Here is a 114,124-nt window from a genome sequence, read left to right as displayed (position 1 = left end):
CCCCGCGACTGGACGCCGGCCGAGGTATCGATGACCGAGGATACGGCCGAGCGCACCTGGGCGGCCGTGGAGCGGGCGCGGGCGGAGGCAGCGCTGCGACAGAATGAGGTGCGCCTCCATCTCGCCATGGAGGCCACAGACCTAGCCATCTACGAGTGGGACCTGGTCAGCGACCACTTGACCGCCAACGAGCGGTTCAAGGAGATGGTCGGGATCGGCGAGGGGAAGCCCCTCCTCGGCGCGCAGATCTTGGAGCACGTCGTCCACCCGGACGACCGCCCGCGCATCGACCCCGACCTCGCCCGCGCGATGGATGGCACGTCAGACGGCCGGTTTGCCTTCGAGCACCGGCTGAGCCGCACGGGCCCCCTCGGCGAGCCCTGGGTGCTGAGCCACGGGCAGGTCACCTTCGCCGGACCAGAACACGACCGCCGGCCGGCCCGGGTGTTCGGTACCCTGCAGAGCATCACTGCCCGCAAGGCGGCCGAGGACGCGCTACGCGAACAGGAGGAGCGGCAGGCGTTCCTCCTGAGGCTTTCGGATGCGCTGCGCCCGCTCGCCGACCCGGCCAAGGTCCAGGCCGCCGCGACGACGCTGCTGCGCGAGCAGCTCGATGCGGGCTGGTGCTACTATGTCGAGTGGAACGAGGCGGGCACGGTGGCACGCGTGCTGCGGGACGCCGCGCGCGAGGGCCTGCCTTCGCTCGCGGGCGAGCACGACGTCTCGGACGTCCCCGAGTTCCTGGACCTGCTCCGGACGGGCGAGACCCTGAACGCCCCGGACTACGCCCGCTTCGAGCTCCTGAGCCCGCGCGTTCGCGGGCGCTACGCCGACCTGGGCTTCCGGTCGATGCTCGGGGTGCCCCTGGTCAAGGGCCGCCAGCTCGTGGCCACGCTGCTCCTGGGCGACACGGTGATCCGGCCCTGGTCGGACATTGCCGTCGCCCTGGCCCGGGAGACGGCCGAGCGCACCTGGGCAGCAGTGGAACGGGCCCGGGCGGAGGCGGCGCTGAGGGAGCGCGACGAGCGCAACGCCTTCCTCGTGCGCTTCTCGGACGCCGTGCGGGGCCTCTCCGACCCTGCCTCTATCGAGGAGGCCGCCTGCCGCCTGCTGGCCGAGCGCCTGGGCACGGAGCGCACGCTTTGGGCGGTCGTGGACCGGGTCGCGCAGGCGTACGTCACCGAGCGCGTGATCGAGGACGGCCGCAGGGTGGAGGAGCCTCCGCCATGGCCCATCAACCCCGCCGACCCCTTCGCGGCCGAGCACCTCGACGGCCGCTCGGTGGCCTATGAGGACGCCGCGACGGACCCGCGCGTCCCGGAGGCCACGAGGGCGGCCCTATCCGCGCGCGGCATGGCGGCCGGCATCGCGGTGCCAGTGTTCACCGAGGGGACCTTGCACGCGGTGCTTTCCACGAGCCAGCGCGCTGCGCCGCGCCGGTGGAGGCCCGAGGAGGTCGCCTTCGCCGAAGCGCTCGCCGGGCGGGCCTGGGCGGAGGTCGAGCGCGCCCGGGCGGAGCAGGCGCTGCGCGGCAGCGAGGAGCGCCTTCGCGCCATCGTGGAGACCGCGACGGACTACGCCAGCCTCACCACCGACGTGGAGGGACGCATCGAGACCTGGTCCCAAGGAGCGGAGAAGGTGCTGGGCTGGTCGGCCGAGGAAGTCGTGGGCCAGCTCATCGATATCACCTTCACGCTTGAGGACCGCGCGGCTGGCGCGCCCCGGCAGGAGCGGCAGCGGGCGCGCGAGACAGGCCACGCGTCCGATGTGCGCTGGCACCAGCGCCGCGACGGAACCCGCGTCTTCATCGAGGGAACAGCGCGGCCGCTGCTTGCCCTGGATGGCACGGTCGCGGGCTTTGTCAAAGTGGGCCAGGACGTCACCGATCGGCGCGAGGCGGAGGTCATAACGGCGCTCGTGTGTGTGTGCCAGATAGCATTAGAGGCCCTGCGACGTCGCGCAAGAAGGCATGACATAAATCAGACTATCTTCATGGCTTAATCGAAAATTGTCATGTGCGCTACTCTGTGGGCCTCGCTATGCCGGACCGGCAGCTTCCTGCGTTCCGAGCCCCCCAATGCCCGACCTCGCCCTGTCCCCGACCGCGCCGAACCGGCACCGCCTCCTCTGGCCCGCCATGGCCACGATGCTGGTGATCGGCTGGAGCTCGGGCTTCGTGGGCATCCGCTTCGCCAACGAGGAGGCGAGCGTCTTCCTGCTCCTGTTCTGGCGCACGCTGCTGTCGGGGGTCATCCTCTTGCCCTTCGCGCTGGCCTTCGGGCCGCGCCTAAGCCTGCGCGTGGTGCTGTCGCAGATAGCCTTCGGGGTGATGGCGGTGTTCCTCTACCTGGGCGGCTTCGCGCTGGCGATCGAGCAGCGCGTGCCTACGGGGCTCGTGGCGCTGATCTCGGACCTCCTGCCGCTGGCCATCGCGGCGCTGTCGCAGCCGGTTCTGGGCGAACGGCTGAGCGGGCGGCAGTGGCTGGGCACGGCGGTCGCGGTGGCCGGCGTGCTGATCGTGTCCTTCGATAGCCTGACCGTCGGGGTGGCGCCGCTTTGGGCCTATGGGTTGACGGTGGGTTCGATGCTGATCTTCGCTTTCGCTTCGGTCCTGCACAAGGGACGGAGCGAGTTGCACATCCCGGTCCACCAGGGCCTCTGCATCCAGACGCTCACCGGCGCGGCGCTGTTCGGCCTTTGCGCGCTGGTGGCGGGCGACGGCTTGGCTCCGCCCCTGACACGGGACTTCGCCCTCGGCATGGCGTGGCTGGTGCTGATCGCGACCTTCGCCACCTACTCGGTCTACTACACCAGCCTACGGCTCTTCCCCGTAGCCAAGGTGAGCGCAGCCATCTACCTCAGCCCGCCGGTCACGATGCTCTGGGCTTGGGCGCTGTTCGCCGAGCCCCTGACCCCGGCCATGTTCGCCGGCCTCGCCGTGACGCTGGCGGGCGTGTGGCTGACCTCCAGGACGTGACCAAACAACAGGTTCGGTCTGCCGTGCCGATGGCCGATCACTACAGAATTTGTGACTTGCTGTCCCCTCGTCTTGCGCAAGCGCCTCAGGTGCTTGGGGCGTGCACAAGCTCGGCGCAAACAGGCGTCGCCTCTGTGGTGCTCTACGATGCTCCTGAGGTTCTGAGGCTCGCAAGGCTGGCCGCGAGCTCATCCTTGCGGAACGGCTTGGCGAGGCGGGGCAGGTCGGGGGCGAGGCCCTCGCTCTCAGCGTAGCCTGAGACCACCAGAATTGGCAGGCCCGGGCGTAGCGCCTGCACGGCGCGCGCGAGGTCCGAGCCCGTCATGCCCGGCATGAGGTGATCGGTGACCACGAGGTCGACCCGTGCGCCGTCTCGCATGGCGGCGAGCGCCTCCTCGGCCGAGGCCGCCTCCAGGACGTGAAAGCCCAGCTCGCCCAGCATGTCGGCCGTGGAGAGCCGCACGGCCTCCTCGTCGTCCACCAGCAGCGCCGTGCCGCGCGGCCCGTTCGGTGCTGCCAGGGGTGGCCGGATCGCCGCTTCCGGCGCCTCATGGCTTTGCGGCAGCCACAGCTCGACGTTGGTGCCGAGCCCCGGCCGGCTTTGGATCGCGAGCGCGCCGCCGAGCTGGGAGGCGAGGCCGTGAACCATGCTGAGGCCGAGCCCCGTGCCCTTGCCGACCCCCTTGGTGGAGAAGAAGGGCTCCACGGCACGCGCGAGCGTGGCCTCGTCCATGCCGGAGCCGGTGTCGGCCACCGACAGGCGCAGGTAGCGGCCGGGCGCGAGCTTGGGAGCGTGGGTGGGGACGCGCTTTCGGTTGGCTGTTGCTTCCACTGTTTCAGCCGTCGCGCTGATCCGAAGCGTGCCGCCCTCCGGCATGGCGTCACGGGCGTTCACCGCAAGGTTCAGGAGCGCCATCTCGAGTTGGTTAGAGTCGGCCTTAGCCGGGGGCAGGTCGTCCGCCACCTCCACCGCCACGCGCACCTGCGGCCCTGTAGTGCTGGCCACGAGGTCGGTCATGCCACGGACCAGGTCGGCCACGTCCACTGCTACGGCCTGAAGGGGCTGGCGACGCGCAAAGGCCAGGAGACGCTGCACGAGCGTGCGGGCCCTCTCGGCGGACTGCGCGGCCCCCGTGATCAGCCGCTGCTCGCGTGGGCCGATCACCTCTTGGCGCTGAAGCCGGTCGAGCACCGCGACGATGGGGGTGAGCAGGTTGTTGAAGTCGTGCGCCACGCCGCCGGTGAGCTGGCCCATGGCGTCCATCTTCTGCGCTTGCCTGAGCTGCTCCTCGGCCTCGGCCAGGCGGGCCTGGTCGCGCAGGCGCTCGGTCACGTCGAAGCCGGTCATGAGCGCGCCCGTGACGCGGCTGTCCTCGTCGCGCAGCACCTCGTAGGTGAGCTCGAAGGTGCGCCGCTCGTGGCCGAGGTCGCCGAAGGGCGCCATGATCGTGAGGGCCTCGCCCGCCAGTGCTCGGTCCCAGGGCACGCGCGCCTCGGCCAGGTGCTCGGGCATACCTGCGAAGAACTCATGGAGGCTCTGGCCCAGGTGGGGGCGGCGGCCGTAGAGGCGGTCGAGCACGTCGGACGTAGCGCGGTTGACGGCGATCCAGCGGAGATCGGTGTCGAGCGCCTGGATCAGCGTGCCCGTGGTCTCGACGATGCGCGCGAGCTGCTCGCGCTCGGCGGTGCGCTCGGCCACGCGCGCTTCCAGCGTGTCGTTGAGCTCGCGGAGCGCCGCCTCGGCCCGCTTGCGGTCGTGGATGTCGACGGAGGCGCCGAACCAGCGGAGAGCCGCGCCGGTGCTCAAGTCGCGGTAAGGCTCGCCCCGCACCAGGAACCAGCGCCAGTCCCCCGCCTTTGAGCGGATGCGGTGCTCGACCAGGAAGGTGCCGTCTGTCCGCCGCGCCTCGTCGAAGGACGTCACCGTCGCCTCGGCGTCGTCTGGATGCACAAAGCTCGCCGCGACCTCGGCCGCGGTGGCCGGCTCATAGGCCGCGCCGGTGTAGTCCGTCCATTGCTTGTTGAAGAACTCGGTCCGGCCTTCCGCGTCGGTGATCCAGACGATCTGGGGCACGGCGTCCGCCATGAGTCGGAAGCGCGCCTCGCTCGCCCGGAGCGCCTCCTCGATGGCCCGGCGGTCGGTCACGTCCTGGCCCACCTTCACGTAGCCCGAGGGTGCGCCGTCCTGCCCGTCGAGCGGGCGCATCACCCCGTCGATGAACACGCGCGTGCCGTCCTTGCGCCGATGCCAGCGCACGTTGGGGGCTTGGCCCTCCTCGCGGGCTGTGCGGCGCTCCCATTCCGGCACACCTTGGGCCCGGTCCTCGGGCGTGTAGGTCATGTCCGCGGGCTGACCCACGGCCTCCTCGGCCGTCCACCCCAGCACCGCCTGCGCGCCCGCGGTCCAGGTCACGATCCGACCCTCCGCGTCCGTGGTGAAGATCACGTAGTCGGTGGCGGTCTCCACGATGGCGCGGAAGCGCTCCTCGCTCGCGCGCCGCGCCGCCTCGGCCGCGCGCTCCTCGGTGACCTCCTCGGCCGAGATGGTGACGCCCACAACCGCGCCCGAGGCGTCCCTGAGTGGCAGCCAGTTCTCGCGCCAGATGCGCACGACGCCAGGTTGAGCGGGGGTCGTCCCGGTGAACTCGACGCCCATGACCGCCTCGCCCGCGAGCACGCGACGGAGCGTCTCGATGGCCTTGTCGTCGAGGTCGGGCGCCACCTCACGGACCGTGCGGCCGATGTGCTCGGCCGTGGGCAGGCCGTTGATCTCCGCCATCCGGTCGTTGATGCGCACGTAGCGCAGCCCGGTGTCGAGCACGGTGAGTCCTATAGGAGCGGCCGCGTAGATGGCCGCGATCTCGTCGGCCTGCTCCCGAGCCCGCGCCTCGCTCTCCCGCAGCGCCGCCTCGGCCGCGGCCCGCTCGACCGCCGCCCGCGTGCGCTCGGCCACGGCTTGGACAAGCTCGATCTCTGCGCCGGTCCAGCGGCGCGGGCTCGCGTCGTTGACGACAAGCACGCCCACGATGCGCCCGGCTCTCAGCAGCGGCACGCCGAGGACGCTGCGCACGCCCGTGGCCGCGAACTCGGGCAGGCGCGCCAGCGCCGCCGTGCGAGGGTCCGTGCGGTGCTCCTCCACGACCAAGGGCTCGCCGGTGCGGTAGGCCTCGAACACCGGGCCAAGCTCGGCCAGCCGATAGACCCCGACCGAGGGCGGCATGCCATGGGCGAGGTACTCGCACGTCACCCGCGTCTCGGACGCGTCCTCGTCCACCTCCATGTAGGTGACCCGCCCGACGTCCAGATCGCGGCCTAGGAGCTCGGCGGCCGCGGCCTTGGCCTCGTCGGGCGAGGTGGCAGCGCGCAGCGCCTCGTCGAGCCGCAGCAGGAACGCCTGCCGCCGCGCGGTGGCCTGCACCTCCTCCTTGGCCCGGCGCAGCTCGATCTGCGCTATGACCTGGGAGGCCAGGATCGAGAGGGCGCGGTGCTGGCGCTCGCTGATGCCCTGGGGGCGCGGCTCGCGGTCCAGCACGCAGACGGTGCCGAGCGGCAGGCCCTCGGGCGTCTCGAGGAGAGCGCCTGCGTAGAAGCGCAGGCCGCCCGCGACGTGGATCAGCGGGTTGCCCTCGAAGCGCGGGTCGTCCCGGAGGTCGGGAACCACCATGACGCCCGGCTGGAGGATGGCGTGCCGGCAGATGGACACGTCCAGGGGCAGGCTGTCGGTGCCGATGCCCACCTCGGCCTTGAACCACTGCCGGTCGGACGCGATGAGGTTGACCACCCCCATGGGCGCGTCGAGGAGGTCGGCCGCAAGCTCGGCCACCTCGTCGAAGGCGGCCTCGCGGCCGGTGTCGAGGATGGCGTAGCGTTCGAGCGCGGCCAGCCGGTCCGCCTCGCGCCAAGTGGGCTCGGCGCAGGCCGCTTCGGTGCCGGGCAGGGATGCTTCGGGCACGGTCGAGCCGGCCGGCGTCGGGCTCTCCTCGGTCACGCGCTCCTCCTCACGCCGGTCAGAGCCATCTCGCGGTATACGGTGGCGCGGCCCAGGCCCACCTGCCGCGCGGCCTGCGTGGGCGAGAGCCCCGCCTCCACGAGCGTGAGCGCGGCCGCCACCTTGTCGCGGTCCACGGGCTGGCGGCCGGGCCGCTTGCCCTTGGCGCGCGCGGCGGCGATCCCGTCGCGGGTGCGCTCGGCGATGAGCCGGCGCTCGAAGTGGGCGATGGCGCCGAACACATGGAACACGAGTTCGCCCGCGGCGCTGCTTGTGTCGATCCGCTCCTCCAGGCTCAGGAGGCTCACGCCCCGACCTTTCAGCTCCTCCACGATCGCGAGGAGCTCATTGAGCGAGCGCCCCAGCCGGTCCAGGCGCACCACGGCTAGTGTGTCACTGGGACGCGCGTAGTCGAGGAGCGCCCGGAGGCCCTCCTGGTCCAGGGCCTTGCCGGAGCGTACGTCCTCGAAGATGCGGATGGCGCCGGCGGCCTCAAGCCGCAGCCGCTGGCCCGTGAGGTCCTGGTCGCCTGTGCTCACCCTCGCGTAGCCCAGCACCGCCCCCATGACCGCCTCCCTTTGTCGTCGCCGTCCCGCAATCGGCCGCTTGCGGGACGCCCCGGGCAAGCCTTGTCAGACCTCACGCAAGCCGTCCATGGAGTACGTCTTGGATCGCCGCCGCGTCCAGCATCAACGAAGGCGTTCTCGGAACGACAGCGGGAGCCCCCGAGACCTCACATCGAGTCAGTTCCGCACCTGACTTGCGTACAAGCCAAGGTACTGACGAGACTTGGCTTGCCACCTTAGAAGGAGATCACGATCTTCGCGCGACGGCCCGTTATTGATGTTCGCTGGACAGCCGCCGGGTCCTGCAAACATAAGGTAGCATGACGACAGCCAAAGCGGCTTCCAGCATGGCTTGTTGTTGGTTAGCTTGGGCCGGCAGCGGCAAAGCCTTGCATCACTTTCGGCGCTAGGGCGCAGTGGTCCGTCCCACATGGGTGAGGGGGGAGCAGCACAGGACGGAGTAGGGCGATGGCCAGCATGCTGACGGATGACGACTTGGACGAAGACTCGCCCCGCATCTCCACCGGCAGCGCAGGTCTCGACGACATCCTGGGCGGCGGCGTCGACGCAAACCGCCTCTACCTTTACGAGGGCCGCCCCGGCACCGGTAAGACGACCATCGCGCTGCAGTTCCTGCTGGAGGGCGTCCGGCAAGGCGAGCGCGTGCTCTACATCACCTTGTCCGAGACCCAGCGCGAGCTGAGCCTCGTGGCCAGGCGCCACGGCTGGTCGCTGGACGGTCTCGACATCTTTGAGTTGGTGCCGCCCGAGACAACGCTCGACCCCGAGCGCGAACTTACGGTGTTCCACCCGGCCGAGATGGAGCTGAGCGAGACCACGAAGCTCATCTTCGAGCAGGTCGAGCGGCTCAACCCGACCCGGGTGGTCCTCGACAGCCTGTCCGAGCTGCGCCTCCTGGCACAGAGCCCGCTCCGCTACCGCCGGCAAATCCTTGCGCTTAAGCACTTCTTTACCAGCCGGAACTGCACGGTCGTCCTGCTGGACGACCTCTCGGCTCAGCAAGATGACCTCCAGCTTCACTCCATCTCGCACGGCGTGGTGCTCCTCGAGCAGCTCGCCATCGACTACGGCGCCGAGCGGCGGCGCCTCCGGGTCGTGAAGATGCGCGGCATCCAGTTCCGAGGCGGTTTCCACGACTTCACCATCGAGAAGGGCGGCCTCAACATCTTCCCCCGGCTGGTCGCGGCGGAACACCACAAGTCGTTCGTGGGCGAGTTCACCCCAAGCGGGAACGCCGAGCTCGACAAGCTCCTCGGCGGCGGGCTGGAGCGCGGCACGAATGCGCTTCTCATCGGCGCGGCGGGAGTGGGCAAGTCTTCCCTCGCCCTGACCTACGTCATCGCGGCGGCAGAACGTGGTGAGCATGCCGTCTTCTTCGCCTTTGACGAGGGTCGCGGGACCGTTGAGGCTCGGGCTCGAACCCTGGGTTTACCACTCCAAGAGCACTTGGACTCGGGCCGGATCCGCTTCCAGCAGATCGATCCCGCCGAGATGGCGCCGGGGCAGTTCGCAGCCAACGTGCGGCGCAGCGTGGAGGACGACGGCGCGCGTGTCGTCATCATCGACAGCCTCAATGGCTACCTGAACGCCATGCCTGACGAGCGCTTCCTCATCCTGCAGATGCACGAGCTCTTGAGCTACCTCGGCCAGCAGGGCGTGCTCACGATCCTGGTGCTGGCCCAGCACGGGCTTGTGGGCCCGATGGATACGCCCCTTGACATCAGCTATCTGAGCGACTCGGTGCTGATGCTGCGCTACTTCGAGGTGGCCGGGACGGTCCGGCGCGCGCTCTCGGTGGTCAAGAAGCGGAGCGGCGATCACGAGCACTCCATCCGAGAGTTCCGCTTGAGCCCTCAGGGGATCAGCCTCGGGCCGCCGCTCAGGGAGTTCAGCGGCATCTTCTCCGGCACTCCCGAGTATCACGGGGACAAGATCCCTCTCATGCCGGGCGAGGAGAATGGGGCCCGCTGATCCCGACACCCGCGTTCTGATCTTCGCGCCCATTGGTCGGGACGGAGCCGCATCGGCGCATCTGCTGCGCCGCGCTGGCCTGGACGTGGAGGTCTGCGCCAGTCTTGCGAGCTTGCTGGATGCAATCGGGACGGGCGCCGCGGCCGTGTTCATCGCCGAGGAGGGCCTTTTCGGACAGGAGACCGGGCCGTTGACCGAATGGGTCGAGGGTCAGCCCGCCTGGTCGGACCTGCCGTTCGTCGTGCTGACCAGCCATCAGGAGCAGCCCGCCGTGATGGCTTGGCGCCAGAGGCTGGTCGGGGCGCTGCGCAACGTGTCGCTTCTCGAGCGGCCCATCCAGCCGATCACGCTCACGAGCACGATCCAGACGGCCGTGCGGGCGCGCGAACGTCAGTACGAGGTGCGCGCGTTGCTGGCGGCCCGTGAGCGAGCCGCTCAGGAGTTGGAAGATCTCGTCGCGGAGCGTACGCGCGAGCTGGAGAAAGCGAACGCCGAGTTGCGCACCCAGATGGAGGAACGCGCCCGCGTGGAGGAGGTCCTTCGCCAAGCGCAGAAGATCGAGGCCATCGGCCAGCTCACGGGCGGCGTCGCGCACGACTTCAACAACCTCCTGATGGTGGTCTCGGGGGGCTTGGAGATGCTCAAAAAGGGTGCCCACCCGGACCGCCAGGAGCGGCTGATCGAAGGTATGCAGCAGGCGGCGCAACGCGGTGCCGGGCTGACCCGTCAGCTTCTGGCCTTCTCGCGGCGGCAAGAGCTCAAGCCCGAGCCTGTGGACGTTGTGCGCCAGATCGGCGGCATGCGCGAGCTGCTCGACCGCAGTCTCAGGGGCGATGTGCATGTGGAGTTCGCCTTCGCGGACGATCTCTGGCCCGTTGAGGTAGACCCCGGCGAGTTGGAGCTCGTGGTGCTGAACCTCGCCGTGAACGCACGGGACGCGATGCCGAACGGCGGGACCATCGTCGTGAGAGCCGAGAACTGCCCTGGGTGCCGGGTCGACAGCCAAGCCGGCGACTATGTCTGCCTTTCGATTACCGACACCGGCACAGGGATGACGCCCGAGGTGCGCGCCCGGGTCTTCGAGCCGTTCTTCACGACCAAGGACATCGGCAAGGGATCCGGCCTTGGACTTGCGCAGGTCCATGGCTTCGCCACCCAGTCCGGGGGACGTGTTCAGATCGACAGCGAGGTAAGCCGCGGCACCACCATCAGCCTGTATCTGCCCCGGACCGAGGAGCAGCCCGCAGCCGATCAGCATCATCTGGTCGACCTCCACGTCGAGCGACAGCATCCCGGGGGAACTGGCTGCGTGCTCCTCGTCGAGGACGACGATGAGGTCGCCGAGCTGGTGGGCCAGATGCTTCAGCAGCTCGGCTATGAGGTGACCCGGGCTGCGAGTGCCGCAGCCGCGCTCGGGGCCTTGGCCAACGGGCGCCGAGTGGATGTGGTGTTCTCGGACATCATGATGCCGGGCGGGATGAATGGTGTGGACCTCGCCCGTGAGATCCGATCGCGCCGTCGCGGGTTGCCCGTGCTCCTGACCAGCGGTTACGCCGAAGCAGCCAAACGGCAGGCCGAAGCGGAACGGGTTCGCATCCTGTCCAAGCCGTATCGTCTGGATGAACTTGCGGCTGCATTGAGTGTAGCCATGGCAGAGGCCCAGAACGAACAACAACGGCCCACCCAGCACTAGCTTCGTTCATGCGACGTCAGAGCAGCTGGGCGCAGCCTAGGAACGACACACGAGGTGTTTGCCAGACGACCCTGTCCGGACATCCCGGGCAGAGGGAACTGTGGAAGGTATCGAGCTGCCTTCTGGCGTTCGGAAACTGTGTCCGGTGATCTTGTGTCCAGCAAACGCCTCCCTCGTGCCTGCCGCAGTGGCCCACTTGGTCGTGCAAGGATCCTGTGCGCGAGCAGAGCTGTCTGCCTTTCACCTTCGTCAAATATCCTCCGGGGACTGGGGGCAGACAGCCCCCGGGGCTTGCCGCTGGAGCCGCGCCGTCAAGAAAGATTGCTCGCCGCGGGGCAGTCCCTTCGGATGGCAGGCCACCGAAGGAACATAGGAAAGCATGGGACGCTCCGGCCCCGTCCAGGATTGTCCTCGGCCCCGGGCGGGCCTGCGGGACCCCTGGACCGGGCCTCCCGCGCCGTCACCAGCCAACAATTCAAGAATTCTGCTGAAGTGGAGCCACTCGTTTGCGCCCTTGCCGACCTGCACGCCGCGGCTCACAGCACCTTCCGCATCCAGTAGTTGGTCAGCACCACGCCGCGGATGACCACGACCTGCTCCGCGATCACCGACAAACCCTGCCGCTCGAAGAACGGCCGGGCCATCCGGCTCGCCTCCGTCGTGAGCACCGAGGCGCCAAGCTCCCGCGCCCTTCCCTCCACGGCGCGGTAGAGCCGCCAGCCCACGCCCCGGCCCAAGGCCGCGGGCGCCACGAAGGCCATGTCGATGTACCCCGTCCCGGCGATCGTCATGAAGCCCACGAGCCGGCCCTCCTCCTCGGCCGCGAAGCCCTCCACGCCCCAGAGCCGGTCGCGCCAGCTGTCCGGGCCGGGAGGCTCGCCCGCCCAGGCCCGCCGCTGCGCCTCGGTGTAGTGCGCCCGGGTGCCCTCGCGCACGGCGTCGAAGAAGACCCGCGCTGCGTGCGGTCCATCGTCAGGGCGCAGCGGGCGGATGGTAACAGGTGGCATGTCGGTCTTCCCTGCCCATCGAAGGAGCTGGGCTTAAGGATCGTATGCCTGAACGGCTGGGGCGGCACGCTCTGGGACGAGCTGGGCCGGACATGGCTATCCTGCTCGACGTTCGTGCCAGGCGCGAGCGGGCCAGCATCCCGACGTATGGAGCTTTGGAAGGGGCGACCCAGCAGGTTTGCACAGGCAGCGACATCCATCTCGGCCTGACTTGAGCGTAGCAGAATTCGTGACCTTCTGACCACTGCCACCATTCCACATGCGCCCGTTGACGATTGACGTACACCGTCAAGGTCGCTACCTATTCTGTCTATGATCCTGGGCTACCGCGACAAGAAGACGGAGCGGTTCGCCGGGGGCGAGTTCGTGAAGGCATTCTCAGGCATCGAGGCGCAGGCGGCCAAGCGGCTCGCCATCCTCGACGCCGCGCCGTCTCTCGACGCCTTGCGGGCGTTGCCCAGCAACCGGCTGGAGGCGCTCAGGGGGGATCGGGCCGGGCAATGGTCGATCCGTGTCAACGACCAGTGGCGCGTGTGCTTCGAGTGGCCGGACGGGCAGGCAGGCCCCAGTGCGGTCGAGATCGTGGACTACCACTAGGCCAAGGAGGGTCACCTATGTTCATGCGAGCCGTCCATCCCGGGGCCGTCCTGAAGGACGAGCTGGAGGAGCTGGGGATCACCCCCACGGAGTTCGCGCGCCAGATCGCCGTGCCGCCGAACCGCGTCAGCCAGATCATCGCGGGCAAGCGGGGCGTCACCGGCGACACAGCGCTGCGCCTCGGCCATTGGTTCGGGATGGAGCCGCAGTTCTGGCTCAACCTCCAGGCACAGTGGGAGCTGGTGCAGGCCGAGCAGGAGGCGGGCGAGGCCGTGCGCCGGTTGCCGAGGCGGGCTGCGTAGAGAAGGGCCAGAAGCGACACGGTTGTCTGGCTACCAGCTCAACGACCTCCCTCAGCCTGAACTGCACTAGGCTAAGTGCCAGGTCGCCGAACATGTGGATCACGAATGCAGCTCAGGAAGTTTCGCGTCACCCAGTTCCGCTCCGTGGTCGATAGCGGTTGGATCGACGTCTCCGACGTTACCGCTCTGATCGGCGAGAACGAGGCTGGCAAGACCAACCTGTTGCTACCCTTGTGGAAGCTCAACCCGTCGGGCGACGGGGCGATCAGCATCCTCGACGACATGCCGCGCGCGCACTTCGCCGAGATGCGCGCGAGTCCCGGCGAGCACGACTTCATCGTCTGCGTCTTCGAGCTGGATCCTGACGAGCGCGCCCTCGCCGAGCGGCACGGGGCCGACCCCAACACGACCGCGACCCTGGAGGTGATAAGGGACTTTGACGGGCGCTACCTCTTCAGGTTTCCCGATGCCCCTGGGTTCAATCTCCTAGGTGCTCTCGCTAGGCCCGGCGTAGTGACTGCCAACGAGGAGGGTGAAGCTGACGCCGTCGCGGCGACAACCAAGGGACCAGATCTCTTCGATGAGCTACAAAGGCGGCTTCCCGCCTTCGTCTACTACTCCAACTACGGCAACCTCGATGCGCAGATATACCTGCCGCAGGTCGTTGAGAACCTGAAGCGCACGGACCTCGGCCAGAAGGAGGCGGCCAAGGCGCGTACGCTCAAGGTGCTTTTTAAGCTCGTGGGCCTCAGCCCCGAGGAGGTGCTGGAGCTAGGGCGCGCCACCGGCGTCACGCAAACGAGGGACTACTACGGCAACGTCACGACCTCGGACGCGAAGACCGAAGCGGAGATCGTGCGAGACGATGAGCAGCTCCGCGAGCGCCAGGCCCTCCTCCAGTCGGCCTCCGCCAAGCTGACCCGGAGCTTCAAGGAGTGGTGGAAGCAGGGCGACTACCGTTTCCGCTTGGTTGCGGATGGCAACTACTTCCGCATCTTCGTGTCCGACGCGCGCCGTCCCGAGGAGATTGAGCTGGAGAACCGCAGCGCGGGCCTGCAGTGGTTCCTCAGCTTTTTCTTGGTCTTCACCTACGAGAGCGAGGCCAGCCATGAGAACGCCGTCGTGCTCCTCGATGAGCCTGGCCACTCTCTACATCCCCTCGCCCAGCGCGACCTGTCGGCTTTCTTCGACGGCCTCGCATCAACCAACCAGCTCCTCTTCACCACCCACTCGCCCTTCCTGATCGACGGCGACCGTCTCGACCGTGTCCGCAAGGTCTTCGTAGCGGCCGACGGCGGCACGGCCGCTTCTAGCGACTTGGGGCAGGCACGCCGCCAAGGGGGGGAGCGGGATGCCGGCGCGACCTATGCGGTCCACTCGGCCCTCAACCTGACTGTCGCCGAGAGCCTCCTGCTTGGTTGCACGCCTGTGATCGTCGAGGGGCCTTCGGACCAGCACTACCTGTCGGGGATCAAGAACGCCCTGATCGGGCAGGGTAGGATCGCGCCCAAGGCTGAGTTGGTGTTCCCGCCATCCGGCGGAGCCCGAACCGCGAAGCTCATCGCAGCGATCCTCATGGGCCGCGACGACGTCCTGCCCTTCGTGCTTCTCGACGGCGACCAGGCAGGCCAGCAGGCCGCGAGGGCCCTGCGCGAGGACCTCTACGCGGGGTTCACGGACCGCGTCATCACCACCGACGAGGTTCTCGCAGGCAAGATGGGGACCGAGGTCGAGGACCTCATGCCGCCCGAGCTGATCGTCGAGGTGCTCGACCGGATGGAGCGCCGAGCCGGACGTCCCTTCGAGGACGCGCACGACCCGGCTCAGCCCATCGTGCCGCAGATCAGGGCCTGGGCCCAGGCGGAGGGCTTCGACCTCGCCCAGGACTGGAAGGTCCGCCTCTCGCTAGGCGTCAAGGAGCGCCTGCGGACGCGCCTCGGCCGCTACGCCGACGACGCGGTCTTGGATTGCTGGACGACCCTTCTGTCGAGGTTCTGTTAAAATCGTGAGTTTCGATCCGCCCGCCCGACGCAGCGCTTCAGAGGTTTGGGCTGCGTGCAAGTCAGGTGCACTGATCAGAGCACGTCTGCTCAGCTCCGGGTCTCGTCTTGACCAATATGCACCGAGAAGGGCGGGGCAGGGGCCAGCTACACCCGGAAGTCGCATGACCGAAAAATATGTCGTTGAGAATAACACCTGTCGTTTTCGAGCTTCGAGGGAGGAGCCGCTCTCATGGCGAGCAATCAATAACCCGCACGGCTGATGGTAAAGCCGGGGGCAGGAACCGCTCGCCGCTGGGCAGTTCCCTGCGATGCCAAGTCTCGCAGGGAACTGGGGCAAGGGTAGGGCACTCCGACCCAGTTAAAGCTTGTCTGCGGCCCGCCAAGCGCGCCTGCGGGAAGCCCTGACCGGGTCTCCACGCCAGACAATCTGCAGAGACCAACAGGTTGCGCGGACAGAAGGGCGGTTTAGGGCCCTCAAACGGCAGGGTGGCGCCAAGGGCATCACCCTGAGCAGAATGACATGTCCGCAGGCGATCTCTCAGGACTTATTCCGCCGGTGGCACCGGCGGCTCAGCGCCCAGTTCTTGGAGCATGGTCTCCATCTCGGCGATCTCTGCCTCCTGCTCCGCGATGATGTGCTCGGCCAAGGCGCGGACCTCTGGGTCGTCGGTCTGCTCCAGCACAATGGCGGCCATGTCCACAGCACCTTGGTGGTGCGGGATCATCAGCCGCAGGAAGTCGGCATTCACCGCGCCCGTCGACGCCGCCGGTATGTCCGGCATGTCATGCATGGTTGCCATCATGGCGTCGAACGCGGCGTCGGGCGTTGCAGCTTCCTGTGCTACCACAGCATGATCCGCAGGCGCATCCACAGCAGGGCCCGTGATCTGTATCTCCTCACCCCTGTCCGGCGGCGCCCCGATTCCGCCCGCGGCCATGGGCCCATGCGGCTGCTCCGGGTTGTGGGAGTGGGTGGCCATGCCTTCGGCCGCCATCGCGGCTGCGGCGGCAACCGCTTCGGGGTCTCCTTCGGGTCCGTAGATGGTCCGGTGCGTGCCCCAATAGCCGGCGATGAGCACGACCATGGCGGTGGCCAGCCCCAGCGGCACGCCCGCGAGGGCCTGCTTCACGCGGGGCACGAAGTGGACCTCGCGCTCGGGGTCGAGCGCCACGAGAAAGATGGTGCTCATGATGAGCGCGTGCCCCACCATGTCGATGCGCCCGAAGGGCCAGACCGCTGACAAGAATATGACGATGAGCGCCACGGCGGAGAGCCGCCGGACCAGGGGCGTCCAGAGAAGCCCGAAGCCCATGGTGAACTCGGCCACCCCCGCCATGGGCACGAACACGTGCTCGGGCATCCCGAAGGTGAGAAACGGCTTTTCCTTCACGAGGGGGCTGAACCACTCGGGGTAGGCGAACTTCTCGAGGCTTGACCACATCAGCGCAATGGCAATGCCCCAGCGCAGCACCTCGAAGCGGTGCCGGAACCAGCCGGGTCGGTCGGAGGCGGCAAGCACCAGGTAGCCTGCAACGCCGATGCCTAAGGCCAAATAGTCGAGGAGGTGGAACAGATCGTAGTCGGTCAGAGCCAAAGCCCAGAGCAGGATGATGCCCAGGGCTGAGAGCGGCATGGTCTTGCGCCAGAAGAGGCCCCCAGCGATCAGGAGCTGGAACCAGGAGACCCACTCGTTGGGGGTGGCCAGATCCGGCGTGAGATAGACCCCGCCCACGGCATAGATGGCCACAAAGAAGGTGCCGATCGCCACGCGCATGAAATCGTCCGCCCGGCCCCAAAACGGATTGGTGAGGCGGTCCATGCGGTCGAGCACGCCCTGGCCAGCGGGCAAGCGCTCGAAAGCCAGGGTGGCCAGGAAGAACACCAGCACGAGCACGATGGCTGTCCAGAACCAGACGTTGGTCAGGGTGGCGCCAAGGGGCTGCGGGGGAGCCCCGACGATGTAGGGCGCAAACCACTTCACATGGGCTTGCGCAGGGGTGGTCCAGGTGAGGCTAGCAATAGCTGCCGAAACAGCCACAAATGAAGTCTGCGGGGCACAAGGCAGGAGCTTTGCAGATGGCCTCAAGGCTCCTGAGGTCAGCTGGTCAGTCGCTTGGCCGGTTCTCATGAACGGTCTTCCTTGTGATCTTTGTTCGGCCTGCGTCTGTGACCCGCCTAGCGACGTCCCCAGAAGGTCGGCGATGCTTGGGCGCTTGGAAGGCCCACGACCCTGAGTGGCGGGCGCAGGTTGATCCTTGAAATATGCCGATGTCGGTCCCTGCGAGGCGCAGGAACCGATCGTGTCGATCGTGGTAACAGGCCCGAGCGCGCTACCGGCTTTGCTCCATGATATCGTCAAAGGGGTTGGGCAGCGGCGTGGCTTCGGTCCGGGCCGGCAGGACCGGGTGCTCGACCCGCGGCTGCTCGCCAGTGAGGCTATGGAGGAAGGCGACAATGGCGCCGATGTCTGCCTCGGCCAGTTCGGTGCCGAGTTGTGCATTGGCCATGATGTCGACGGCCTCGGGGAGTGACCAGACCGCGCCCGAATGGAAGTACGGCGCCGTGATCGCCACGTTGCGCAAGGGTGCCGCGCGGAACACGTAGTCGTCCGAGGCGGTCTCGGTCACCGCAAAGCGGCCGCGGTCGCCTTCGGGCAGCACCTCGGCCCCGGGCCGCTCGACGACGCCGAAGGGATAGTAGTCGTGCCCGCCGAAGTTCACCCCATTGTGGCAGCCGGCGCAACCCGAGTCCATGAACAGGGCAAGGCCGCGTTTCTGCTCGTCCGACATGGCCGCGTCATCGCCTGTCAACCACCGGTCGAAGCCTGCACCGGGGGTGACCAGCGTTTCCTCGAACTCGGCAATGGCGGTGGCGAAGTTGGCAAAGCTCACCGGCTCGGCCTCGTCGGGGAAAGCCTCGCCGAAGGCGTCGAGATACTCCTTCATGGACTCAAGGGTGGTCACGACCTGGTCGGGGGTGTTGTTCATCTCAACCGCGGCTTGGACCGGCCCCATGGCCTGCTCGGCCAAGTCGGCGGCACGACCGTCCCAGAACTGGGCGCCATTGAACAAGGCGTTGTAGACGGTGGGCGCGTTGCGCGGACCCTTTTGCCAGCCATGGCCCACAGAGGTCGGGAGCGCGTCCACACCACCCATGCCTACGTTGTGGCAGCTTTGGCAGGAGAACAGCCCCGAGGAGGACATGCGCGGGTCGAAGAACAGCATGGCGCCGAGGTCACGCTGCGCCGCATGGACCTCATCGGTGGGAGGAGCCGCGGGCAGGATGACATCGAAAAGGTCCTGTGCAGCCTGGCGGAGATCCTCGTCCGTGGCGTACCCTGGCGCGATCTCGGCCGGCGTGACCTCGGCCGGCGTGACCTCTGCCTGATCTGGCGCTTCTTCCTGCGCCGGTTGCTGCTCCGGCGTGCCATCCTGCTGCGCCAGCACCATACCGGTTGTCAGGGCCAGAGCGGAGGTCAGGAGAACAAGTCTTAGCATGGCGATGCCTCTCGGTGAGCAATAGTCGGAGGCTAGCAGGCCACGGTTCTCGGCGGGTTGATCTGAGTCAACTGCAGAAGCTATCGAGCGTAGCGTGGGCCTAGAAACTGCTCCTATCGATCCAGCTGGAGAGCAAGGCAGTTCGCACCTTTCCCTGAGCAAGGCCGCCATCCTTGCCTGTCCATGCCGGTGCTACAGGTGACGAATAGCTTGGCCAGAAGAGAGCAGGCATGCGGCTCGATGTTCACAACTCCGACGTCCCGCGACTTTGCCTCTCGTGCGAGGCGCGGCACCGAGGGGTCTGTGGCGTGCTCGAGCCCTCCCAACTCGTGCGCCTGAGCCGTCATACGGTCCGCCATGAGGCCGCTCCCGGGGCCGAATTGTTGGCCCCAGGCGAGCCGGTCAGGCGCTACTCCAACATTCTGGCCGGAGTCGTGAAGCTCACCATGACGCTCCCCGATGGCCGTCAGCAGATCGTTGGACTCCAGTTCGCGCCCGACTTTCTGGGACGCCCCTTTGCCCAGACGAGCGAGGTTCGCGCCGAAGCAGCCGGCTTTGTGCGCCTCTGCTCGTTCCCTCGAGAAACCTTAGAAGAGCTGATGCGTGAGGCGCCCGCCTTGCACCAGCGGCTGCACGAGCAGGCTTTGCGCGAGCTCGACGACGCCCGCGGATGGATGCTGACGCTGGGGCGCAAGTCCGCAAGCGAGCGGGTAGCATCCTTTCTCCTGTTGGTGGCGCGGCGTGCCGACCCGGAGGAGCAGGGAGAGAGCGCCTTCGACATCCCGCTTGGGCGGGCCGACATTGCCGACTTCCTGGGCCTCACCGAGGAGACGGTGAGCCGACAGGTGACCAGCCTGCGCAAGGCCGGCATCATCAGCCTGGAGACTAGTCGCAGTCTGGTGGTGGCCGACCACGAGGCCTTGAGGAACGCGGCTGGTGAAGGATCTCAGGGCGCTCCCAGTTCCCGCAGGAGCGGGCGGACCCAGTCGCGATCCTGAGCGACATGCCGGCGCAGACTGATGAAAAGGCCGCGTAAAAGGTATCCCAGTCGCTCGGCGTCCGCACGGGCCACCGGCCGCGCCCAGTACTCAGCCAACGTGTCCTCCAGATCCAAGGCATAGTCCTCATTCTCAGTGTGCTCGGCACGCAAGCGGTTGAGGATCGGCCGGAGGTCCCCGTGCATCCTGACCGGAGCCGAGGCCAGGATCGGGAACACCTGGGTCTCCTCGAGATGATGAGCCCGCCTGAGCAGCGCGCTGAGGCGCCCCACCAGGAGCACGGCTCCTAAGGTGTTTAGGCGCTCGGGCAAGCTGTCGGCCAGCTCCTCAAGGCTCCTGCAGAGACTGTCCTGCTCGGCAAAACAGGCATCCAGGTCCGCCAGAAGTCCGGCCGGTTCTGTGGAAGCGATAGATCTCGATTGCGGCATGACCCTCTCCCGCTCGGTACCTTAACCGCGTCGACCTAAGGCTATCAGCTGAAACGCCCTGATCCGTTGATCTGAGTCAACCAAAGCTCTGACGGTGCGAGCGCAGCGGCTATTCAGATGGCGCCTGACCTGAGCCCCTGATCTCCTCCGTTCATGGCTGGAGCCCGGGGTTGCTGTTGTGGTCATCGTTTGTGGCGCATGCAAGCTCGGCGGCCCGAGCAGGCGTCAGCCCCTTCAGGGCGCCATGCGGACGCACATGATTGTAGTCGTCCCGCCAGGCACAAAGAACCGAGCGGGCGTGGTCGAGGCTCCAGAACAGGGTCTCGTTCAGGCATTCGTCGCGCAGGCGGCCGTTGAAGCTCTCGACGAACGCGTTCTGCTGCGGCTTGCCGGGGGCGATGTAGTGCCATTCGACCTCGCGGTCCTGGCTCCACCGCAGGATCGCCGTCGAGGTCAGCTCGGTGCCGTTGTCGCTCACCACCATCAGCGGCCTGCCCCGAGTGGCGATCAGGGCATTGAGCTCGCGCGCGACACGCCGACCCGACAGCGACGTGTCCGCAACCAGAGCTAGGCACTTCCGGGTGAAGTCGTCCACCACGGCCAGCACCCGAAAGCGCCGCCCGTCAGCCAAGGCGTCCGTGACAAAGTCCAGGCTCCAGCGCTGGTTCGGGCCCTGCGGAATGGTCATTGGCGCACGGGTGCCGAGCGCCCGCTTGCGCCCGCCCCGACGTCGGACTTGGAGCCGCTCCTCGCCGTAGATGCGCCTGAGCTTCTTGTGGTTCGGCGTGATCCCTTCTCTTGCGAGAAGGATCATCAGCCGTCGCCAGCCGAACCTGCGTCGTTCGCTGGCCAGGCCACGGAGCCGCTTTCGCAGTTCGGCATCGTCGTCTCGGCCGCTGCGGTAGCGCATCGAGCTCCGATCAAAGCCCAAGGCCACGCAGGCCCGCCTCTCGGACAAAGCAAAGGCCGCCCGCGCGTGCACCACTGCGGCCCGGCGCGCCGTGGGCGTCACCACTTTTTTGCCGCCACGTCGCGCAGCACCGCCGCGTCCAGCATGGCCTCGGCCAGAAGCTTCTTGAGCCGCGCGTTCTCCTCCTCAAGCACCTTCAGCTTGCGCGCCTGGCTCACGTCGAGCCCGCCGAACTTGGCCTTCCACGCGTAGAACGTCGCGCTGCTGATCCCGTGCCGGCGGCACACCTCGGCCGTCGACACGCCCGCTTCCTGCTCCCGCAGGATCGCGATCACCTGCTCCTCGGTGAACCTGCTCTTCTTCATCGTCCGTCCCTCCTCAGGATCGGACTCTAGCCATCCGTGGAGGAGAAACAGGGGCTCAGGTCACGCCTATCTAGGGTTTGGCCGCCAGATCGCAGATCTCCGCTCTAGTGAACCTTAACGGAGCAACCACCTGGGACTGATCTCGCTGCGGTTGTCGCCCGGTGGCGTCTAGATGGCCTTTTCTCTAGAACATTCCGCTTATTGCTCCTGCAAGGCTTTTTCGGTCCCAGAATGGGCTGTTCTACGTCTCGTTCCTGCCTCGTTCAGGTTTATCTAATCCGGAAACTCTACAATCTTAGGTTTAGCCGCTTCCAGAGAAGCGAAGTATTTGGCATGACGGCAGGGGTGGAACGAAGTCAGAACGGGACTAACGAACGTGAGGCAAGACAACCTGTCCGCCGCGGGCGGCGTAGAAGCAGCCAAGGTGGACGAGCCTGGCTCCCCGTCTTGGGAGCAGGCGCGCCTAGCTGCCTTGCACCGCTATAGCATCCTCGACACGCCGGACGATTCTGTCTTCGATCGCTTTGTAGAGCTGGCGCGCACCCTCTTTGATACCCCCATCGCCGAGGTGTCGCTGATTGATGCAAACCGGCAATGGCTCAAGGCGCGGGCGCCCAATGGTCCGCGCGAAGCGCCCCGCGATTGGTCCTTTTGCACCACCACCATCCAGGGCGAGGGCGTCATGGTCGTCCACGACGCCCGGACGAACCCGCTCACCCGGGACAGTCCCTTTGTGACACATCGCCCCTTCATCCGCTTCTACGCCGGCGCGCCGCTCCGCACGCCCGACGGCCACAAGCTCGGTACTCTTTGCGTAGTCTCGCCTGAGCCACGCGAGGACTTCGACGCCAAGGCGCAAGCCAAGCTCCAGGCCCTGGCAAACCTAGTGATGCTGGAGATCGAGCGGCGTGGGCATCAGCACACGGAAAGCAAGTTCGTCAACCACTTGCTGGAGACTTCCTCGGACTGCATCAAAGTGCTCGACCTCGATGGCGCGCTCCAGTTCATGAACAGACATGGCCAGGTCGCCATGGGAATAGGAAACTTCGCTCCCTACCAGCGCCGGCCCTGGTCCGGACTGATGGACGAACCCGCCCGTGTCCAAGCCGAGGCGGCGCTAGCCGACGCACGCGAAGGCCGCACGGCGCGCTTCGAAGCGGAGGTGGCGACACTCAAGGGTACCCGTCGGTGCTGGGATATCACGGTGAGCCCGATCTTGGGTGAGGATGGCCGGCCCGAGCGGCTCCTAGCCATCTCCCGCGACATCACCGAACGACGAGCTCACGAGAAAGCGCTGCGCGAGAGTGAGGCACGGCTCCAAGCCGAGCGCCGACTGCTGGATGCCGTGATACGGCAGGCTCCGATCGGGATCTCGATCACCTCGTGGCCGGGAGGACGGTCGTTCGCACTCAATGACAAAGCGGCCGAACTGCTGGGCCACTGGCCCCAAGGCGAGGACCTGGGCCGCTATCGGGGCTTCGGAGCCATCCACCCGGACGGACGTCCGTATGGGCCTGAGGATTACCCCACAGTTCGGACCTTGCGATCAGGCACCGCGATCGAGCAGGAGGAGATGGTCTACCGCCTGGGCGGCTCTGAGGGCGAGGAGCGCCGGCGCCTGTCGGTAAGCAGCGCGCCCGTGCGCGATGAGGCCGGCGTCATTGTCGCGGCTGTGACCGCCTTCAGCAGCATCGAGGCGCAACGTCGTGCGGAAGAAGGACTACGCGCCAGCGAGGCGCGGCTCCGGGAGGAGCGCGCCCGTCTAGCCACTTTGATCGAGCATCTGCCTGTTGGGGTAGGATTTATGGGGGATGACGGACAACTGGCCCTGTCCAACCCCGCCTTTCGCGTTTTCCTGCCAGACGGAAGATTGCCTTCCCAGCTCGCTCCAGGAGACACCTGCTGGATAGCTTGGGATGAGAGCGGCCAACCTTTGGCCCGCGACCGCTACCCGGGCGCCCGCGCACTCCGAGGGGAAACGGCGCAAGGAATTGAGTTCCTGTTCCGCCCTGGTGACGGCCGGCAGGTCTGGACCCGGGTCGATGGCATTCCTCTTCGCAGCCTAGCCGGTGAGATCACGGGCGCGATGATCGTCATCGTGGACGTGAGCGACGAGCGGCGCGCCCAGGCCGACCTCCGGCGCCTCAACGAGACCCTGGAGACCCGTGTGACCAAGGTGGTGGCCGAGCGCCGTGTGCTGGCCGACATCGTGGAAAACTCCGATGCGGCGACCATCGCCTGCAGCCTCCACCACGGTATCCTAGCTCTCAATCCGGCCTTGGTTACGGCCTTCGAGCGCATCTACGGCAAGCAGCCGCAGGTGGGCGACAACCTTCTCGACCTGCTGGCGGACCTGCCCGAGCACCGGGCGCAGGTCGCTGCCCACTGGAGCCGGGCCTTTGGTGGCGAAGAGTTCGTTGTGGTCGAGACCTTTGGCGATCCCGCGCGCGAGCGGGTCCCCTTTGAAGTACGCTTCAGCGTGCTGCGCGACCGCGAAGGCCGCCCGATCGGGGCGGCTCAGACGGCCTACGACATCTCCGACCGGCTGCGCGCCGAGACCGAGCTGGAGGCAACCCAGGAAGCGCTGCGGCAAAGCCAGAAAATGGAGGCCGTGGGCCAGCTCACCGGGGGGCTCGCGCACGACTTCAACAACCTGCTGACCGGCATCATCGGTGCGCTCGACCTCATGCAGAGTCGGCTGGCCCAGGGCGACACGAGCCGGCTCGACCGCTACGCCACTGCTGCCATGACGTCGGCCCAGCGGGCGGCGGCGCTCACCCACCGCCTCCTGGCCTTTGCGCGCCGCCAGCCGCTCGACCCCAAGCCGGTCGACGCCAACCGTCTCGTGACCGGCATGGAGGAACTGCTGCGCCGTACCCTGGGTGAGACCATCCAGCTCGACATTGCAACCGCCACGGACCTGTGGCCCACGCTTTGCGACTCGCACCAGCTTGAAAGCGCTATCCTGAACCTTGCGATCAACGCACGGGACGCCATGCCGGACGGCGGCCGGATCGGCATCGTAACCGGCACAGTGGAACTTGATCGAGCGTCGGCGGCACGGATCGGCGATCTCCGTCCGGGCCAGTATGTCACGATCGAGGCCACGGACAGCGGGGTAGGCATGACTCCGGAGGTGATGTCCCGCGCTTTTGATCCGTTCTTTACTACCAAGCCTTTGGGCCAAGGCACCGGCCTCGGTCTGTCCATGATCTACGGCTTTGTCCGGCAGTCGAACGGACATGTTCAGCTTCGCTCCAGAACGAGCCAGGGCACGACGGTGACGCTTTACCTCCCGCGCCATCAGGGCGTGACGGAGGGCACCGGCGAGACTCGAACAGAGACAGCGGCCGATCTGCTCGTGAGCGGGGGCGAGACGGTCGTGGTCGTGGAAGACGAGCCCATCGTGCGCGCTCTGGTGGTCGAGGCGTTGGCAGGGTTGGGCTATCACATCGTAGAGGCCGAAGACGGGCCGTCGGGGCTCAAGCTCCTGCAAGCGGAGGGACAGGTGGATCTTCTCGTCACCGACATCGGCCTGCCCGGGCTCAACGGCCGCCAGCTCGCGGATGCCGCGCGGGCATGGCGTCCGGAGCTCAAGGTGCTGTTCATGACGGGCTACGCCGAAACCGCAGCCCAGGCGAGCGGCTTCTTGGACCCGGGTATGGAGATGATGACCAAGCCGTTCGCCATAGAGACCCTCGTCACGCGCGTTCGGAAGATGATCGCGGACGCGGAAGGCTAAGCAACTGAACGGCGGCGGAGTTGGGATGACGTAGGCCAACTTGCGGCAGACGTGAGTGGTGCTTGGCCTGCGTGCCACGGCGCATCTCGGCCAAGCGCTCCTCCACATGAACCCAGCACCGCGAACCACGTTCCGCATCCTGCGCCGTTGCGTCCCTGATCAGGCCCTCGACCCATTGGCACAGGTCCATGCTCCACCTCGTCCGCTCCGCGTTTATCAGCGAGGAGCATGACCGCGGTGAACCGAGGCCCAACAACGGCTCTGTTCAGCGCGATGGTTTATAGGCCCAACCTCAATGGATACCGCGTTCCAAGCGTAATACCGCCGATCATTCCGATTGATCCGGCCGTGCTTGGAGAGCGAGCTACCGTGGATGAACTCGCCTAAAGAAGGAAATCAGATGTCCGGCCATGAATGGATTGATCCGCGGACTTCGGACTCAGGCTCCGGTCCCACGGTGCGCGGCACCGAGCTCACCGTTGCGGGAGTGGTGGATATGATCCTGGCCGGAGTCACTCCGGACGAGATGTGCCGGCGCTATCCGCGCGTCCCCCGACAAGCCTTTGCCGCAGCCGTCGATTATGCCCTCAAACTCGCACAACGCGCGCCTCTGGTCCGAGCGGACCGTGTGCCAGGCATGCTGGTCACGCAGCCCGAACATGGTGACAGCAGAGTCACCTTCCTCGACCCCGACCATCCGCAACCCGTGGCTCACTTGCGCAATCAGCATCAGGCAAACAGCCAACCTTAATACTCAGGCAATGATGGTTGTAGTGGCGGGGCCGGATGTCATTCTGTCCGTCCATGGCAGTGTCCTTCAGCTGACACGTCCAACTGCAACAAGCCAGCTCGACTGCCCATTCTTGAGGCGGTCCAGACCCGGCGTAAGCTGCGGGGCGACCGATGCAACTCTGACGCAGGCTGCAGGGTTGCTCCTTCACGATCCGTCAGCCTGCGCTTTTCCGTTTCCAAGCGCAGGTCTCCACACCAGATACCGAGGGGGCGTCTGCGGCGGTGTTTCGTGCCCTCAAGTAGTCAATCAGGCGGCAGTGAAGGTGCCAGCCCGGTTTCATGCCGTCCGGGGGGCACGGCGGCTGCGACGCCCCCTAACTGCCTATCACCTTGCGCCAGCACAAAAGACCCCAGGCACGCCCGACGCAGATTTAGGCCAGCTAAGCGGAGGGGCGTTCGGTTATTCCGCGGGAGATGCTGCCGCGCGAGCTGTGCTGCTCGGGCATGACTTGCTGGCGCAGGCTCCGGGATTGGCAGGAGGCTGCGCCTAGGCCGGGCTCCATCGCGTGCTCCTCAAGCGTCTGCTGGATGGGGGGCACCTGGACTGAGCCGGGCGAGCCTGGACAGCGCCTTTATAGTGGCAAAAAGGTGGGGCCGAGACCGGTCCGGACCCGACAGATCGCGGGCCGAAGCGGGCGATGCAAGCGCCACCTTGTGGCCGACCAACGAGGCACTCCGCTCGGGATCCGCCTGAGCCCCGCGAACCGGCCCGACAGCCTCATGCTGACGCCCACTCTCGACGCGGTGCCCGGCGTGGAGGGCGGACGGAGGGCGGCCCCGCAAACGCCTCAAGAAGCTCCACAGCCTGTAAGGCCTACGATCACCGGCGTTGCCGCAAGGAGTGCCGCGCCCGATCCATCGCGCCCCGCATCGGCCGACTGTGCGTGGAGACGAGCGAGAGGCTGGGCCGGCACACATGGGGTGTCGAGAGACCCTCGGCTTGGCTCAACCGCTTCCGCCGCCTCGCTGTCCGCTACGAGCGCCGGGCCGACATTTACAAAGCCTATGTGACCCCCTGCCGCGCCCTCGTCAGCCCGAAGCAGATCACAAGGCTCTGTTGGGCGCTGTTAAGCCCATCTTGGAAATTCTCCTCTAAATTGAGACCAAAGTGTCTGACTGGAGCCTGTGACACGAATGTCCGGACACCCGTCGATTCCATCCTCCCGGCCCGGGATGCCGCGTTCATGCGCAGCTATCTCGATGCGCTGACGCTGGTGGAACGACTTCATCGCCTGCTGCTCGACGTCATCAAGGACGAGTTCGAGAGGCTGAACATCTTGGACGTGAACCCCGTCCAGGCCCTCTTGCTGTTCAACATCGGCGACAACGAGGTCACGGCCGGGGAACTCAAGACCCGCGGCTACTACCAGGGCTCGAACGTCAGCTACAATCTCAAGAAGCTGGTCGACCTGGGCTACATGCACCACCAGCGGAGCGAGATCGACCGCCGCTCGGTGCGGGTCAAGCTTACGGACAAGGGCCGCAAGTTGCGCGACATCGTGGCCAAGCTGTTCGCCACGCATGCCGAGGGGCTGACCACCCGCGCCATCCTCGATGCCGACGCGATGGACGAGATCACGCGCGCCCTCAAGCGCATGGAGCGGTACTGGACCGACCAGATCCGCTACATCTACTAAGAAGCAACCAATCCCAAGCCTATGCTCAGATACTCTTCGCCGCCCTAGCTTCGCCAACAGCCTCGGTCGTACACCGGACATGCGGATCAGACTTCACTATATGGGCTAATGGATCTGGACGGCTTCGGGGGCGCGCATTCTGGGCATGCTGACAGTCTGGACACAGAAGCCTCACGCCATATCTCCCGGCGCGAAGACCCAACAAGGGCAGGGGGCGGCAAAGTCGGCGTTGCGAGCACGCCCTCAAGAGGGGAGGCAGGTGTGGTGGCAAATGGTCCCCCGAGAACCACAGGCGACAACGTCCTCTGCCGCAGCGGTTTGCTGGTCAAGCTCTCGGCTGCGGACCGGGCGCTTCTTTGGCCCCATTTGTCGTTAGTGTCGCTTGTTCAGGGCGAAGCGCTGTTCCACCCAGGTGACGACGTCGGCTCCGTCCATTTCCCTTGTGACCACACCCTGGTATCTCTCAATGTGGTGAGGAACGACGGTCAGTCCGCCGAAACGGAGCTGATCGGCCGTGAGGGCGCCGTTGGTGGACTTGTGAGCCGCGGTCCCAAGCCGGCCTTTGCACGCGCGGTGGTCCAGATCCCGGGCGACGCGTGGCGCATCGACGTAGAGGCCCTTGATGCGGCCAAGGCGCAGTCGACAAGACTGGCTGACACGTTTGCTCGCTACGCCGATTGCCTCCTCTCGCAGCTGCTCCAGTCTGTGGCCTGCAACCAGCACCACAGCCTTGAGCAGCGCATGGCCCGCAAGTTGCTGGCCTACCAGAACGGCCATGGCGATGCCGAACTGCCGCTGACACAGGAGCATCTGAGTCGGATGCTCGGGGCGACACGCACCTATGTGACCAAGACCGCGACCGAGTTTCAGGCCCGTGGGCTGATCAGTTACGCCCGGGGCCGGGTTCGCGTGCTCGACCGAGCGGGTCTCGAGAAGGCGGCCTGCAGATGTCAGTTGGCTGTGCGCAAGCACTATGAACACGTTCTGCCCGACGTGCTTTCCGCCGACGTCGCCTGACGCCCGAGCCCGGGGGCAAGCCACTACGCCGGGCCGAACAGTTCAGGAACAATCCTCGCTTATGTCCGCTTGCAGACAGACATCCTGCAACTGCAGCACTATGCTGGCAGCAACAACAAAGGCCATTGGACGTTACGGACGGTGCGCCTGCGCAAAGAAGGGACAGGCGCAACAATGGCATGGGTTGGACAGGCGGCACAGGCACGCCGAGTGGTGGACGGGGCGGCGCCCGCCAATCGCTTGCTGGCTGGACTTCGGGAGCAGGACTTTGCTCTTCTTGCACCTCATCTGACGCCGGTTGCGCTTGGGCGCGGGCAGGTGGTGTTCAAGGAAGGAGACGATGTCAGCTTCTGTCACTTCCCCTGTGAAGGCACCATGATCTCGCTTGTGGTGGCGCTGCCCGACGGAGCTCTGGCCGAGACGGCCACTGTGGGGTGCGAAGGGGCCATTGGCGGTATCGTCTCGCTGGGCCATAAGCCGGCCTTCGCCCGAGCGGTCGTGCAGATCGGTGGCTCGGCGCTGCGGATCGCCTCCGAGCAGCTCGAGGAGCTGAAGTCCCACTCACCCACCCTGCGGGATGCCTTCGCCCGCTACGCTGATTGCATGATCGCGCAGGTGCTCCAGTCGGTGGCCTGCAACGTGCTGCACAGTCTCGAGCCGCGCTTCTGCCGCTGGCTCCTCACCGCGCAGGACCGGGTCGGTCAGCGCCAGATCCCGCTCACCCAGGAGTCCCTGGCCGAGATGCTGGGCGTGCAGCGCTCGACCGTAAACGGTGCAGCGATCTCGCTGCAGTCCCGGGGGCTGATCTCGTACTCCCGCGGGCGCATCACCGTGATTGATCGGGCTGCCCTGGAGGCCACGGCCTGCGCCTGCCACAACGCAGTGGTCGAGCATTTCGAGCGGGTGCTGCCCGGTGTTTACCCAGTCTGGACCGGGTATGAGGCATGACGGAGTATATCGACCTTGCTGGGCTCTCGGATCTCTTTACGCCGGTGTTTCCCCTGTCGGCCTCGACCGAGTCTGGACCTGACCGGACCTCAGCGGCTGTGAGCCGGCAGGTCGAGAGTTCCGGAGGGATGGCCAGATCCGACAGGCGCGAGGAGCCAGTAGCATTCCTGCGCTCGGTGTTCGACGCCGTGCCCGACGGCATCATGGTCGTGGAACTGGATGGACGACTGTCCCACACCAACGCCGCTGGCTTGAGCGCTCTGGAGAGCAGGGAACCAGGCGATGTGACAGGCCGCGACTGGGTCTCGCTCTGGCCCGCCGAGAGCGCCGAAGTTGTGCGTTGCGCGCTGGACGCCGCAAGGGAGGGTCGGCCTGCTCGCTTCGAGGTCATGGCGCAAAGCGGGCGGGGGACTCCGACGTGGTGGGACGTCTCGGTCGCACCAGTCCTCGAGAATGGCCAGGTCCAGCGGCTGGTGTGCGTGGCCCGTGACGTCTCGGAGCGCAAGCAGGCCGAGCAGCGAGCGGCTATGTTGGTCTCCGAGTCCCACCACCGCGTGAAGAACACCCTGGCCACGGTCCAAGCGATCGCACGCTTGACGATCCGATCTTGTGAGTCCCTGACGATCTTCGAGGACCTGTTCAACGGCCGTCTTCTGGCGCTGGCCAACACGCATGACCTGCTCATCAAGGACGGCAGCGACACGGCCGACCTTCGACTCCTGCTCTGCTCGGAGCTCGGCCCCTATGACGACGCGACAGGTCATCGCGTGTGGCTCGACGGACCCGATGTCACCTTGCCCACCGAGATCGCGGTGCCTTTTGGCTTGGTCGTGCATGAGCTCACGACCAACGCGGCCAAGTACGGCGCCATGTCAGTCCAGGAGGGATCGCTCGCGGTGAGCTGGTCTTTGAGGCAAGACGCGGACAGCCGGTGTCTGAGCCTGCGCTGGACGGAGAGGGGAGGACCTACAGTGGCAACTCCGACGCGACATGGCTTTGGCTCCCAGCTTCTTGATCGCGTCCTGAGCGGTCACGCGCAGATGACCGCCTCTCGTGAGTATGCGCCCGAGGGCCTGCGGGTCGTCATCGAGGTACTCCTACCCTGAGTTCTGTCGCAAAAGCATGGCGGGGCAACAGAGTAGAGCTGCGATCACTCCCATGCGGCATTGCACGGGACGGAGGCCGACTGGTCGGGCGTGATCTACGCCATGAGCAGTCGGACCAGCGCTGGCATGTCGGTGGGCTTCTCGCAGCAGCTCACGCCGGCGTAGGCCGCGGGCAGGGCGGCATGGTCGTAGCCGGTGACGAACACGAAGGGGATGCCCCGCCCACGCAGGGCATCAGCGACGGGAAAGACCATGGTCCCTCGAAGGTTGACATCGAGGATGGCGCGCTCGGGAAGGGGACCAGACTCCAGGAGGCTCAGAGCTGCTTCCACCGTGGCCACCGGACCCAGCACCTCGGCCCCCTGCTGCTCCAACTCGTCCTGCAGATCCTCGGCCACGACGAAGTCGTCCTCCACCACCAACACGCGACACCCCTCCAGGGTGGGGCATGGCGGGAGATCAGCCATCTGGCTCGTCCACCTCTCCTGACGTCCCCGCCATGGTGGAGGAGAGCGGCACCGTGATGATGCAACGGACACCTTCGGAACTCAACTTGTAGTCTGTCTCGGCGCCGAGCTGATAGGGCAGCGCCTGCTCGATGAGGTGCCGGCCGTAGCCACGTCGGGGCGGGTGGTCATCGTTGTCGGCACGAACAGCAATGCCGGTTTCCCGCCAGACGACCTCGAGGCGCTTCTCATGGCGCCCATGATCCAGAAGCCTCCACCGCACCTCAAGCCATCCCCCGGGCTGGGACAGGGCCCCATGCTTCAGAGCGTTGGTCGTGAGTTCATGAAGCGCCAGGGCAAAGGTTTGCACGCTGGAGGACCGCAGGAGAATGCCCGGTGGTCCCTTCAGCGTCACGTGTGATGATCGAGTCTTTGTGTCGGTTACGCCGTGGGCCGAAAGCTCAGCCCCAAGAAGTTCGTCAAAGGCAATGCGGTGCCCGTCCTCCAGGCGCGACAAAAGGCTGTTGACGCGCGACAAGGCGTCCAGGCGGGCTCCGAAGCGCGCTCGGAAGTCCTCCAGCGATCCACTGCCGGCCAAGGTCTTCTTGCTCAGCCCCGAGACCACGGCCAGGAGGTTGCGCGTACGATGCTGAAGCTCCCCCACCAGCAGTCGAAGCCGGTCGTTGAGCTCCACCTCCTCGGTCGCGTCATGCCCGATACCGGCCACGCGCTGAACCCGGCCACCAGCGTCCAGGAGCGGGAACCCCGTGTCGCGGATCCAGCGAGCTTCGCCCGTGACGGGCCGCTGGATGCGGAAGGTGCTCAGCAGGCTCCCGCCCGCCCGGACCCGACGAAGATGGTCCAAGGCCGTGGCCCGGTCGCCGGGATGGATCAGTTCGGCCCAGCGTCGGACCTGGTTGCCGGTCAGCAGATCCGTCCGGCTCAGGCCATAGACGGCCTCAAAGGCAGGACTGATGTACTCGAACGCGAGCGTCTCGGCGTTCCGGATCCACAATACGTCCGAGGAGGCCTCGCCATACTGGCGGAAGCGCTCCTCGCTTTCCCGCAGCGCGGCCTCCATGGCCTGACGATCGGTCACGTCCTGGCCCACCTTCACGAACCCTCGCAGCGCATGGTCGGGGCCGGTGATTGGGCGCGTCACGCCGTCGATGAACACCTGCGTGCCGTCCTTGCGCTGGTGCCAGCGCACGTCAGCAGCCGAGCCTCGGGAAGCGGCTAGCCTCCGTTCCTCGTCGGGCACCCCTTTGGCCCGGTCCGCGGGCGTGAAGGTGATGTCGACAGGTTGGCCAAGCACCTCTTCTGCGCTCCAGCCGAACACTGCTTCCGCCCCCGGCGGCCAAGTCTCGATGCGGCCCGTGGGGTCGGTGCTGAAGATGGCATAATCCCGAGCCGTCTCCACGATGATCCGGGAACGCTCCTCGCTGTCCCGCAGCCGGGCTTCCACCTCGTCACGTCGGCGCTCGGCCGCGAGGCGGTCGGTGGTGTCGATGAAGACGATATTGACGCCCGCAACAGTGCCGTCCTCGTCCCGCAACGGATACGACGAGAAGGTGAACCACCCGTCTACCTTCCGACCGCCCCGCCAGATGGCATGGGGCAAATTGGCCAGCATCACGGTTTCCCCAGCAAGGCTGCGCCTGAGCACCGGCTCCCATCCAGACCGCGCCTCGGGCCAGATCTCGCCGATGGAACGGCCCAGGGCCGCAGGGTGCCCGCTCCCCAGGAGCGGAATGGCCGCGTCGTTGTAAAGGATCGTGCCCCCTGGACCGAGATGGAGCACCGTGGGAAAGCCGCTGGCCAGCATGAGGTCCACCGCCGTCCTGAGGCTCTGCTTCCAGGTCTCCAGAGCACCTGTGGGGCTGCTAGCCCAATCGTGGGTGCGGATGCGCTGACCCATCTCGCCGCCATGAGTGGGCCAGCCTTGCGGCGGAATGGGACGGATCATCGGACTTGCTCACCGCAGCGGACAGGATGAAGGCAAGTAGGGAATGCCCGGCTGGTGAACACGTTCCGTGCCGTGCCAAGAGCTCTCGGCAGGGTCTCTCAAAGTTGTAGTCGGCGGGTGAGCGCCACGTGAGGTGCGACTTTCGAGCTGAGGTCATCATTGTGGGTCAGGCGCGCCGGTCCAAGACCTTTTCGCGGAACACCTCGGACGGTGTTTTCCAGCCCAGGCACTTGCGCGGCGTGGCGTTCAGACGATCGCAGATCGCCTTCAGATGGGGGCCGGAGATCGATGTCGGGTCGATGTCGCGGGGCAGCCAGCGCCGCATGCGGCGGTTGGTGTTCTCGACCGTGCCCTTTTGCCATGGCGAGCGCGGGTCGCGAGATCAGGTCTGAACCCCGGCACCCGCCTGAAGATGCGGCCAATCGATGAACTCCGAGCCCCGGTCGAAGGTGATCGAGCGACGAGCCTTGAAGGGCAGGGAGCCCAGCACCGCCACCAGCTTGGCCATGATCGGCCTGGTGCGGCGGTCGGCATTGGGCAGCAGGACCGTGAACCGACTGACGCGCTCGACCAGCGAGGTCAAGTTGTTTGGGCCGAACTTCTGCCGAAACAAGACCAGATCCGCCTCCCAATGACCGAACTGACGCCGATGCGCGACGTCGTCCGGACGGAACAGGATGCTGTTTTCGGGACGGAAATTTGGGGCTTGGCGCTTGCGGGCGCGACGCGGGCGGCGCTTGCGGCGATGCTCGGGCAGATACCACCACAGATCGTGCTGCATGCCTTCCTTGGAATAAACGAAGCGACAGATCGTCTCTTGGCATACACGCGGCTTTGCACCTTCGAAGCGCATGCGCCCGGCGATCTGTTCGGGCGTCCAGCCAGCCTTGATCCGGTCGATGACCTGGCCCTGAAGGTCGGCGTGGCGGATCAGCTTGCGCTCCTTGGCGCGCCGGATCGCCGCCTTCATCTTGGCCACCATCCAGTAGTAACCCGCAACTTTCGGCATGGCCTCATCGCGAAAGTGGTTGCGCTTGAGTTCCCTAAAGATGGTGGATCGATGCCGCCCGAGCCTCTCGGCCATGACGTCCGGGCTGATCTTGGCCTGCCGCCACAGCTCCAGCTTCCGGCGTTCCTCGTCATTCAGTTGGGAGTAGGTGCGCTTCATCGGGTGTCCTTTCGAGGCTCAACAGATTGAGAAGACTCGAAAGTCGCGCTTCAGGGTAGCGCTCACCCGGCTACAGGTCGCAGTCGCATAATAACTCTTATGTCAAATATGCTGACCTTTTTTGGCCGAGGCTGCTTAGGGCGGCTTACTCGCAGTGACGCGCAAATCGCGAGCCTGCCTAAGCTTTCGAGCAAAGCCCCGTAGTGGCCGACGCACGTTTAGCGCCCGAGCAGGTCTCCAACAGCTCTCCGCACGAACGCCTTGCGCCAGCGCGTGCGCCGATGCTCGGGGGCGTCGTGAAGCATGTGACAGCGCTGGCAAAGCGCGGCGAGATCGCGCGGCCCGTTGCGGCTCGGGTCGTGCTTAAGATGGCAACTGGCCAGGACCACTCGGGTGATGGGCAGCCATGCAACGGGGTCGAAGCCGTCCAACGATGGCTGCTGGGCTTCGAGAAGCTGGGGCGGGAGTAGCCCCCGCACCCGCCGGCCGCGGCCGTCCCGCCAGCGCCCTAGCTCCTCGTCCCACCAGATGCCGTCGCCCAAGTGGACGACGTTCCGCCCGTGCGGTCGACCGCATCGCTCGCACCGGCCCTTGGCCCGCTCGAAGCGGATCAGCCGCGACAGCTCGGGCCAGTCGATCGGATACAGCCAGCGGTTCTCGGGAGCGATCGGCATGGGGAGACTCTGAGTCACATCCGTTTGAAAGCAAAGAGCTGTATGGCCGTGAAGGCCCGGTCCAGGCTTCCCGCAGGCGCGGTGTGGCGCGCAGAGGACAAGCCTTGACGGGGCCGAAGCGCCCAACCGTCGCTCCTGTCCCCTGTGATGCCCAGCATCGCAGGGGACTGCCCAGCGGCGAGCGGCTCTTTCGCTTTCTCCCGTCGACGGGGTCTGCTGGTCTCAGCCAGTTGCAAAATGGCCGTCGGACTCTGCCCGAGTTCTAGCGTTGGAAAATGCGCGGCTCGCGACCGGTCGCTTTAGCCTCCCGAAGGCCCCTGCCCTACCGCGGCCGCAGCTTTTCGACTATTTCCTGAAACGCTCCATACTCCCGAATGACCTCCTGTCCTTCGACAAACACGCGTGCTCGCTCCGTGTCGAGACAACGCAGGTAGGCCTCGAAATCCACAATGTAGGTTTCGAAGTCTTGGCGAATGAGGTCGGAGTAGGCTTCAACATCCCGAGGGTCGCTCGGGACGAACGGGCGCACGGGAGGGAAGCAGCCCAGCTCCTGTCCTTTCACCGGCGCCGCAACCATGGCGAAAAGGAGGAACAATGATGACAGCTTTGTGAACACGAGCTAACCTCCTGACGGAACTCCGTTTTTCCTACTTCAGGTTGTGTTGTAAACCCATTCTCGCCCTTAAGTATAACATGGGGCTTGATCACGTCCTTATGCAATCGTAGCCTCCCCTCATAGCTGCGGGGGCGGGTAGATACGGTTGCGGACCCAATATCCGTGGATCGTTTCATGCCAAATCAAGGGCCCGACGTGGTGAGTGAAGAGGGACTGCGCGAGCTTTTGAGTCGTGGCTATCAAGCCGTTGTCATTTGCTCGGAGGTGCCCGTGCAGAAGGCATATTTCTGGCATGGCTTATGGCACATCCTTTGCGTCTCGCTCGATGGTCAGAGCGAACGGCTCCTGGTCTCGGCGCGGCGGGACGCCGAGGGCGGCGACAAGCCTCGGGAGTTCCGAACGGCCAACGGGCTCATCAGCTTCCTCCACAGCCTGGGCTTCCGCTCGGTCATGGTGCCCATGGAGGAAGGGGGGCGCCTCAGCCACAACCTTCTCCATCACGGCCCACGGCGGCACTAGCTCTCTCGTCCTGGCCCTAGGGCTTGCGCTCGGGGCCGCCGCCAGTCCGGCCCTGAGCGATGGCCTGGTCCTCGTGATGCGCGAGGATGGGACGCTGGAGGCCAGCAGCGGCAGCGGATTTGCAAGGCACTATGGCGTTTCCGCACAGGGCGATACGCAAGACGTCGTGCTGTTCGGCTCGGAGGAGGAGGCTGCGGAGCCGCTGGAGCTGGCGTCGGCCTTGATGACGCGGGCCTCGCCGAGCCACGCCCCCGCCCCCGAGGTCCTGGCCGCGATCGACGCGGCCGCGCTGCGCTACGCGGGTGACACGGCCCTCCGGCAGGCCGGGCTGAGCGTCACGGAGTGGGTCGACCTGTACCGCGCCAACATCGAGATCGAGAGCGGCTACAACCCGCGGGCCCGGAGCCCCGTGGGCGCCATCGGGCTGGGTCAGCTGATGCCCGGCACCGCCTCGCTTCTGGAGGTGGACCCGCACGACTGGCGGGAGAACCTCGACGGATCGGCGCGGTATCTGCTCATGCAATTGGGCCGCTTCGGATCGCCGGAATTAGCTTTGGCGGCCTACAATGCAGGCCCCGAGGCGGTCACGGAATACGGCGGCATTCCGCCCTATCAGGAAACGCAAGGTCACGTCCGCAAGGTGCTGGCGGTCTTTGCGCGGCTCAGAGGAGAACCCTGACGTGCAATTACAAAACACTATGATCGTCGGGCTTGGCGTAGCCCTGATGGTCGCCAGCCCGGCCTTGGCGCAGACCGTGGATCTGTCACCCGTCCAGAACGTGCTTCAGGGCATCGTGGATGCGCTCGTGGGCCCCCTGGGCCTCGTGGTGGGCACGCTCGCCCTGATGGGCGTCTTCCTGGCGTGGCTCTTTGGCTACATCGACTGGTCGCGCGCCATCATGGTGCTCGTCGCCATCGTCGGCGTCGCCTCGGCGCCTGTCATCGCCGCCACGATCTTCGCCTGAGGCGAGCGCCCATGGCGGATCAGACGCGGCTCTTCATCGGCCTTATCCGGCCCGCCAAGCTCCTGGGCCTGCCGATCCTCTACGCAGCCGGCTGGCTCTTCGGGTCGGCCCTGCTGTTCCTGTGGGTCCAGCACTGGGCGGTCGGGGTGGCGGCGCTGCTCGCCTACCCTGCAATCTGGAAGGCGGCCGACTGGGACCCGCATTTCCTCGACGTGGTCCGGGTGGTGATGCAGCACACCCCGCCGAGGCTCCCCCGCTCCGAGGACGGCGAGACGCACTATGCCCCGTGACACCGTCGAGGAGGCCGCCTCCTTCGATCCGGCAAGCCTGCTGCCCCGGCCGCGCCGGTCGGACCGGCATCTCGCGCGAATGCTGCCCTACGTCTCCCTGGTGGACGACGGAACGGTGCGAACGCGCGGCAACGAGCTCTTCCAATGCGTCCGCCTCGACGGGCTCAACAGCGCCACGGCCGAGGACGAGCTTCTGGATCGCACCAAGAGCCTGTTTGCGCAACTCGTGGCCCAGGTGGGGCCGGGCTACGCCTTCTACGTCCACAAGGTCTCGAAGGCGCTTCGGCACGAGCTGCGCCCCATCGAGGGCGGTGACTTCGCCGCCGCGCTCGACGCCCGCTGGCGGGCGCACCTCGACACGATGGGGATGCGCGACAAGACCTTGACGCTGACGGTGATGAAGCGGCCCGAGCTGGGCGCCAAGGTTCCGTTCTTCGCCCGCCGGTCGGTGGACACCCTGCGCGCCGAGACGGCCGAGAGCCTGCGCAAGCTGAACGAGGTCGTGGGCTTCATCCTGTCGAGCTTCGGGACCATGCGCCCGCGTCGGCTTTTGGCCTCGACCGGCGAGCTCCTGGGGTTCCTGGGCGGCCTGAACACGGGCGAGGAGCTGCCGCTTCACCAGGGGTCGCGCTTCGACGTCCTGGCCCACGACGTCGCCAACACGCGCGTCAGCTTCAAGGGCGCGCGCTTCGCCCTCTCGGAGGGCGTGGTGGGGCGGAAGTACGGGACCACCTTCGCCATCAAGACCTACCCCGCCAAGACCACGGTCGGGATGTTCGACGGGCTGAGCCTCCCCGTGGACATGGTGGTCACGCACTCGTTCGTCCCGGTGAACTCGAACCTGATGGCCGAGCGGATCAAGCGTCAGAAGCGCCTGATGCGGACGGGCGAGGACGGGGCGGTGTCGCTCCTGGCCGAGCTCGACGAGGCGCACGACGACCTGGAGTCCCGCCGCCTCATCTTCGGCGAGCACCACATGACCGTGACCGTGTTCGCCGCCACGCCAGGCGAGCTGGACAGCCTTGCGAGCGAGGTCCGCAACATCGCGGCCGAGCATGGTGTTGGCCTCATCAACGAGAGCTTCGCGGGACAGACCCACTACTTCGCACAAGCTCCCGGCAACGCCGTCATGCGGAGCCGGAAGGCGCCCCTCACCAACCGCAACTTCGCCGACCTTTCGGCCTTCCATCGCACGCCGCTTGGCAAGCGCGCGCAGGAGACGCCCTGGGGCACGCCCCTGACCATGTTTCCTACGCCGGAGCGGTCGGGCTTCTGGTTCTCCTACCACGAGGCGGGCCGCCCGGACCGCGAGCCCACCTCGGGGCATACCCTGATCCTGGGCCGCCCCGGCTCGGGCAAGTCGGTGCTGTCGGCGTTCCTGATGGCGATGGCGCGGCGCGCGGATGCGCGGGTCGTCGTGTTCGACTATCGGGCCGGCCTGGAGATGGCAGTGCGGGCCATGGGGGGCTCCTACGCGCCGATCCGCCCCGGCGTGCCCACGGGCCTCAATCCCCTCTGGCTGGAAACCGACGAGCGCGGACAGGCGTGGCTCGCCGACTGGCTGGTGGCGCTCCTGACCCGCCCCGATCGGCCGCTCTCGCCCGTGCAGACGAACCGCATTGCCGAGGTCGTCCGGCAGAACGCGGGCGCGCCGTCGCACCTGCGCAACTGGACGGACCTCGCCTCGCTGTTTGGCGGGGCGGACGACGCCGGCGACCTGAGCGAGCGCATCCACGAATGGACCAGCGAGGGTCGCTACGGCTGGATCTTCGGGCAAAGCCGGGCCGACACCTTCAGCCTCGCGGGCGAGGTGGTGGGCTTCGATCTGACGGGCATCCTCGACAGCGAGAGCGAGCGCGAGCGCATGGCGGTCCTTTCCTACCTCTTCCGCCGCGTCGAGCGCCTGATCGAGGACCGCCGGCCCACCGTGATCGTCGTCGACGAGGCCTGGAAGGCGCTCGACACGACGTACTTTGCGGAACGCCTCTCCAACTGGCTCGTCACCGCCCGCAAGCAGAATGCGGTGGTGGTGATGATGACGCAGTACGCGAGCCAGCTCGAACACACCCGCACCGGCAAGACCATCGTGGAGGCCGTGCCCACGCAGATCCTGCTGCCCAACCTCCGGGCCCGGGCCTCCGACTACGAGATGCTGGGCCTCAACGACAAGGAGTTGGGGATGCTCCTGGAGGGGTCGGTCGGGTCGCGAGCCGCCCTGGTGCGCGACGACCGGGGCTCCACGCTGATCGACGCCAATCTCAGCGCCTTGGGACCGCTTCTCACCATCCTGGGCGGAATGGAGAAGGGCGAGCAACGCGCGGGCCCCGACTGGCGGTCCCGGCCCGACTTCTGGAGGCTGTGATGCGGACCCGACTGATCCTGGCTCTGACGCTCGCCGCCCTGGGGCTCGGTGGATGCGAGACCTACCAAGGCCCCACGGCCACCTGCTTCAACCTCCTGGAGGGCGAGACGCCCTGCGAGTTCCGGCCCGTGGCCGGGGAGTTGGACGGGGATGCGTGAGGCCCTGACCGCCTCGACGCTCGCCCTGGTGCTGGTCCTCCCCGTCCCCGGCGAGGCTGGGCTGCTCGACGGGCTCTTCGGCGGCGTCTTTGGGGGCGGGTCGGTCCATGACGAAGGTCTGGAGTTGCGCGAGGAGGCCCTGATCGCCCAGAAGGGCGAGGACCTGGCCCTGCAGGCGGACCGGCTGGCGAACGAGGCGCAGGTTCTGGAGATCGAGAGGAGCCAGCTCGCGGCCCTGGATCGCATCCTGGCCTCCGTCTCCGCCACCGACGGGTCCGGCACCCCGGCCGCGATCGCGGCGCTGGAGGGCGACGGCACCACGCCCGCCTCAGCCGCCGTCCTTTACGGCCCCGAAGATCCCAACCCCGCCGCGCCGCGGCTCTTCGGCGACGCCGCTGTCACCGTCGAGGAGCTCATCATCCAGGTCGCCAAGGACACGGCGGGCTACCCGGGCGTCGCGGCGGCTGGCCTTTCGCCCGTGCAATGGCGCTGCTTGCTGCAGGCGCTGATCTGGCAGGAGAGCCGCTTCCAGGTGGGTGCACGCTCCCCGGCGGCGGCCTTCGGGCTCACCCAGATCATCCCCGACACGGCCCAGAGCCTCGGCATCTACCCGGAGTACTACGAGGACCCCTACCTCCAGGTCGAGGGTGGCGCCCGCTACCTCAGCCAGCAGCTCCAGGCCTTTGACGGCAACGTCGTCTTCGCGCTGGCGGCCTACAACGCCGGTCCGGGCGCGGTGGAGAAGTACGGGGGCGTGCCGCCCTTCGAGGAGACCCAGGGCTACGTCAAGGCGATCCCGGCCAAGTACAACAGCTACCTGGGCCTTGTGGGCGGCATCGACGCCCTGGGCACCATCGACCCGGTGCTCCTGGCGGGCGCCACCCTGTCGCTGACAGCCGACGCGGCGATGATCTACGCCGGGCACACGCAAGCCCAGATCGCGGCCGCTGCCACCCGGCTCCGCGGCATTGTCACCCGCATCAGGGCGACCGCCGACGCCGAGGAGGCCATGAGCCTCAACACCTACGCCCGCGCCGAGATCGCCCGCCTGATGGTGATGATGGTGCGGCTGCAGGCGGCCCACACCCAGCCCCTGAGCGCCGAGCAGGTGGCGATGGCCGCCGCCATGACCGCCGAGCGCGACTACACGGATTTCACCCTGGAGACCCTGGAATGAAGCGCCTCCTGCTTTCGACCGCCCTTGCGTTGGCGCTGGCCCCGGCCGCCGAGGCGGCCATCCCCGTGGTGGACTTCGGCTCCATCGCCCAGCAGATCGCCCAGCTCGACCAGATGCTGGAGGACTTCGGCATCCAGTCGGACCTTCTCGACAACGCGCTGGAGCAGCTCCAGACCCTGCAGGATCAATACGCCAAGCTCACCGAGACCTATGAAGCGCTGTCCGGCGAGCGGGACATCATGGAGCTCGTCATGGGCGGCGAGCTCGACAACCTCCTGGGCGGCAACTTCACCGACGTCGTGGCCTCCATCCAGGCCGTGCAGACCGGCGACTGGTCGCAGCTCACCGGCCCCAACGCGAGCCGCATGCGCGAGGGGATCGAGGGCGTGCTGAACGAGGCGGGCTTCGACGCCGCCACCCTGGAGCACATGGCAGCCGGCAATCCATCCGGCACTGGGCCGTCCGACCCGACGGGCACCCCCGGCGACGGCGTGGGCACCGACGAGGAGGCGCAGCGGATCGCCACGCGCGCCACCACGGGAGCGACCATGAGCGCGGCGGCCCAGGTCAGCCACGAGAACGCCGGCCAGGCTGCCTCCCGCATCGAGACGCTGGTGGCCGGCATCGGCGATCAGGCCGACCTCAAGGCCTCCATCGACCACAACACCCGCGTCACCGCCGAGATCGGGATCATCATGCTCGAGATGCTGCGCCTGCAGTCGGTCGCCACCGTGGGCGCGGGCCAGGCGGGGGTCATCGACGCCGCCACCATCGCGGCCGAGCGCGAGTACGTCGACTTCACGCTCCCGGACATGAACTGAGACCCGCCCCATGAACCGTATGAGCGAGATCCTTGAGGAAGAGCTGATCTACGGGGCGCGCCGGCGCGAGCGGGTCTGGAAGGCCATCGCCGGCGCGAGCGCGCTCTTTGGCGTCACGGGCTGCCTCGCAGCGGCCGCCGTGGCGGTCTTTGACGAGGACCCGCCCCCGGCTCTCGTCGCCTACGACCCCGAGACCGGCCTGGCGCTGCCGGAGGCCACCGTGCGGGCCGTCTCGCTCGCCGAGCGCCCGGCGGTGATCCAGGCCCAGGTGTTCCGCTACGTGACCGACCGCGAGACCTACAACCAGCTCGACAACGACCTCCGCGTGCGCCGGACCCTGGCCATGAGCGAGGGCGGCGCGGCCGACACCCTGCGCGCGCTCTGGACCTCCGGCCACGATGCCTACCCGCCGGAGGCCTACGGCGAGAACGCCCGCATCGACGTGGAGGTGCTGAGCATCGCGCTCATCACCAACGACCGCGCCCAGGTGCGGCTCAGGAAGCGCCTGACCAACCGCGACGGCATCACCACAGGCAACTTCACCGCTACGCTCCTGTTCGGCTTCGCGCCCGAGGAACGCCGCAGCATCGACGAGGTGTGGGGCAACCCCCTGGGCTTCGTGGTGCGGGAGTACGCCATCACGTCCGACAGGCTGGAGGAGTGACGATGCGCCGGATACGCCCTCTGGGACTCAGCCTGGGCCTGATCGCGGCGTTGGCCGGGGCCGCCTCGGCCGAGGTGGCGCCAAGCCGCGGCAGCCATGACGAGCGGGTGCGCGTGGCAGCTTACGTCGATGGGCAAGTGTACCGGATCAACACCACGCTCCTCAACGTGACCACCGTGGAGTTCGCCCCCGGCGAGACCATCCAGTCCATCGTCGCGGGGGACACCGAAGGCTTCCAGTTCGACGGCATTCCGGGCGGTCAGGCCTTCGCGGTCAAGCCCAGGGCCTCGGGGGTGAGCACCAACATCAACGTCTACACCAATCTGCGGAGCTACTACTTCAACGTCGTGGAAGGAGGCGGGCCCACCTACTACGTCGTGCGCTTCGCCTATCCCGGCGCATCCGCCCCGCCGAGGAACGCGGTCGTGCCCCGGGCGCCCACCTACCGCTACGGCGTGAGCGGCGAGGCGGAGTTCGCCCCCATAGCGGTCTCGGACGACGGCACCTTTACCTACTTCCAGTTCGCCCCGAACGCGCCCTTGCCGGCCGTCCTGCGGGTCGGGCCAGAGGGCGGCGAGCACACCGCCAACAGCACGACGCGCCAGGACGGGGTCGTGCGCGTCTCCGGCGTGAACGCCCGCTGGGTGCTGCGCCTGGGCGACCAAGTGGTCTGCGTGCAGGCCCTTGAGCCGGAGGGAGCCTCATGACGGACGATCCTGACTTCACGGCGCTCCACGACCGCCTCGAGCCAAGCGACGGCCGGCGCGGCAAGGGTGGGCGCCCTCCAGCGCTCCTAGGCAAGGCCTTGAGCGGGATGGCCGTCATCGGCTTTGCGGCCGTGGCTTTGGCTTATGCCCTTCACGGCTCGGGCGAGCCGGAGGCCACGCTGGCGACGGCGGAGCCTGAGCCTTGGCAGGGCACGGGCCAGGGGTTCGAGACCATGACCCCGCCGACCGCCGCCGCGACCCCGCAACCCGTCCCGGTCGCAGCCCAGCCCTCCAAGGCTCTCGACCTGCCATCCGGTCCCTCCGCGTCCGAGCAGGCGATGATGCAAACGTTGGCCGAGTTGCAGGCCGAGCTCGAGGCCATGCGCGAGGCGGCGGCGCAGCCGCAGGAGGACGGGAGCGCCGACCAGATCGAGAGCCTGAGTGCCCGGATCACGGACCTCGCAGAGCAGTCCGAGGACATGCAGGAGGCGCTGGAGGACGCCGAGCGGCAGGCCGAGCGGCAACGGCTGCGCGCCGAGGGCCTGGAGGCCCGACTGCAGGCCGCGCAGTTCGGCCAAGGAGTGCCGGAGCTGCCGCAAGGCGGCCTCGAAGCGCCGCCTCTGGCGGACGGGGAGGCCGATCGGCTCGCCGCCTTGGAGGAGCGTCGCGCCCAGGCCGAGGAGCTGCGGCAGGCGCGGATCAGCTCCCCCATCGTGGCCTTCGGCGGATCGGCCTCCGCCCCGAACGACGGGAGCGCAGGCGGCACCTCCGGGCTCGGGCCGAACGAGGACTTCCTGCGCTCAGGCGCCAGGGCTGCCGATGTGGAGCAGGCTGTTGTGATCGCCAACCCGTCCCGCACCGTCATCCAGGGCACCGTCATCCAAGCGGTCCTGGAGACCGCCATCGCCTCCGACCTGCCGGGCACCATCCGTGCGGTCGTCTCCGAGGACGTGCACAGCTACGACGGCACCCGCGTGCTGATCCCGCGCGGCTCCAAGCTCATCGGCCGCTACAACAGCCAGGTCGAAGCCACGCAGCGCCGCCTCATGGTGGCCTGGGACCGCATCATCACCCCAGACGGCCAGTCGGTGACCATCGCGGCCTATGGCGCGGACGAGCTGGGCCGCTCGGGGACGGATGGGAGGATCGATCGCCGCCTGGGCACCCGCTTCGGCTCGGCGGCGCTGGTGTCGCTGATTGCTGCTCTACCCTCGGCGGCGGCGGCCTCCGTGGATGACCCACTGGCGGCTGAGCTCGCCGAGGAGCTCGGCGGGGACGTGGAGGATGCCAGCCGCTCCGTCCTTGACGAGTACCTGTCCGTGGCGCCCACGATCTACGTCGACCAGGGCGCCCGCATCACCGTCCTGGTCGACCGCGACCTGGAGCTTCTGGGATGACGGCCGGCCCGACCCTCGTCCCCTCCCCCGCCGACCCCGTCGCGGACTCCTACCTCTCGGCCTCCCTGCAGCGGCTGGGCCCCGCCGTGCGCCGGCAGGATGTGATCGAGATCGCGATCAACCCGGACGGCCGGGTGTGGGGCGAGTTCCAGGGCGACCACTTCATGCACCCCTTGGAGGTCACGTTGGGACCGCAGGAGGTGAGAGACTTCGCCAGCCGCATCGCCTCGGCGGCGCGCGCGCAGCTCTCCGACAAGAAGCCCATTATCAGCGTGTCGATCCTCTACAACGGACGACCCATCCGCGCGCAGGTGGTGACGGCACCGGCGGTCGAGGGGGCCGCGCCCGCGATCTCGCTGCGCTTCTTCTCCTCCGTGCCACTCGACGCCATCAAGCTCGAGTGGCTCTATGACCAGCCGCAAAGCTTGGAGGCGCGCCGCCGCGAGCGCAACGCCCGGCTGCGCGAGGTGGTGACCTCGGGTGATCTGGAGGCGGCGCTGGCCTTCTGCGTCCAGCACAGGCTCAACCTGGTGGTCTCGGGCGGCACCAACACCGGCAAGACGGTGGTGCTCCGCAAGCTGCTCGACCACGTCTCGGCCACGGAGCGCATCGTCACCATCGAGGACGCAGCCGAGCTGCACCCCAGGCAGCCCAACGTGGTCACGCTCCTGGCCGACCGGGACGCAGGCGAGCGCAGCCCCGACCGGCTCCTGACCTCGACCCTCCGCATGCGGCCAGACCGCATCATCCTGGGCGAGGTGCGGGGCGGCGAGGCCATGAGCTTCTTGGAGGCCATCAACACCGGCCACGGCGGCTCGATGACGACACTGCACGCCGAGACGCCCCAGCTTGCGGTCAAGCGCCTGGCCATTGCCGCCTCCAAGGCGCAACTCCCCATGACCTACGCCGAGATCCTCGCCTACATCGAGGGCACCATCGACGTGGTGCTCCAAGTGGGCCGGCACGAGGACCGGCGCGGGCCCACCGAGTTCTACCTGCCGGGCGTGCGCCCCGAGGACGACCAGGCGGCCTGAGCGCCGCGAAGGAGGGAACGATGACGACGACCACGACGCGGATCAGCCTCGCCTTGACGGTGGCCCTGGCAGGGTTCGGGGCGGCGGGTCTGGCGCAGGACGCCTCCGACGAGCCGGTTCCCCCCGGGGCCGGGGAGGAGCTGGTTGTTCCCCAGATCGACGCCCCGGCCGCGCCGCCGATGACGGAGGACGAGGCGGCCGCCCAGGAGCCGACACCGGACGCGGGGGGGACGTCCGGCCTGAGCGACTTCACACCGCCCGACATGAGCGCACCGCGCGCCGCGAGCGAGTACCGAACCTGCCCCGACCGCGAACCTCGGCCTTCTTGGATCGAGGAGCTGAAAGGCTGGGACTCGATACGAGGCTTGGTGATTTCAGAGATTTATCAGACGCGCAGCTACGAACAGATCGTGGCTACGGGCGATTGCTCCTGCGCCGTCAAGGCACCGCCCTGGGACGCAGCCGAAGCCGAATATCAGGAGAAGTATGCTGCGATGACCAATAGAGCGCTGAGGGAGGTCAGGCACGAGTTCCAGCTTCTTTCTAGCGGCCTTCACGATGACGCACGGCGCATCTGCCAAGCTCAAGGCAACTGGTAGGAGAACGCTATGGGACCCGTTTCGTGGATGGTGGACACCATCGGGGGCTTTCTCGACGGGGCGGCCGAGTCGAGCTTCGCCGCCGTGGCGGGGTCCCTGGGCGGTATCTTAATGGTAGCCTCGACGCTCCTGATCGTCTTGGTATTTACCAACCTCGCCCTCCAGATGCGTCCCATGGACGGCAGCACCGCCGTTGGGCTCGTCGTGCGCCTCCTGCTCATCAGCGCCTTCGCCCTGAACTGGGTGCAGTTCAACGTGGTGGCTTCGGCCATCATCGACGGGCTCGACGATCTCGGCGCCGGCATCGTGGAGGCCGTGGGGGGCTCGATCCCATTTGGAGGGTTCGCAAGAGCGTTCGATGAAGTCATGTTCGACTTCGCCGAGTACCTGAATGCCGTGACCGAGAACATGGGCTGGATGGGTGGGGCCGTCGCCACGACCTTCGGCATGGCGATGATGGGCCTCTTGGGCGCACTCGCAGGCGCGGTGCTCATCTTCGCCAAGATCATGCTCACCCTTCTCATCGGCATTGCCCCTGTGATGATTGCCACGACGCTCTTCGAGGCGACCAAGGACTACTTCCACCGCTGGCTGTCGCTCTTCGTGGGCTTCGCCATGTACCCCCTCGTCATCGCCGGGGTTATGGCGACGGTCATCGGCATGGCTGAGGAAATGGCTATGACCCTGGGCGACCCGGCCGAGGACGCGACCTTGGGTGCCCTCATGCCCTTCTTCGCTATGATGTTCCTTGTTGTGGGCATGATCGGTGTGATCCCCTTCCTCGTGCGAACGCTCTCGGGCAACTTCGTCATGCCGGCAATCAGCTCGGTGCTGGGCGGGGACGCGCTCAACGCCGGGGCTGGCGCGCTCAGCGGAGGCGCCTCGCAGGCGCGCTACGCCGCGGCCGGGCTCCTCAATACACAGGGCTCGCAGGCGCGCGCCCGGGCGGGCAACCGAGGCGTCACCGAAACCCTGGCGGCGGGAGTCGGCGCGGGGGTGCGAGCCAACGTGAACCACGGGACGCGGATGGCCGATACGATGGCGCGCATCCGCCGGCTGGAGGACGCGGGGGTCATCCCCTCCGGCCTCAAGCCGAAGGATCCCAAGCCGAACTAGGACGCGCCACGCGGAAGAGTTCACAAGGACAGACGCCGTCGCAGGGCGCGGGCGATGTTTTCGCGCATGACTTACGAGAAGGCCAAACCCCTGACACGGCTCAGGCAGGCGCTCTTCGCGAAAGTCACGATTAGCGCGCTGATCCGCTCTCAGCCATCCGAGGCCGTCGCCTGACATGCGTCTCTCTTGCTACCGCATTAATCGGTGGGCAGCCGGCTTCTTTTCCACCCATTCATGGGCGCTCAATCTCGCCAAGCCAACCTCGAACCTGGTTGAGCGTCCTGCGCTCCTGGTCGGCTTCCATCACGAACGGCGGCTCGATGCGCGCGCCAGGCGCGTGGCTTGCGAGAACGGACAGGCTGTTGCCAAGGCCATAGCCGCCATGGGTGATGAAGGGCCGCAGCGTCGTGCCTTGCAGGTCGTGGGCGCTTAGAAACGACCGGATCACCGGCGGGGCGGTCTCGCCCCAGATCGGGAAGCCGAGGAACACCGTTTCGTAGCTTCCCACATTCGGGACTCGCTCGGCCAAGGACGGCTCGTCGCCGCGGTCGCGTTCCCCTCGCGCCTGCTCGACGGTTGCCTCGTAGTCCTCCGGGTAGGACTGCGCCGGCCGGATCTCGAACAGGTCCGTGCCGAGCGCACGGTGGATCGTCCCCGCAATCACGCGCGTGTTCCCAGAACGGGTGAAATAAGCGACCAGCGTCGTCGAGCCGCCAAGCGAGGCGTGGGCCGTCTCCGCGTGGGCTGCCGGTCCCGCCGTCAGCGCCAGCACAGCGGGGGCGGCTAGCACGGCCCGACGCGAAAGAGCATCGGACAGCGCCATGACCCTGTCGGCCTCGTAGCCACCTTGCGTGATGAGTCGGCTGGCAGGATTTGAAGTCGATCGCGTCATGCGAGTGCTCCTCTACTCATGGGGTCGGTAGCTGACTCGTCTGTTTCATAAGGCGCCAGGGCGCGGACCCGGCGGTCCGCGCCGCAACAGGAGCTCCCGCGCCGCTCAGCTTTTCGGGGGCGCCTCGACACCCGAGAAGGCCAGCACGTGGTCGGGCAGGCGCTGCCCCTGGACCTCAATGGCCCTCACCGCCTGGTCCAGCTCCGCCAGCTCGTCGGGCGTGAAAGTGACGGCGTCCGCGCCGATGTTGTCGAGCAGGTGCGCCATCTGCGTCGTGCCGGGGATCGGCACGATCCAAGGCTTCTGCGCCATGAGCCACGCGAGCGCGATCTGCGTGGGGGTGGCCTCCTTCCGCTCGGCCCAAGTCCGCGCCACCTCCACGAGCTGAAGGTTGTGCGGCAGGCTCTCGGGCGCGAAGCGGGTCTCGACGCCCCGGATGTCGCCCTCGGCGAAGCGGGTCTGCTCGTCGATGGCGCCGGTCAGGAACCCCACGCCGAGCGGGCTCCAGGGCACGAAACCGATGCCCAGTTCCTCGCAGGTCGGGATGACCTCCGCCTCAGGTCCGCGCCAGAGCATGGAGTACTCGTTCTGGACAGCGGTGACGGGCAGCGCGGCATGGGCGCGGCGCAGCGTGTCCAGCCCCATCTCGGACAGACCCCAATGCAGGACCTTGCCTTCGTTCATCAGGTCCTGAACCGCGCCGGCCACGTCCTCGATGGGCACGGCTGGATCGACGCGGTGCTGATAGAGGAGGTCGATGCGGTCGGTCCTGAGCCGCTGAAGCGAGCCTTCGACCGCCTGCTTGATGTGCTCGGGCCGGCTGTTAAGCCCTGGCCTACGCTCGCCAGTCTCCAGGTCGATGTTCCAGCCGAACTTCGAGGTGATGACCACCTCGTCGCGGAAGGACTCGATGGCCTCGCCCAGGATGCGCTCGTCCTCGTGGGGGCCGTAGGCCTCGGCGCAGTCGAAGAAGGTGACGCCGTGCTCGAAGGCCGCCTGGATGATGCGGTGCATCTCGGGCCGGTGGGGGATCGTGGTCTGGTAGGTCCGGTGCATGTTCTGCACGCCGAGACCCACGCTGGAGACCTCCAGCGTCCCCAGCCGGCGGCGGTTGCCGATCTGCGAGGCCGCAGCCGTCCCGTCCGCGCCTGCGGCTTGAGCGGCAGCCGGCGAGGCCGCGCCGCCGACGAGCAGCGGCGCAAGCGCGAGGCCTCCGGCTGCGGCCAGAAGGCCGCGCCGTCCGATGTGGGGTCCGTTCTCAATGGCCATGGTCGATGGTCCTCTCAAAGGGGTACGACGGTGGGATGGGAGGGGGACAGGTTGCCGCCTCATGCCTCGGGGATGGGCCGGCCGTAGGCCTCCAACGTGATGCTGTCAGGCTCCGGCCCGCCGCGCCGGCCGGTGTCGAGCGCGTCGAGGGCGGCGACCTCCTCGGGGATGAGATCGAAGTCGAGGACATCGAAGTTCTCGGCGATGCGGGCAGGCTTGGTGGACTTCGGGATGGCGGAGCGGCCCGCCTGGAGATGCCAGCGCAGCATCACCTGGGCGGCCGAACGCCCATGCGCCTCTGCGATCCCGAGGATCGTGGGGTTCTCCAGGGTGCCTTTCTCGCCACCCCGGTAGAAGGTGATCCCGCCGATGGGCGACCAGGCCTGGGTGAGGATGCCGTGCCGGGCGTGCTCGCGCTGAAGCGCGGTCTGCTGGAAGTAGGGATGGACCTCGATCTGGTTCACCGCCGGCACCACGGACGCCACGGCCAGGAGGCGGTCCAGATGCTCGGGCATGAAGTTGCTCACGCCGATGGCGCGGACCTTGCCGTCGGCAAGGAGCCGCTCCAACGCCCGGTAGGCGTCCAGCGTGCGCTCGAAGGCCGAGGGCAGCGGCTGGTGCAGGAGCAGGAGGTCGAGGTGGTCGACGCCGAGCTTGCCCACGCTCTTCTCAAAGGCATGGAGGGTCTCGTCGTAGCCGTAGTCGCTGATCCAGACCTTGGTCTCGATGAACATCTCATCACGGGCAAGGCCAGAGCGGCGCAGGCCTTCGCCCACCTCGCGCTCGTTGCCGTAGGCGGCGGCCGTGTCGATCAGGCGGTAGCCCCGGCGCAGCGCCTCCTCCACGGAGGCGGTGGTCTCGGCGGGTGGGGTCTGGAAAACGCCCAGGCCCAGGGCGGGCATGGTGACGCCGTTGTTGAGGGTAAGGGTCGGACCTTGCATGGCGGGTGTCCTTCGTTCGTATGTTGGGGATGGCGGGAGAGCTTGGCCCTGGGGCCGCGCCGTGAGCGGCCGGCTTCTCAGCGGTTAACCATCTGCGCCGACCGGCCCGAGTAGCGCTCGCCTTGGATGGGGATGGCGGCCAGCGCCTCGCCGATCCCGCGCAGGTCGGCGTCGGTCAGCTCGACCTCCGCCCCGCCCAGGTTCTCCTCCAGCCGGTGGAGCTTGGTGGTACCCGGGATCGGCACGATCGAAGGCGCTTGGGCCAGGAGCCACGCGAGCGCGATCTGCGCGGGCGTGACTCCCTTGGCAGCGGCAATCTCGCCCACCCGGTCCACGAGCGCCTGATTGGCGTCGCGCGCCTCGGGCGCGAAGCGCGGCACGGTGTTGCGGAAGTCCTTCGCATCGAAGGTCGTGGTGGCGTCGATGGTCCCGGTCAGGAATCCCTTCCCGAGCGGGCTGAAGGGCACGAAGCTGATGCCCAGCTCCCCGAGCGTGGGCAGGATCTCCGCCTCGGGCTCGCGCCACCAGAGCGAATACTCGCTCTGAAGCGCCGTCACGGGCTGGACGGCGTGGGCGCGGCGGATGGTCTGCACGCCGGCCTCGGAGAGGCCCCAGTGGGCGACCTTGCCCTCGGCGATGAGGTCCCGCACCGTCCCGGCCACCTCCTCGATGGGCACGGTCGGATCGACCCGGTGCTGGTAGAAGAGGTCGAGGCGCTCGACCCGCAGGAGCTTGAGCGACCGTTCGGCGACTCGGCGGATGCGCGCAGGATCGCTGTCCAGGCCGAGGCTCGGGTCGCCCTCTCGGAAGCCGAACTTGGTGGCGATCACCACCCGGCCCTTGAAGGGCGCCAGAGCCTCGCCCAGGAGGTCCTCGTTCGCGCCCTGCCCGTAAGCCTCGGCGGTGTCGAAGAAGGTGACGCCCCGCTCGACGGCGGCGCGGATCAGGTCGATGGCCGCCTCGCGGTCGGTGGCCGGCCCATAGCCATAGCTCAGGCCCATGCAGCCCAAGCCCAGGGTGGAGACATGAAGGCCGGAGCGGCCGAGTTCGCGGGTGTGCATTGGTCGTGCTCCCTTGGTCGGCGCCGACGAGGGCGCGAAGCTGGAGACGGGGATGGGTCGTCGTGGGCGACCCATGCGGGGGGTCAGAGCGCCTGCCGCGTGGGCCGGAACAGGATCTCGTTGATGTCCACGTCCTCGGGCTGGCTCATGGCAAAGGCCACGCAACGCGCGAAGGAGTCGGCCGGGATCGCGAACTCGTCGTAGAACTGCTGGAGTCCCTCCGCGACGTCCGCCTCGGTGGCGCTCTGGGGCAGCTCGGTCGCGACCGCCCCGGGCGAGATGATCGTGATGCGGATGTTGTGGGGCTTCACCTCCTGCCGCAGCCCTTCCGAGAGGACGCGCACGGCCGTCTTGGTGGCGGAGTAGACCGCGCCGCCCGGGCCCACCTTGTGGCCGGCCACGGAGGAGACATTGATGATGTGCCCGGCCTTCTGCCGCTGCATGTGGGGCAGCACGGCCGCGATCCCGTAAAGCACGCCCTTGAGGTTCACGTCGATGGTGCGGTCCCAGTCCTCGATCTTGCGCCGCTCCAGGGGCGAGTGGGGCATCAGGCCTGCGTTGTTGAGAAGGACGTCCACACGCCCAAAGGCCTCGACGGCCTCGTCCACCAGCCGCTGCACCTCCTCGGCCTTCGTCACGTCCGTGGCCACGGCCAGCGCCTTGCCGCCTTGGCTTTGGATCTCCTGGGCGAGCGCCTCGATGCGCTCTACCCGCCGGGCGCCCAGCACGACGGTGGCGCCCTGCTCGGAGAGGTGCCGGGCCGTGGCCTCGCCCAAGCCGCTGCTCGCGCCGGTGATGACGACGACCTTGCCTTCGATGTTCGCGCTCATGGTGGGCCTCCGCTGGTCGGGACGGCCGATGAGCGGCCTTTCTCCGTTGCGAGGTCTCATCTAGCGCCTGCCCCCTTCCCCGATTAGCCGCTATGATCCGCATGAGCCTATATCGGAGATTTATAAATGCGGCGTGAGGACCTGGCGGACCTGACCGTGTTCCTGGCCGTGGCGGAGGAGCGGAGCTTTACCCGCGCCGCAGCAAAGCTCGGCACCTCGCAGGCGACGCTGAGCTTCACCGTGCGCCGGCTGGAGGAGCGGCTGGGCGTGCGGCTCCTGACCCGCACGACGCGCAGCGTGGCGCCCACGGCGGCCGGGGAAAGCCTGCTGGAGACCCTGCGCCCAGCCCTGACGGAGATCGACGGCAAGCTCGCCACCCTGACCGAACTGCGCGACAAGCCCGCCGGCACTATCCGCATCACCACGAGCGAGCACGCGGCCGAGGCCGTGCTCTGGCCTGTGCTGGAGCGGCTCGCGCCGGAGTATCCCGACGTGCGCGTGGAGATCGCCGTCGATCAGGCCCTGACCAACATCGTGGCCGACCGCTTCGACGCCGGCATCCGCCTGGGCGAGCAGGTCGAGCGCGACATGGTGGCGGTCCGCATCGGCCCAGACCTCCGCATGGCCGCCGTAGGCAGCCCTGCCTACTTCGCCTGCCACCCGGTCCCGCAGGTGCCCCAGGACCTCACCGGACATGCCTGCATCACCGTGCGCCTGCCCACGGCGGGCGGCCTCTACGCCTGGGAGTTCGAGAAGGACGGCCGCGAGCTGAAGGTGCGCGTCGAAGGCCAGTTCGTGCTCAACAGCCCGGCCCTGCACCTCAAGGCAGCGCGGGCGGGCCTCGGCCTTGCTTTCGTGCTGGAAGGGCACGTGGAGGACGACCTCCGGGAGGGCCGCCTCGTGCGCGTGCTGGAGGACTGGTGCCCGCCCTTTGCAGGCTACCACCTTTACTACCCCTCTCGCCGCCAGCCCACGCCCGCCTTCGCGCTGCTGGTCGAGGCGCTGCGCTACAGAGACACGCAACGAGCGGCGCAAAAGTTTTGACTGGCGCGAAAGCCTAACTCACCTTGTAACGACAACAGCGTTACACCACGTTGAGGGGCACCCGGAGGTCATTATGTCCACCTATCCCGCCCGCGAGCCCTTGAACATCCGCATCCAGCCCGAGTTGCGCAGTTTGATCGACCGCGCGGCCGAGCTAACGGGCAAGACCCGCACCGACTTCGTGCTCGACGCCTCGCGCCGCGCCGCCGAGGAGGCGCTCCTTGACCGCACCCTCTTCGCCGTGGGCGAAGAGGCCTATGGCGAGTTCCTGGCCCGCCTCGACGCCCCGCCCTGCCCGAGCGACCGCCTGCGGCGCACGATGACGACGCCTGCCCCCTGGGACACCGAGTGACGCTGTCAGCGCCCGCGCCGCTGGCGGACCATCACCTGCTTTCCGACTTCGACTCGGGCGTCCCCTCGTTGGATGACTGGCTCAAGCGGCGCGCCCGCGCCAACCAGGCCTCGGGCGCCTCGCGCACCTTCGTGCTCTGTGAGGGCGAGCGGGTGGTGGCCTACTACGCCTTGGCCTCGGGGGCGGTGAAGGGGATCGAGGCCCCCGGCCGCTTCCGCCGCAATATGCCCGACCCGATCCCCGTGGTGGTGCTCGGGCGCTTGGCCATCGACCGCAGCCTCCAGAGTCGGGGCATCGGCCGGGCGCTGGTGCGTGACGCGCTCCTCAGGGTCGCACAGGCCGGCAAGTTGATCGGCATCCACGGCGTGCTGGTGCACGCGCTTTCGGACGCTGCGCGCGCCTTCTATCTCGCCGTAGGCTTCGAGCCCTCGCCTCTCGATCCCATGACGATGATGGCGACGGTGACCGACCTGCGGCACGCCATCGAAGGGTAGAAGCCGGCTCCAGCCTCACAGTCCGTAGCTCCACCCGTCATCCCTCTGCCGGTGCCGGGCCCTAGCCCGCTCGTGCTCGGGGCCGGGTTTCTCCCGCTCCTGCGTTACGGGCTTGGCTCGGTCCAGCACCGCCTGGACCCTCTCACAGCCTCCAACCATCCTTGGCAACCAGACAGACCTCCGGTCTCTTGACCCTCTCAGAGCAGCGTATCCGTGGGGATGGCCGTCACCTCGAAGGCCGTGTCGAACCATTGCGGCCCGGCTAAGGCGTTCTCGACGACGAACAGCGCCTCGAGCCAGAGCCAGGGCGCCCAGGCGACGATCTCCTCGGCGGCCGCGAGGATCTCGGCGGCCACGGCTTTGTGCGGCGAGCCGGGAGTGCGATCCGCCCGGACCGCTCTCAGGACGGTCTCCGGCGTCTCATGGAGCCGGCGGAGCCCGGCTTGCACCACGCCAAACAGAGCGGCCCTGTCGCCCCGCCACGGGCCCTCGTCCCAGAGCACCGCCAGGGTGGCTAGCATGAAGACGTCCTGCTCCCGGGCCAACTCCGGCCCGGCTGCGAACATGTTCCGGATGACCTGTCCATAGTGGCGATCGGCATGTCGCTCGACGAGCCCGTCCACGGAGAGCGCGCCCCGTGGCAGCGGACCCGCCCTGCCCTGGTGGCGATCGATGCGGGAGACCACCGGCAGGAACAGGTAGGTCGAGCGCTTCCGGGCCAGCTCGTCGAAGAACGCGACCATGCGCTCGGTGGTGGCCCCGCGTGGCCAAAGGGTACGGATCTCCTCGAGGAGCCCCGGCATGTCGGCGTAGCCCTGCCAGGCCCGCGCCCGGACCTGGGCCAGCACATCGTGGGCGTGGAACATCGCGCGGCGATCCGCCCCGGCCGCCCAGGCGTAGACCAGGAGCCCGTAGAGGTCGCGCGACAGCTCCCGCTCAGGGATCAGGTCTCCCCCGAGGTCCAGGAGCGCCTGCGCCTCCTCGGCCCAGTGCAGGACGACGTCGCCGCGCCGCTCGAGCCGCCGCAACCGCTGCCGCCTCATCCAGTCCCTGATCGTCACGAGGACCTCCCCCAGCTGCTGGTGCCGCCGGTCCAGGCGCGTGAGGCGACCGCGCTCGCCGGTCCGCCTCACGGCCTCATTCTCGTCCCCTGCCGCAGGCGCTCGGCCTGGGTCAGCCGTTGCCCTTCCACGGCAGCCGCCCGCTCGCCGTGCCGCACCAGTTGCACCACTGATCCTATCTCGGCCAGCACCGCGCGCGAGACCTCCGGATCGTTCCCGCCGAGAGCCTCCGCCGCCCCAGGGCCGAGCCGGTCCATCCGCCGCACCGCCTCCGCCCCAAAGCGGTCCTTCACGGATCGCACGAAGCTCGCCACCTCGGCGGCAACCCGATCATCGGCCTGCAGCGCCGCCCAGGCCTTCGCGCGCTCCGCCGGCGCCTCCGCTGCGCCGAGCACCCGCAGGGTCTCCTCCGCTCGCGCCGACATCACCGGCACGCCAATGGCCTCCGCCGTCCGCCGGGCCTCCATCGCGGCCAAGGCGCCCTGTGCCGCTGCGGCCTCCGCCTCCCCGATCCGCCGCACGGCTGGCCCCACGGCTTGCGCCACGCGCTCCGCCTGCGCCCGCACCAGACGCGCCGCCCGCCCGGCCAGGAGTCCCGCACGACCCGCAAGCGCCCCGAGCTGCTCCGGGTCCGCCTCAATCCGCCGCGCGGCCGAGGTCGCCCCGTGAGTGGCCACCAACTCGCCAAGCCGCGCCTCGGCCGCCTTGGGGTTGCGGTAGGCGCCCACGAGGTACTGCCCCAGCGCCTCCCGCTCCCGCCGCACCACCGGGTCCGCGGCCACCGCCGCCATGGTCGCGGCTCGCTCTGCGGGCTGGGCGGGCTCTGTGCCGGCCCGCGGCGGGATCAGCCAGCGCGGCGCGGGGGACGGCTCGTCCTGCGGCCGCGACTTGGGAACCTCGCCCGCTTGGGGGGAGAGATCCCCGCCACGCCGTTCCGCGACCGCGCGCTCGTCCCGCCCGGCCGTCTCGGCGGGGGTCCCCTGCGCGGCCCGCCCGGCCGGCCCCATCCCCTGCCCTACCTCCGGCCGCAGCGCCGGGGGCAGCTCGTCGCGCGTGGCCCAGGCGACCGAGGCGGCCCGCACCTCCGGCCGGCTCATCTGACGCGCCAACTGCGCGAGGCCCATGGCCGTCTCCCGGGCTGCGAAGATCGCCGCACTCTCCCGCTGGCGCGTCAACGCCACGTAGGACGACGCCTGCCGCCAGTGCGCCGAGTGCAGCAGGTACGTGTGATCGATGGTCTTGCCCTGGCCCTTGTAGATGGTGCCGGCGTAGCCGTGCCGGAAGCCAGTGAACTCCCCCGCCCGCCAGCTCACCTCGCGCCCGCCCGGCCCGTCGAGCCGCGCGGTGATCCGCCCCGTGCGCGCATCGATCCCGGTGATCACCCCGGCGTTGCCGTTCCAGAGCCGCGCGCTCCGCAGCGTCTCGGTCACCTGCACGCGGTCGCCCACGGCGAAGGAGGCCGCCCCATGCTTGGTGTCAAACCGCACGTCTTCGCCGAGCTCGCCCCGGGCCTTGCGGACGGCCCTGAGCTCGGCGTTGAGCGCGTCGACCTCCTTGTTGGTGTAGGCGAACACGAAGCGCGTGGCGTGCGGGTCGGACACCGTGTCCGCCGTCCAGCGCGCCACCAGCGCCGCCCGCGCCGCCCCCTGGTCTTCCGACCAGTGCAGGGCGCCCTCTCGCGCGAAGGCCGCGACGGCCGCCAGCGTGCGCCCCTCCGCGAGGTCCTGCGCCGCCTGCCGCTGCCAGTCGACTTTCTGCCGCGTCACTTGGCGGATCTCGGCCGAGCCGTGCGCGGCCTTGAGCTCGGGGAAGAGCCCGCCCCGCTCGATGGAGGCCAGCTGCCGGTCGTCGCCGGCCAGGAGCACCTTCGCCCCGCTGCGCCGCGCTTCCGCCAGGAGCTCGCCGGTGACGCGCGCATCGCACATCGCCGCCTCGTCGACCACCACGAGCGTCCGCGCACCCCAGGTGACACGCCCGTTCTTGAGCCGGAACAGCTCGGAGTGCACCGTCGCGGCCCGGCCCGGCCGGCCCCCCTGCCCCGCTCCTTGGCCCGCCCCTGAGCCTGCCCTTGGACCGAACCCGTCCGCCGCGAGGTCCTGCGCCACGGCGTTCGTGGGCGCGAGCCCGATGACCTCGTAGCCCGCGGCCTCATGTGCGGCGCGCACCGCTCCCAGCGTGTAGCTCTTGCCGGTCCCCGCCCGGCCCTCGAGAAGAATGAGACCCCCCGGCCCCACCGCGTGGTCGAACGCCGCCCGCTGGTCTGCCCGCAGCGTCCGGCCCTCGAGACCGGTCCCTTGCGCCGCCTTGCTTAACCCACCATGCCGGCCCGCGGCCACCGCAGCCGCGTCCGCCAGCGCCGCCCGCTCCTGCGCGCGGACCGCTTGCGTCGTGTACCGCCCGACGGACGCCCCGGTCTCCGGGTCGTGCAGCGCCAGCACGTCAGCGTGCCCCAGCACCCGCGCTTTGACAGTGAGGTGCTCGCCCTCGTCGTGGATATGCTTGGCGAGGAAGCGGTCGAGCTCGCGTTCCGTGAAGCTCGCGTTGCCTCGCGTCAGCGCCTGCAGCACCGTCTCAGGGTCCCGCACTGCTGCCGCGTTCGCCCGGGCCACCTCTTCGGCCCGCGCCACCGCCTCCGAGCCCGGCACGCGCATACGCACCGGCCCCACGTGCCGACCCGGCACCACGGCTGTCGCGTCCACCCGGAGCTCCAGCCCGTGCGCGGCGAAGAAGGCGTCCTGGTGCGCCCGCCAGAGCTCCCCCCAGCGCGCGCCGTCGGTCACCGCCGCGCGCCCGCCGAGGGTGCGCACCACCGGGTCGAGGTCGCGCGCCTTGCGGGCGGAGAGCCGGTCCCCCTCCACCCGCCGCGTGGTGATCAGGAGATGCGCGTGGTGGTTCGCCCGCTCGCTCTCGGCGTCTCCCGTCCCGTCAGAGTCGACAGCCCCGCCCTCGTCGCCGCGGCCCCCTCCGGCGTGCGGGGCGTGCACGTCGAGCTGCACCGCCAGTCCCCGGGCCACGAAGTGCTCCCGCGCGAAGCTCTCCGCGAGTGCCACCCGGTCGTCGTGGGTGAGCCCCCTATCCGCCGGCAGCGCCAGCACGATCTCGCGGGCCACCTGGGCGTCGCTGCGCCGCTCCGCCGCCTCGGCCAGGTTCCAGAGCACCTGACTTGCGGCCAGGCGGTCCTCCGCACCCTCGGGCAGCAGCACCGTGTGGTGCTCGGGCGCCTCGCGATGCGCGAAGGAGTAGCGCTCGCCCGTGCGCAGGTCGGTGATCGCCTCCCGCGCGTTGTAACAGGCGGACCGCACGGCGCACCCGCCCGAGGAGCGGGACAGGTAGCGGGCGCGGGCGAAGGCGATGGCCATGCGGGCATCTTGGCGGGTCCGCCCCAACACGCGCAAGCCGCAACTGCAAGTTGAGGCCGCAAACCGCATTCGCGAGAATGCATATTGCGTCTGCTCCGCTCACTCGGGTGCCCCTCGCGAGATCACCGAACCCGGCACGGCCGGTGGGTCCTCCGCTGTCGAGATGGCACTGACCAGTGCTGGCTGCTCCGGACTGCAACGGCGGAAGCGGCAGGAAGTTATGACACGAGGAGGGAGAACGCGGCTCTGCAGCGGCCTCGACCTCCGCAACCGTCCTCCCGGGTTCGCGACGCTCCGGCCAGGGCGCAGACAGGTTGGGGACCGCGAGGGACCGGGAGTCTCCTCCAGGTTGCGCCATCCCTGGGCGTCTGCCATTCTTAAGCGGCGCCACGGGTGGGTCTCGGGCTCGCCCGCGAGGACCGCGCGACGGAGACAAAGAGAGGAGACCACCCCATGGCCCTGACCAGCCTCGCCGAGCGCCAAGCCCGCCTCGAGCAGCAGCGCGCCCGCCTGCAACGCGAAGAGGCCAAGATCCGCGAGGACGCCCGCAAGGCCCGCACGCGCAGCCTCATCGAGGCCGGCGGGCTCGTCGACAAGGCCGGGCTCGGGGAGCTCGACGCCAACACCCTCTACGGGGCGCTGCTGGAGGTGGCCTCCCGGAGGAGCGACCCCGACCAGGTGGCCCGCTGGCAGGCCGAGGGGGGCCGCGCCTTCGACCGCGAGGCCAAGGCCCGCGCCGCCGCCAAGGAGCCGCTGATCCTCACCCTCGTAGGCGCACAGCCGGCGCTGGTGACCGCGCGGCTCCGAGGCTTGGGCTTTCGCTGGTCCAAGGTGCTCCAGCACTGGGAGGGACTGGCGGTCTACAGTGAAGCCAAGGCCGCCGCGGACGAGCTCGGCGGCACCCTGCAGCGCATGGCGCCGCCCGCGGACGCGAGCGATGCGGCGAAGAGTGGAGCCATGGCGGCCTCGGCCCGGCCCGCCTCCTCGGGGGCCTCCGTGGACGCGGCGGAGTAGCATGCCGGGGCTCGCGCGCCGCGCCGCCGACCTGGGACGGGATGGGCTCGCCTTCGCGCTCCAGCTCTGGCCGCTCGCCCTGGCCTGGCCGGCCCGAGAGGGCGCCCTCGTGCTTTGGCGCGAGGCGGTCCTGCTCTCTCCCACCCTGGGCTCCGGCGGGATCGAGGCCCGCCTGGCCACCACGCTCTGGCCCGCGGCCGGGCTCATGGGCCCCATCCTGCTGATGATGGTCGCCCTTGGTCTTCGCGTCCGCCGGCTCGCTCCCCTCACCACGGCCTTGGCCGGGCTCGTGGGCCTTGCCGGGACCCTGGCGCTGACCTTGTGGCCGGTGGGACGGGGCCTGGCACCCCTGGTCGGCCGGCTCTCCGCGCTCGAGCTCGTGGAGCGCATTCCAGTCGCCTACACCGTCGTCGCCGTCGTGGGGGTCGTGGCCCTCGGCGTCGGTCTTCGCCTCCTCGTCGCCCCTCCCCGGGGTGCGGGCGGCACGTCTGGCGCCCGCGCCCGCTCCGACAACCATGGCCACGCCGACTGGCTGAGCCTCACGGAGGCCCAGCGCCTCTTCCCCGGCCCCGACCCCGTCCATGGCGGCCTTGTCGTGGGCGAGGCCTACCGCGTCGACCAGGACCGCGCCGTGCGACGGCGAGGCGTGGGAAGCGCTGGCAGGAGCATGCGCCCGTTCGATCCCGACGACCCGACGAGCTGGGGCCAGGGCGGCCGCGCGCCGTTGCTCATCGACCCCTGCCGCTCCGGGCCCACCCACGCCCTGGTTCTGGCTGGCTCCGGCGGCTTCAAGACCACCTCCGTGGGCGTGCCGACGCTCCTGACCTGGACCGGCTCGGCCGTGGTCCTCGATCCCTCGCGCGAGGTCGGACCCATGGTGGCCGGCGCCCGCCAGACCCGCCTGGGCCAGCGCGTGGTCACGCTCGACCCCTCCGGAGGGAGCACGGGCGGGTTCAACGCGCTGGACTGGATCGACACGGCCTCGCCCCTGGCCGAAGCCAACGTCGAGGCCGTCGCCACCTGGCTTGCGGGCGAGCCCGCGCGCGGGTCCCGCGCGGGTGGCGGCGGGGAGTTCTTCCGCGACATGGGCAAGAGCCTCATCGCCTGCCTCTTGGCCGACCTCTTGTGGGACGAGGAGCTCGGGGCCCGCGACAAGACGCTGAGGCAGCTGCGCCGGGTGCTGGTCACGCCGGAGGCCGAGATGCGCCGCCTGCTGGCCCAGGTCCATGCCGGCTCCGCCTCCCCCCTCGCCCGCGATCTCGCCGGCACCCTGATGGGTCTCGTCGACGAAACCTTCTCCGGGGTCTACGCCAACGCGGTCCAGGCCACGCGCTGGCTCTCCACCGCCGCCTATGCCGACCTCGTCTCCGGCGACACCTTCGAGACCCGTGAGCTCTGCGGGGGCCGCCTCACGGTCTTCGTGCAGATCCCGCTCAAGGTGCTCCAGGCCAGCCCGGGCCTCGGGCGCGTGGTGATCGGCGCGCTCCTCAACGCCGCCTACGAGGCCGACGGCCGAGTCGCAGGCCGCATCCTCTTCCTCCTCGACGAGGTCGCCCGCCTCGGGCCCATGGCCGCGCTTGAGACGGCGCGCGACGCCGGGCGCAAGTACGGCCTGACGCTGCTGCTGCTCTATCAGTCGGCGGGCCAGCTCGTGGAGCAATGGGGCCGCGAGGGCGCGCGCGCCTGGTACGACGGCACCTCCTGGCGCCTCTACGCCGCGCTCCAGGACCCCGAGACCGCCCGCGAGCTCTCAGAGGTCTGCGGCGAGCACGGCGTCGTGGTCCTGAGCGAAGGCGACAGCCGCGGCAGCTCGGGCCGCTGGGGGAGAGCCACGCAGGCCAGCTCCGGGACGAGCGCCACCCGCTCCGAGATGCGCCGCCGTCTCATCACACCCGACGAGCTCCTGCAGGACACCCGCACGGACGAGGCCTTCGTCATCGTCCGTGGCACCAGGCCGCTGCGCTGCGGACGCGCCATCTATTTCCGGCGCCCCGAGATGGCCGCCACTGTCGCGCCCTCCCGGTTCCAGCCGAGCGCACCCCGCCCGGCCCCGGGCCGACGCGGGCGGATGGCGTCCTGAGGGTGGCACCATGAACGCGTGGGGTGGGGCTTGCGCAACGAGAGATGTGGCCCCGTCGAGGACGGATGCTGCGTGACCGCGGGTCCGGTAGACGGATCCGCAAGGGCTGGTCCCAGCTCTGTTGGCCGATGTGCGAAGAGCGAACCGTAAGAAGTCCCCCAAGACGTAAGAGTCAGCTCGAGTGCGCGTCTCGTTGGCCTCAGGTCTCGCTGCTCTGGTCTACGAAACCTTACGTTTGGGGGGATCTGGTTTGACCTACTCCTGCAAGCTTCTGTGCATCGCAGGTCCTGCCCCATCCTCGTGAGTGAGTTATCCACAATCCCAAGGTCGCGGCGTTCTTCTTCTCTTCTTCATATTCTTCTTTCTTCGTGGCTGATTTTCCTAACTTTCAGAAGGAGTTGGGTGGCCAGATATTACGTCTTGGGGGATGTTGGCTTACATATCGGGGGTCTGAGACGTACGTCTCGGGGGATCTCCCATTACGTTCAGGGTGACTTCGAGCGACTATCTTGCCGACCTGAGTTGCTCTTGCCCTGATCCTTACAATTACGTAGCCTGCTTTGTAAGGTAAGGTTTGGAGCAGTCCCGGTGGATAAAAGTCCCCCCGAAGGTAAGGGTTCGGAGCGGTCGCTTCGCACGCTCGAGCTTATCCCGGCCGCGGGTGAGATGCTCAAGCCTGCCGAGCTCATCGACATCGACGGGGCGACTGGTCTCACGTTGTCGGCTCGACGTTTGTACAATCAGCTGATCGCTCATGCCTTCGGGCCCCGTATGGGCGAGGAAGGTCAGGAGTGGACGATCCGTCTCTCCGAGCTTCGTGGCCTGCATAAGGGCAACGAGCGCATCGAGGACAGCATCGTCGCCCTCATGAAGACCATCGTGACCGTACGCCTTCCAGGCGGTGCAACCCGGCGTGTTGCCCTGCTCGGCGGCAACGACATGGGAGATCCAGAACGGGCTCATGGCTGTCTCACTTACTCCTTCGACAAGCGCCTGGTCCCGCTCCTGCGCGAGAGCTCGGTGTTCGGGAAGATCGAGATCGAGGTCATGCACGCCTTCACGACCAAGTATGGCTTGGCGCTCTATGAGGCGCTCTCCAGGCGCGTCAGGCTTACAAGCAAGTTCTACGAGGACTTTGACCTTGAGGCCTTTCGTGAACTCCTCGGGGTTCCATCCGGAAAGCTCACCACCTTCTCGAATCTGAAGCTCCGTGCGATCACGCCGGCGGTCGAGGAGATCAACGCGATCGCATCGTTCGGCTGTCAGGTTGAGCCCCTCAAGGTTGGCAAGAAGGTCGAGAAGGTTCGTGTTGCGTGGTGGCGGAAAGACCTCGATGGGCTCAAGGAGGCCTACGCCGAGTTGCAGCGTCCGAAGGTTGGACGAAGGGCTCGCATCTCCGGCGAGGCCGAGCAGATCGTGGAGCTTGCGTCCCTATTCGAAAAGGAAGACAGAAAGCCTGGAAGCTAGGAAACTAGGAATCCAGACTTGAGACCTGAAAGGCCGAGGTGGGAAGCTGGGACCCTTCGGATAAGCATAACAGATCTCAGAAGGTCCCTCCCGGCTCGAGCGGGAAGATAGGAAGCCTTGGACCTAGGAAGCTAGTCAAGTGACTGGAGAGGTGCGAGGGACGGCTGGGGAACTGCCACCTCCGGTCAAGGCACGCGTCCTCGCTTCAGTCTGGACCGTTAGCCGCACACGCTCGTGCGCTCCTAGTGCAGCGATGTCCCAAGGGGGTGCGGCAGCAACGCCTGTGGCTCCTGCGATCTCCATCCCGCGCGCGAGCTGGGCGACGCCCCAGCGGCCTTGCTGGGACCTCTGCGGGGGCCGCCTGGAGATGCTTCCGGGACCTTCCGGCAGAGACCTATGACGCGTTTCGGCTTGTCGTGGCCCGGTAACGCTGGCGGTGAGACGCTTCACCCTTCCATGGCATGGCCAAGCGACCCCGGCCCGCGATCGGCTCAAGACCCGGCTCCGAGCAGAACAACGCCAACGGCCGTCTCAAGCCAGGGGCTCACCCTACCATCCGAAACGGGATCGATGGCCAGACACGCTCTCCGGTCCTTTGCATATTGAGCTATGAACCTAGTGATCCTGAAACCCATGAAGATAGCTTGGGCCCGTGTCCTTCTGGGTGACGATTGCTGCTCCTTCGGTCCGCGAGGGCGCGGCGCAAACAGGCGGCACCGATCACGGCCAACCTGGAGCGGATCGAGGCAAAGCCGTCGAGCGCAAGGCGCTGCGGCTGTCACCCTTACTCCACAGGTTCCTAGGAACGTGGCTTCCTACGAGATTACCTCTCGATGGACCTAGGGAGTCAGGTCATGCTCCCTGGGACAAGAAGCACGAGCAGGATTGCGTCATGAGCATCATCACCGTCGCCACCAGCAAGGGTGGCGCAGGAAAGACCACGCTCGCCCAGATCATCACGGGCACAGTTGCGAAGCGAGGCCTTCGAGTGGCGGCGATCGACGCTGACTACAACCATTCCCTGGCCGACTGGGTGCGAACCTTTGGTCGCTACCCGATCACGATCGAAACCGAACTCAACGAGACAAAGATCATCCCGCTTGCCGAGAGGCTCGCCGAAACCCACGACCTCGTGGTCATAGACACGGCTGGGGCGGCGATGCAGGCGACCGTGTTCGCGATCGGCTGCGCCGACTTGGTCCTCATTCCTTGTCAACTCTCCTCGGCTGACGTGGTCGAGGCGGCCAAGACGAGCCATCTGGTCCAGAGCGCCGCGGCAATGACCCGGCAGGAGATCCTGACGCGGGTCGTGCTCACGGATTACCAAGCGAAGACGGTCGTGGCTGGCCATGTGGAGCGGGAGCTTGAGGTTTGTGGCCTCAAGACGCTCGAGACACGGCTCCACCGCTTGGTTGCCTTCAAGGAGATGACCTTCACCGGCGAAGTGCCGGGCGAGGGAGCAGCAGCGGCTCAGGCCAACGCCCTGCTGAGTGAGGTGGTCGCACTCGGGGCGCTGCCGCTCCCATCCAAAGAGCTAGTTTCCTAGCTTCCTATCTAGCTGGTAGCTGAGCTAACTAGGAACCTGAGTACATCGAGAGAGCCGAGGGTATGAAGAAGAACCTCCAGAGTGTCGCGGCGTCCTTGAGCGCGGTTGCCGCTCAGTTGCCAACGCAGAACGTGCAGCCCGCGGCGGCGCCACGGCCGACCGCGGTGGACGCACCTGCGTCGGCCGAGCCAGTCGTTCAGTTCTCCTTCGGCCTCCGTAAGAGCCAGCGCCGCGAACTCCAGCGCTTGGCGGCGGACGCCGACATGACGATGAGGGCCTTCATCTTGGGCGCTCTGAAGGAACGGGGGCTGACTGTGACCGAGGACGACCTCCTCGATCTGCGGCGCAAGGGGTGATGTGGAGAACTGACCCAAGGGCCAAAAGGCTAATCATAGGGGCCCTGTAACATAGGCCTATATCTTCCTATGAGTCTTGGTCAGCGTGAGCGGATGGAGACGGGGCGAGGTCACTGATGACCGGTTTTGCCAAAGTCGAGGCGAACTTCGGGGGCCGTGTTCCGGTCCGTGCCCAGTCGGGCCAAGTCGCGGAAGGCACGTCGAACGTCCCGGGCCGCGACCAGCGCACGACGTCGTCGAAGGCATCGTAGGGCTTCGAGCCGGCCTGGGCGTCGTGCTGCCACCAGTCCGTTGCGCAGGACGAAACGATCGTGCTGAGCACTCACTGGCGCCATGCCCTCCTGCGGCGCACCGTGGGCGGCACAGACCACCTCGTCGAGATCCAGCGCATTGATGACGAGCGGGTAGGGCAGGGGCCAACGAGGTGACGGCGCCCTCTCGGACTTGAAGGCCGCGCGCAAGCCGACCGACCCATTCCCACGTGTCCGCGCGCAGCTCGGGCAGGGGGGTCGGGCCGGTCGAAGACCACGATCCATCGAGCCAAGGACCGGCAGGGGGGAAGGAGTTTCGACTTCCTTCCCCCCGAAGCGGATGTGACGGGGCCGTGTCCTCGGGCTAGCGCCCTGCGGGCCGCACCACCCCCATCGAATCCGCTTCCCCCCCATCCTCTCGTCGCTCGCCGCTCGGGCAGAGGGTCAGGCGCGCCTGACCCTCGCCCTCCAGTGTGAACCAAGCAGGGCCCGGCCGTCGTGCAGCACAGCGACAGGTGGAGCAGATGGGACGAGACCGACGGAAGCTTGGCAGGGTGACCGGCACCCTCACGGACGCCGAGACGGGTGAGGTCCTGGGGTGGACCTACCGGTGGGACAACGGGGAAGAGTCGCGCCTGATGAAGGCGTGCCTCCCACCCACGCTGCGGGCGAACCTGAAGGCGTTGTCGGAGCCTCAGGCCCCGACCTGAGCCTTGGGGGCCAGGAGGTCGAAGTCCTCGGCGGCCAAGGTCACGCCATAGACGGTCTGGCCGTCCTTCTCGTAGCGGGTCTGCCGGAGCGTCCCGCGCACATGCACCAGGTCGCCGGTCTTCACGGTGTCCTTGGCCCAGGCGATCACCCGGTCGTTGAAGAGCGTGACCTCGTTCCAATACGGGTTCGACTGGAACTGGCCGGTGTCGTCCTTGCGGCCGTAGTCGGCCGCGATGTCGACCCGCAAGGTCGGGCCCACGGATCGGACTTTGCCGACATGGCCGATGATCTGGAATTCGCTGAAGGTCCGCATGGAAGCATCCTTTCTGGGCCGCCGCCTTGGGACGGCGCTGTGACGATCATATGGGATTGTCTGAACCACGCAACCCCAAGTTGAGTCGCGTTGGCGATGGGAAGGGAGGGGCCGCTTACGCGGCCACCTCGTGGTCTTGCTCCACGGCGCGGCCGCAGCGCGCGGTAATGAGATCCACCGCCTTCTGGGCCTCGCTCGCGGCGCGGAAGATCGCTTTCTTGTCCTCGGCCAGGGCCTTGAGCCAGCCCTCGATGTAGGCGGCGGACTGGTCGATGGACGGGGTCAGGCCCAGGGTGGCGAAGAGCAGGCACTGCCCGATCTCGGCCACGAGCTCCTCGAAGGCGTAGGCCTGCCGGTCCTTGCACCGGGTCAGCCGGTCGAGCCGCGCCGCCCCTCCCGTCCAGTGCACCGCCTCGTGGCCCAGCGTCTCGTAGTAGCCCTGCTGGGTGTGGAAGGTAGCAATCGGGGGCATGTGGATGAGGTCGCGCGCGGGGTGGTAGTAGGCGCGCGGGTCGGGGGTGGTCTCGACGCTCGGGCCAAGCCGGGCAAAGTAGGCGTCAAACCCCTCGTTTGCCTCCGTCCCGAGATCCTGCGGCGGCTCCGCTTTGCGGGTGAAGCTCTCCGGCAGGCCGTCGATCTGGGCCGCGTTGAACACGCGGTAGGCCTTGAGGTAGGCGCGGCGCTCCTCCGCCCCGTCCTCGCCTTCCTTCTCGACCACGCCGTACTTGACGACAAGGGTGGACCTCTCGCCGCGGCGGACCTGCCCGCCCAGCTCCTCGGCTTGGCGATACGTCATCCAGAAGGGGGAGGCGTAGCCCTTCTCGGCCGCCTCGAGCCAGAGCATCAGGACGTTGATGCCGCGATACGGCTCGGCGTTGTGCCGGAGAGGGAAGGGGCAACGTCCGCCCGTCCCCGTCCACGGCTTGCGCCACGGCGGCGTGCCCGCCTCCAGGGCCCCAATGATCTTGTCCGCGATCTCGCGCTCGGGATCGAAAGGTGTGGTGGTGCTGTGTGCCATGACCGGCTCCGTCTCCATCGTGGTGATGGCGGTGTGGGTCTGGTGCCCTTGTCCGCCTTTGGGCGAAGCCGTCCTGATCTGCTGTCTGAAACAGGCCCCGCATGTTTCGGACGGCAGAGCGGGGCGGGCGCAGCCCGGCCCGCGGCCCTGGGCGCGGCCGTCAGAGGGGGCGGAGGAGCCCGGTGGTGCGGCCCGCAGGCGCAGCCGAGGACACGGCGGGCTCCTTGAGCCGACCGCGGCTTGGCTCGCGGGCGCTTGCCCCTTGACGGACGCGACCAGGGATGCGTGGCGGACCCACCAAGGCTCAAAGGCGTCGCGCGGCTCTCCCGCCGTGCGTCCTATCTCCTCGAGCCCGGCCTCGTCAGCCGGGGTCTCCGCCAATCTGGTCGACCACAGCCGCATGAAATCCTCTCGGACCGGCGGAGCGCTCCCGGAGCCCCTGGCCGCCCACATGGCCTCCCAGCCCCTGCGCCACCGATGCCCCGGCCGGGACGAGCGGGGGTCAGGCGTGGCCACTGGGCTCGCGTCAGGGATCATCACCGAAGGCGGAGACGGGCCACTGGTCCGGCTCCGGGGCAGGCCGGCCCCGCCAGCCGGACCTTGAGCCCGGCCCCGAACGGGGAGACGTCAAACCCGTCGTTCGACGCTGAGAGCCCCCAGGAAGGTTGTCTGACTTGGCCGAGGCCGGCCGATCACCCGACGGAGGCGGGATCCCCCACAGAGAGGCTCAGAACTTGACTTTCGGCCTTATATCCCTTAGGTCTTTTCCACCGGCGCAGATCGACTGAGGCTTCACTTGAGCTGAAAGCGCCGTTGTCATCGGGGACACCCGATCACTTGCCTAGTGCTGTGGGCCGTGATGAGCGGCTTGACCTCGTCGAGGACTTCCGGGGGAGACGCAAGTCTCCCCCACCCTCAGAAGAGCCCCTTTCCCGCCAAGACTTTCTCGGCCATTCGTCCGAACGGGTCGTTCTTGACGACCTTGACCTGGTTGTTGCGCACGTAAGCGCTCTGGACGAACAGATCGAGCGTCGGCCCTCCTGCGGGCAGGTCGGGAAGGCGCCGCAAGGTAAAGAAGACGCAGTACCTGTCCTGCCCTCCTAACGACTTGTAGAGCCGGTAAACATGGCAGTTGTGCTCGGCTGCGGTAAGGGCAACGGACGTCGTGGGTTTGACCAGAAGGCCGTCCACGATCTGAACCAGATCGTGGGTGTACCTATGCCGCTCAGGACAAAACACCCGAAGAGGTCCTTGGGCGACGACAACATCATCGGGACCAAGGACCTCGGGCGGCTTGATCTCGCGAGAGTAGCAATGATCGCCATAACGCACCCGGACGGAATGCTGTCGGACCTGCCCATCCTGCCCGAGCCACTGGAACCCTCCAACGCGCGGAGCAAGGTGCGCCAAGCTGTAGGTGGTGTCCTTATGAACGAGGCTCGGGGGATGCATCGGCCCAATCTAGCCAGCGAACGCCGGGGCGCCAGTGCCTGAACAGGACGGCTGCGATGTCCCACGAGGTCTAATGCAGACCCGGCCGACTAGATCGGGTTGCGGTGGCGACGCTCGGCCGCAGCAGAACCAAGAGGCAGTCCTTAGGGAGGACGTGGGCACCGCGTCTGGCGGACGGCTCTCCCGAACCGGCTGAGGCTCGTGAACCAGACGGCGGCGATGGAGGCCGTCCTGGCGCGGGCCGAGGACAGCCGGTTCAAGGAGGGTCGAGCCCGTCGTCCGGATCGACCCGGCCGCCTCGCCCCTCCGGCGGCTCGCCCACGGCGTGGCCTCCGCGCGCACACGGATCGCCAACGGCGGGATGAGCGCGCCTGGCCTGCGTAAGCGGCTCGGGATCCAGTTGCCCTGAAACAGAACGGGCCGCTCTTGGGCGGCCCCGTCCGGAATGGGGTGGTGTGATCGGCAACCAGGGCCTGTCGGCCGCCGGGTGATCACGGCGCCTGCCAGACACGCGGCCTGGGCAAGTCGCCTGACCTCAATTTACGAGACCCGGCCCCTGTGTGCAAAGGCCCAGCCAGTGGGTTGCCTCCCGAGACGCCGCTGACCCGGCTCCGGAGCGAGGAGACCCTCTTGGGGAAGCCGAGGGCGGGACCCGAGCCTATGTCGCGGACCCATGCCAACGCCGGGTCTCCTGGACCGGCGCGCGCCTCAGGTTTCCGGAAAAAAGGTCCTGCGTGAGCGGGGCCAAGGGGTCCTTCACCACGAAGGAACAGGGCAACCAACAAGGGCTTTCTGGCAGAGTGGACGCCTTGCCCGGGGCTGGCGATGATCGTTTCTCACTCCGGCCGAGGCCTGCAGCCCGCTCGGCCCCGAGGATCGATGATCCATCGGTCGTCCACGAACATGCCGCAGGCCCAAGCCACCCGCAGCTTGGACTCCCAATTCCTGCCACGCCGGACCGCGAGGAACAGGAGGGCTGCAGACCGGTCGGGTCGGCCATGAGGGTCTCGTTTCCGGGGCTGGGGCAGGGTGCCTGCGCGTCCTGTCTCCTTAATCAGGCCAGGGTCTTGGGCCGCCACTTGGCAATCCGGGCGGCTTGCGCCTGAATGACGACCGCGCACAGCGCGGGGCTCGGCGAAGATCTGCTCCAGACGCTCGGCCTTCCCCCACTTCCTGAGCATGACGAAAACGGTGGCGGTCGGGTGCTCGGGCGCCAGCTCCAGAAGCTCGCACCACAGCGCGTCCAGGGTGGGCCCTTCCACGCGGGCGAAGAAGTTCTCGGCCGTGGGCGTCCAGACCTGTCGCAGGTCGGCTTTCGCCTCCTTGTCGATCAGGCGGCCCAGCCCGTCGTCCTCCACGTCGAGGAGCGAAGCCAAGCACCGCGCGAGGTCAGCAAGTTCATCGCCTTGGAGGAGGACCACCCTCCGGTTCGGGTTCACCGGGTCATCACCTTTCACGAAGACCTTCAGGCCAAGCAGCTCCATGCGGACGCCAAAGACCTCAGGCGGACCGGTCAATTCATCAAGGCTGAGCCTGTGCCGGTGAACGAGGACGGGCCCGAGAGGACTTTCCGGATCGTCTTCCGTCTGTCCGGCTTCGCACATCCGCACCTGACCCTGGAGCCGGAGGAGGCCCTGGCCTACGTGCGGTCGCACAACACCTCGCGCCGGCACGCCTGGTGGGGCGCCTTAGGTCCGCTCTGGGCACCTAACAGAGGGGCTGTCGGCTCCCTTGCCCCTGCAGGGCTCACCCTCGAGGATGTCGGAAGAAGGTGAGGGCCGTGACAGGCAGGCCCGAGCATTGACCGTTGAATCGGTCTGCGCCACCCTAATGGGGCGTTACAGCCGGGGACGGCGATGGACGCGAAGGTGAGGTCGGGTGGTCGAGAAGCTGCCCGGCTTTCCTGTTGGAGGAGCTGGGTCATTCCACCCCTGTCTTTTTGCGCTCCACGAGGCCGATCAGGCTGCCCGCAAGGTTAAGCTTGCCGGCCAAGGCAAGGCGGGCGAATGACCGGAGTGCTCCCCCGGGGCTGCGGATGGGGCGCACGGGATCGAACCGCCGGGCGTCGATAACGATCAGGGCCAGAGCGGCGGCGAGGTCGCCCATAGCCTCCGTGGCCTCGTCCCAGGCGCTCGGGTTGATGCCGAGGTCGGGCAGGATCAGGATCGCCGCGCGCACGAAGTCGAGCTCGTTGGGCAGAACGCGGCTGCCTTTGGCGGCGTCGAGGTACATCCGCATGTCCTCCGAGCAGGCGGCGTAGAGCTTCCGGGGCGTGAAACTTTCCAGCCAATGGGGCTTGTGCCCACGTTGGAAGTCGCGAGCCTGCGGTTCTCTGCTCTTTTCGGCGCTGATAGGCGCCGTGACTGAACAAGCGTCAGCCGGCGTGCCGGCTGGCCGAGCTTCGTCGGTGGAGGCGACACAAGATTCAAGATTGTCTTTTGTTGTAGCTTGTATTGATCGGCGGAAACCCGGTTCCGGCACGCCGGAAGACTCATGCCGCATTTCGAGGGTGGTGAGGCACTTCTCCACAGCCTCATCCAGACGGGCGAGCAGCGCATCGAGGTCTTGGGTGTCGAGGCCATCGTAGCGGCGGGGGAGCCTGCCATAGACGGTCAGGAGCTCGGCCGCTTCGGGCGCTTTCGGGGCGCGATCGAGAAGCCGCTGCAGCGCTTTTTTTAAAACGCGGCGCGCGGCCGAGCATTGGCGACGCAAGCCGAAAAGGCGGAGGCGTTCGGCTTCCTCTTCGGCAGCATAAATGAGCAGCTGGGGCACGCGGGCGACCAGCGGTGCGAGGCTCAGGCCCTGGATGACTTGGCCGCCGGCGAAGGAGCCGCGGCTCCCGTCGGCGGCGGTGGTCTTGGCGATCAGGCCCGCGCGCTCCAGCGTGACCTCATGATAGCGCACGGCGCGAGGGGTGAGACCCAAACGTTGCGCCATAACGGTCTGCATGGCGTGGCAGACCGGATCGGTCGTGGGGTCGGTCCAGTCGGAGGGTCGTGTGGACTGGATAAACGCAAGCAGGGTGAGCGCGCAGGCCTCAGAGAGGCGGAAGGCGCGGCGGATAATGGGCAGGAGACGTTCCACGTCGCTGCGCTGCTTGCCTTTGGGCAGCACGGGACAGGTCGCCTTGCCCTGAACGGGGCTGGCAAGTCGGAGCATGGTCCTCGGGGTCCAATCAGTTGGAGCGAGAGGCACCGGGCAAAACTCGTCCGTTCGCACGGATGCGCTTTTTGCTTGCTTCGATGGGAGGAGATGCTAAAACCGGACCTGAAACAGTTGGTGGCCGTGAGGGATTGGCGTCCCTTGGTCTTGCATCCCCCCCGTTGAGGTGCCCACCTCGCGGGGGTTTTGCATTCTGGGGTGCTCTGGTTCTGCTCGACTCCTTGTGAGCTCGTTGTGAGTTGGCGGTCACGCTAGACGGTTAAGCGCGCTCTCGCAATTCCCGGGTGCCGTGACGGACAGCTTGAGCATCATAGCACCTGGCTCGGGACCCCGGTAAAGTTGGGATCACCTTAACACTTACATATGATCGTAAGGAAGCTGCCTGTCCACCACAGATTGTAGACCAGCGTCTATGTCGCGTTCGGTCAGGACGCGCCGCAGGCCGAAGGCAAAAGGTCCGTTCAGCAGTGGAGCCAGCTTTGATAGCAGCGCGCCGGAGGGCCAGCCCGCTCCGCTCTGTGGGCCAGTTCCGGCTTGCGTGAAGAACACTGCTCTGGAAGGGAAGGGAGCCCCTCTATCTCGTGGCCGTTTGGCCCGCCTGGAAACGCTTGATCATACTTGACGACTGCGACCCTGCGTCCTTGTCTCCGGAGGACGTTCTCGCCGCGCTGGACCGTCTCGCGCCCAGCCTTGCTCCCAGAGCCGGAACACCTTCGCCTTCAACGTGCTAGGTGTTCAGTCCCGGCATTTGGTGGATCGGATTGAGGGTGAACCGCTGCGGTTCTGAAGTCCAGATTTTGCAGATGAACTCGTATGGGGTGAGACCGGCCAGTGTTTTGAGCCGCCGGGCAAAGTTATAGGCGTCCAGGAAGTCCTGGAGGTGGCTGCGGAGTTGGTCGTGGCTGTCGTAGTGGAACCGCTTCACGGTAGCGTCCTTGATCGTGCGGTTCATTCGCTCGACCTGACCATTCGTCCAGGGGTGTTTTATCTTGGTCAGCCGGTGCTCGATCCCATGTTCCCGGCAGACGCGGCTGAAGATGTGCTCCATCGCGAAGACGTCGCCCTTGCGATGGGTATGCCGTTGTCGGTCAGCACGGTGTGGAGCCGATAAGGAACAGCGGCGATCAGATCGCGTGAGGCAACTGCGCCGCGGCCATCTTCCCGGCCTTGTCGACCAGCCTGGCAAAGGCGAACTTGCTTGTCCGGTCAATGGCGACGAAGACGTAGAGCTTGCCCGCGGCGGTCTGAAGCTCGGCGATGTCGATGTGGAAGAACCCGATTGAGTAGCTCTTGAACCTTTGCCGTTTGGGCTTGTCCCCTTCGACGTCCGGTAGGCGTGAGATGCCATGCCGCTGCAAGCACCGGTGCAGCGCCGACCGGGTCAGGTTCGGGATTGTCGGTTGCAGGGCATAGAGGCAGTCGTCCAGTGGCAGCAGCGTGTGGCGAGGGACACGCGACGACCATCGCTTCTTCCACCTCCGTGAGGATCGTGGATCGCGGCTCCTTCGGCCCGGTCTTGAGATCCTCGACCGTCACCCGCTTTCGCCACTTCGCGACCGTCTTTGGGTTGATCCCTAACTCCCGGCTCAACTGCGCCAGCGAAGCTTGCGATCGCTGTATCGCAGCTCGGATGGCGTGCGTGGTCGTGGCGCTCCCATGACGAACCTGTCCCATAGGGCTTCCTTCCATTCCATCGAAAGGATCACACCATCAAACCATGGGATCAAACACCAATAGGTTCTACAGCCCTGAACTTATCCGAGCGTGCCAAGCCTACGCCGCGCCAGCCGTGCCGGTGAACTGGAGATCACAGACAGCCGCCCCTTGCTCATCGGTGACGTGCATCCGCCAGTCGCGGTGGGCCCAAAAGCTTTTGGCATGGGCTGCAATCATCTCGCCTGAGGTGGATACGGCCACGAGGCGGGCTGTCTCCGGATCGGCATAAACGGTCCCCTGCTCGTCGGGGAGGTCCCGGCCATCCTGAACGTCGAAGAAGTATCGGGGCATGAGTGCTCCTCGCGTGATGCAGCGGGAGCGCGGTCGCGTCTCTCAGCCGCCGGAGGGCTACAGATGAGCCGACGATAGTAGAGATATATCGGTGCGAGGCTCAAAAAACAAGCGCGCTGGCGCAGTCAGCGGTCCGTAGTCGTTGGGGAGGTCCGCGTCTCAATGAACCTTGCCACGTGAGACATGAGGTCTCGATTTGTGCGTATTTCAAGGATGGCGTTGAAGATCTCCTCGATCTCGCGGGCCGTGGTCGCGTGGCCGTCCTGGTGGAGGGCGAGGAGGTAGAGGCGTCCCGGGTCCACCTCCAGAGCAGGGGCCAGCGCCGCCACCCGGTCGAGGGCGAGCTTGGTGTCGCCCTGCTTGAGCATCGTGACCATGTTGGCGTTCGTGTAGCCCGCCTGCTGGGCGATCTCCTTCTGCGACTTGGTGGGCGCGAGCTCCGCGATGCGGGTGCGAAGGAATGTGGCGAGCCTGCCGTCCAAGATGCTGCATTTCGATCAGGGCCATGTGAAACGTCACGGAAGGTCTTCAGTCCTGACCTCCAGTCGAGGGATCATACCAGCATTCTCGTCCTGAGGACCGTTCTGCTGCGCTAGGAGAGCGCAAGGCCGGCGTTGCACCTGTACCGCGCTCTTACGAGGTACGACCTAGCACCGCTCAAGCAGACTGTGCTACCTCAGGTGGTATGGTCGCAAAGCATCACCGACAGGGTGTCCTGATCGAGGCTCTCAGCAGGGTTGTCGAGGAAGAGGTCGCCAACGTGCGCTATGTCCCGGCCGGTAAGGTCGTTTGTGCAGGCTTTCGATTACTGAGCGAGCGCAAGTTCATCGACACCCGGTGTGCGGACAAGGACAGCTAGCCTCGTGGACGAGGTTGTACGCCAGACAGGGAGCGAGATGCCGTTCCCGGCCCGCGGCGGTGAGATGGGCGCGCACGTGCGGACGCACACTTGGGCAGCCTCGCCGCTCGGGCCTGTCGAGAACTGGCCTGAGCGCCTGAAGGCGGTCGTCGAAACCGTATTCGCCGTACCCCAAGCCATGTGGATCGGCTGGGGTTCGGAGTTCATCCAGATATACACTGACAAATATCGGGCCTTGCTCGATGAAGAGCGGCACGGTGCGGCTCTGGGGCGTCCGGCGGCCGAGACCTGGGCGGACAACTGGTCGGTGGTGGGACCAATGCTGGTGGGCATCCTGACTGGCGGCCCCGCCGTGCTCCACACGGATCGGCGCGAGGTCTACCGGCATGAGGGCGCGCTCCCGGAGCGCTACTTCAGCTTCAGCTTCTCACCCATTCCGGACCCCGGCGCCCCTCATGGCGTGGGCGGCGTTTGTCCGTCGTCAGGTGATTTGAGACCGGTGGCGTCGCTCAGGATCGGAGGGTCTGGTCCATCTGGGGGTGAGATTAGGCGGCTGCGGCGTGGTGCTGCAAGCGCCGTTGGGTGAGGGTCTGCTTCTTGATCCGCTCTCGCTCGGCCAGGATGGCCTGACCCCGGCCGAGGTAGACGTCGGCGGGGGTGAGGTTGCTCAGGCTCTCGTGGGCGCGGCTGTGGTTGTAGTGCTCGACGAAGGCTGAGACCTGCTCCTCCAGGGCGACCGGCAGGTAGTAGTGCTCGAACAGGATGCGGTTCTTCAACGTCTGGTGCCAGCGCTCGATCTTGCCCTGGGTCTGTGGATGCCGGGGCGCACCACGGATGTGGGCCATACCTTTGTCTTCGAGCCACTCCGCGAGATCGCCGGCGATGTAGCTCGAGCCGTTGTCGCTCAGGAGTCTGGGCCGGTGGCGGACCTTGACCTGGTCGAGCCCTGAGGCAGACAGCGCGAGGTCCAGTGTGGTGGTGACGTCCTCGGCCTTCATGGTCGTGCAGAGCTTCCAGGCCACGACAAACCGCGAGAAGTCGTCGAGCACGGTCGAGAGATAGTACCAGCCCCAGCCCGTGACCTTCAGGTAGGTGAAGTCGGTCTGCCAGAGCTGGTTGGGTGCCGTGGTCTTGTCCGTGAACTCGTCCGCCGCCTTGACTACGATGTAGGCCGGGCTGGTGATCAGATCGTGAGCCTTGAGCAGGCGATACACTGAAGCTTCGGAGACGAAGTACTTCTGCTCGTCGGTGAAGCGCACGGCCAACTCGCGTGGCGAGAGTTCGGGTTGCTCCAGCGCCAAGGCGATCACCTTGACGCGGACCTCGTCCGGGATGCGGTTCCAGACGCGGCTTGGCCGGGAGGGGCGGTCCTCCAGGGCTTCAGGGCCGCCAGCCTGGTAAAGGTCGTACCACCGGTAGAAGGTGGCCCTTGGGATGCCAAGCTTCTCCAGCGTGCGCCGCACGGGCAGATGCGACTGCTCCACCAGGCGGATGATCTCGGCCTTCTCGGAGGCGGGATATCTCATGCGTCGTCGCCCCCAGCCCCGTTGATGCTTTTTTTGAGCAGGCGGTTCTCGAGCGTGAGGTCGGCGACGACCTCCTTGAGCGCACTGGCCTCGCGGCGGAGCTCCTTCACCTCATCCGAGGTGGCCGCCCGGGCGGTGTCACCCGCCAAGCGACGCTTTCCAGCCTCCAGGAACTCCTTGGACCAGCCGTAGTACATGGACGAGCTGATCCCCTCGCGGCGGCACAGCTCGGCAATGCTGTCCTCGCCCCGCAAGCCCTCCAGCACGATGCGGATCTTCTCCTCCGCGGAGAACTGGCGATTTGTGACGCGCCGGATGTCCTTCAGGACGGCTTCTGCGGGTGCCTTCTTCGTCGGTCCGGATGTCTGCTTCATCTTCGCTCCTTGGCGGCTGCGATGAACCAGACATCCTCCTCTCACAAAGTGCCCCGGTCTGTCTCATGGGCGCTGAACCGGGACAACTCGAGCTGGAAGGCGATTACACCACCCGGTCGTTCCTGGTGGGCGGCGCGATCTCTGGTGTCATCGAGCGCGAGCGCTTCGAGATCCGGCCCGAGCTGTCGGTCGCCTACGGCTTCACTGACATCGGCGACCTCGACCTCGACGCCACCGCCTTTGGGACGACCGACGATGTCACTGCCACCATCGACGGGGTCGACTACGCTACGGTGCGCTTCACGCCGGAGTTCTTGCTGCCGCTCGATCAGCTCTCAGACGCCACGACTCTCACCGTTGCGCCGAGCCTCGTCTGTGAATGGATGGACGGTGAGCAGGAGTGTGGCGGCGGCTTGCGCCTGGGGATCGAGGGCACCAGCCAAGACGGGATGACCGGTTGGAACATCTCGCTCTCGGCCGACAGAGTCGGGGACAGAACCCGCACCGGCATCGAGGCCAGCATCGAGCACAAGTTCTGAGCCTCGGCTCGAACTGGGGTCAGCCTTGAACAAGAGGAGCGGCGGACGCTGGGGACAGCGTCCGCCGCTTCCCGTTTGCAATCTGCTTGTGCGATATGCCTTCCGTTCTCTAAAGGTTCCGAGGCGGCTCTCTGGCTGAGCGGATCCGGGCATGCTCAAAGTGCCTCGGGAACGCGAACCGGCCGGCGGCGCCTCTGTCGCAGCGGACGGATGAGAGGATCGATGTTAGCCTACCGGCGTTGTGCTGGTCCAACCTGATGGGAGTGTCATGCCTCAGCAAAGGTCCGGTCAAGGAACTGGCCCGCGCGCGGCCGCTCCCGAGCAGGGGGCGCCAGGGCGGTCCGGGGCCTCTCCCCCGCTCCCGATCCATCTGGCAACCCTGCTCCAGGTGCCGGGCCTCGCGGTCTGGCAGTGGGAGGTGGCCACCAACCGCGTCGACTGGAACGAGAGCCTGCGGCGGCTCTACGGCGTGATCGCGGGCCCGACCGACGACCTGAGCTTTCTCGCGTTCGTGCATCCCGAGGACCGCGAGCGCGTGGACGCGGAGACGGTGTCCTATGTCAGCGAGGCGTCGTCCTTCTCCCACGAGTTCCGCATTATTCGGCCGGACGGCGAGGTGCGGTGGATCCTTGATCGTGGGGTCGTCGAGCGGGGCGAGGACGGCTCGGCGCTCCGTCTGGTGGGCGTCAACTTCGATGTGACGGCCGAGCGTCAGGCCCAGGAGCGGGCCGCCGTCGTGGAGCGCCGCGCGACCCTGGCTTCCCGCATCGCCGGCTTCGTCACTTGGGAGATCGACGCGGAGACGACGGAGGTCATCTACGAGACCGGCTTGGCCACGATGTTCGGCATGCCCGCAGGCCGGGCCGCGAGGCGTGTTGACGACTTCGGGACGTGCATCCATCCAGAGGACCTCCCCGCGACCATGGCGGCCCTGGCTTCGGCCAAGGTACCAGGTGGCCGTTACGAGGCCGAGTTCCGGGTGGGCAGCCCCGAGGCGGGCTGGCGCTGGCTCCGGGGCTGCGGCGAGGGCGTCGCCACGCCGAAGGGCCTAAGCATCGTGGGCTTCAACGTCGACATCACGGCTGAGCGTGAGGCCCAGGCGGCTCTCCAGGCCAGCGAGGCTTTCGTCCGCAGCATTCTGGACAGCTCACCCGACTGCATCAAGGTCCTGAGCCTTAAAGGTGGGCTCGAGCTCTTCAGCCAGGGCGGCCTGGGCCTGATGGAGGTGGACGACTACGAGCGCCAGCTGCACGGAGCCGAGTGGGCCTCGCTCTGGTCGCCCGAGGAGCAGCCCAAAGCGCGCGCGGCTCTGGCCATGGCGCTGGCTGGAGGGACAGGCCGTTTCCAGGCGTTCCTTCCCACCCTGAAGGGCACGCCCAGGTGGTGGGACGTATCCGTCAGCCCGATCCCCGGCCCGGAGGGCGCCCCAGAGAAGCTCCTCGCCATCTCGCGCGACATCACTGAGCTGCACCGGGCGGAAGAGGCGCGGCAGCTCCTCGTCGAGGAGCTCGACCACCGGCTCAAGAACCTGTTCACCATCGCTGCGGGCATGGTCAACATGACCGCCCGCACCGCCCGGAGCCCGGCCGAGATGGCGTCAGCTCTGAGCGGGCGCCTGCTGGCCCTCTCGCGGGCGCACAACCTGATACGGGCTGCGGTGAAGGCGAGCGCCAAAGGGGGCGAGAGCGCCCGGCTTGCCGATCTCGTGGGGGTCGTCGTGGAGCCCTACCTCGAGGCGGGTGCGGACCGGGTCCGTGTCGACGGACCAGCGCTGCGGGCGGGGCCCAAGGCGGCGACGAGCCTCGCCCTCGTGCTGCATGAGCTGGCTACCAACGCGGCCAAGTATGGGGCGCTGAGCAACCCAGAGGGCTCGCTGGAGGTCACCTGGGGGGTCCAGGACGACGCTCTCATCCTCACCTGGCAAGAGCAGGGCGGCCCGACCATCACGAGCCCACCTGTCCGGAAGGGTTTCGGCTCGCAGCTCGCCCGCCTAGGGATCACGGGTCAGCTGGGCGGGACCATGGTTCACGACTGGCAGCCAGCCGGAGTGCTCATCCGCCTGCAGATCCCCCTGGAGCAGATCGTCAGGTGAGCGGGCCCGGAGCGCTCGAAAGGCTCGCCAGCGGTGAATGTGCGCCACCTCTTATGATGGCACCTTCCGTCAAGCCGGAACCTACGGGCGAGCCCGTGATTTGAGTCTGTGCTCTGTCATTGCAAGTCATGCGCCTCGGCGGCTGGGAGGACGCACCTGTGCTTGGTTCGGATAGCCTCATCGAGGTCCAACGCCTTCAGGTTCTGAGAAGTCTGCATGTGCTCACCTCGCCCCCCCCCGCCGGAGCTGGAGGAGATCTGTCGACGTGCGCAGGGGCGCTTCGGGGTAGCTATGGCTCTGGTGACCATTGTCACTCAGGACCGGCAGATCGTGAAGGCCCGAGCGGGCACTGACCTCCAGGAGACCTCCCGACCAGATGCGTTCTGCGACCACCTGATCCGGTCCGACGAGGTCCTGGTCGTGCCAGACACCCGGCTGGACCCCCGCTTCGCTGCCAACCCCCTCGTCACGGGGGAGCCCTTCGTCCGCTTCTACGCTGGGGCGCCGCTCATTTACATGCGCGATATCCGGCTCGGGGGCCTGTGCGTGCTCGACACTCGGCCGCGGGGGTTCACGCCGGACCAGAAGGCCGCACTGGCGGAGATGGCCGACGAGGTCATGGTCTGCATCCTCGAGCAGGAGTTGGACCGCTTCTCGGACGCCCTGCGAGGCTGAACGAGCCGAAGGGAAACCTGCCCAAGCCGCAGGCCCCGCCGATCCGATGAGGGCGGAACACCTGTCATCGGGCCGCGTTGCCTGACTCCTCACCGATGCCAGGACGGAGACATTCATGCCTGCAGCGAACCTCGAGAAGCTGTTCCACGACACCCTCCGGGACGTCTACTATGCCGAGAAGAAAGCTCTTCAGGCGCTGAAAAAGCACGCCCGCGCCGCCCAGAGCCCCGAGCTCAAGCAGGCCTTCGAGACCCATCGCGACGAGACCGAAGGCCAGGTGGAGCGCCTCCAGCGCGTGTTCGAGAGCATCGGCAAGCGGCCCCAGGGCAAGACCTGCGCCGCCATGGACGGGATTGTCGAGGAAGCCGAAGAGATCATGGAGGAGTACAAGGGCTCTCCTGCCCTCGACGCGGGCCTTCTCGCGGCCGCCCAAGCTGTCGAGCACTATGAGATCACCCGCTACGGCACGCTCGCGGCCTGGGCCCGGCAGCTCGGCAACGCCGAGGCCGAGCAGCTCCTGCGCGAGACGCTGGCCGAGGAGGAGAAGACCGACAAGCTCCTGACCGACTTGGCCGAGAGCATCATCAACGCGGCGGCCGAGAACCAGGCGGCCTGACCCGCACGGTCGTCTCGCGCGTTCGGCTTGGGAGGGCCAGAGCCGGCTTACCAGGGATGACCGACGAGCTTGGGTCACCTAACACCTTCTCGGGAGCCTTTCTGGGACAAGGCCGGCGACGTGCTTGAGGGGGGGCAGTCTTCTCGATCATCTCTCGAGTTGTCCATCGGCTGGAGCGCCAAGACGGCCGGATCGAGGGAAGCCCTCAGCGCTCGCGGTTCCCACGTGTAGCACGCGCGAGAAGGCTATCCGTGGCCAGCACGGCGTCCCCTCCCAGCAGCCGCAGCAGGTGTCGGAGCGCCGCGACATAGGCCGCCTTGGCGTGATGGGGGGGGGGGCAAAGTCTCGAAGATGATCTCTTCGAGATCCCGCAGGATGGTCTTGGCATCCTCGATTTCATCGGGACTTGTGGCGAGGTCATAGGCAATGCGGTCGGCGTTCATGATCATGGGGCTCGTCGTGCTCCCGCCGCAGGTGAAGGCCGATTAGGTCCAGACTGTGGTTGTGGAGCAGGAGAAACGTGGTCCAACCAGCGACAGCCTGTTGCCTGCCCTTCTTCAGCCCGCCTACAGCGCCCGGACCAGGCATTTGGGTCGGACCGTCTGAGGTCTAGAGGCTCGAGGCCGCGAAGCCACGGCTACAAAGGCCTGCAGGCACGATGCCAGTCGGTTATTCGGCATCCTGCATTGCCGTCGCACTGATCGGCGCCATTGCTCGGCAGGAGGAACGTCAAACTGCCTCGGCGCACTGGGCTACCTGCACCTGACTGGTCTGGGCGTCGCAATCGCGACTGCGCGACGCTTGCGATCAGAGTGGTGATCGGCTTCATGGGACGGGACCTTCAGTCGAGGCCATCTACCATGGACGTTCCAGTTTTCCAAGCTGCCGAGCAAGCGCCGTCGTCGGATGTGAAGCGCCATCTGGTGGTCGGACTTGGCGCATCGGCGGGAGGGCTTCAGGCCCTTCGAGCCTTTCTGGCGCACCTGCCTGCATGCCCGGGCATCGCCTGTGTGCTGGTCCAGCACACGACCCCCGGCGAGGACGGGCTCCTGCTCGACGTCCTGCGCCCTCTCAGCCCCCTGCCGGTGAAGACGGCCCAGGACGGAGCCGCCCCCGAGCCCGACTGGCTCCATGTCGCGCCCGCGGGCCACGTGGTGCGGCTCCGGCGCGGACGCTTCCAGGTCCGGCTTGCGCGCGGGATCGAGGAGCGCCGCACTTCGGTGGACCGGTTCTTCCGGTCCCTGGCCGAAGACGCCGGTCCCTGCGCGGTGGGGGTCGTGCTGTCCGGCTCGGGCTCGGACGGCGCGCTTGGGCTCGAGGCCATCGGCGCGGCTGGCGGGCTGACCATGGCGCAGGCGGCCGGCACAGCCGCCCAGGCCGAGATGCCGGAAAGCGCGGCGGCCGTGGGGCCCTGCGACCATGTCCTTCCCCCTGAGGAACTGGCCCAGGCCCTGCTCGCCTATGCCGCACACGTGCATCACCTGCCCGGCGGGCCCGCCGGCGTGGCCCGGCACCGCGTCATCCACGCCGCGGTGCCCCGGATGTGCGACACGCTCCGACGCGTCACCGGCAACGACTTCCGTCACTACAAGACGAGCACGCTAGTGCGGCGGCTCGAGCGGCGGATGCAGGTCCTCCAGGTCGCCTCCGTGGACGATTACCTCGCACGGCTGGACAGCGACGAGGGGGAGGCGCGCACGCTCTTTCGCGAGTTGCTGATCGGGGTCACGAGCTTCTTCCGCGATCCCGAGGCCTTCGAGGCGCTGGCGTCCAAGGTGCTGAAGCCTTTGCTCTCGGAGCGCTCCTCCTCGGACGAGCTGCGCCTCTGGGTGCCGGGCTGCGCCACCGGCGAGGAGGCCTACAGCGTCGCCATGCTGGCGCGCGAGATGCTCGACGGACTGTCGTCCCCGCCTCGCATCCAGATCTTCGCGACCGACATCGATGAGCGGGCGCTCGCAGCGGCGCGGCGGGGATCCTATCCACAGGGGATCGCAGCCCAGGTCAGCCCGGAGCGGCTCGCGCGGTTCTTCGTCAGGAAGGGCCGGCGCTACCAGGTCGCGCCCGAACTGCGCGAGATGTGCCTGTTCACGGCCCACAACCTCGTCTCGGACCCACCCTTCTCGCGGCTCGACCTGATCTCGTGCCGCAACCTCCTCATCTACATGGGGCCACATCTCCAGAAGAAGCTGTTCCCGGTCTTCCATTACGCGCTCAAGCCCGGCGGCTACCTGTTCTTGGGCTCCTCGGAGTCGCTGGCGGGTCAGTCCGAGCTGTTCCGAGCCGTCGACGCCAAGGCGCGGCTGGCGCAGCGAAAAGACACCCGCGGGGTGCCGCCGGATGGCCTGCGCGCCTTCGGGGGCCAGGGCCTGCCGGGCTTCCGCAGCCCCGACCAGACAGCCGAGCCCGATCTCGGGGCGATCGCGCAGCGCATCCTTCTGGCCGAGTTCGCGCCGCGCTACGCCATCGTCTCGGAGCAGGGGCAGGCGGTGCATCTGTCCGAGGGCGTGGACCGCTATCTCCAGCCTCCTGTGGGCACCTACTCCAGCGTCATCACCCGCATGGCCCGGCGAGGCCTGTCGGCCGGGCTGCGCTCGAGCCTGGCGCAAGCCGTGCGCAGGCGGCGCACGGTCGTCCACGAGCTCCCGGCCGTGCAGACCACTGAAGGCCTCGCCCGGGTCCGGCTGACTGTCCAGCCGATGCCCGAGCTGGGGCACGGCGAGGGCCTTTACATGGTGGTCTTCGAGGACCTGGGGGCTGCGATGCGTCCCGTGGCCGAAGCCGGGGCGGCGTCCCCGGAGGCGGAGGCCGTGATCGACGGCCTCGAGCGCGAGCTGGCGCATGCGCGCGAGGAGGTCGAGCGTGCCGCACAGGACCAGGAGGCCGCGAACGAGGAGCTGAAGTCCTCCAATGAGGAGCTCCTCTCCATGAACGAGGAGCTCCAGTCCGCCAACGAGGAGTTGGAGGCCTCCAAGGAGGAGGTGCAGGCGGCGAACCGCTCCCTGGAGCAGGCCAACGTCGACCTCGAGAACCTCCTGCGCTCCACGCAGATCGCGACCGTGTTCCTGGATCGGGACGGACACGTGAGGAGCTTCACCCCGGCGGCGGCCGAGATCTACAATCTGCGATCCTTTGACGTGGGCCGCCCTCTTCGGGAACTGCGCAGTCTCCTGGCGGACCTTCCCGACGTCCCGTCCTTTGCCGAGGTCGCCAGCCAGGCCGAGCCCCTGGAGCACGTCGCCCGCCACGCGGACGGCCGCTGGTTCCTGCGCCGCGTCCTGCCCACCCGAGGCAGCGAGGGCATGGCCGACGGCGTGCTTGTCACGTTCGTGGACATCACCTCCCGCAAGCGTGCCGAGGAAGAGCAGCAGCGCGCCACCGCGCTCCTGTCCGCCGTGGGCGAGACCACGCCCGACCTCATCTTCGTCAAGAACCGGCAGGGGCGCCTCCTCTACGCCAACCCGGCGACCCTCAGGGCCATCGGCCGGACCACCGCCGAGGCGCTGGGCCGCAACGAGCTGGAATGGCACGGCGACCGCGCAGAGGCCGAGGCGATTATGGCGGCCGACGCTGAGGTCATGGCCTCTGGCGAGACCCGTGTCATCGAGGAGCGGTTCACCTCGCCCGACGACGGCCACACCCGCATCTTCCGAGGCACCAAGTCCCCCATGAGGGACGGGACGGGAACCGTGGTCGGTCTGGTGGGCGTCGCCACCGACGTGACCCAGTCCAAGAAGGCCGAGGAGGCGCTGCGCGCCGCCCTGGAGTTCAACCGCCGCATCCTCGACAGTTCGGGCGACTGCATCAAGGTTCTGTCGCTGGGCGGCCATTTCGAGAGCATGAGCTCGGGCGGAATGGGCGTCATGGAGGTGGACGACTTCGCCAGCCTCCGGGGCGCCTGCTGGCCCGACCTCTGGAAGGGCCAGGGTCGCGAGGCCGCCCTGGCGGCCCTGGGGGAGGCCCGGCGGGGCGGCACGGGGCGTTTCCAGGGGGCAGCCGACACGGCCAAGGGGACGCCCAAGTACTGGGACGTGGTGGTCACCCCCATCCTCGACGCCGAGGGGCGGCCCGAGAAGCTCCTCTCGATCTCCCGCGACATCACCGAGCAGCGCCGCGCCGAGGAGCGCCTGCGCGAGGCCGCCACGGTGGTGGAGAACATGGGCGAGGGCTTTCTTGTGCTCGACCCGCAGTTCCGTATCCGGCAGATCAACGCGGAAGGCTTGCGCATCGACGGCCGCCCGGCCGAGCAGATCCTGGGGCACCCCATTCTCAAGGTTTGGCCCGAGGCCGAACATCTCCCGACCTGGCCGCTTTACCAGAACGCCATGACCGAGCGGACAGCAGGCGAGCTCGTCTACCAGCACCTGTCCGACGTGCATGACGTCTGGCTTGAGGTGCGGGTGTACCCTGTGGGGGAGGGCCTCGCCATCTTTTACCGCGACGTGACCGACCGGGAGCAGGCCCACGCCGCCCAGCAGGCCACGGCGGAGCGCCTGAGCGAGACCTCGCGCCGGCTCGACGCGGTGCTGAACAACACGACGATGGCGGTCTTTGTCATGGATGACCGCCAGCACTGCATTTATGCCAACGCCGCGGCCGAGCAGCTCACCGGCTACCGCTTCGAGGAGATGCAGGGCTTGCCGCTCCACGACGTGGTGCATCACACTCACCCGGACGGGACGCCCTACCCACTCGAGGACTGTCCCATCGACCGCGCCTTTCCGGAGAACGCCCATACCCAGGGCGAGGAAGTCTTCGTTCACAAGGACGGCCACTTCTACCCGGTGGCCTTCACGGCCTCGCCCATCCGCGACGAGTCCTCCCAGACCGTGGGTACCATCATCGAGGCTCGGGGCATCGCCGACGAGATCGCCGCCCGCGCCGCCCTGGCCGAAAGCGAGGCGAAGTTCCGGACCATCGCCAATGCCATGCCGCAGATGGTCTGGTCGACGCGCCCCGACGGCTACCACGACTTCTACAATGACCGCTGGTACGAGTTCACCGGCGTGCCTGCGGGCTCTACCGACGGCGAGGGCTGGAACGACATGTTCCACCCCAGCGATCAAGAGCAGGCACGGGCCAGGTGGAGCCACTCCCTCACCACGGGCGAGCCCTACGAGATTGAGTATCGGCTGCGCCATCGCTCGGGCCAGTACCGCTGGGTGCTGGGGCGTGCCTTGCCCGTGCGCGACGAGGCGGGCCGCATCGTCCGCTGGATGGGGACCTGCACGGACATCGAGGACCAGAAGCGCATCGAGGCCGAGCTGGCTGAAGCGCTCCAGACCAAGGACGTGCTGCTGCACGAGGTGAACCACCGCGTGAAGAACAGCCTCCAGCTCGTCACGTCGCTCCTCATGCTTCAGGCGAGCCAGGCCAGGAGCCCCGAGCTAAAGCAGGCCCTGCTGGAGGCACGCGGGCGGCTCTCGGTCGTATCGGCCATGCACCAGAGGCTCTATTCCACCAGCCAGCACGACCGGGTGGACTTCGGCGACTACCTCCGCGACATGGCCAGGGAGACCCTGCGCTCTCTGGGCGGGGAGCAGCGGGCGGAGCTGGTGACGGACGTGGAGTCCGACGTCGTCTTTCCGCTCGCACAGGCTGTGCCGCTCGCGCTCGTGGTGAGCGAACTCGTCACCAATGCCGTCAAGTACGCTTTCCAGACCTGCGACAAGGGTCGCCTGCAGGTCACATTGCAGCGCACGAACGGGGGCGTGCGGATCGAGGTGGCCGATGACGGCGTTGGTCTGCCCGAAGGCTTCGACCCTCTGAGGTCCGGCGGGCTTGGCATGAAGATCGTCACTTCCCTCGTGCGGCAAGTGCGTGGCCAGCTCACGGTGGACCAGACGGGGCCCGGGACCCGGTTCATGATCGATCTGCCGATACCGGGGCAAGACGATGAGCACTGAGGGCGGCGCGTCCCTGGAGACGTGCCGGAGAGAGGAGCAGGGTGTTGCGTGTTTTGATCGTTGAGGACGAGGTGCTCGTCGCCATGGAGATAGAGGGCATGCTGGGGCTTGCGGGCCATGAGGCGACAGCTCAGGCCGATGACTTGCCCTCAGCCATGACGGCCGTCGATGCGGAGCGGCCCGACCTCGCGCTCGTGGACGTGCAGCTGGCGGGAGGCTCGAGCGGGCTCGACGTCGCGGCGGCGCTCCAGGCGCGAGGCGTGCCCGTGCTCTTTGCGACCGGGAACTGTCCGGAAGATCGCGGGCGCGCCTTGGCCCTGGGCTGCCTACATAAGCCGATCACCGATTATTCCCTCGCCGGAGCCATGGAGGTGGCCGATGCGGTCCTGCATGACCGTCCGCTGCCCCCTGACGCGCCTTCGGCCCTGCACCTTTACTCGTCGCACACGGTCCCGCCGCATAACTCGGACTGAACTAGGCCTGGTCCGGCTCCGCTCCCCGTCAGCTGCGCCGGATCAGGCCCAGCTCGCCGCATCCCAAGCGGAGTTCCTCTTGGACGCCGGTCCCGGGTCCCGTGCCGATTGACATCCCTCGCTGCCTCGCCGGCGAAGACGAAGGCTGCAGCTCGCGCGTCCTCGATCCCCGCCAGACGGCTCCTGCATGCGTCCGGCAGATCCGGACCGCCGTCAACATGGAAGAGTGAAGGGACTGAAGCTCTCTTCGCGCGGCGCAGCGGGAGCCCAAGAACTCTCGGCCGTTGGAGTCAGAGGGTTCGTGTCGGACGATGTCCCCGCATGTCGTAGACGTAGCACGATCGCTCTCCCCCATGTCCGCTGCCGTCCAAGGATCTGCTCGAGAGCGAGGCACATGTTGCTGACACCGACATGGCAAGCGGGTCGGATGGCGTTCCTATCCGCCGGGTGTGGCGCCTGTCACGAGGGTCCCCACCTTCTCGGCAAGCTCGGCCGCGCGGAACGGCTTCACGAGCCGCGGCAGACCGGGGGCAATCCCCTCCAGCTCCGCGTAACCCGACACGATCAGTGCCGGCAGCCCAGGCCGGAGCACCCGGGCCTCGCGGACCAGCTCGGCCCCGCTCATCCCTGGCATCAGATGGTCGGTGATCAGGAGGTCGACAGCATGCCGGGAGCTCTACAGCTCCAGGCTTAGGCTTCCTTGCCGGCTGGCGAGGACACCGTCTGAAGCTCGGGCAGGAAGCGATAAACCGAGGACCGGGCGACCTTTAACCGCTTGGCTATGGCCGTGGAGCTGAGGTTCTCTTCGCTAAAGAGCCGGCGGACCTCGTCTGGGTCAATCTTAGGCTTCCGTCCTGTGTAGACCCCCCGCTCCTTGGCGGCTGCGATCCCTTCCATCTGCCGCTCTCGTCGTAGGTTGGTCTCGAACTCGGCAAACACGCCCAACATGTCGAAGAAAGCCTTACCGGCGGCAGTGGAAGTGTCCACCGGCTGCTCGGTAGCCTTGAGCGTCACGCCTTTGCTCTTCAGTTCATGCATGATGTCCTGGAGGTCCTTGAGGGAGCGTGCCAGCCGATCAATGCGGGTGATCACCAGAGTGTCGCCAGGGCGGAGGAACTGCAGCAGGATGTCGAGCTCCGTCCGGCCCTCGCGCTGGGTGCCGGTCTTCTTCTCGGAGCGGGTCACTTGGCAGCCGGCAGACCGGAGCGCCGCCTCCTGCAGGGCGAGGTCCTGATCGCCGGTAGACACACGAGCATAGCCGTAGAGGGTCATCGAGGAGCCATTCTGTCCGAGTAGGGTCTAGACCCGCTCACGCTACTGTCCGATATGGCCCAAAGCAACCCTATTTGGACGCACAAAGCTGTCCGATGTAAATGTCCTTCTGAGGCATACCCTAAATGACGCACTTGCGCCCGATATGCTGAACATTGGACCTGATGGGCCACTCTTTCATATCGCGAGTAATGTGACCCGCATGCTAGTTGCCCCAGTTTCGGCTATAAGGGTAGGATCATGCCAATTAGGGATGACATGCTAATGCACGCCATGTCGCCTCAGAGGGTCAGGATCATCGAGGGTGGTAAGCTCATCATCCCGGCCAGCATGCGACGCGAGCTCGGCATCGCAACCGGCGATACCGTGCTGGTCGATGTGGCGGATGGCGAGTTGCGGATCCGGTCACTCTCCAAAGCCATTGCACACGCCCAAGCCATCCTGCGGCGCCACGTGCCCGAAGGGGTGTCGCTGGCCGACGAGTTGATCGCGGACCGCCGGCGCGAGGCCGAGCGTGAGTAAGGCCGTGGTCCTGGACTCCTCGGCGCTGCTCTGCCTCTTGAACGGAGAAGCGGGAGCAGATCGCGTTGCCGAAGCCCTGCCTTCGGCGGTGATCGGGGCCGTGAACCTGGCCGAGGTCGTCACCAAGCTGCGCGAGCGCGGCCTCAGCGTGGAGGAGGTGGAAGAAGCCTTGGGCGGGCTCAACCTGGACGTCCGGCAACTTACGGCAGGTCAGGCCACTGCCACGGGGCACCTGCGGCCAGCCACGCGATCACTCGGGCTCTCCTTGGGCGACCGGGCTTGCCTCACCCTTGCAGCGGAACTCAGCGCCCCCGCTCTTACCGCTAACCAGGCTTCGGGCAGGGTGGATGTGGGTGCGGCGGTCGAACTGATCCGGTAGGGCAGGGCGCCGCACCGGCTGGGGTGAGGCTCCTGGCTCCCCAGACCCAACCCAAGCCCTGCTTCGGGCGGCTCGCTTGGTTCTCAAGGCTCGCGCCCCTATCTCAATGTCATCACCGGTTCTGTTCGTAGCCCTTCGGTGCCTGAGAGACGCGCCTGCGCTCCCGCTGCACAATGCAAGGAGCCCGCAATGCCCCGCTACTTCTTCAACATCGAAGACGACCGCCACCTCTCTGATCAGGTGGGAGTCGTCTTGCCCGATCTGGAAGCCGCTCGCGTCACCGCCGTGGCTACCTCAGGTGCGATCATCAAAGACCATGCGAAGCGGTTCTGGCCAGATCCCAACTGGAAGATGCGTGTCACCGACGAACAGGGCAGTATTGTCTGTGATCTCAGCTTCACAGGCACAGTCGGCGCTTCGTAGGTCCAGTCTCATCCCAGCCGATCCAGCACCCGTTTCACCTGCTTTGCCGTCGAGGTCCCGCCCCTCGTGGCGGATCTCCCGCTGGTCGTTGGTCATCGACGGCACCCTCTTTCTCCTCGCCGGAGATTATCGAAGGTTGATCTTCCCCCGCTTCGGTGGACGCCTCCAATACGCTCCGTGTGGGCGGGGAAGGTGATCCGATGACGAAGACGAGGCGGGAGTTCTCCCCCGAGTTCAAGCGCGAAGCGGTGGCCTTGCTGGAGAGCAGCGGTCGGCCGCAGATGCAGATCGCGGCCGAGCTCGGCATTCAGCCCTTGATGCTGAGGAGTTGGCCGGCGGCCCAGAACGCAGCGCTATGGCGTGCGCAGGCCGGGCAAGCATCTGCGACGGGGCTGTCGGCGCCATTGCTGGCCGACTTGGCGTCCGAAAACGCCAAGCTCTGGCGTGAGTTCGAGCGCACGCGGATGGAGCGCGAAACCCTCAAAGTTTCGGCTTGCTTCCGGACACTCAAGACCTGGTAACGCGTAGTGTTACCGGCCGAGCTAACCTGCAGTTGGCAGAAGCAGGAGAGGGCGCCCCGAGAGGGCACCCGCCTTGATGTCAGAGCGAGCCGGCGCCCTGATGAGCGGCCTTGGTCAGCCGCTGGGCGATCTCGTAGAACTCCTCAGGGGCATAATCGGGCGAGAAGGCCGAGGGCTGACCCACGAGGTCGTGGATTCGTCCGCCGTCTGGCATGCCTTCGACGACCTCAAGCTCGCCCGGGGGGTCGGTTGGCAGGGCCATCTCGCCTTCCCAGATGCCGCGGATCGACTGGTAGTCGCCGGGCGAGAACGTGTAGAGCCGCCGGTGCGAGCCTTCGGCCAGGTACTTTTGGCATTCGGGGATCTTGTCGAGCGGGATGTTCGGAGTGGGGAGCATCTGCTCGATGCTGACGCCGGTCAGCTTTTTCAGCGCCAGGCCGTACGCATGGGCGTGGACGCTTCCACGAACGAGGAGATAGCCGCAAACTTCGCGGCCCGTGGGATCGGACAGCGTCTCGTAGACCCGCAGCTTGTGAAGCCGCGCGCCGCATTCGAGGTGGAAGTTGTGGAGCAGGTCGAACACCACGTTGCCCGTGGTCGTCACCATGTCCACGTTCCAGGACATGGAGTTCGAGTTCACCGGCACCGCGCCGCCGCCATGCGAAAAGAAGCTCGCGGCCGAGCGGATCTCTTGCATGGCCTCGAAGGGGGCCATGGAGATGTCGCCGCCATTGCCCGAGTCATCGGCCGCAGAATCCGGGCCGTTGTTCAGCATCGCCACGCCGTTCGAGACGAGTTCCACATGCCCCAGTTCTTCGGCGGTGATGGCGGCCACCAGCTCGTAGAAGGGCTTCAACTTGGACTTGGAGCGGAAGTTGAAGCTCTGGAACATGTAGTTGCCGAGCGTGGACATCTCGCCGTACTTGCCGCCAAGCAGTTCCTGGAGGGCGGCACCCGCGTTGGGGTCCTGCTTCTTGGGGGGAGGCAGGTCGACCTGGAGCTTGTCAACGCGAAGGAACATGGGGGGCCTCCTATGTGATGGCGCAGGAGCAGATGGAGCCGGGCATGGCGGCGTCGAGGGGGTCCGCCACGTGCAGGCAGGATTGAGCATGGGTCTGGAGGGACCAAGCGTCACGGCGGCAACAGGACGAGAGCCTATGGGGACCATCGACGAAAGGGCCATCTACGGTAGAGGATTAGAGCAGGCCGAGTTAGGCGCCATGGTGCCCTGAGACCGTAGGACGTGCTCACGCCTGAGGCTCTGGGCTACCCGTTCCCCGTCCAAAGGCTTGAACGGGCACCCCATCCAGCAGTCTTCTCGAGGCAACGAAACCGTTCGCCCCGCCAGGCGTTGTGCGCGTCGAACATCACCGTGGCAGAAGGCCAAGGCCAGCCGCCTTGCGGGCTGGCTTTGCCGATCCGACAAGGAACACCTCCATGCATCGCGCTGTAACCGCCATCTACCGCACGTCTGACGTCGCCGATTTGGTCCGCAGGGATCTCGAGCAGCTCGGCATCGCAGGGCACAACATCACAGTCCTGTCGGACACAGCGGGCGCAAGCGGCTCGACCTCTGGGGCTCAGGGTCTGGCCGGCAGCGCCATGGACCGGCTTTATGACTTGGGCATCCCCGAGGACGACATCCGCACCTATCAGCAGGCACTTCGAAACGGCGACTATGTGGTCTCGGTTGACGTCGACGACGAGAGCTATCTCGGTCGCGTTCAGGAGATCATGCGCCGCCCCGAGGACGCCTATGACCTCGACGAACTCGACACCCAGTACGCCAGTGCGGACTACATCCCCCGTCAGCCAGCCGCCTCTGCTGACACAGGCTCTTTGGGCCAGAGGAGCGGTGGCGAGATCGATCAGGACAGCACCGTCAAGGTGGTCGAGGAGCGGCTCAACGTCGGAAAGCAGGAGGTGGCAGGGGGGGCGGTGCGCGTGCGGTCCTTTGTGCGTGAGGTGCCGGTGGAGGCCGAGGTCGAGCTGCGGTCGACCCGGGTCTACATCGAGCGCCGTCCCGTGGACCGGCCCGTGAACCCCGATGAGATGGGCCTGCCCGACCAGGTGCTGGAAGCGCACGAAACGGCCGAGGTGGCGGTGGTGGGCAAGGAGGCCCGGGTGGTCGAGGAGATCGGCCTGCGCCAGGAGACCGAGGTCCAGCACCAGCACATCCAGGACACCGTGCGCAAGACGGAAGTGGAGATCGAGGACGAGCGCACCGGCGAGCGCAGCTCGCTCACCGGGGGCACCACCTCGGGCACGGGCGGGACGGGCGGCTCCTCGCGCACGTTCTGACGCCCCGAGCCACACCGGCCCAACGACCACAAGCCCCGGACGCCACTCGCGTCCAGGGCCTTGGTTTTGGCTTTCACCGCAGGTGATTGCCGGACAGGAGCTTAGGCTGCCTGTTCCTCGGCAGCTGCGTTGATGACGGACTCGGCCAGCTCGGTCAGGAGCTGGTCGGTCTTCTCCTCCTCGGCCAGGGTCTCGCGCAGGAGGGCCTCGGCATCCGTGTTGCCCAGTTGCTTGGCCCAGGATGCCAGAGTGCCGTAGCGGCAGATTTCATAGTGCTCGATGGCTTGCGCAGCGGCGAGCAGGCCCGCATCGGCCGCCGGTGAGCCCTTGTACTCCTCCATGATCTCCTCGCCTTCCTCGGCAAGGCCGTCCATGGCGGCGCAGGTCTTGCCCTGCGGACGCTTTCCGATTGTCTCGAAGACGCGCTGAAGGCGTTCGATCTGGCCTTCGGTTTCGTCGCGGTGCAGCTCGAACGCCTGCTTCAGCTCGGCGTGCTGGGCGGCGCGGACATGTTTCTTCAAGGCCTGCAGGGCCTTGCGCTCAGCGTAGTAGACGTCGCGCAGTCCGTCATGAAACAGCTTTTCCAAATTCGCAGCGGGCATCGGGATCTCCATTGGCTTCAACAAAGCCACGAGCAACGCCGAGCGTTCCCCTGTGTTCCGCCCGTTCAGGGATCGTGCGCCCCCATGTCGATCTGCCGTCAGGAGTCAGGTCGGAATGCGCTGTCAGTCCTCGGGGCAAGCGACCATGCCCGCGATGTGGTCGCGTTTGCGGTCGAGGGACGGATCACGGCAGGCTCGCCACAGGTGGGCCCGCACTCAGAGCGGCTGCTAGCAGAGACGGTCGACTTGCAGGACCCAGCAGCAGCAAGCTGCGACATACGACATCGGTGCCCAGAGCAGTTTGGGCCTGAACGATGCAAGGGAGGACAGTGCCATGGTTCTCGGCCACTTGCTGGTCGGCCTGCTCACAGCTTTTGCCGGTGCTCTCATGAGCGCGCAGGTCACGGGCCTATGCTGGAGCACAATCGCCTTTTATGTCCTGAGCGGCAATCTGGGCCTCCTGGTGAGCGCAGCGTTGTCCTACATGGCGGGCCTCCTGTGCCCGGTAGATCCCTGATGTGTCCAAGTCGGTCTTGCGCCGCGTTGATGGGTCATCCCTGAGGTCGCGAGGGAGGTGGCTGATTGTGGGAGCGGAGACTTAAACCCGACCAGGTCAGTTCGTTCCTGCTCCGAACGGCGTCAGAGACGCTAGCGCGGCAGACTGGTGCGGAGGCCCCGGCGCGCTGGCAGACGCGACCGGGGCCGACAGCTTCACTGTCCCTCGTTCTTTGAGACGCTTAGTGCCATCAGGTCCCGCCAGCGAGCAACTGGTTTCGCGAGATTTCTAGGCAACCAGGACGCTCTCGGGTGCCGATCATGCTTCGTACGCCACAGCCAGCCGGGCCAGCCTGCGATGCTTTGGACGTCCGGCAAACGAACGAAGCTGTTAAGAAGGCTTCGTGTCACCGAGGCGCCTCGTGGATCAATGTGTCTGACGAAGATTACTGACGGGGCGCTGCCATGATGGGTCGACACGTCGAGCGGACGGCGCTGTTTTACGGGTTCCGCCTTGCGGAACGGGTGTCCGAGGGCTCTCTCCTGCGCCGGGCCGACGACATTCTCAACCTGGGCTTCGTGTGCGAGCACATGGCGGCTCACTACAGCGCCATAAGGGGGGCCATCGGTCTGTCTCCATTGGAGTAGTCCGCCGTGGAGTAGGGCTTTGTAAGCCGTGGTCCTGATCCCGAAGCTGATCCAGGGTCTATGCAAGTTTCGTAAGCGCTGTTCTGACCCCACCTTCTTTCTCGGCCGTTGAGCTGAGATCCAGACCTCCTGTGTGGGACGGGCTGGAGGTTTTCCATGGCTGCACCATTGGAGGTTCTCACGGGCGGAGGCGTGGGCCGTCGCAACCGGCTATGGCCGGATGAGGTGAAGGGCCGGATCGTTGCGGAGACGCTGCGGCCGGGCCGGACGGTGAACGACGTCGCCCGTCAGCATGGCCTCAAGGCGAACCATGTGTCGGCGTGGCGCACGCTGGCACGCAAGGGCAAGCTGGTTCTGCCTGCTCCGGAGGAGGCGGTAGAGTTTGCCGCGATGGTGCTTGCGGCGCCGGAGGGTGAGGCCCCGGTCGTGGGGCGAGCGGGACCGGAGATTGTGGTGGCGGCGGTGACGATCCGGCTGGAGCCCGGTGCCTCGGCCGAGCGGATCGCGGCCATCGTGCGTGCCTTGGCGCCACCGGCATGATCGTTCCGTCGAACCGCGTGCGGATCCTGGTGGCTACAAAGCCCATCGACTTTCGCAAGGGCCACGACAGCCTGGCGGCCCTGGTGAAGAACGAGCTGCGCAAGGACCCGTTCACTGGGACCGTCTTCGTGTTCCGGGCGCGCAAGGCCGACCGGCTGAAGCTGCTCACCTGGGACGGGACCGGGCTGGTTATGGCTGACACCCGGCTCGAGGAGCACAGCTTCACCTGGCCTGCGGTGAAGGACGGGCTGATGTCGCTGAACCACGCGCAGTTCGAGGCGCTGTTTGCCGGGCTCGATTGGCGGCGGGTCCGAGCCGTCGAGGCGCGGGCACCCGAGGCGGTGGAATAACTGCGGCAGGATGACCCGGGCGGCCCTTTCTCCGGGCCTCAGCGGGGCGGGTCTGGTAGACAGGCCCCATGCTGGAACTGCCGATCTGCTTGAGGAGATCGCGACGCTGAGGGCGTGCCTCGCCGCTTCAGAGGAGCGCTCTTTGCGCAAGGACGAGCGGATCGCGCGGCTGGAGAAGCTGGTTGCGGCGTTTCGGCAGGCGGCCTTCGGACGGCGGTCCGAGAAGAGCGATCCCGATCAGTTTGAGCTGGCTTTGGAGGATCTGGAAACGGCCATCGCCGCCGTTCACGCCGACGAGGATGCCGAGGATCGTGCCGCCAAGCGGCAGGTCAGGCCCCGTGCGGCCAATCGTGGCGCGCTGCCGCAGCACTTGCCCCGCATCGAAGAGGTGATCGAGCCCACGAGCCTGGTCTGCGCCTGCGGCGGTGGCCTGCACTGCATCCGCGAAGACCTGTCCGAACGGCTCGACGTCATTCCGGCCCAGTTCCGCGTGATCGTGACCCGCCGCCCGAAGTACGCCTGCCGGTCCTGCACCGATGGCGTGGCGCAGGCGCCAGCCCCGGCGCGGCTGATCCCCGGCGGCCTGCCGACCGAGGCGACCGTCGCACATGTCTTGGTCTCGAAGTACGCCGATCACCTCCCATTGTACCGCCAAGCCCAGATCTACAGCCGCCAAGGGATCGACCTCGACCGCTCCACCTTGCCGACTGGGTCGGTCGCGCGGCCTTCGAGTTGCGCCCGGTCCATGAGGCCCTGATGGCGGACCTGAAGCGGTCCTCGAACCTCTTCATGGACGAGACACGCGCGCCGGTGCTCGATCCGGAGTCTGGAAAGACCAAGATCGGCACCTTCTAGGCGCTCGCCCGAGACGATCGTCCTTGGGGCGGCACCTCCCCGCCAGGCGTCATCCTCACCTACGCGCCCGGACGCGGCGGCCAGCATGCTGAACGGATCCTGCAAGGCTTCGGGGGTGTCCTCCAGGTGGACGTCTATTCCGGCTACAGCCGGCTGATCGCGCCTGACCGCATCGGTCCCAGCATCCAGTTGGCCTATTGCTGGACGCATGCTCGCCGCAAGTTGATCGATATCACCCGCACAGGTCCCGCCCCGATCGCGGAGGAAGGGGTGTCCCTCATCCGCGAGCTCTACGGCATCGAAGCGGAGATCCGTGTCCTCGCCCCGGCGGCCCGCCTGGCCCTGCGGCAGGAGCGGTCAGCGCCGGTCCTCGCCCGGATCGGCGACTGGCTCATCCACCACCGCGCCCGCGTCTCCTCGAAATCGCCCCTCGGCGAAGCGTTGGCCTATGTCGCCAAGTACTGGAACGGCCTTGGCCGCTTCCTGACCGATGGGCGCATCGAGATCGACAGCAACACCGTCGAGCGGACGATCCGTTTCATCGCCCTGAGCCGCAAGAACGCCCTCTTCCCGGGCCACGACGCAGGCGCCGAGAACTGGGTCGTCATCGCTTCGCTGGTCGAAACCTGCAAGCTGAATGGCGTCGACCCTCACGCCTGGCTGGCCGCCACCATCACGGCCATTGTCCGAGGCCATAAGCAGAGCCGCATCGCCGAGCTGCTGCCCTGGAACGATAGAATAGGCGCACCCCTCGAGGATTGACCGAGCCGGAGGACACCTCAAAGTTGGGCCGATCCCACCAGCCACGAGCCCTGCGCATGACCGACGACGAGCCGAACCTGATTACCTCGAGCAAGAGCCAAAGGATCGTCGTGGACGGCTACCCCTTCGCCATCGAGATCTATCGCCTGGAAACCGAAAGGACCTGGACCCTCGAAGTCGTGGATCACAAGGGCACCAGCCACGTCTGGGACGACCAGTTCAGGACCGACCGGGACGCCCGCAACGCCGCAGTGGAGGCCCTCGAACGCGAAGGCGCCATCGCCCTCATGCGCAGCAACAACGTCATCCCGTTCCGTCAAGGCTAACCCCGCGTGGGGCCAGAACACCGCTTACCAAGTTTCCGGGCGTGGGTAGATTGGTCTGCCTAGGCCCGAGGCGTCACGCCGCCTAAGGCGCTGAGTAGGGGCGCTCGTCGTTGTGATCCTTTCTCCAGCGTTCGATCCGGGCCCGGGTGTCAGCCATGGACAAGAACCAGGATGCGCTCAGGTATTCGGCACACAGGCGACCGTTGCAGGCCTCAATGGTGGCGTTGTCGGTGAACTTGCCCGGTTGGCTGAAGTCCAGCTCGACGCCGTTCAGGGTGGCCCACCGGTCCAGAATGCGGCCAGCGAACTCCGGCCCGTAACACATCGGGGAGCTGAGCGGGACGGAGGCCATGACGCTCTGCGGAGCTCCTCATGAGGCGAAGCGGGCGGTCATGGCCGGACCTCAGGTCTCCGACGGTGATGTGGCCGACGCCACCGAAGGAGAACGACCATAACCACTCGTCAGCGTATGCCCAAGGGCGCCGTGCTGGTAGTCAGCAATGTTGCCAAGCACCGCAACGAGATCCTGATCGAAGCGCCCGGATTCTTGCGCCGGCGCCGGCTCACCATCCTGAACACCCGCGAGGAGCACGACCGGTTAGTCGGCGTGCGATCATGATCTACGAAAAGCTCAACTCAATTCTGACGACCCTAATTGGTGCAGGATGAGGGAAGATAATGTGAGATGCCGGTGAAAAAGGCAGGCCCAAACTCAATCGGAGGCTTTTGGATGGCTTCGCGAGAGCCGACCCCGCCGTAAGCTGCTGACTTTGCTAAGAGCACCTCAGCAGGAAGGACTCGGACTCAGCTCTGGTTGCCCGTGATCGGACTTTTTCACCGGTATCGTGAGTTTCTGACCGGAGGCGTGGGTGGGTGCTCGCCGCTGAGCACGCCTGCCAAGCGGCGAAAGCTGCGGATGCCGCGGGAGCGGGTCACTGAAACACTCCATCCCAAACTCCACCACGTCGACAGGACGCTACCGTCCATCTCACCGGCTTCCGTAGAAAGCCGTTGGTGGATCTCATCGGTTCAAAGCCGATCATCGAAGGGACGCGTTGATGGCTATCCTGTCGCCGGCAGGCTGGCTCTTGATCTGGGAGCCGCTCAGGGTTGCGGTTGATCGCGCACGGCCGGCGGCGTCCCAGGCCAGGACCTCCACCGCCAGCTTGCCGCGCTTGCCGTCGATCACGCGCAAGCCCACGGCCTCGCCCGGGGCGAAGTCGGCGAAGCCCGACCGGCGGAGCACCTCGGTATGCAGGAACACGTCGTCCTCCGAGCCCCAGACGTTAGCGAAGCCGAAGCCCTTGCCCTTGTCGAACCATTTGACGCGGGCGGGTTCGAGCGGCCGCTCCGCGAGGGCGGCCGGGTCGATGCCGGATAGGTCGGCCAGCCCGGCGCCCGGCGGCACCTCGGGTGGGCGGATGGACAGGACGACGGTGGCCTGCATCCCCCGGTCGGTGCATGCGACCTCGATTTCGATGGCAGAGCCGTCAGCGACGGTGCTCTGGCCGAAGCTGCGCAGGACGTTGGCATGCAAGAGGATGTCGGGAGTCCCCTCGTCGGCCACGACGAAACCGAACCCCTTGCCGGGGTCGAACCATTTCACGTGTCCGCGCAAGGGGCGGTTCTGGCCTGCCTGTTCGACTATGGTGTCAAGCTCCATCAAGTACACTCACTCCGCCCCGCAGTTTGGACCGCATCAGCGCAACTGTATGGCGTGTAGCTGCTTGTCGCACAACATATGGGTGCGGCTGAAGCTACGATGCGCGCGGAGGAGGGTCGTGAGCAGCCTCTTTAGGTCACGCGGGCCCTGGCAGAGTCCATCAGCTTGCGAGGCTGCTGCTTTGACCGACTGGTCAGGGCCTTACCATGCTCCGGACCGAGTTGGTTCACCAAGTCACTCGGCACCTGGCTGACTTCATCGAGGACCAACCCAAGCAGGTAGAGAACTCCCGCACCCGATCGGCGTCGTCCGCTCAGAACTGAGCCGCCAAACTTGTCCCGCTTGAGAGCAGATCTTTCGTTTCACTATTCGACTGCTCGACGTAACCTCTTCGAGAGCTTAGCCTGTCCGTATGTCCCATGCAGAACTCGAGCCCTCCGGCGACCTTTCCGACGATCCTTCACCCTGCGTTTGAGGCTATGCGCGGGTGAGCACGGACGGTCAGGCACTCGGGCTTCAGGTGGAGCAGCTCAGGGCAGCGGGGACGACGAGGGTATACCGGGAGACCGCCTCGGGATCGAAACGCGACCGGGTACAGCTCGCTAAGCTCCTGAAGGACATGCAACTCGGCGATGTGGTGCTGGTGACCCGGCTTGACCGGTCGGCGTGCTCCACGCGGGATCTCCTGCACGTGCTGGGAAGCTTGGCCGACAAGGGCGCCATGTTCCGTTCCCTTGCCGATCCATGGGCTACACCACCACCCCGCACGGCCGGCTCATGCTGATGGTGCTAGCGGGCCTCGCGGAGTTTGAGCGCGAGCTGATCCGCGTCAGGACGAGCGAGGGCCGCGAGAGAGCCAAGCGAGAAGGACGCAAGATGGGCCGGCCTTACAGGCTCATGTCCCACCATCCGACCCGACCTTCCGCAGCCTCACCCCCGGCCCCCCGCCGTTCTCCTCGATGAAGACTACGCCAGCGGCTTCGAGAGCTCTACGGATGAAGCTCACTGAGAACCGCCCGACTTGACGCCGTTCCTTCTCGAAATCGACCACAGTTGTCAGTCCCACAGCCGCCGCATCGGCCAAAGCCGACTGTGTAATATTCAGAAGTCCGCGGGCAGCACGACACTGGGCAGGGATCATTATCGATATCTCCTTTGGGCGCCCTATAGGCTCGGACGTATCGCTAATTTTTGTTGATATCCTTTGGTGCAGCGTCACACAATGAGCTAGGTCAACCCTACTTTGAGGCACGCCCTCGCTTCGCTCATTGCTTGCTCTTGCTAAGCCCTCACGCGGCGGCGCCGTATATACGATGGAGTGGGGCACCGCCTGTTCCGAACGAAACGGGTGAGGTGAACCGCGCCGGGTTTGCCGGAGGCTTCAACTCCTGAGTAGGGTGAAGCCCATGAGCAAGACGACGAACAAGTTTTCTCCTGAAGTGCGCGAGCGCGCGGTGCGGATGGTGCTGGATCACGAGGGCCAGCATGTCTCTCGTTGGTCCGCTATCGTGTCGATCTCGGCCAAGATCGGCTGTGCGGCGCAGACGTTGAACGAGTGGGTGAAGAAGGCCGAGGTGGAGACCGGCCGCCGGGCCGGCATCCCTACCGAGATGGCAGATCGGCTGAAGGCGCTGGAGCGCGAGAACCGGGAGTTGCGCCAGGCCAACGAGATCCTGCGCAAGGCGAGTGCGTATTTTGTGATGGCGAAGCTCGACCGCCGGTCGAAGTGATGGTGTCGTTCATCGACGCCCATCGAGGGACACACGGGGTCGAGCCGATCTGCCGTCTTCTGCGGATTGCCCCGTCCACCTACTATGATCATCTGGCGAAGCGGGCGGACCCGGCCCGCTTGTCCGATCGTGCGCTGCGCGACGAGACGCTGCGGCCTGAGATCCTGCGGGTGTTCGAGGAGAACTGGCGCGTCTACGGCGTCCGCAAGGTCTGGCGTCAGCTGGGCCGGGAAGGCTTTGTGGTGGCCCGCTGCACAGTGGCACGGCTCATGAAGGACATGGGGCTCCAAGGCGTTATCCGGGGCAGGCCACACAGGACGACAATCCCGGACAAGAAAGTGCCTTGCCCGGCTCGGACAAGGTGAACCGGCAGTTCCGCGTGGCTGCCCCCAACATGCTCTGGGTCAGCGACTTCACCTATGTCGCGACCTGGAAGGGCTTCGTTTACGTAGCTTTCGTGATCGACGCCTTTGCCCGCAGGATCGTCGGCTGGCGGGTCAGCCCATCGGCGCACGCGGGCTTCGTTCTCGATGCCCTGGAGCAGGCCGTCCATCAACGCCGGCCCGCCAAAGGCATGGGGCTGGTCCATCATGGCGACAGGGGCAGCCAATACCTGTCCATCAAGTATACCGAGAGATTGGCAGACGCCGGCATCGAGCCGTCGGTCGGGAGCGTCGGCGACAGCTACGACAATGCTCTGGCCGAGACGATCAACGGCCTGTTCAAGGCCGAGGTGATCCATCGGCGTGGACCCTGGCGCAGCTACGAGGCCGTGGAGTTCGCCACCCTCGAATGGGTGGACTGGTTCAACAACAGGCGCCTCCTTGAGCCGATCGGAAACATCCCGCCGGCCGAGGCCGAAGCAAACTTCTACGCGGCTCTGGAGCAATCCGCCTTGGCCGCGTAGCTAAGACCAACCGGCCTCCGGCAAACCCGGCGCGGTTCAAGGCCCTTCTCTCAGCCGCACCTTGTGAGTGTCGGAGCCCTCATACGATCAGGATATCCGCGTTCGTCAGGCTGGCGTCGGCCTGCAGGTCCGCCACAAGCATCAGCCCGCCCGCTTCAGTGCCGTTGCGGTCAAACCAAAGCGTTGTGTCTGTCGTGCGAAAGATGAAGCGATCGTCTGTGTCCTGAGCAAGGTTGTCAGTGCGGGTCTGGAACTGAGTGCCCAAGAGGACGCCTGCCACAAGGCCGCCCCCGAACCCGGCTGCGTCGATGAGAATGCTATCGTCGCCCCTTGCCGTATTAAGGAAATTGGTCACGACATCGCCGCCGTCCTGTGGAGCCAGGAACTGGAAGGAGTCGCTGCCGGCTCCACCGCTGAGCGTGTCACGACCAGCCCCGCCACACATGAGGTTGGTTCCACCGGTTGCGACCAGCTGATCGGCTCCCTCGCCGCCCATAAGCACATTGGTGCCGCCATGAGCATAGAGACGATCAACACCACCATCGCCCTGCAGCGTGTTGGTGCCGCTTGTTACAGTTATAGAGTCGCTCCCCTCTCCGCCCAGCAGCAGGTTGGTTCCGCGCGTCGCGACCAGTCGATCAGCCCCGTCGCCACCGACGAGTTCGTTGGTGCCCCCATGAGCAAAGAGGGTGTCAGTCCCGCCACCCCCTTGGAGCGTGTTGCTCCCGTCGTCTGCGGTAAGGGAGTCGCTTCCAGTCCCGCCCATCACCAGGTTGGTGCCCCCGGTGACGTACAGCCGATCAGCGCCGTTGTTGCCCTGCAGCGTGTTGGTGCCAGCCTGCGCCTCGAGGTAGTCGGAGCCTTCGCCCCCGGTCAGCTCATTGAGGCCATCGTAGGCGTAAAGGTAGTCGGCCCCGTCCTCTCCATGCAGTGAGTTGATCCCGCTCGCCGCGACGAGGACGTCGACATCCGCCCCACCCAACATCAGGTTGGTGCCGCCGGTGGCGTACAGCCGATCAGCGCCATCATCACCCTGCAACGTGTTGGTGCCGCCCTCAACCCAAAGATGGTCCCCTTGCGTGCCACCTTGGAGAACATTGAAACCGTCTGTGGCATACAAATGATCGATGCCATCATCGCCCTGCAGCGTATTGATGCCGCCTTGAGCCTCAAGATAGTCAGAGCCCTCGCCTCCGACGAGTTCGTTGGTCCCGTCATAGGCGTAAAGGTAGTCGGCCCCGTCTTCGCCGTGCAGCGTGTTCGTTCCGCCCGCGGCAACCAGAACGTCACCATCCGCCCCACTCAGCATCAGGTTGGCGCCATCGGTGGCGTATAGGCGATCGGCTCCCTCGTTACCCTGCAGCGTGTTGGTGCCGCCCTGTGCCTCGAGGTAGTCGGCACCTTCGCCGCCGGTGAACTCGTTGACCCCGTCATAAGCGTAGAGATAGTCAGCATCTCCGTCGCCGTGCAGCGTGTTGACTCCGCCCGCAGCGACGAGGACGTCCCCGTCTCCTCCGCCCAGCATCAGGTTCGTGCCACCAGTGGCATAGAGCCAATCCGCACCCTCGTCGCCCTGCAACGTGTTGGTGCCGCCCTGCGCCTCAAGATAGTCACTCTCGGCTCCCCCGTACATGAGGTTGGTGCCATCCGTCGCAAACAGCACATCGGCGCCAGCACCACCAAACAGCGTGTTGGAGCCGCCGATGACCTGAGCGCGGTCGTCACCCTCACCCGCATGCAAGGTGATGTTGCCTGTGAGGCTATTCAGGTGGTCGTTGCCTGATCCAGTGGTGACGTCCAGGTCTGCCGTCAGCCCTGAACCTGAGTAGGTCAGAAAGATCCCCACAGGTCCCAGCCAGCCGGAGAGGTCCAAGACGCCGCCCCGCGTGAGCGTAAGGGTGACCGGGGTGACGTCATCGCCCGGCGCGTGTTGGATCACGGGATGGACTGCAAGATCGCCAAGCACTCCAGTGATCTGAGCGCTGACGGTGTACGAAGAACTGGTAAGCAACGAGGATCCCCTTCTAGGTCCGATCATGAGATCAGCAGGCCTTCAGACTGCTGTCGGAGTTCCTTCCTGAGACGATTGGTCCGAACTGTGGTCGAGATGCGGCCACTTTGTGGCTGCGCCCGATCCGCAACCACCAGATGGGATCCCCGACAGCCAATGATCTGCGGCTGAGGCTCTCAGGACTTATAGAGTTGGTTGTGAGGTGGCTTTCCGGCGCCGTGACTTGCAGGTGGCGCAGTTGAACCACCAGACCATATCAACCAGCGTCAGCATGGCCTTGCTTCCTTGACGACGTCCTCAGAGCAACCTAGCCGAGACGCGGGACGACGTCACAAAGCAGGACACGGGCATGATGATGAGACACTTCAACTCGGCTGTTTTGGCCACGTTGCTTCTTGCTGGATGTGAAGAAGCCGAGTTTGACGTGTTTCCCCTTGCAGACGGTGTTGATGGCCTTCCGTTCTCAACCTACCAGTGTTGGGACGGACGGCTGGCTCAGATCGCCTGGAACGAGGAAGACGCCACACTTCGCCTCAGGGGCCGTAACACTGCGATGAGATATACGCCGACGGAGGAGGGGGTCGTGTACACAGGCGGCGACCTCGTCATGATTGTACAAGGACCTGAGGTTCTCATCGCCTCAAAAGCAGAGACGGATGAGAGTGGTCGTGTCACTGGGCTGAGGTGCAGGTACCAGTCAGGTGGCTGATGAGGATGCCGAGTCAGTCATGAGGTTGCGGTCCAGATCCACAGTCCTATGACAACACTCGCGTAAACGGCCCAAAAGCTTAGGCGACCCATACACCGAACCCGCACCTGGGCTTCATCCAGACGCACCTCTCGCAGGGTAAGAACCAGCGGTAGGGTTAGAAGGGCCAGGAACTGGAGCGTCTGTACATGAACCGTCATCGGGTCACCTCACGACTATAGCACGTCAACAACCATCACGACGTTTCAATCCCAACAGAAAGGGATTTACCCTCCAGCAGCCAGGAGGCAATCACGTGGCTCAGGAATCAACTTAGAGATGTATAGACTAGTTAACCATAGAAGTCATCTGAAATCGGGTTTGCCAATCGGATCGGATGCCGAATGCCAGAGCCTGTCCCATGTTGCCGCCCTTGTACGTTGGATGATAGGCTGGATGTAGGACGGGGTAGACAAGCAGATACTGGCCCTGAGGACTGTCAGGAATTCTGTGCGGGGACTGGTTGCATTCAGTTGGTCCGGAACCGCTCGCCGAAGGTGATGGCGAACTGGGTCTGGGCCTCGATCCACTCCCGCGATGGTCGCTTCCAGTCGGCGGCCGCGCGGTTGAGGACGAGGTTGAGCCACTTGGTGGCCGCCTTGTCATTGGGGACGTGCCCCTGGGCCCGGACCGCGCGACGCAGCTTGGAGTTCAGCGCCTCGATGGAGTTCGTGGTGTAAACGATCCGGCGCACCGCCTCGGGGAAGGCGAAGAACGGGATGATGCGATCCCAGTTCCGCCGCTAGGCGGGTGCGACGGCGGGGTACTTCGTGCCCCAGGGCCCGGCCTCGAAGGCCGCGAGCGCCGCCAGACCCGCCTCAGTGTTCCGGGCGCGGTAGATGGCGCGCAGCTCAGGAACTACCGCCTTGCGGTCCTTCCAGGAGATGAAGTCCAGGGAATGGCGGACGAGATGAACGATGCAGGTCTGGACAACGGTGTCGGGGAAGACGGCGTTGATGGCCTCAGGGAAGCCCTTCAGCCCATCGGTGACGGCGATGAGGATGTCCTGAATGCCGCGGGCCTTCAGCTCGTTCATCACCCGCAGCCAGAACTTGGCCCCCTCGGTCTGCTCGATCCAAAGACCCAGGATCTCGCGGGTGCCGTCGGGCAGGATGCCGAGGGCGACGTAGATGGCGCTCGCCGGCGGGCTTGAACCGGTGGCGCCTCGCTGGCTCACTCCGCACGAACCCCTCGTCGCGGATCTTCACCCGGATCGCGTCCAGGAACACCAACGGGTAGCAGGCGTCGAGCGAGCGGCCCTGCCACTCGGCCACCTCCTCCAGGACCGCGCTCGTCACCGCCAAGATGAGGTCCGGTGACACGTCGATCCCGTAGAGCTCCTCGAGATGGTCACGGATTGCCCGCGTGCTCATGCCCCGCGAGTACATCGACACGACCTTGTCGTCGAAGTCGGGGAAGCGCCGCTGGTACTTGGCGATCAGCTGCGGATCGAACGTCCCCGCTCAATCGCACGGAATGTCCAGGCGCACCTTGGACGTGCCAGTCAGCACCATCTTGGGCGACGTCCCGTTACGCCGGTTCGGCCGGCGGGATGCCTCCGCCTCGCCATGCTCCGCGCCCAGGTGCTCGTCCAGCTCGGCGTTCAGGACGCGCTCGGAGAGCGCCTTCTTCAGGTCGTCCAACAGCCCATCACGGGCAAACAACTCGGAGGGGTCGCGCCCCTCCAGCAGCCGGTCCAGCAAGTCCTTGTCGATAGCCATGTGATGATCCTTTCCGATCCATCCTCATGGCCCCCGCACAAGATCCCTGACAGTCCTTGGCCCTGTGGTGCCGGCCTTGTCGCCGGCCAAGTGCTTCGGACAAAGGTGGCCCACTCGGTATCGCACGCCACGCCATCGTGCCACAGGAGCTTGACCAGGTTGCCCCTCCGGCCACGGAAGCAGAAGATCGCGCCCGCGTGCGGGTCGCGCCCCATGTACCGCCCCCGGATCTTGAGACACCTGTTTGCGATTAGGCGGCCAGTGGCATGGTGTCCATCTGGTCGCGGCGGAACTGGGCGGGCGAGCGGTGGCCATGCCGCTCGATCAGCCAGTGTTCGTTGTAGGTCCGTCTGAAGTCGAGCAGGGCAAGCCGGAGTTCCTCGACGGTGCGGAAGGTCCGGACCCAGAGCAGGTTCTCCTTCAGCGTCCGGATGAAGCGCTCGGCGCAGCCGTTCCCTTCAGGGGCACGGACGAAGGCGGGAGAGGATATGGCGCCGAGCCAGGCGATCTCCTTCTGGAAGTCGTGCGACATGTACTGGCTTCCATGGTCGTGGCGGATGCTGAGGCCCTGAGCCGTATCCTTCTCCACTGCTCCGAAGCGCTCGACGACGCCCTGCCGGGCCGGCTCGAGCGCCTCAAACCGGGTGCCACGAAGGGCCGCGTGGAGGCCGACGCATTCGGCCGAGCAGTGATCGACCGCGACAAAGACGGCGACCTGACCATACTCGGTGGTGTAGGCCGTCGTCATATCGGTGCCCCACATCGTGTCGACCGTTTCCGGGATGATCGTTCCGTCATGGTTGCGCGGGCTGCGGGGAGAGCCCACTCGCGTTGCAGCCGAGAGGCCGTTCTCGCTCATGAGGCGCCGCACGCGCTCCTTGGAGGTGCGTAAGCCCCCGTGGCGCAGCCGGGCCCAGACCTTGCGATAGCCCTCGCCATGGAAGGGGCTGGCGAGGAGCACGCCCCGGATCGCCTCGACCAGAGCCGCGTCCGGCATCACGCCCTGCGACCCTGGTCGGCGTCGCGGCATGGATGGCACGATCACCCGGCGGCCGCGGTAGATGCCGGCTCGTGACACACCCCATACCCGACAGACCCGGGTCAGGCCGTAGGGCCGGTGCGTGGAGATCGAGACGGCGGCGCTCATCGCTTCGACTTCCGCGGTCCAAAAGGGACGCCGCCACCCCCGGCCTCCAGCCGGTCGATCTTGGCCTGGAGCAGCTCCCTGTCCATCGTCAACTCGCCCACCTTGGTCCGGAGCCGATCGATCGTCTCGTCGCGGTCGTCCCGCTCCCGCGACTTCAGGCTCGCAGCTCCGGCTTCCAGGAACGCATCGCGCCAGGCGCTCAGGTCCGCCGCCGTCACCGCCAGTTCGCGGGCCACGATCTCCAGGGGCTCGCCCCGGAGAAGCCGCAGAACCGCGTCGCGCTTGCGGCCTGCCGTCATTCGCCGCTCCCGGCCCGGAGCCGCGGCCGCTCCGATCCCCGAGGTCTCCGCGTCCGCGGCTCCTTCGTGCTTCCCATCTGTCATCTCAACACCTCCGGTCGGCTTCAATAAGCCGTCTGAAGTGTCTCAGCGAACCCTAGGGCGGAGGACCCAAGCCTTCCCGAACCTTCAGCGCCAGGCTGTTCATGCCCAAGCGCATGTCGGTGCCTTCGTTGGAGATGGCGGCGGCACATCCGGCGCGATCTGCAAAGGTGTAAACCCGGGCCGCTCCTCCGCCATCAGCAGCCCCGCCCGTAACTCCCGGCGCCAGCGCGTCAGCAAGGAGCGCGAGATCCCGTGCCGCCGAGCCGTCGCCGAGCCCAGTCGGATGCCGAGAGAACCTCCACCTGCAATATGACCTTAGAGCCTGCCATAAGCTCAGGGTCTTACCCGACCTCCCCCATCGGCGTCAGACGGCCCCCACTGCAAGGATACCTTTCAATCTGGACCAGGTTCCTAGGTCAGGGCCAGCTTCTGCCTGGATCCCATCAGGTTGCCAGAACGATCAGACAGATCTTAGCCACTCGTTCCTTCATCGACCATTTCGCCAGAATAGTTGATCTCTGAGGAACCATGATTTAGTCAGCCAACCATATTAAAACAGTAATGAAGAAGAGAACTTGGCCTCTGCGCGTAAGGCAGACAGGTTGGCAAGCTATTGATATGGCTTGTATTCCGCATTGATTTTTTACTATTTAACTCTGTGGATAGTAGAATAAACAGAGCATAAAGAACAGAAAACTGTAAGGGTATTTCAACCGAATCTTATAATCTAAATTGCCACCACAGTTAGCTCTACCTTCGATCGAGGTGCGTTGTAAGCCTAACACATCGGGCTTTCACGGTCCTTATCCGGTGGTGATTTATGACTATCGAGAACCCTGAAAAGATTGGCTTGGGCACTTGGGAACGGGATAGCCAAGGCACCGCACTGAATGATCTGAACAAACTGAGTTTTGGATGGCATTATACTTGGAGCGAATGGGATCTATGGACCTACGATACCGCCCAAAAGACGTCCTCGTTCGTGGCGATGTGCTGGGATGAACGGGACGTCACACAAGAGGCTCTCGCCAGAGTGCGATCCACTGGCACCACCACGCTTCTGGGCTTCAACGAGCCGGACAATGCCCGCCAGGCCGATCTCAGCGTAAAGCAAGCTCTGGACTTATGGCCTCAGTTGCAGGCGACTGGCCTGAGGCTCGGGTCCCCGGCGGCGACGATGGATCAAACGTTAGGACCTGACTCTTGGCTTGGCCAATTTATGGCTGGAGCTGAGGCCAGCGGTCTGCGCGTCGATTTCATCGCGGTGCATTATTATTCGACAACTGGCGACGTCGACGAGTTCAAGGCTTTTCTTGAAGCAGTTCACAAGCAGTACGGCAGACCTGTTTGGGTCACAGAGTGGACCCTTGCTGATTGGGACAATCCGGGACGGTTCTCAGCGACTGAGCAAGCCGAGTTTGCTCGTGCTGGCACCGAGATGATGGATGACCTGACTTTTGTGGAGCGGCATGCCTGGTTCTCTGCCTATGAGGGCGGCGACAACTGGCACCTCAACAGCGGTGTTTTCAATTCAGTGGGCGAGTTGACGGAAGTTGGGCAAACATTCCTCGATCTGAATACTGCGCCACTCAGTGTTTTCGGCACGGTGAACGCTGACAGTCTCACTGGATCAGGCAGAGCTGACGTTATGGTTGGCTTAGGAGGAGACGATCGGCTTGCAGGTGGAAAGGGTTACGACACACTGAAAGGTGGCGCAGGCTCGGATACATTGGACGGCGGTGCGGATCGAGACCGGCTGGAGGGCGGCTTGGGAGATGACCTCTATGTCATCGGCCATTCCGGAGATGTCATCGTTGAACTCGCCAATGCAGGAACGGACCAAGTCAAGTCGAGCGTCGGGACTGTTCTAGCAGAGAACATAGAGAACTTGTTTCTGAGCGGTGCTTCTGCCGTCTCAGGAACTGGAAACCGTCTCGCCAACCAGCTCACTGGAAACTCCGCTGATAACATTCTTTCTGGCCTCTTAGGCAATGACCGCCTTCTGGGGGCAGATGGCAATGACACCCTGAAAGGCGGAGATGGTGCCGATCGTCTAGAGGGCGGGGCTGGCATGGATCGTCTGATCGGCGGGCCGGGAACCGATCACCTATACGGCGGAGTTGGGGCAGATACGCTGGATGGCGCAGGCGGAGCGGATCAGATGTGGGGTGGAGCGGGTGCTGACCGCTTCGTATTCTCCACAGGCCAGGACCGGATTTGCGATTTCGTCAACAACGTGGACGAGATCTGGATTGATGACGCGTTGTGGGGTGGAAGTCCGAGAACCGTAGCGAGTATTCTGAGAGGTGCCAGTCTCGAGTCCGGCGTTGTGATCGTCGACTTTGGAACTTCGGTGCTGCATGTGGCAGGCGTGTCGAACATCGGTGCCCTAGCCGATGACCTGATCATTTTCTGAGAAATCAGGTTCACCGGCTGATCTGGCCGCTATTTGACCAGACACTCAGGCGGTTGTGCGATGAACTCGCGGGGCGAGCGTATCCTCAGCCCAGAGTGCGGGGGCTGGGATTTCACCCTCGATCAGATCGTCGTGTGCGTTCTACAGTCGACGATGAGTCATTGAGCTGAGGTGCAGATACCGGTTAAATAGCTGATGAGGATGCTGAGGCGTGCTGTGCAGTGAGCCTCACTCGACTTCGATGCGTTGACCTTTGACTCAGTCGGCGACGCTGTTACCCGCTCTGTCACACGCCAGTCAGGGTATCCGTAGCCGTTCGGCCAAGGGTAGACCTCTTGTTGGTTGAAGTAGACGACGCCGACAAGGTAGGCCATCTCGGGATGAGGCACTCGCACTGCGTCCTCCCAGGCCTGCACGTAGTCGGCGTTCCCGGTGTAGCCTAACTCCGCCACTATGACGGGCTTACGGAAGGGCGCCACACGAGCGTAGCGCTCTCGAAGCAGATCCTCGTACCGAAGCTCCCGGCCCAGGATGTCGTGTTCGAACGTTTGGAAGCCAAAGATCGACAGGCCCACGATGTCGACGACATCAGCGCCAGGGTAGTATTCCGTCAGGTTCACGTGTCCTAGCGGCGACCAGACAAAACGGGTCCGGGGCGCCGCCGCGCGGCACACCTCCACCATGCGGCGATAGGCAGCGATGTAGTCCTGGGGCGCCCAACCCGCCCAGATGAACTGGCCGTCGTCATCCTCCATCTCGTGCCCCCAGCGGATCGAGACCGGGCTTTGCAACGTATCTGCGACTTCGCAGATCTCACGCATATTGCTGTCATAGCGGCCGCTTAGGATAGCGTCGCGCAGAGCTTGAGGCGTGTTTCTCTCGTCCTGGGTCCATGTCCAGGGCTCCACGGTGATGAGAAGCGCCCGGTTTCGCTCCAAGGCGTACTGGTCTGCGGAGATGAGGGATGAGAGCGAGACATCTTCCCAGGGAAGGAACACATGCTCGATCGACACCTCTGCGTCGTTTTCGAAAGTGCCTGAAGGGTCGTAAGCCCCAAATGGGACTGCACCCGGCGGGGCGGCCGAGACAGGCTGTGCGCTCAGGCTAGCTAGCAGGGTTAAGTAGAAGGCTCGCATGTATACACTCATAATCACCAAGTCTCCCGTCGCGCGGTTAGGCCGTCTCAGTTCCAGGGGATGGCCCATTCGTAGCTCAGCCGTCCCGCCATCCCGCCTCCTGCACCAGCCACTTGGAACCGAGCTTCGACGGGGTTGATACGGCCTGCCCCGATCGACAGGCCGTAGACCCCTTCAGCCAGCCTCGCCGAGGTCGTGAATCCTGCCAGGAGGGCCAATGTCGCCAGAATGCCGAACTGAACGGCCGCATCCTTGACTCGACCAACAAAAGCCCAGTCATTCTCGGAAAGGTGGCGCAGGACGATGACAACTACCGTCGCTGTGTAGAGAAGGCCTGTGACCAGTATGAGGGCGTAGAAGCCCTTCGCGACGTCCAGCCGTTCCACAGCCAGTACGGGCAACAGGCAGCCCAGCGCCAATGCCGCGTAAACCAACAGGACGCGGGTGGGCAGTCGCCCGCGCGCAGCCTCGCCCTTGGGCGTGATGCGGAAGTCCACGAAGCGTCCTGACAACCAGTCACGGACCGCCATCAAGCAGCCCCAGGCAACCCAAGGCCATTGCAGCAGGACGAACAGCACTTTCTCCCAGCCCAGGATCTGAGCGTCGACCGGCCGAAACAGGCCCGAGGACTTCTGCACCCAAGAAATAGCTAGCAGAAGCAGAGCCGGCGGGGCGGCATGAAGCACATAAGCCGGCCAGGTCACATCCACGTAGCGGATATCCAGCACAACGGCAGACACTGGTAGGAGATACATAACAGCCATGGTGATGGCGAAGATCGGGTAGAGCAGCTGGCAGAACAGGAACTGCGCCCGAAGCCGCCAGGGCAGCCGCCCGAGATAGCGTGGCGTGTACTGCAACAGCAGCGTCACCAAGCTGCGCGACCACTGGAATTCCTGCGTGACCATGTCGCCCACCGTGGCCGGGCCATCGCCTATGGCGATAGCGTCGATGGCGTGTACGCCTGTCCAGCCCCCCGCATTCAGCAGCAACGTCGTTGAGTGATCCTCGGCGAGCTCGGGCCCCAAACCACCGACTTCAGACAAGGCCACAGTGCGGACGGCGTAATGCGAGCCGATGCACATGGGGGCAAGCCCGTTAGTATAGCCGGCCTGGAGGATGCCGTGGAATGGTCCCTCAGCGTAAAGCCTGGTTCGCGCAGCCCAATTCTCCGGCGCGTTCGCCGCGCAGATAGATGGGGCACTGACATAACCCACGGCCGGGTCAGCAAAGGGACGCAACACCTCGCGCAGGTAGCCGGGCTGGGGCATGTGGTCCGAGTCGAGCTGGCTCACGATGTCGTAGTCGCGATAGCCCCAATGGTCGTAGAAGTAGGCCAGGTTTCCTTCCTTGCACCGGGTTCGCCGCGGCCAGGTTGCGCGGTGGTACTCCGCAACGCCCTTGCGGCACGACACCCTCACCCCATGTGCCGCGCACCACGCCAGTGTCTCGGCGGACGGGTCTTCGTCCGCCAGCCATGTGTCATGCGGATGGTCTTGCGCCAGCATCGCGTTCAAGGTGCGGCGGACGACGGACCAAGGCTCGGACGGGGTCTTGGTGGTGATCATGGCAACGCGCCACCGACCCGACACTGGGTCGGGCGCAATGGAGCGCACGGCCCGCAGCGTGAAGGCCACGTACCAGAGGCCAAGCACTTGCACCCAGCCCAATAGCCCTGAGACGAGCACGAAGCGACCGGTTCCTACGACGTGGGCAGGCTCAAGCCACCAGACCCAGAATGTTAGGCAGGCGACAGCCCAGAGCAAAGCCAGCCCGATTTGAAGCCTCTGACGTCCCCCGGTCAGGATCGGAGCCAACGAGTCAGGCTGCCTGCTCATGCCGTCCCTCATGCCCGAACCAGGGGGCGGCATGCCGCAGAATGGTCGCAAGGTCTGACATCTCGGCTCTAAAACCCAGAGATTCGGCCGCGCGGGTCGGGTCGGCGGTCAACACGGGCGGATCACCCGGACGGCGGGCTTCCTCGATCACTGGCACGGCGCGCCCGGTCACAGTCTCCACAGCGGCGACGATATCGCGGACCGAGCTGCCGCGTCCGCTGCCCAGGTTGAGAGCAAGGCTTTCGCCCTCCTCCTCTAGATGGCGCAGGGCCAGCAGGTGCGCGCGGGCGAGGTCGTGGACGTGGATGTAGTCGCGAATGCAGGTTCCGTCCGGCGTGTCGTAGTCGGTGCCGAAGATGCGCAGCGGCCCGCTTTGACCCGATGCTGCCCGGAGCGCGAGGGGGATCAGATGTGTCTCGGGCTCGTGCCGTTCGCCCATGCGGCCCCAGGGGTCGGCCCCGGCGGCATTGAAGTAGCGCAGCGCCACATGGCGCGTGCCGTACGCCACCTCATGGTCGCGCAGCATCTGCTCGCAAGCTAATTTGGTGTGCCCATAGGGGTTGATCGGCCTCTGGAGGTCGTTCTCGCGGATAGGAAGCCGCCCGGGCACACCATAGGTCGCGCAGGTGGAGGAGAAAACGATGCGCGTCACCCCTGCTGCCCGCGCTCCCGCCAACAGGCCGATCATCCCGCCCACATTGTTGTCCCAGTAGTCCGCAGGCTGAACCACGGATTCACCCACATAGGCCTTGGCCGCGAAGTGAATGATGGCGGAGGCATCGTAGCGGTCCAAGGCGGCAGCGACTGCGGGGGCATCACGGACATCCCCCCGCACAAGGGGGATCTCGCCTAAGGCATCACGGTGCCCCGTCGAGAGGTTGTCAAAGGCGACTGGGCTCCACCCCTGCTCGGCCAGCAGGCGGCAGGCTTGGGAGCCGATGAATCCGGCGCCCCCGGTGACCAGAACGGTGCTGCGCATGGCTGTTACCCGACCCTCAATGCCCGTTCTGCTTGCGCCATCTCCTCGCGGAAGTGGTCGATGGTGCGCTGGAGGCCTTGACGCAGGTCGATGCTGGGCATCCATCCCAACTCGCTTTGAGCGCGGGCGATATCGGGGCGGCGCTGGCGCGGGTCGTCGGGGGGCAAGGGCCGGTGCACGAGGGGGGACGCGGAGCCCGTCAGTTCACGCACCATCTCGGCCAGTGCCCGCACGGTAAACTCCCCGGGGTTGCCGAGGTTCACGGGCCCTTCCACAGCCGACGCCATGAGCCGCACCAGTCCCTCTACGAGGTCGTCGACATAACAGAAGGAGCGCGTCTGCTCCCCTTCGCCGTAAAGCGTCAGCGGCTCGCCTACGAGCGCCTGGCGCACGAAATTCGACACCACGCGCCCATCCTCGGGGCTCATGCGGGGGCCGTAGGTGTTGAAGATGCGGGCTATCCGCAC

The 114,124-nt window shown here is 66.5% G+C and carries 93 protein-coding genes, 11 pseudogenes and 1 other annotated feature (1 of these 105 cut by a window edge); of the genes and pseudogenes, 62 read left to right on the top strand and 42 right to left on the bottom strand.

Annotated features, from left to right (window positions below):
• Both FHG66_RS10870 and FHG66_RS10865 read left to right on the top strand, forming a co-directional pair.
• Positions 1-2,001: the 3' portion of a GAF domain-containing protein gene (locus FHG66_RS10870; RefSeq protein WP_246082558.1), read on the top strand. It extends 192 nt beyond the left edge of the window; the window shows 2,001 of its 2,193 coding nt (coding positions 193-2,193); its start codon lies off the left edge, out of view; it ends in the stop codon at positions 1,999-2,001.
• Between the two features lie 76 nt (positions 2,002-2,077).
• A complete protein-coding gene (locus tag FHG66_RS10865; protein ID WP_139076774.1) occupies positions 2,078-2,977 on the top strand; it encodes a DMT family transporter in 900 nt (299 codons plus the stop codon).
• Between the two features lie 142 nt (positions 2,978-3,119).
• Here the strand turns inward: FHG66_RS10865 and FHG66_RS10860 are convergent, their stop codons facing one another.
• Positions 3,120-6,965 (bottom strand): PAS domain S-box protein, encoded by a 3,846-nt coding sequence (locus FHG66_RS10860; RefSeq protein ID WP_139076773.1) that lies wholly within the window; start codon positions 6,963-6,965, stop codon positions 3,120-3,122.
• Positions 6,962-7,531: a recombinase family protein gene (locus tag FHG66_RS10855; protein WP_139076772.1), complete on the bottom strand. Its 570-nt coding sequence runs from the start codon at positions 7,529-7,531 to the stop codon at positions 6,962-6,964. Before FHG66_RS10855 ends, FHG66_RS10860 begins: the two co-directional genes overlap by 4 nt.
• 468 nt (positions 7,532-7,999) lie before the next feature.
• Here FHG66_RS10855 and FHG66_RS10850 point away from each other — a divergent pair, with 468 nt between their 5' ends.
• Both FHG66_RS10850 and FHG66_RS10845 read left to right on the top strand, forming a co-directional pair.
• The gene (locus FHG66_RS10850; RefSeq protein ID WP_246082557.1) at positions 8,000-9,523 is read left to right on the top strand and encodes an ATPase domain-containing protein; all 1,524 of its coding nucleotides are present in this window, start codon (positions 8,000-8,002) and stop codon (positions 9,521-9,523) included.
• The gene (locus FHG66_RS10845) at positions 9,510-11,216 is read left to right on the top strand and encodes a response regulator (protein WP_139076771.1); all 1,707 of its coding nucleotides are present in this window, start codon (positions 9,510-9,512) and stop codon (positions 11,214-11,216) included. The genes FHG66_RS10850 and FHG66_RS10845 overlap by 14 nt, the downstream gene beginning before the upstream one ends.
• 536 nt (positions 11,217-11,752) lie before the next feature.
• On the opposite strand, the gene FHG66_RS10840 is transcribed toward FHG66_RS10845, so the two are convergent.
• Entirely contained in the window at positions 11,753-12,223 is a 471-nt protein-coding gene (locus FHG66_RS10840) for a GNAT family N-acetyltransferase (protein ID WP_139076770.1), read from the bottom strand.
• 312 nt (positions 12,224-12,535) lie between these two features.
• Between FHG66_RS10840 and FHG66_RS10835 the strand changes: the two genes are divergently transcribed.
• The 3 genes from FHG66_RS10835 to FHG66_RS10825 all read left to right on the top strand — a co-directional run bounded on the left by FHG66_RS10835 (position 12,536) and on the right by FHG66_RS10825 (position 15,123).
• Entirely contained in the window at positions 12,536-12,820 is a 285-nt protein-coding gene (locus FHG66_RS10835) for a type II toxin-antitoxin system RelE/ParE family toxin (RefSeq protein ID WP_139076769.1), read from the top strand.
• A gap of 17 nt (positions 12,821-12,837) precedes the next feature.
• Positions 12,838-13,122 (top strand): HigA family addiction module antitoxin, encoded by a 285-nt coding sequence (locus tag FHG66_RS10830; RefSeq protein ID WP_139076768.1) that lies wholly within the window; start codon positions 12,838-12,840, stop codon positions 13,120-13,122.
• A gap of 105 nt (positions 13,123-13,227) precedes the next feature.
• Positions 13,228-15,123, top strand: a complete 1,896-nt coding sequence (locus FHG66_RS10825; RefSeq protein ID WP_218013824.1) for an AAA family ATPase — start codon at positions 13,228-13,230, stop codon at positions 15,121-15,123.
• Positions 15,124-15,670: 547 nt separating this feature from the next.
• Here the strand turns inward: FHG66_RS10825 and FHG66_RS10820 are convergent.
• Together FHG66_RS10820 and FHG66_RS10815 are read right to left on the bottom strand one after the other, a co-directional pair.
• Positions 15,671-17,107, bottom strand: coding sequence for a DUF305 domain-containing protein (locus FHG66_RS10820; protein ID WP_246082556.1), 1,437 nt, complete (start codon positions 17,105-17,107; stop codon positions 15,671-15,673).
• Between the two features lie 349 nt (positions 17,108-17,456).
• Complete coding sequence (locus FHG66_RS10815; protein ID WP_281282920.1) at positions 17,457-18,623, bottom strand: cytochrome-c peroxidase; 1,167 nt, start codon at positions 18,621-18,623, stop codon at positions 17,457-17,459.
• A gap of 230 nt (positions 18,624-18,853) precedes the next feature.
• Between FHG66_RS10815 and FHG66_RS10810 the strand changes: the two genes are divergently transcribed.
• Positions 18,854-19,621, top strand: a complete 768-nt coding sequence (locus FHG66_RS10810; protein ID WP_139076766.1) for a Crp/Fnr family transcriptional regulator — start codon at positions 18,854-18,856, stop codon at positions 19,619-19,621.
• Here the strand turns inward: FHG66_RS10810 and FHG66_RS10805 are convergent.
• Positions 19,570-20,049 (bottom strand): hemerythrin domain-containing protein, encoded by a 480-nt coding sequence (locus FHG66_RS10805; protein WP_139076765.1) that lies wholly within the window; start codon positions 20,047-20,049, stop codon positions 19,570-19,572. The two genes, FHG66_RS10810 and FHG66_RS10805, sit on opposite strands and share 52 nt — an antisense overlap.
• 151 nt (positions 20,050-20,200) lie before the next feature.
• A protein-coding gene (locus FHG66_RS10800) for an IS3 family transposase (RefSeq protein WP_246082555.1) occupies positions 20,201-21,324 on the bottom strand; the annotation gives its coding sequence in 2 pieces (ribosomal slippage) (positions 20,201-21,075 and positions 21,075-21,324; 1,125 coding nt in all).
• 376 nt (positions 21,325-21,700) lie between these two features.
• On the opposite strand from FHG66_RS10800, the gene FHG66_RS10795 reads away from it, so the two are divergent.
• From FHG66_RS10795 to FHG66_RS10770, 7 genes and pseudogenes are all read left to right on the top strand, one after another.
• Positions 21,701-25,066 (top strand): PAS domain-containing protein, encoded by a 3,366-nt coding sequence (locus tag FHG66_RS10795; protein ID WP_139076763.1) that lies wholly within the window; start codon positions 21,701-21,703, stop codon positions 25,064-25,066.
• Positions 25,067-25,466: 400 nt separating this feature from the next.
• A complete protein-coding gene (locus FHG66_RS10790; RefSeq protein ID WP_176556201.1) occupies positions 25,467-25,817 on the top strand; it encodes a DUF433 domain-containing protein in 351 nt (116 codons plus the stop codon).
• 467 nt (positions 25,818-26,284) lie between these two features.
• Positions 26,285-26,916, top strand: a pseudogene (locus tag FHG66_RS22250) (IS5 family transposase); the annotation flags it as partial.
• Positions 26,917-27,042: 126 nt separating this feature from the next.
• Complete coding sequence (locus FHG66_RS10785) at positions 27,043-27,495, top strand: MarR family winged helix-turn-helix transcriptional regulator (protein ID WP_139076761.1); 453 nt, start codon at positions 27,043-27,045, stop codon at positions 27,493-27,495.
• 318 nt (positions 27,496-27,813) lie between these two features.
• Positions 27,814-28,512: a Crp/Fnr family transcriptional regulator gene (locus tag FHG66_RS10780; RefSeq protein WP_176556200.1), complete on the top strand. Its 699-nt coding sequence runs from the start codon at positions 27,814-27,816 to the stop codon at positions 28,510-28,512.
• 174 nt (positions 28,513-28,686) lie between these two features.
• Positions 28,687-29,460 carry a Crp/Fnr family transcriptional regulator gene (locus FHG66_RS10775; RefSeq protein ID WP_139076759.1) on the top strand — a complete coding sequence of 258 codons (774 nt, stop codon included), beginning with the start codon at positions 28,687-28,689 and terminating at the stop codon, positions 29,458-29,460.
• Entirely contained in the window at positions 29,457-30,566 is a 1,110-nt protein-coding gene (locus tag FHG66_RS10770; protein ID WP_139076758.1) for a sensor histidine kinase, read from the top strand. Before FHG66_RS10775 ends, FHG66_RS10770 begins: the two co-directional genes overlap by 4 nt.
• A gap of 95 nt (positions 30,567-30,661) precedes the next feature.
• On the opposite strand, the gene FHG66_RS10765 is transcribed toward FHG66_RS10770, so the two are convergent.
• The 5 genes and pseudogenes from FHG66_RS10765 to FHG66_RS10745 all read right to left on the bottom strand — a co-directional run bounded on the left by FHG66_RS10765 (position 30,662) and on the right by FHG66_RS10745 (position 35,436).
• The gene (locus FHG66_RS10765; protein WP_139076757.1) at positions 30,662-31,033 is read right to left on the bottom strand and encodes a response regulator; all 372 of its coding nucleotides are present in this window, start codon (positions 31,031-31,033) and stop codon (positions 30,662-30,664) included.
• Positions 31,026-32,978 (bottom strand): PAS domain S-box protein, encoded by a 1,953-nt coding sequence (locus tag FHG66_RS10760; RefSeq protein ID WP_139076756.1) that lies wholly within the window; start codon positions 32,976-32,978, stop codon positions 31,026-31,028. Before FHG66_RS10760 ends, FHG66_RS10765 begins: the two co-directional genes overlap by 8 nt.
• 166 nt (positions 32,979-33,144) lie before the next feature.
• Positions 33,145-34,146, bottom strand: a pseudogene (locus tag FHG66_RS10755) (IS30 family transposase).
• A gap of 218 nt (positions 34,147-34,364) precedes the next feature.
• Positions 34,365-34,820, bottom strand: a complete 456-nt coding sequence (locus FHG66_RS10750; RefSeq protein WP_139076755.1) for a hypothetical protein — start codon at positions 34,818-34,820, stop codon at positions 34,365-34,367.
• Positions 34,821-35,142: 322 nt separating this feature from the next.
• Positions 35,143-35,436 carry a hypothetical protein gene (locus tag FHG66_RS10745; RefSeq protein ID WP_246082554.1) on the bottom strand — a complete coding sequence of 98 codons (294 nt, stop codon included), beginning with the start codon at positions 35,434-35,436 and terminating at the stop codon, positions 35,143-35,145.
• Between the two features lie 270 nt (positions 35,437-35,706).
• Here FHG66_RS10745 and FHG66_RS10740 point away from each other — a divergent pair, with 270 nt between their 5' ends.
• From FHG66_RS10740 to FHG66_RS10680, 14 genes are all read left to right on the top strand, one after another.
• Entirely contained in the window at positions 35,707-35,955 is a 249-nt protein-coding gene (locus FHG66_RS10740) for a hypothetical protein (protein WP_246082553.1), read from the top strand.
• Between the two features lie 64 nt (positions 35,956-36,019).
• On the top strand, positions 36,020-36,634 hold the full coding sequence (locus FHG66_RS10735; protein ID WP_425471728.1) for a lytic transglycosylase domain-containing protein: 615 nt from the start codon (positions 36,020-36,022) through the stop codon (positions 36,632-36,634).
• Between the two features lies 1 nt (position 36,635).
• On the top strand, positions 36,636-36,920 hold the full coding sequence (locus FHG66_RS10730; RefSeq protein ID WP_281282919.1) for a TrbC/VirB2 family protein: 285 nt from the start codon (positions 36,636-36,638) through the stop codon (positions 36,918-36,920).
• Positions 36,921-36,931: 11 nt separating this feature from the next.
• Complete coding sequence (locus tag FHG66_RS10725) at positions 36,932-37,210, top strand: VirB3 family type IV secretion system protein (protein ID WP_139076752.1); 279 nt, start codon at positions 36,932-36,934, stop codon at positions 37,208-37,210.
• Positions 37,200-39,572 (top strand): VirB4 family type IV secretion/conjugal transfer ATPase, encoded by a 2,373-nt coding sequence (locus tag FHG66_RS10720; RefSeq protein WP_139076751.1) that lies wholly within the window; start codon positions 37,200-37,202, stop codon positions 39,570-39,572. Before FHG66_RS10725 ends, FHG66_RS10720 begins: the two co-directional genes overlap by 11 nt.
• On the top strand, positions 39,572-39,730 hold the full coding sequence (locus tag FHG66_RS21545) for a hypothetical protein (RefSeq protein WP_176556199.1): 159 nt from the start codon (positions 39,572-39,574) through the stop codon (positions 39,728-39,730). The genes FHG66_RS10720 and FHG66_RS21545 overlap by 1 nt, the downstream gene beginning before the upstream one ends.
• Entirely contained in the window at positions 39,723-40,907 is a 1,185-nt protein-coding gene (locus FHG66_RS10715) for a lytic transglycosylase domain-containing protein (protein WP_139076750.1), read from the top strand. Before FHG66_RS21545 ends, FHG66_RS10715 begins: the two co-directional genes overlap by 8 nt.
• A complete protein-coding gene (locus FHG66_RS10710) occupies positions 40,904-41,728 on the top strand; it encodes a type IV secretion system protein (RefSeq protein ID WP_139076749.1) in 825 nt (274 codons plus the stop codon). Before FHG66_RS10715 ends, FHG66_RS10710 begins: the two co-directional genes overlap by 4 nt.
• A gap of 10 nt (positions 41,729-41,738) precedes the next feature.
• Entirely contained in the window at positions 41,739-42,392 is a 654-nt protein-coding gene (locus tag FHG66_RS10705; protein ID WP_218013823.1) for a VirB8 family type IV secretion system protein, read from the top strand.
• Positions 42,393-42,394: 2 nt separating this feature from the next.
• Positions 42,395-43,099: a TrbG/VirB9 family P-type conjugative transfer protein gene (locus FHG66_RS10700; RefSeq protein WP_139076748.1), complete on the top strand. Its 705-nt coding sequence runs from the start codon at positions 42,395-42,397 to the stop codon at positions 43,097-43,099.
• Positions 43,096-44,496, top strand: coding sequence for a TraB/TrbI/VirB10 family type IV secretion system protein (locus FHG66_RS10695; RefSeq protein ID WP_139076747.1), 1,401 nt, complete (start codon positions 43,096-43,098; stop codon positions 44,494-44,496). The genes FHG66_RS10700 and FHG66_RS10695 overlap by 4 nt, the downstream gene beginning before the upstream one ends.
• A complete protein-coding gene (locus FHG66_RS10690) occupies positions 44,493-45,530 on the top strand; it encodes an ATPase, T2SS/T4P/T4SS family (RefSeq protein ID WP_139076746.1) in 1,038 nt (345 codons plus the stop codon). The genes FHG66_RS10695 and FHG66_RS10690 overlap by 4 nt, the downstream gene beginning before the upstream one ends.
• Positions 45,531-45,550: 20 nt before the next feature.
• Positions 45,551-46,129, top strand: coding sequence for a hypothetical protein (locus FHG66_RS10685; protein ID WP_139076745.1), 579 nt, complete (start codon positions 45,551-45,553; stop codon positions 46,127-46,129).
• Between the two features lie 9 nt (positions 46,130-46,138).
• Positions 46,139-47,245 carry a TrbL/VirB6 family protein gene (locus tag FHG66_RS10680; protein ID WP_139076744.1) on the top strand — a complete coding sequence of 369 codons (1,107 nt, stop codon included), beginning with the start codon at positions 46,139-46,141 and terminating at the stop codon, positions 47,243-47,245.
• 232 nt (positions 47,246-47,477) lie between these two features.
• On the opposite strand, the gene FHG66_RS10675 is transcribed toward FHG66_RS10680, so the two are convergent.
• From FHG66_RS10675 to FHG66_RS10655, 5 genes are all read right to left on the bottom strand, one after another.
• Positions 47,478-48,137, bottom strand: a complete 660-nt coding sequence (locus FHG66_RS10675) for a flavodoxin (protein ID WP_246082552.1) — start codon at positions 48,135-48,137, stop codon at positions 47,478-47,480.
• A gap of 105 nt (positions 48,138-48,242) precedes the next feature.
• Positions 48,243-49,406: an aldo/keto reductase gene (locus tag FHG66_RS10670; protein ID WP_139076743.1), complete on the bottom strand. Its 1,164-nt coding sequence runs from the start codon at positions 49,404-49,406 to the stop codon at positions 48,243-48,245.
• A gap of 59 nt (positions 49,407-49,465) precedes the next feature.
• Positions 49,466-50,347: an aldo/keto reductase gene (locus tag FHG66_RS10665; RefSeq protein WP_139076742.1), complete on the bottom strand. Its 882-nt coding sequence runs from the start codon at positions 50,345-50,347 to the stop codon at positions 49,466-49,468.
• 77 nt (positions 50,348-50,424) lie between these two features.
• Positions 50,425-51,408, bottom strand: coding sequence for an aldo/keto reductase (locus tag FHG66_RS10660; protein ID WP_139076741.1), 984 nt, complete (start codon positions 51,406-51,408; stop codon positions 50,425-50,427).
• Positions 51,409-51,491: 83 nt separating this feature from the next.
• Positions 51,492-52,238: an SDR family oxidoreductase gene (locus FHG66_RS10655; protein WP_139076740.1), complete on the bottom strand. Its 747-nt coding sequence runs from the start codon at positions 52,236-52,238 to the stop codon at positions 51,492-51,494.
• 126 nt (positions 52,239-52,364) lie between these two features.
• Between FHG66_RS10655 and FHG66_RS10650 the strand changes: the two genes are divergently transcribed.
• The 3 genes from FHG66_RS10650 (at position 52,365) to FHG66_RS10640 (ending at position 54,128) form a co-directional block, all read left to right on the top strand.
• A complete protein-coding gene (locus tag FHG66_RS10650) occupies positions 52,365-53,282 on the top strand; it encodes a LysR family transcriptional regulator (protein WP_139076739.1) in 918 nt (305 codons plus the stop codon).
• A 73-nt stretch (positions 53,283-53,355) separates the two neighbouring features.
• The gene (locus FHG66_RS10645) at positions 53,356-53,634 is read left to right on the top strand and encodes a type II toxin-antitoxin system TacA family antitoxin (RefSeq protein ID WP_139076738.1); all 279 of its coding nucleotides are present in this window, start codon (positions 53,356-53,358) and stop codon (positions 53,632-53,634) included.
• Complete coding sequence (locus FHG66_RS10640; RefSeq protein ID WP_139076737.1) at positions 53,631-54,128, top strand: GNAT family N-acetyltransferase; 498 nt, start codon at positions 53,631-53,633, stop codon at positions 54,126-54,128. Before FHG66_RS10645 ends, FHG66_RS10640 begins: the two co-directional genes overlap by 4 nt.
• Before the next feature lie 197 nt (positions 54,129-54,325).
• Here FHG66_RS10640 and FHG66_RS10635 read toward each other — a convergent pair whose 3' ends face one another.
• Together FHG66_RS10635 and FHG66_RS10630 are read right to left on the bottom strand one after the other, a co-directional pair.
• Positions 54,326-55,261, bottom strand: a complete 936-nt coding sequence (locus FHG66_RS10635; RefSeq protein ID WP_139076736.1) for a hypothetical protein — start codon at positions 55,259-55,261, stop codon at positions 54,326-54,328.
• Positions 55,258-58,548, bottom strand: coding sequence for an AAA family ATPase (locus FHG66_RS10630; protein WP_176556198.1), 3,291 nt, complete (start codon positions 58,546-58,548; stop codon positions 55,258-55,260). The genes FHG66_RS10635 and FHG66_RS10630 overlap by 4 nt, the downstream gene beginning before the upstream one ends.
• Positions 58,549-59,001: 453 nt before the next feature.
• On the opposite strand from FHG66_RS10630, the gene FHG66_RS10625 reads away from it, so the two are divergent.
• The 7 genes from FHG66_RS10625 (at position 59,002) to FHG66_RS21540 (ending at position 65,972) form a co-directional block, all read left to right on the top strand.
• On the top strand, positions 59,002-59,562 hold the full coding sequence (locus FHG66_RS10625) for a conjugal transfer protein TraD (protein WP_139076735.1): 561 nt from the start codon (positions 59,002-59,004) through the stop codon (positions 59,560-59,562).
• A 1-nt stretch (position 59,563) separates the two neighbouring features.
• Positions 59,564-61,642: a type IV secretory system conjugative DNA transfer family protein gene (locus FHG66_RS10620; protein ID WP_176556197.1), complete on the top strand. Its 2,079-nt coding sequence runs from the start codon at positions 59,564-59,566 to the stop codon at positions 61,640-61,642.
• Between the two features lie 666 nt (positions 61,643-62,308).
• Positions 62,309-63,109 carry a replication initiation protein gene (locus tag FHG66_RS10615; protein WP_246082560.1) on the top strand — a complete coding sequence of 267 codons (801 nt, stop codon included), beginning with the start codon at positions 62,309-62,311 and terminating at the stop codon, positions 63,107-63,109.
• A gap of 892 nt (positions 63,110-64,001) precedes the next feature.
• Positions 64,002-64,655 carry a ParA family protein gene (locus FHG66_RS10610; protein ID WP_139076732.1) on the top strand — a complete coding sequence of 218 codons (654 nt, stop codon included), beginning with the start codon at positions 64,002-64,004 and terminating at the stop codon, positions 64,653-64,655.
• A gap of 62 nt (positions 64,656-64,717) precedes the next feature.
• Positions 64,718-65,011, top strand: a complete 294-nt coding sequence (locus FHG66_RS10605) for a hypothetical protein (protein WP_139076731.1) — start codon at positions 64,718-64,720, stop codon at positions 65,009-65,011.
• Positions 65,012-65,127: 116 nt separating this feature from the next.
• A complete protein-coding gene (locus FHG66_RS22605; protein ID WP_281282917.1) occupies positions 65,128-65,262 on the top strand; it encodes a hypothetical protein in 135 nt (44 codons plus the stop codon).
• A gap of 554 nt (positions 65,263-65,816) precedes the next feature.
• The gene (locus FHG66_RS21540) at positions 65,817-65,972 is read left to right on the top strand and encodes a hypothetical protein (protein ID WP_176556196.1); all 156 of its coding nucleotides are present in this window, start codon (positions 65,817-65,819) and stop codon (positions 65,970-65,972) included.
• Here the strand turns inward: FHG66_RS21540 and FHG66_RS10600 are convergent.
• From FHG66_RS10600 to FHG66_RS10565, 8 genes and pseudogenes are all read right to left on the bottom strand, one after another.
• Positions 65,957-66,286, bottom strand: a complete 330-nt coding sequence (locus FHG66_RS10600; RefSeq protein ID WP_139076730.1) for a single-stranded DNA-binding protein — start codon at positions 66,284-66,286, stop codon at positions 65,957-65,959. The genes FHG66_RS21540 and FHG66_RS10600 overlap by 16 nt on opposite strands.
• Before the next feature lie 115 nt (positions 66,287-66,401).
• Positions 66,402-67,304, bottom strand: a complete 903-nt coding sequence (locus tag FHG66_RS10595; protein WP_139076729.1) for an ArdC family protein — start codon at positions 67,302-67,304, stop codon at positions 66,402-66,404.
• Positions 67,305-68,219: 915 nt separating this feature from the next.
• Positions 68,220-68,756 (bottom strand): hypothetical protein, encoded by a 537-nt coding sequence (locus FHG66_RS10590; RefSeq protein ID WP_139076728.1) that lies wholly within the window; start codon positions 68,754-68,756, stop codon positions 68,220-68,222.
• An 836-nt stretch (positions 68,757-69,592) separates the two neighbouring features.
• The gene (locus FHG66_RS10585) at positions 69,593-70,411 is read right to left on the bottom strand and encodes a hypothetical protein (RefSeq protein ID WP_176556195.1); all 819 of its coding nucleotides are present in this window, start codon (positions 70,409-70,411) and stop codon (positions 69,593-69,595) included.
• Positions 70,412-70,676: 265 nt separating this feature from the next.
• A complete protein-coding gene (gene repC, locus FHG66_RS10580; protein WP_139076726.1) occupies positions 70,677-71,915 on the bottom strand; it encodes a replication initiation protein RepC in 1,239 nt (412 codons plus the stop codon).
• Positions 71,916-72,645: 730 nt separating this feature from the next.
• Positions 72,646-73,592, bottom strand: a pseudogene (locus FHG66_RS10575) (IS481 family transposase).
• Positions 73,593-73,691: 99 nt separating this feature from the next.
• Positions 73,692-73,925: a DUF6894 family protein gene (locus FHG66_RS10570; RefSeq protein WP_139076725.1), complete on the bottom strand. Its 234-nt coding sequence runs from the start codon at positions 73,923-73,925 to the stop codon at positions 73,692-73,694.
• 125 nt (positions 73,926-74,050) lie between these two features.
• Entirely contained in the window at positions 74,051-74,407 is a 357-nt protein-coding gene (locus tag FHG66_RS10565; protein WP_139076724.1) for an XRE family transcriptional regulator, read from the bottom strand.
• A 381-nt stretch (positions 74,408-74,788) separates the two neighbouring features.
• Here FHG66_RS10565 and FHG66_RS10560 point away from each other — a divergent pair, with 381 nt between their 5' ends.
• Positions 74,789-75,370, top strand: coding sequence for a hypothetical protein (locus FHG66_RS10560; protein ID WP_139076723.1), 582 nt, complete (start codon positions 74,789-74,791; stop codon positions 75,368-75,370).
• Here the strand turns inward: FHG66_RS10560 and FHG66_RS10555 are convergent.
• Positions 75,330-76,684 (bottom strand): IS3 family transposase gene (locus tag FHG66_RS10555; protein ID WP_139076722.1). Its coding sequence is split into 2 segments (ribosomal slippage): positions 75,330-76,345 and positions 76,345-76,684, totalling 1,356 coding nucleotides; the frame shifts between segments, so codons are not numbered across the junction. The genes FHG66_RS10560 and FHG66_RS10555 overlap by 41 nt on opposite strands.
• A gap of 65 nt (positions 76,685-76,749) precedes the next feature.
• On the opposite strand from FHG66_RS10555, the gene FHG66_RS10550 reads away from it, so the two are divergent.
• From FHG66_RS10550 to FHG66_RS10525, 6 genes are all read left to right on the top strand, one after another.
• On the top strand, positions 76,750-77,223 hold the full coding sequence (locus FHG66_RS10550) for a hypothetical protein (protein ID WP_139076721.1): 474 nt from the start codon (positions 76,750-76,752) through the stop codon (positions 77,221-77,223).
• A gap of 268 nt (positions 77,224-77,491) precedes the next feature.
• Positions 77,492-79,315 carry a PAS domain-containing protein gene (locus FHG66_RS10545; protein ID WP_139076720.1) on the top strand — a complete coding sequence of 608 codons (1,824 nt, stop codon included), beginning with the start codon at positions 77,492-77,494 and terminating at the stop codon, positions 79,313-79,315.
• Between the two features lie 216 nt (positions 79,316-79,531).
• Positions 79,532-79,990, top strand: coding sequence for a GAF domain-containing protein (locus FHG66_RS10540; protein WP_139076719.1), 459 nt, complete (start codon positions 79,532-79,534; stop codon positions 79,988-79,990).
• 115 nt (positions 79,991-80,105) lie between these two features.
• The gene (locus FHG66_RS10535; RefSeq protein WP_139076718.1) at positions 80,106-80,606 is read left to right on the top strand and encodes a YciE/YciF ferroxidase family protein; all 501 of its coding nucleotides are present in this window, start codon (positions 80,106-80,108) and stop codon (positions 80,604-80,606) included.
• A gap of 860 nt (positions 80,607-81,466) precedes the next feature.
• Positions 81,467-86,509 (top strand): PAS domain-containing protein, encoded by a 5,043-nt coding sequence (locus FHG66_RS10530; protein ID WP_176556194.1) that lies wholly within the window; start codon positions 81,467-81,469, stop codon positions 86,507-86,509.
• Between the two features lie 44 nt (positions 86,510-86,553).
• Complete coding sequence (locus FHG66_RS10525; RefSeq protein ID WP_139076716.1) at positions 86,554-86,982, top strand: response regulator; 429 nt, start codon at positions 86,554-86,556, stop codon at positions 86,980-86,982.
• A 436-nt stretch (positions 86,983-87,418) separates the two neighbouring features.
• Here FHG66_RS10525 and FHG66_RS10520 read toward each other — a convergent pair.
• Together FHG66_RS10520 and FHG66_RS10515 are read right to left on the bottom strand one after the other, a co-directional pair.
• A pseudogene (locus FHG66_RS10520) lies at positions 87,419-87,640 on the bottom strand (response regulator); the annotation flags it as partial.
• Positions 87,641-87,672: 32 nt separating this feature from the next.
• On the bottom strand, positions 87,673-88,254 hold the full coding sequence (locus FHG66_RS10515) for a recombinase family protein (RefSeq protein WP_139076714.1): 582 nt from the start codon (positions 88,252-88,254) through the stop codon (positions 87,673-87,675).
• A 240-nt stretch (positions 88,255-88,494) separates the two neighbouring features.
• Between FHG66_RS10515 and FHG66_RS10510 the strand changes: the two genes are divergently transcribed.
• From FHG66_RS10510 to FHG66_RS10495, 4 genes are all read left to right on the top strand, one after another.
• A complete protein-coding gene (locus FHG66_RS10510; RefSeq protein WP_218013821.1) occupies positions 88,495-88,776 on the top strand; it encodes an AbrB/MazE/SpoVT family DNA-binding domain-containing protein in 282 nt (93 codons plus the stop codon).
• Positions 88,769-89,155, top strand: a complete 387-nt coding sequence (locus tag FHG66_RS10505; RefSeq protein ID WP_139076713.1) for a type II toxin-antitoxin system VapC family toxin — start codon at positions 88,769-88,771, stop codon at positions 89,153-89,155. The genes FHG66_RS10510 and FHG66_RS10505 overlap by 8 nt, the downstream gene beginning before the upstream one ends.
• A gap of 189 nt (positions 89,156-89,344) precedes the next feature.
• Positions 89,345-89,578, top strand: a complete 234-nt coding sequence (locus FHG66_RS10500; protein ID WP_139076712.1) for a DUF6894 family protein — start codon at positions 89,345-89,347, stop codon at positions 89,576-89,578.
• Between the two features lie 200 nt (positions 89,579-89,778).
• Complete coding sequence (locus tag FHG66_RS10495) at positions 89,779-90,099, top strand: transposase (protein WP_139076711.1); 321 nt, start codon at positions 89,779-89,781, stop codon at positions 90,097-90,099.
• Between the two features lie 79 nt (positions 90,100-90,178).
• Here FHG66_RS10495 and FHG66_RS10490 read toward each other — a convergent pair whose 3' ends face one another.
• Positions 90,179-91,120 carry a manganese catalase family protein gene (locus FHG66_RS10490; protein WP_139076710.1) on the bottom strand — a complete coding sequence of 314 codons (942 nt, stop codon included), beginning with the start codon at positions 91,118-91,120 and terminating at the stop codon, positions 90,179-90,181.
• A 416-nt stretch (positions 91,121-91,536) separates the two neighbouring features.
• Here FHG66_RS10490 and FHG66_RS10485 point away from each other — a divergent pair, with 416 nt between their 5' ends.
• Positions 91,537-92,400 carry a YsnF/AvaK domain-containing protein gene (locus tag FHG66_RS10485; RefSeq protein WP_139076709.1) on the top strand — a complete coding sequence of 288 codons (864 nt, stop codon included), beginning with the start codon at positions 91,537-91,539 and terminating at the stop codon, positions 92,398-92,400.
• Positions 92,401-92,501: 101 nt separating this feature from the next.
• Here the strand turns inward: FHG66_RS10485 and FHG66_RS10480 are convergent, their stop codons facing one another.
• Positions 92,502-93,002, bottom strand: a complete 501-nt coding sequence (locus FHG66_RS10480) for a YciE/YciF ferroxidase family protein (RefSeq protein WP_139076708.1) — start codon at positions 93,000-93,002, stop codon at positions 92,502-92,504.
• A 334-nt stretch (positions 93,003-93,336) separates the two neighbouring features.
• Here FHG66_RS10480 and FHG66_RS10475 point away from each other — a divergent pair, with 334 nt between their 5' ends.
• From FHG66_RS10475 to FHG66_RS10450, 6 genes and pseudogenes are all read left to right on the top strand, one after another.
• Entirely contained in the window at positions 93,337-93,519 is a 183-nt protein-coding gene (locus tag FHG66_RS10475) for a hypothetical protein (RefSeq protein ID WP_139076707.1), read from the top strand.
• A gap of 443 nt (positions 93,520-93,962) precedes the next feature.
• Positions 93,963-94,145: a hypothetical protein gene (locus FHG66_RS10470; RefSeq protein WP_139076706.1), complete on the top strand. Its 183-nt coding sequence runs from the start codon at positions 93,963-93,965 to the stop codon at positions 94,143-94,145.
• A gap of 156 nt (positions 94,146-94,301) precedes the next feature.
• A complete protein-coding gene (gene tnpA, locus FHG66_RS10465; RefSeq protein ID WP_139076705.1) occupies positions 94,302-94,685 on the top strand; it encodes an IS66-like element accessory protein TnpA in 384 nt (127 codons plus the stop codon).
• The gene (gene tnpB / locus FHG66_RS10460; protein ID WP_139076704.1) at positions 94,682-95,035 is read left to right on the top strand and encodes an IS66 family insertion sequence element accessory protein TnpB; all 354 of its coding nucleotides are present in this window, start codon (positions 94,682-94,684) and stop codon (positions 95,033-95,035) included. The genes tnpA and tnpB overlap by 4 nt, the downstream gene beginning before the upstream one ends.
• Positions 95,036-95,045: 10 nt before the next feature.
• Positions 95,046-96,652, top strand: a pseudogene (gene tnpC, locus FHG66_RS10455) (IS66 family transposase).
• Positions 96,653-96,708: 56 nt separating this feature from the next.
• Complete coding sequence (locus tag FHG66_RS10450) at positions 96,709-96,978, top strand: hypothetical protein (RefSeq protein WP_139076703.1); 270 nt, start codon at positions 96,709-96,711, stop codon at positions 96,976-96,978.
• A gap of 59 nt (positions 96,979-97,037) precedes the next feature.
• Here FHG66_RS10450 and FHG66_RS10445 read toward each other — a convergent pair.
• A pseudogene (locus tag FHG66_RS10445) lies at positions 97,038-97,297 on the bottom strand (integrase core domain-containing protein); the annotation flags it as partial.
• 150 nt (positions 97,298-97,447) lie between these two features.
• On the opposite strand from FHG66_RS10445, the pseudogene FHG66_RS21535 reads away from it, so the two are divergent.
• Positions 97,448-97,594: pseudogene (locus FHG66_RS21535) on the top strand (IS110 family transposase); the annotation flags it as partial.
• Between the two features lie 423 nt (positions 97,595-98,017).
• Here FHG66_RS21535 and FHG66_RS10440 read toward each other — a convergent pair.
• On the bottom strand, positions 98,018-98,641 hold the full coding sequence (locus FHG66_RS10440; protein WP_139076702.1) for a cold-shock protein: 624 nt from the start codon (positions 98,639-98,641) through the stop codon (positions 98,018-98,020).
• A gap of 487 nt (positions 98,642-99,128) precedes the next feature.
• Between FHG66_RS10440 and FHG66_RS23075 the strand changes: the two are divergent.
• Positions 99,129-99,604, top strand: a pseudogene (locus tag FHG66_RS23075) (recombinase family protein).
• A gap of 443 nt (positions 99,605-100,047) precedes the next feature.
• Positions 100,048-101,278 (top strand): annotated as a pseudogene (locus tag FHG66_RS10425) (IS3 family transposase).
• Positions 100,329-100,445 (top strand) — a sequence feature (AL1L pseudoknot). (Overlaps the previous pseudogene by 117 nt.)
• Positions 101,279-101,357: 79 nt before the next feature.
• On the opposite strand, the gene FHG66_RS10420 reads toward FHG66_RS10425, so the two are convergent.
• The gene (locus FHG66_RS10420; RefSeq protein WP_176556192.1) at positions 101,358-103,217 is read right to left on the bottom strand and encodes a calcium-binding protein; all 1,860 of its coding nucleotides are present in this window, start codon (positions 103,215-103,217) and stop codon (positions 101,358-101,360) included.
• Between the two features lie 421 nt (positions 103,218-103,638).
• Between FHG66_RS10420 and FHG66_RS10415 the strand changes: the two genes are divergently transcribed.
• Positions 103,639-103,998 carry a hypothetical protein gene (locus FHG66_RS10415; protein ID WP_139076699.1) on the top strand — a complete coding sequence of 120 codons (360 nt, stop codon included), beginning with the start codon at positions 103,639-103,641 and terminating at the stop codon, positions 103,996-103,998.
• Positions 103,999-104,506: 508 nt separating this feature from the next.
• Here FHG66_RS10415 and FHG66_RS10410 read toward each other — a convergent pair.
• The 3 genes and pseudogenes from FHG66_RS10410 to FHG66_RS10395 all read right to left on the bottom strand — a co-directional run bounded on the left by FHG66_RS10410 (position 104,507) and on the right by FHG66_RS10395 (position 107,525).
• Positions 104,507-105,758, bottom strand: a pseudogene (locus tag FHG66_RS10410) (IS256 family transposase).
• A gap of 250 nt (positions 105,759-106,008) precedes the next feature.
• Positions 106,009-107,288, bottom strand: a pseudogene (locus FHG66_RS10400) (IS3 family transposase).
• 99 nt (positions 107,289-107,387) lie between these two features.
• Positions 107,388-107,525 (bottom strand): hypothetical protein, encoded by a 138-nt coding sequence (locus tag FHG66_RS10395; protein ID WP_246082550.1) that lies wholly within the window; start codon positions 107,523-107,525, stop codon positions 107,388-107,390.
• A gap of 583 nt (positions 107,526-108,108) precedes the next feature.
• Here FHG66_RS10395 and FHG66_RS10390 point away from each other — a divergent pair.
• The gene (locus FHG66_RS10390; protein WP_139076698.1) at positions 108,109-109,704 is read left to right on the top strand and encodes a glycosyl hydrolase; all 1,596 of its coding nucleotides are present in this window, start codon (positions 108,109-108,111) and stop codon (positions 109,702-109,704) included.
• Between the two features lie 158 nt (positions 109,705-109,862).
• On the opposite strand, the gene FHG66_RS10385 is transcribed toward FHG66_RS10390, so the two are convergent.
• The 4 genes from FHG66_RS10385 to FHG66_RS10370 form a co-directional block, all read right to left on the bottom strand.
• A complete protein-coding gene (locus tag FHG66_RS10385) occupies positions 109,863-110,717 on the bottom strand; it encodes a glycoside hydrolase family 26 protein (protein ID WP_246082549.1) in 855 nt (284 codons plus the stop codon).
• A gap of 170 nt (positions 110,718-110,887) precedes the next feature.
• Positions 110,888-112,678, bottom strand: coding sequence for a glycosyltransferase family 2 protein (locus FHG66_RS10380; protein WP_246082548.1), 1,791 nt, complete (start codon positions 112,676-112,678; stop codon positions 110,888-110,890).
• Positions 112,662-113,657 carry a UDP-glucose 4-epimerase GalE gene (gene galE / locus FHG66_RS10375; RefSeq protein ID WP_139076696.1) on the bottom strand — a complete coding sequence of 332 codons (996 nt, stop codon included), beginning with the start codon at positions 113,655-113,657 and terminating at the stop codon, positions 112,662-112,664. Before galE ends, FHG66_RS10380 begins: the two co-directional genes overlap by 17 nt.
• Positions 113,658-113,662: 5 nt before the next feature.
• The coding region (locus FHG66_RS10370) for an NAD-dependent epimerase/dehydratase family protein (protein WP_139076695.1) at positions 113,663-114,124 on the bottom strand (462 nt) is incomplete at its 5' end.

The sequence above is a fragment of the Rubellimicrobium rubrum genome (assembly GCF_006152115.1).
GTDB lineage: Bacteria > Pseudomonadota > Alphaproteobacteria > Rhodobacterales > Rhodobacteraceae > Rubellimicrobium > Rubellimicrobium rubrum.
This window is presented reverse-complemented; position numbering and strand designations above follow the sequence as displayed.

Excerpts from the sequence above, each read along its gene's own strand:
- FHG66_RS10600 (WP_139076730.1), bottom strand. The coding sequence starts at position 66,286 with ATGCGGACCTTCAGCGAATTCCAGATCATCGGCCATGTCGGCAAAGTC.
- repC (WP_139076726.1), bottom strand. The coding sequence starts at position 71,915 with ATGCTCCGACTTGCCAGCCCCGTTCAGGGCAAGGCGACCTGTCCCGTG.
- FHG66_RS10415 (WP_139076699.1), top strand. The coding sequence starts at position 103,639 with ATGATGATGAGACACTTCAACTCGGCTGTTTTGGCCACGTTGCTTCTT.
- FHG66_RS10765 (WP_139076757.1), bottom strand. The coding sequence starts at position 31,033 with ATGGCTGATCTCCCGCCATGCCCCACCCTGGAGGGGTGTCGCGTGTTG.
- FHG66_RS10770 (WP_139076758.1), top strand. The coding sequence starts at position 29,457 with ATGACGGAGTATATCGACCTTGCTGGGCTCTCGGATCTCTTTACGCCG.
- FHG66_RS10865 (WP_139076774.1), top strand. The coding sequence starts at position 2,078 with ATGCCCGACCTCGCCCTGTCCCCGACCGCGCCGAACCGGCACCGCCTC.
- FHG66_RS10685 (WP_139076745.1), top strand. The coding sequence starts at position 45,551 with ATGACGACGACCACGACGCGGATCAGCCTCGCCTTGACGGTGGCCCTG.
- FHG66_RS10380 (WP_246082548.1), bottom strand. The coding sequence starts at position 112,678 with ATGAGCAGGCAGCCTGACTCGTTGGCTCCGATCCTGACCGGGGGACGT.
- FHG66_RS10785 (WP_139076761.1), top strand. The coding sequence starts at position 27,043 with ATGCGCAGCTATCTCGATGCGCTGACGCTGGTGGAACGACTTCATCGC.
- FHG66_RS10815 (WP_281282920.1), bottom strand. The coding sequence starts at position 18,623 with ATGCTAAGACTTGTTCTCCTGACCTCCGCTCTGGCCCTGACAACCGGT.
- FHG66_RS10700 (WP_139076748.1), top strand. The coding sequence starts at position 42,395 with ATGCGCCGGATACGCCCTCTGGGACTCAGCCTGGGCCTGATCGCGGCG.
- FHG66_RS10480 (WP_139076708.1), bottom strand. The coding sequence starts at position 93,002 with ATGCCCGCTGCGAATTTGGAAAAGCTGTTTCATGACGGACTGCGCGAC.
- FHG66_RS10645 (WP_139076738.1), top strand. The coding sequence starts at position 53,356 with ATGTCCACCTATCCCGCCCGCGAGCCCTTGAACATCCGCATCCAGCCC.
- FHG66_RS10495 (WP_139076711.1), top strand. The coding sequence starts at position 89,779 with ATGACGAAGACGAGGCGGGAGTTCTCCCCCGAGTTCAAGCGCGAAGCG.
- tnpA (WP_139076705.1), top strand. The coding sequence starts at position 94,302 with ATGGCTGCACCATTGGAGGTTCTCACGGGCGGAGGCGTGGGCCGTCGC.
- FHG66_RS10825 (WP_218013824.1), top strand. The coding sequence starts at position 13,228 with ATGCAGCTCAGGAAGTTTCGCGTCACCCAGTTCCGCTCCGTGGTCGAT.
- tnpB (WP_139076704.1), top strand. The coding sequence starts at position 94,682 with ATGATCGTTCCGTCGAACCGCGTGCGGATCCTGGTGGCTACAAAGCCC.
- FHG66_RS10450 (WP_139076703.1), top strand. The coding sequence starts at position 96,709 with ATGACCGACGACGAGCCGAACCTGATTACCTCGAGCAAGAGCCAAAGG.
- FHG66_RS10725 (WP_139076752.1), top strand. The coding sequence starts at position 36,932 with ATGGCGGATCAGACGCGGCTCTTCATCGGCCTTATCCGGCCCGCCAAG.
- FHG66_RS10390 (WP_139076698.1), top strand. The coding sequence starts at position 108,109 with ATGACTATCGAGAACCCTGAAAAGATTGGCTTGGGCACTTGGGAACGG.
- FHG66_RS10690 (WP_139076746.1), top strand. The coding sequence starts at position 44,493 with ATGACGGCCGGCCCGACCCTCGTCCCCTCCCCCGCCGACCCCGTCGCG.
- FHG66_RS10650 (WP_139076739.1), top strand. The coding sequence starts at position 52,365 with ATGCGGCGTGAGGACCTGGCGGACCTGACCGTGTTCCTGGCCGTGGCG.
- FHG66_RS10610 (WP_139076732.1), top strand. The coding sequence starts at position 64,002 with ATGAGCATCATCACCGTCGCCACCAGCAAGGGTGGCGCAGGAAAGACC.
- FHG66_RS10855 (WP_139076772.1), bottom strand. The coding sequence starts at position 7,531 with ATGGGGGCGGTGCTGGGCTACGCGAGGGTGAGCACAGGCGACCAGGAC.
- FHG66_RS10680 (WP_139076744.1), top strand. The coding sequence starts at position 46,139 with ATGGGACCCGTTTCGTGGATGGTGGACACCATCGGGGGCTTTCTCGAC.
- FHG66_RS10845 (WP_139076771.1), top strand. The coding sequence starts at position 9,510 with ATGGGGCCCGCTGATCCCGACACCCGCGTTCTGATCTTCGCGCCCATT.
- FHG66_RS10540 (WP_139076719.1), top strand. The coding sequence starts at position 79,532 with ATGTGCTCACCTCGCCCCCCCCCGCCGGAGCTGGAGGAGATCTGTCGA.
- FHG66_RS10850 (WP_246082557.1), top strand. The coding sequence starts at position 8,000 with ATGGCCAGCATGCTGACGGATGACGACTTGGACGAAGACTCGCCCCGC.
- FHG66_RS10475 (WP_139076707.1), top strand. The coding sequence starts at position 93,337 with ATGGTTCTCGGCCACTTGCTGGTCGGCCTGCTCACAGCTTTTGCCGGT.
- FHG66_RS10810 (WP_139076766.1), top strand. The coding sequence starts at position 18,854 with ATGCGGCTCGATGTTCACAACTCCGACGTCCCGCGACTTTGCCTCTCG.
- FHG66_RS10630 (WP_176556198.1), bottom strand. The coding sequence starts at position 58,548 with ATGGCCATCGCCTTCGCCCGCGCCCGCTACCTGTCCCGCTCCTCGGGC.
- FHG66_RS10790 (WP_176556201.1), top strand. The coding sequence starts at position 25,467 with ATGTCCGGCCATGAATGGATTGATCCGCGGACTTCGGACTCAGGCTCC.
- FHG66_RS10625 (WP_139076735.1), top strand. The coding sequence starts at position 59,002 with ATGGCCCTGACCAGCCTCGCCGAGCGCCAAGCCCGCCTCGAGCAGCAG.
- FHG66_RS10485 (WP_139076709.1), top strand. The coding sequence starts at position 91,537 with ATGCATCGCGCTGTAACCGCCATCTACCGCACGTCTGACGTCGCCGAT.
- FHG66_RS10470 (WP_139076706.1), top strand. The coding sequence starts at position 93,963 with ATGATGGGTCGACACGTCGAGCGGACGGCGCTGTTTTACGGGTTCCGC.
- FHG66_RS10440 (WP_139076702.1), bottom strand. The coding sequence starts at position 98,641 with ATGGAGCTTGACACCATAGTCGAACAGGCAGGCCAGAACCGCCCCTTG.
- FHG66_RS10710 (WP_139076749.1), top strand. The coding sequence starts at position 40,904 with ATGAAGCGCCTCCTGCTTTCGACCGCCCTTGCGTTGGCGCTGGCCCCG.
- FHG66_RS10500 (WP_139076712.1), top strand. The coding sequence starts at position 89,345 with ATGCCCCGCTACTTCTTCAACATCGAAGACGACCGCCACCTCTCTGAT.
- FHG66_RS10590 (WP_139076728.1), bottom strand. The coding sequence starts at position 68,756 with ATGCATCCCCCGAGCCTCGTTCATAAGGACACCACCTACAGCTTGGCG.
- FHG66_RS10720 (WP_139076751.1), top strand. The coding sequence starts at position 37,200 with ATGCCCCGTGACACCGTCGAGGAGGCCGCCTCCTTCGATCCGGCAAGC.
- FHG66_RS10535 (WP_139076718.1), top strand. The coding sequence starts at position 80,106 with ATGCCTGCAGCGAACCTCGAGAAGCTGTTCCACGACACCCTCCGGGAC.
- FHG66_RS10655 (WP_139076740.1), bottom strand. The coding sequence starts at position 52,238 with ATGAGCGCGAACATCGAAGGCAAGGTCGTCGTCATCACCGGCGCGAGC.
- FHG66_RS10545 (WP_139076720.1), top strand. The coding sequence starts at position 77,492 with ATGCCTCAGCAAAGGTCCGGTCAAGGAACTGGCCCGCGCGCGGCCGCT.
- FHG66_RS10660 (WP_139076741.1), bottom strand. The coding sequence starts at position 51,408 with ATGCACACCCGCGAACTCGGCCGCTCCGGCCTTCATGTCTCCACCCTG.
- FHG66_RS10840 (WP_139076770.1), bottom strand. The coding sequence starts at position 12,223 with ATGCCACCTGTTACCATCCGCCCGCTGCGCCCTGACGATGGACCGCAC.
- FHG66_RS10715 (WP_139076750.1), top strand. The coding sequence starts at position 39,723 with ATGCGTGAGGCCCTGACCGCCTCGACGCTCGCCCTGGTGCTGGTCCTC.
- FHG66_RS10750 (WP_139076755.1), bottom strand. The coding sequence starts at position 34,820 with ATGCCGATCGCTCCCGAGAACCGCTGGCTGTATCCGATCGACTGGCCC.
- FHG66_RS10775 (WP_139076759.1), top strand. The coding sequence starts at position 28,687 with ATGGCATGGGTTGGACAGGCGGCACAGGCACGCCGAGTGGTGGACGGG.
- FHG66_RS10515 (WP_139076714.1), bottom strand. The coding sequence starts at position 88,254 with ATGACCCTCTACGGCTATGCTCGTGTGTCTACCGGCGATCAGGACCTC.
- FHG66_RS10490 (WP_139076710.1), bottom strand. The coding sequence starts at position 91,120 with ATGTTCCTTCGCGTTGACAAGCTCCAGGTCGACCTGCCTCCCCCCAAG.
- FHG66_RS10670 (WP_139076743.1), bottom strand. The coding sequence starts at position 49,406 with ATGGCCATTGAGAACGGACCCCACATCGGACGGCGCGGCCTTCTGGCC.
- FHG66_RS10805 (WP_139076765.1), bottom strand. The coding sequence starts at position 20,049 with ATGCCGCAATCGAGATCTATCGCTTCCACAGAACCGGCCGGACTTCTG.
- FHG66_RS10705 (WP_218013823.1), top strand. The coding sequence starts at position 41,739 with ATGAACCGTATGAGCGAGATCCTTGAGGAAGAGCTGATCTACGGGGCG.
- FHG66_RS10675 (WP_246082552.1), bottom strand. The coding sequence starts at position 48,137 with ATGACGCGATCGACTTCAAATCCTGCCAGCCGACTCATCACGCAAGGT.
- FHG66_RS10550 (WP_139076721.1), top strand. The coding sequence starts at position 76,750 with ATGGGCGCTGAACCGGGACAACTCGAGCTGGAAGGCGATTACACCACC.
- FHG66_RS10665 (WP_139076742.1), bottom strand. The coding sequence starts at position 50,347 with ATGCAAGGTCCGACCCTTACCCTCAACAACGGCGTCACCATGCCCGCC.
- FHG66_RS10595 (WP_139076729.1), bottom strand. The coding sequence starts at position 67,304 with ATGGCACACAGCACCACCACACCTTTCGATCCCGAGCGCGAGATCGCG.
- FHG66_RS21545 (WP_176556199.1), top strand. The coding sequence starts at position 39,572 with ATGCGGACCCGACTGATCCTGGCTCTGACGCTCGCCGCCCTGGGGCTC.
- FHG66_RS10760 (WP_139076756.1), bottom strand. The coding sequence starts at position 32,978 with ATGATCCGTCCCATTCCGCCGCAAGGCTGGCCCACTCATGGCGGCGAG.
- FHG66_RS10830 (WP_139076768.1), top strand. The coding sequence starts at position 12,838 with ATGTTCATGCGAGCCGTCCATCCCGGGGCCGTCCTGAAGGACGAGCTG.
- FHG66_RS10620 (WP_176556197.1), top strand. The coding sequence starts at position 59,564 with ATGCCGGGGCTCGCGCGCCGCGCCGCCGACCTGGGACGGGATGGGCTC.
- FHG66_RS10510 (WP_218013821.1), top strand. The coding sequence starts at position 88,495 with ATGCCAATTAGGGATGACATGCTAATGCACGCCATGTCGCCTCAGAGG.
- FHG66_RS10615 (WP_246082560.1), top strand. The coding sequence starts at position 62,309 with ATGCTCAAGCCTGCCGAGCTCATCGACATCGACGGGGCGACTGGTCTC.
- FHG66_RS22605 (WP_281282917.1), top strand. The coding sequence starts at position 65,128 with ATGACCGGTTTTGCCAAAGTCGAGGCGAACTTCGGGGGCCGTGTTCCG.
- FHG66_RS10570 (WP_139076725.1), bottom strand. The coding sequence starts at position 73,925 with ATGCCCCGATACTTCTTCGACGTTCAGGATGGCCGGGACCTCCCCGAC.
- FHG66_RS10605 (WP_139076731.1), top strand. The coding sequence starts at position 64,718 with ATGAAGAAGAACCTCCAGAGTGTCGCGGCGTCCTTGAGCGCGGTTGCC.
- FHG66_RS10530 (WP_176556194.1), top strand. The coding sequence starts at position 81,467 with ATGGACGTTCCAGTTTTCCAAGCTGCCGAGCAAGCGCCGTCGTCGGAT.
- FHG66_RS10835 (WP_139076769.1), top strand. The coding sequence starts at position 12,536 with ATGATCCTGGGCTACCGCGACAAGAAGACGGAGCGGTTCGCCGGGGGC.
- galE (WP_139076696.1), bottom strand. The coding sequence starts at position 113,657 with ATGCGCAGCACCGTTCTGGTCACCGGGGGCGCCGGATTCATCGGCTCC.
- FHG66_RS10695 (WP_139076747.1), top strand. The coding sequence starts at position 43,096 with ATGACGGACGATCCTGACTTCACGGCGCTCCACGACCGCCTCGAGCCA.